A 114293-nucleotide genomic window follows, 5' to 3' on the forward strand; every position below is an offset into this window, starting at 1 on the left:
GGGCAGTACGAGGGCCAGCTGGTCTGCGCCATCCACTCCCTCCCGGTCGAGCTGCTGAAGGAGCGCAACTACTTCTTCAAGATGAGCGAGTTCGCCGACCGGCTGCTCGAGCTCTACGAGACCCGGCCCGACTTCGTGCAGCCCGAGAGCGTGCGCAACGAGATCGTGTCGTTCGTGCGCCGCGGCCTCACCGACCTCTCGATCTCGCGCCAGACCTTCGACTGGGGCGTCAAGGTGCCGTGGGACGAGTCGCACGTCGTCTACGTCTGGTTCGACGCGCTGCTGAACTACGCCACGGCCGCCGGCTACGGGTCGGATGAAGAGAAGTTCGCCCGGCTCTGGCCCGCCACCCACATCGTGGGCAAGGACATCGCCCGGTTCCACGCCGTCATCTGGCCGGCCATGCTGATGGCCGCCGGGCTCGAGGTGCCCAGGCAGGTCTACGGGCACGGCTGGCTGCTCGTCGGCGGCGAGAAGATGTCGAAGTCGAAGCTCACCGGCATCGCCCCCGAGCAGATCACCGACACCTTCGGGTCGGACGCGTTCCGCTACTACTTCATGCGCGCCATCAACTTCGGCCAGGACGGCTCGTTCAGCTGGGAGGACCTGGCGGCGCGCTACCAGGCCGAGCTCGCGAACGGCTTCGGCAACCTCGCCTCCCGCGTGGTGGCCATGGTCACCCGCTACTTCGACGGCGCCATCCCCGACGCGGTCGAGTCGGCGGTGACGGAGGCCGAGACGGCCATCCGCGCCACCGAGCGGCGCGTGACGGCGGCCGCGGACGAGGCGATCGGGCGGCTCGCCATCCACGAGGCCATCGCCCGCATCTGGGAGCTCGTCGACGAGCTCAACGGCTACATCACGATCCAGGAGCCGTGGAAGCTCGCGAAGGATCCGGCGAACGCCGACCGGCTCGCCACCGTGCTCAACACTGCCGTGCGCGGCATCGGCACCCTCGCGGTGCTCCTGTCGCCCGTGGTGCCGGAGGCGGCTGCGAAGCTGTGGACCGCGATCGGCGGGGTGGGGGCCGTGGGCGACCAGGGCATCCGCACCGCCTGGGAGTGGAATGGCGAGGCCCGGGTCGAGCCGCTGGAGGCCCTGTTCCCGCGCATCGAGCTCGAGGCCACGGCGTCGTGACCGGGTTCGAGTCGGCGCTGCCCGAGACGCCGGGGGAGCCGCCGCTGTTCCTCCGCACCCGCGAGCCCGGCGAGGCTTCGGACCGCAGCGACCATAGCTACCCGCCCCTGCCCGAGGCGCTCGTCGTACCGGTCTACGACAACCACACCCACCTCGAGATCGCGAACGGCTCCGAGCCCGACGGTGGAGGCTCGCTCGACTACCACGAGCAGCTCGACCGGGCCTCGGCCGTCGGCGTGCGCGGCGTGGTGCAGGTCGGCACCGACCTCGAGACCTCGCGCTGGTCGGCCGAGCAGGCCGCCCGCGAACCCCGGATGCTCGCCGCCGTCGCCCTGCACCCGAACGAGGCCCCGGTGTACGCCGAGGCCGGTGGGCTGGACGACGCCCTCGCGGAGATCTTCGAGCTGGCCGGCTGGCCACGCGTGCGCGCGGTGGGCGAGACCGGGCTCGACTTCTACCGCACGACGACCGACGAGGCCCGGGCCACGCAGTACCGGTCGTTCGAGGCGCACATCGAGATCGCGAAGGAGAACGGCCTCGCGCTGCAGATCCACGACCGCGACGCGCACGCCGAGGTCATCGCCACGCTGAAGCGCGTCGGGGCTCCCGAGCGCACGGTGTTCCACTGCTTCTCCGGCGACGCCGAGCTCGCCGAGATCTGCACCGAGAACGGGTGGTACATGTCGTTCGCCGGCAACGTGACCTTCAAGAACGCGAACAATTTGCGCGAAGCCCTCTCGGTCGCGCCCCGTGCGCTCATCATGGTCGAGACGGATGCGCCGTACCTCACGCCGATGCCGTTCCGCGGGCGGCCCAACGCCCCGTACCTCATCCCGCACACCCTGCGGGCGATGGCGGCGCACCTCGGCACCGACGTCTCGATGCTCGCGGCGCAGATCTCCTCGAACACCGAGCTGGTCTACGGCAGCTGGAGCGACGAACCCGTGACGGCGTCGTGAGCGAGACCGGGCCGTCTGGCGTGGATTCCGCCGATTCCGGTGGTCCGGATGCGGCGGCCTCGTCGGTCTCGCTGCTCGGCCCCGCCGAGATCCGCGACCTCGCCGGTCTGCTCGACCTCACCCCGACCAAGAAGCTCGGCCAGAACTTCGTGATCGACGCCAACACGGTCCGCAAGATCGTGCGGGTCGCCAAGGTCGAGCCCGGCGACACCGTGGTCGAGATCGGGCCGGGCCTGGGCTCCCTCACCCTCGGCCTCCTCGAGGCCGGTGCCGCGGTGGTCGCGGTCGAGATCGACGGCCGGCTCGCCGCGCAGCTGCCGGTGACCGTGTCGCAACTGGCACCGGATGCGCGCCTCACGGTCGTGCACGACGACGCGCTCCGCATCCTGTCGCTTCCCGACGAGCCCACGCGGCTCGTGGCCAACCTGCCCTACAACGTCTCGGTGCCGGTGCTCCTGCACTTCCTCGAGCACTTCCCGTCGATCCGCTCGGGGGTGGTGATGGTGCAGGCCGAGGTCGGGCACCGGCTGGCCGCCGAACCCGGGTCGAAGGTCTACGGATCGCCGTCGGTCAAGGCCGCCTGGTACGGCTCGTGGCGCACCGCCGGTCAGGTCTCGCGGCAGGTCTTCTGGCCGGTGCCGAACGTCGACTCGGTGCTCGTCGGCTTCGAGCGGGTCGGCTCGGGGCTCGACACCGAGGAGCTGCGGGTGCGCACCTTCGAGATCGTCGACGCCGCCTTCCAGCAGCGGCGCAAGATGCTCCGGCAGTCGCTCTCGGTCGTGCTCGGCGACTCGCAGAACGCGGCCCGCACCCTCGAGGCGGCGGGGCTGCCGCCGACCGAGCGCGGGGAGCAGCTCACGGTGCACGACTTCCTGGCGATCGCCAAGGCCTCGCTCGGCTGAGTACGCCGGTGCTCGCGGAGGCCCGTGCGGAGGGCCGTCTGCCCGTGAGATAGGTTGGAGGCATGATCAACCGGGGTGGCACGAGGACCGTGCGTGTCAGGGCTCCCGGCAAGATCAACGTCTTCCTCAAGGTCGGCGCGGTGATGGATGACGGGTACCACGACGTCGCCACCGCCTACCAGGCCGTCTCGCTCTACGAAGACGTGCACGCCTCGCCGGCGAGCGACTTCTCGGTCGAGTTCGCCGGCCACATCGACACCTCGGGCCTCGAGACCGACGGCTCGAACCTCGCCATCAAGGCCGCTCGTCTCCTGGCGCGCCGGACCGGGTACCGCGAGGGCGTGCACCTCCTGATCGAGAAGAACGTGCCGATCGCGGGCGGCATGGGCGGGGGCTCGGCGGATGCCGCGGCCACCCTGCTGGCCTGCGACACCCTCTGGGGCACCGACGTCGGCCGCGAGGAGCTGCTCACGCTCGCCTCCGAGCTCGGCGCCGACGTGCCCTTCGCGTTCCTCGGCGGCACGGCCATCGGCACCGGCCGAGGCGACCAGCTGAGCCCGGCCCTCGCGAAGGGTCAGTTCCACTGGCTCCTCGTGCTGTCCGAGCAGGGACTCAGCACGCCGGCGGTCTACCGCGAGCTCGACCTCCACCGCGAACGCCACGCACAGGACATCTTCCCGGCGCGCGGCCAGCCGGTCGTCGACACCGACGTGCTGCAGGCGCTCCGGGCGGGCGACCCGCACATGCTCGCCGAGTCGCTTCACAACGACCTCCAGGCGCCCTCGCTGCACCTGCACCCCGGCCTCGCCCGGGTGCTCGAGGTGGGGGAGGCCAACGGCGCCCTCGCGGGGCTCGTCTCGGGCTCCGGGCCCACGGTCGCGTTCCTCGCGGCCGACATCGACAGCGCCCTCGAGTTGCAGATCGCGCTGAGCGCGGCGCGGTACCACGTGGTGCGGGTCACCGGGCCGGTGGCCGGCGCCCGCGTGATCGGCGAGTAGCGCTTCGCTGACCGACCGCCTCGGCGACTAGAGGGTCAGCAGCGCCGTGATCGGCGCATCCGTCACGGCCTCGACCGCTTCACGGCCGCCCAGGCCGTCGAGCTCGAGCACCACGGCGATGCCCACCGTCTCCCAGCCCGCGCGGCGCATCAGCCGTACGGTCGCGGCCAGGGTTCCACCGGTCGCGAGCACGTCGTCGACGATCACGACCTTGCTGCCGCGCGGCAGCGTGTCGGGGTGCACCTCGAGGGTGGCGGTGCCGTACTCGAGGCCGTAGCTCTCGGCGAGCACCTCGCCCGGGAGCTTGCCCGCCTTCCGCACCGCGAGCATCCCGTGACCGGTCGCGACGGCGGCCGCGGTGCCGAGCACGAAGCCCCGGGCCTCGACGCCGGCGACCGCGTCGACCTCGGGGAAGCGCTCGAGCAGGGCGGCGCCGACCGCGCGGAGCCCCTCGGCGTCGGCGAACAGCCCCGACAGGTCGCGGAAGAGGATGCCGGGCGACGGGAAGTCGGGCGTCTCGGTCATCCCGCGCCGGATCACAGCGGCGATCGGGGCTTCGGCGGGGGCGGGCGTCGGGTTCGCGGCGGGCTCGGTCGGGTTCGTCTCAGCGGCAGGCACGGCTCCCATGCTAGAGCGACCGTGTCGCTAGTGTGTGGGCATGCGCACCGTCTTCGGCCTCATCCGCATCGTCGCGGCGGGCGTGATCATCGCGGCCATCGTCGGGCAGCTGACCTACAGCATCGACGTCGTGCCGGACACCGGGTTCTTCCTGGTCAACTTCTTCAGCTACTTCACGATCCTCTCGAACGCCCTCGCGGCGATCGCGCTCCTGGTCGGGGCGGTCTACTCCTTCCGGGTGCGGAAGGATCCCGCCTGGTACAACCTCTCGCTCGCCGCGGTCGTGACCTACATGGCCACCACCGGCGTGGTCTACAACCTGCTGCTGCGCGGAATCACGCTCGAACAGGGCCGCACGCTGGCCTGGTCGAACGAGGTGCTGCACCTGATCGCGCCGATCTACGTCGTGCTCGTCTGGGTGCTGACGCCGGGCAAGTCGCCGCTGAAGTGGAACGCGATCGGCGCGATCATCGCCTTCCCGTTGGTCTGGTCGGTGTACACGATGATCCGCGGGGCGATCACCGGGTGGTACCCGTATCCGTTCCTCGACCCGGCGCAGCCCGGCGGCTACGGAGCGGTCGCCGTGTACGTCCTCGCCATCGCCGGGTTCATCGGCATCATGGCCTGGGTCGTGGTGGGGCTCAGCCGCACGCGCATCCTGCGCTTCTAGCCGGCTCTGCTGGCAGGTCCGCTGCGGTCTGCCGGCTGGCCCCCTGACCCCACCGGGCCGGAGCGCCCAGCCGCACCCGGTACCCTCGACGGGTGGCTCATCTCCTCGGCGCTGAAGCGCTGCATCTCGAATATCCGACGCGGGTCATCTTCGATTCGGTGACGGTGGGCCTGAACGAAGGCGACCGCGTCGGCATCGTCGGCCGCAACGGCGACGGCAAGTCGACGCTGCTCTCGCTGCTCTCCGGCCGCATCGAGCCCGACAGCGGGCGGGTCACCCGCCGCCGCGGCATCACGCTCGGGATGCTCGACCAGGCCGACACCGTCGACTCCAGCCTCACCGTGGCCCAGGCCGTCGTCGGCGACCTCGACGAGCACGTCTGGGCGGGCGACCCCAAGGTGCGCGACGTGATCGGGGGCCTCCTCGGCGACATCGACTGGAACGCCCTCATCGGCACCCTCTCCGGTGGGCAGCGCCGCCGCGTCGCGCTCGCGGCGCTCCTGGTCGGCGACTGGGACGTCATCTTCCTCGACGAGCCCACCAACCACCTCGACGTCGAGGGAATCGCCTGGCTCGCCGAGCACCTCAAGCGCCGCTGGCCGGCGAACCAGGGCGGGCTCGCGGTCGTGACGCACGACCGGTGGTTCCTCGACGAGGTCTCCAACACCACCTGGGAGGTGCACGACCGGCTGATCGAGCCCTTCGAGGGCGGCTACGCGGCCTACATCCTGCAGCGCGTCGAGCGCGACCGGATGGCCAGCACGATGGAGTCCAAGCGCCAGAACCTGATGAAGAAGGAGCTCGCCTGGCTCCGCCGGGGAGCCCCGGCCCGCACGGCGAAGCCCAAGTTCCGCATCGACGCGGCCGAGGCTCTGATCGCCGACGAGCCGCCCATCCGCGACACCGTGTCGCTCACCCAGATGGCCACCGCGCGCCTCGGTAAGGACGTCGTCGACATCCTCGACGTCTCGGTCTCGTTCGGCGAGAAGCAGGTGCTGAAAGACGTCGAGTGGCGCATCGCCCCGGGCGAGCGCACCGGCATCCTCGGCGTCAACGGCGCCGGCAAGTCCACCCTGCTCGGGCTCGTCACGGGCGCGGTGCAGCCGACGACCGGCCGCGTGAAGCAGGGCAAGACGGTCAAGATCGCGACCCTCACCCAGCAGCTCGCCGAGCTCGACGACGTGCAGAACGACCGGGTCAGCGAGGTGATCGGCCGCTACCGCACCTCGTACGTCGCGGGCGGCAAGGAGCTCACCCCCGGACAGCTGCTCGAGCGCCTCGGCTTCACCAGTGCCCAGCTGATGACCCCGGTCAAAGACCTCTCGGGTGGGCAGAAGCGCCGGTTGCAGCTGCTGCTGATCCTCCTCGACGAGCCGAACGTGCTCATCCTCGACGAGCCGACCAACGACCTCGACACCGACATGCTCGCGGCGCTGGAGGATCTGCTCGACTCGTTCCCCGGCACGCTGCTCGTGGTCTCGCACGACCGGTACCTGCTCGAGCGGGTCACCGACCAGCAGTACGCCGTGCTAGACGGCCACTTCCGGCACCTGCCGGGCGGCCTCGAGCAGTACCTCACCCTTCGGAAGGGCGGGGCGGGCTCCGCGGATGCGCGGGCGCGCACGAGCGGGCCGGGTGGCACGGCGTCGAGCCTCCCCGCGGCGGGTGCGTCCGACGGCGGCAAACCCGCGCTGGCGGGAGCCGAGCTGCGTGCGGCCGAGAAGGAGCGCTCGTCGCTCGAGCGGAAGATCAACAAGCTCACCGGCCAGATCGACACCCTGCACCACCGCATCGCGGAGTTCGACCAGAGCGACTACGTCGGCCTCGGCGGGCTCACGGCCGAGCTGCAGGCCCTTCAGGCGCAGATCGGCGAGCACGAGACGCGCTGGCTCGAGCTGTCGGAGCAGCTGGACTAGGGCTTACGGCTCAGGCCATATCAAGGGAGAGCCTGCGAAGCAGCGCCGCAAGCCGGTCCTGATCGGCGCGGCTGAGTCCTGCCAGCAGCTCGGACTCGGCCCGCACCAGGTGCGAGATCGCGCCGTCGACCCGGTCGCGCCCCTCGTCCGTCATCCGCACCAGCACGCCCCGGCCGTCGTTCGGGTCGGTGCGTCGCTCGACGAGCCCGCGCCGCACCATCCCGTCGATCCGGTTCGTCATCGTGCCGCTGGAGACGTAGGTCTGCTCGAGCAGCGCCTTCGGGCTCAGCTCGTGCGGTTCGCCGGCGCGGCGGAGTGCCGCCAGCACGTCGAACTCCCACGACTCGAGGTCGACCGTGGCGAAGGAGGCCCGGCGGGTGCGCTCGAGCTGCTTGGCCAGCCGGGAGACCCGGGAGAGGATCTTGAGCGGCGAGAAGTCGAGGTCGGGGTGCTCCCGCATCCACGCGTCGACGATCTCGTCGACGGTGTCCCGGGAGTCCCTGTTGTCCATCCCCCCATTATCGTCACCGGGTCGGCCCGTGTCGTTCCCGGTCTGGCAGACTGGACTACTGCGCCGGGACGGGGTTCCGGTGATCCGCCTTGGTGTAATGGCAGCACGACAGCCTTTGGAGCTGTTAGGTCTAGGTTCGAACCCTGGAGGCGGAGCAGTCCCGGCGTGACGCCCGCGACCGCTCCCAGAGCTAGGAGAACCGGAATGACCGACACCCGACTCGCGATCGTCGTCCTGGCTGCAGGCCAGGGCACCCGGATGAAATCCGCGACCCCCAAGCTGTTGCACGAGATCGCGGGGCTCCCGCTGATCGGCCACGTCCTGGCCACGGCCGGGCAACTGGATGCGGCGCACACCGTGAGCGTCGTCCGGCACGAGCGCGACCGGGTCGTCGCCGTGATCGAGGACCACTTCCCGGGCAGCATCATCGTCGACCAGGACGAGATCCCCGGCACCGGCCGCGCCGTCGAGCAGGCGGTCGCGGCCCTCCCCGCCGACTTCGACGGGGACGTGCTGGTCGTCTCGGGCGACGTCCCCCTGCTCGACTCGGACACCCTCACCGAGCTGATCGCCGCCCACCGCGCCGGTGGCGCCGCAGCCACCCTGCTCTCCGCGCTGCCGGAGGACTCGACCGGCTACGGGCGCATCGTCCGCACCGCCGACGGCATGCTCGACCGCATCGTCGAGCAGAAGGATGCGAGCGACTCCGAGCTCGCCATCCGCGAGATCAATGCCGGCGTCTACGTCTTCGGTCTCGCCGAGCTCCGCGACCAGCTGGCCCAGGTCACGACCGCGAACGCGCAGGGCGAGAAGTACCTGACCGACGTGATCGGCCTGCTCCGCCGCGCCGGTTCCGACGTGGCCGCCGTGCCCGTCGCCGAGCCGTGGATCGTCGCGGGCGTCAACGACCGCGCCCAGCTCAGCGAGGCCGCGGCCAAGCTCAACGCGCTGATCGTGCGCGGCTGGCAGCTGAACGGCGTGACCATCGTCGACCCCGCCACCACGTGGATCGACCTCAAGGCGAGCCTCGCGGCCGACGTCGAGATCCTCCCCGGCACCCAGATCAAGGGGGCGACCAGCATCGCGCGCGGCGCGACCGTGGGCCCGGACACGACGCTCGTCGACTGCGAGATCGGTGAGGATGCGGTGGTGAAGCGCACCGACGCGACGCTCGCGGTGATCGGCGCACGTGCATCCGTCGGCCCGTTCGCCTACCTCCGGCCCAACACGGTGCTCGACGCCGACGGCAAGATCGGCACCTTCGTCGAGACCAAGAACTCGCACATCGGGGTCGGTTCGAAGGTGCCCCACCTCTCGTACATCGGCGACACCGAGGTCGGCACGGGCTCCAACGTCGGGGCCGGCACGATCACCGCGAACTACGACGGCGTGAACAAGCACCGCACGGTCGTGGGGTCGCACGCGCGCACCGGATCGCACAACGTGTTCGTCGCCCCGGTTAGAATCGGAGACGGCGCCTACACGGGCGCCGGAACGGTCGTCCGGAAAGACGTTCCCGCTGGCTCCCTCGCGATCAACGTGGCCCCTCAGCGGAACCTGGCCGGCTGGGTCGAGGAGAATCGACCCGGTTCGGCGGCGGCCACGGCGGCTTCGGCCGCCACCACGGAGGCTTCGGCCTCCACCACGGCGGCGGCGCAGTCGGCCGGAGAGAGCGGAGAATAGGTGTCCGGAATCAAGGCCAGCGGAGAGAAGAGCCTCGTCGTCGTCTCAGGGCGGGCGCATCCTCAGCTGGCGGAGGACATCGCCGCCGAGCTCGGCACCACCCTCGTCGAGACCGAGGCCCGCACCTTCGCCAACGGCGAGCTCTACATCCGCTACGGCGAGAGCGTGCGCGGCAGCGACGTCTTCGTCATCCAGTCGCACACCGCGCCGATCAACGAGTGGCTCATGGAGCAGCTGATCATGGTCGATGCGCTCAAGCGCGCCTCGGCCAAGCGCATCACGGTGGTCGCGCCCTTCTACCCCTACGCCAGGCAGGACAAGAAGGGCCGCGGCCGCGAGCCGATCTCGGCCCGCCTGGTCGCCGACCTGTTCAAGGCCGCCGGCGCCGACCGCATCATGTCGGTCGACCTGCACGCCGCTCAGATCCAGGGCTTCTTCGACGGCCCCGTCGACCACCTGTTCGCGATGCCGGTGCTGCTCGAGCACATGCGGCAGTCGCTCGACCCCGCGACCCTCACGGTCGTGTCGCCCGACATGGGCCGGGTGCGGGTGGCGGATGTCTGGAGCGACAAGCTCGGCGTGCCGCTCGCGATCATCCACAAGCGCCGCGACCCGCGGGTGCCGAACCAGGTCAGCGTGCACGAGATCGTCGGTGACGTGAGCGGCCGGGTCTGCCTGCTGGTCGACGACCTGATCGACACCGGCCGCACGATCGTGGCCGCTGCCGAGGCGCTCAAGGCCAGCGGCGCGATCGGCGTCGTCGTCGCGGCGACGCACGCGGTGTTCTCCGACCCGGCGGTCGAGATCCTGCAGTCGCCGTTCATCGACTCGGTCGTCGTCACCGACACCCTTCCGCTTCCCCCCGAGAAGCACTGGGACAGACTGACCGTCCTCCCGATCGCCCCCCTGATCGCCCGCGCGATCCACGAGGTCTTCTCAGACGGGTCGGTCACCACGATGTTCGATGGAGATGCCTGATGCCCGCTTCGCTCGAGACGTTCACCCCTGAGGCCGGGGGCATCACGATGTTCTCCACCAGCTGGTGCGGTTACTGCGCGCGGCTGAAGAGCCAGCTCACGGCTCAGGGCATTCCGTTCACCGAGGTGAACATCGAAGAGGTGGATGGCACGGCCGAGCTCGTGGCCGCAGTCAACGGCGGCAACCAGACGGTGCCGACGGTGGTGTTCCCCGACGGCTCGACCGCCACGAACCCCTCGGCCCGCGAGGTCGTCGAACGCATTGGATAGTCAGGACTCAGATGGCTGATCGCACCCCTTGGTCGCTCTCCGGCGCGCTGCGCGGGATGTTCCAGAAGCGCACGATCGACGCCGACACCTGGGACGACCTCGAAGACGCCCTGATCAAGGCCGACTTCGGCCCTGACATCACCGAGCAGGTGGTGGGGGAGCTGCGTGCCAACGTCGCGCGCTACAACACGACCGACCCTCGTGACCTGCAGCGGATGCTCCGCGAGACGATCGAGGAGCGGCTGTCGAAGTACGACCCGACCCTCAAGCTCACCGAGCGCCCGGCGGTCGTGCTCGTCGTCGGCGTGAACGGCGTCGGCAAGACGACGACGATCGGCAAGTTCGCGCGGTTCCTCAAGACCTACAACCGCTCGGTGGTCGTCGGTGCGGCCGACACGTTCCGTGCCGCCGCGGTCGAGCAGGTCGCGACCTGGGCCGAGCGGGCGGGTGCCGACGTGGTGCGGCCGCAGCACGAGGGACAGGATCCGGCCTCGGTCGCCTTCCAGACCATCGAGCGGGCGAAGGCGAACGGCACCGAGATCGTGCTGATCGACACCGCCGGCCGCCTGCAGACCAAGGGCGGGCTGATGGACGAGCTCGGCAAGATCCGCCGCGTGATCGAGAAGCAGGCGCCGGTCGCCGAGGTGCTGCTCGTGCTGGATGCGACGACCGGGCAGAACGGGCTCGCCCAGGCCGATGCGTTCATCCAGCACGCCGGGGTCACCGGACTCGTGATCACGAAGCTCGACGGCTCGGCGAAGGCCGGGTTCGTGCTCGCGGTGCAGGAGAAGACCGGCATCCCGATCAAGCTCGTGGGTCAGGGTGAGGGCATCAACGATCTCACGGGTTTCACGCCGCACGTCTTCGCGCAGAACCTCGTGGGGTAGCGGGGCACTTTCTCTCGTTCTCTCGCCGAGAAGTCACCTTTACGTCCAAATCCGCTCGGGTGGACGTAAAAGTGACTTCTCGACGCGTGGGCGGGCGCCTCGGGGTCAGGGGTGGCGGGCGAGGAAGGTCTCGACCAGGGGGAGTACCTCGGGGTGCCTGGGGGTGTCGGCGTGGTTCGCGCCCTCGACGATCCGCAGCTCGGCACCCGGCAGGAGTCCCGCCACGTGGTGGGCCGCCTCGAGCCGCGGGCGGTCGCGACTGCCGGCGACCAGCAGCACCGGCATCGGGAAGGCGGCGATCGCCGCATCCGGAACCCGCGGCTGCCGCTCGGTCTCGCGCATGTACGCCGCGAGCGCGGCGCCGTCGTTCGCGAGGAACGCCGCTCGGGTCATGGGGTCGACCGCGTTCCCGGATGCCTGCTCCCAGTCGGCGAGGAACGCCGGCATCCCGCCCCGCTCGAGCGCCGCGATGCTGCCCGGGAAGAAGACGCGGTCGAACACCCCGACCCCGGTTCCGGGCGCGCCGGCGACACTCGTGAAGCTCGCCACCCGTCCGGGCGCCTCGGCGGCGAGCGAGAACCCGACCCGCGCCCCGAGCGAGTAGCCGAGGTAGTGCGCGCGCTCGAGCCCGAGCGCGTCGAGCACGGCGAGCACGTCGCCGACGAACAGCGGCATCGCGTAGGAATGGTCGGCGTGCGGCTTGTCGCTCCGCCCGTGCCCACGGAGGTCGACCGTGATCACGGGCCGACCCGGCGACAACGCCTTGAGGTAGCCGAACCCGCGCCAGATCGCCTGCGAGAGCGCGGTCCCGTGCACGAGCACGATCGGCGTTGCCGACCCCGCCGCGGCCGTCGAGCCCTCCGCGCCGGCGGGCGGCGTGGTCACCCGGTAGGCGATGCGGATGCCGTCGGTCGGGTTGGTCGCGTAGTCCACGGCTCCACGCTACTCGCGACGGGATGCTGGGAAGCGGCTGGCCACCTCCTCGAGCACCGACTCCGAGCCGGTGTAGATGCCGTCGCGGCGCGGCCAGTGGCTGATGACGTCGGTGAAGCCCAGCTCCGCCGCCCGCCCCACCATGTCGTCGAACGCCCCGACGCTCTCGAGCGAGTACACCGCGGCCGAGTCGAACGAGAGGTACCGGTCGAGTGACGCCCGCTCCCGTCCGGCCGCCTCCAGCGACTCGTCCAACCGGGCCGACAGCTCGGCCACGCCCTTCCACCAGTCCTCGCCGCCGGCCTCGCTCTTGCCGGTCGTGACCCAGCCCTGAGCCCGCTCGGCGACGAGCGCGAGACCCTTCGGGCCGTTCGCGGCGAGCACGAAGGGCATCCGCGGGCGCTGCGCCGGCGCCCCCACCATCCGCGCCTCGTGCGCCTGGAACCACTGCCCGTCGGCCGAGATCCCCTCCGACCCCGGAGGCTCGAACCGGAGCAGCTCGTCCAGCAGCGCCACGAACTCGACGAAACGCTCGTGCCGCTCGCGCGCGGTCAGCTCCGCCTGCCCGAGCACGAAGGCGTCGAACCCCGTCCCGCCCGATCCGACCCCGAGCAGGAATCGCCCGCCCGAGATCTCGTCCACCGTCGCGAGCTCTTTGGCGAACGGAACGGGATGACGGAAGTTCGGCGACGCGACGAACGTGCCGAGCCGGATGCGGCTGGTCACCATCGCCGCCGCCGTCAGCGTCGGCAGGGTGGCCCCCCACGGCTCGCCGGCGAGCGAGCGCCAGGAGAGGTGGTCGTAGGTCCAGGCGTGGTCGAAGCCGAGCTCCTCGGCCCGTTGCCAGCGACGGCGGGCCTCGGGCCAGGGATCTTGGGGCAGGATGACGATTCCGTGGCGCATGCCGACATTCTGGCACCGGCCTCGGACATCGCCCCGGACAGGCCTCAGCTGCGCTCGGCCTCGACCTCGTCCAGCTCGAGATCCTCTTCGAGTTCCTCGTCCCGCTCCCGCGTCGCCTCGGCCTTCGACGCCGAAACCGCACCCGCCCCGCGCCCCCGCGCGACGGCGGAGAACGACCCGGTCGGCGTCACCGAGTCCGCCATCCGGTCACCTGCCCCGAACACCACCCGCAACCGCCGGTCCACCACCCGCAACCGTGCCGCGCGATACCGCACCAGCCAGAGCACACCGAGTCCGAACGCCACGAAGCCCGACACGGCCGCGACCCCGAGCCCCCACCGCGGCCCGAAGGTGTTCGCGACGGCGCCGAGCAGCGGCGCACCGATCGGCGTGCCTCCCATGAACACGGCCATGTAGAGGGCCATCACGCGGCCGCGCATCCGGGGGTCGGTCGTGGTCTGCACGGTGCCGTTCGCGGTCGTCATGAGGATCTGCCCCGCGAAGCCGATCAGCACCAGCGCCCCGGCGAACAGCCAGTACGAGGGCGAGAGGGCTGCGAGCAGCGCGCTCACCCCGAACCCGGCCGAGGCCAGGAAGACCAGGCGCACCCGCGGCTTGTCCCGGCTCGCCGAGACCAGCGCGCCCGCCACCGACCCGATCGCCATGATCGAGGTCAGGATGCCGAAGCCCGCCGAGTCCAGGCCGAACTCCACGGTCGCCATGGTCGAGGTGAAGATCTGGTAGTTGAAGCCGAAGGTGCCGATGACGAAGACGATCAGGAACACGATGAGCAGATCCGGCCGCCCGCGCACGTACCGGAACCCCTCGAGCAGCTGCCCGCGCTCCCGGCTCGCCCGCGGCACGGGTACGAGCCGGGAGGGGCGGATGAACTTCAGCGACACCAGCACCGCCGCGAAGGTCAGCGCGTTGATGACGAACACCCAGCCCGCGCCGACCGCGACCACCAGGAGGCCCGCGACCGCCGGCCCGATCGTGCGGGCGGTGTTGAACGAGGCCGAGTTGAGCGCCACCGCGTTGCCCACGTCCGAGCCAGTGACCAGCTCGGAGACGAAGGTCTGGCGCACCGGGGCGTCGATCGCGGAGGCGATGCCGAGCAGCAGGGCGAAGACGTACACGATCCAGAGCTGCGCCACCCCGGAGAGCACGATCACGCCGAGACCGAGCCCCAGCAGGGCCATCGCGAGCTGCGTGGCCATCAGGGTGTGCCGCCGGTCGAACCGGTCGGCGATCCACCCGGAGAAGGGCACGAGGAGCAGCTGCGGCCCTAGTTGCAGGGCGGTCGTGATGCCGAGCGCCACCGCGTCGTGGTCGCTGAGCTCGGTGAGCACGATCCAGTCCTGGGCCGTGCGCTGCATCCAGGTGCCGACGTTCGAGACGAGGGCGCCGGCGAACCAGATGCGGTAGTCGATGCTCGAGAGCGAGCGGAACATCGCGCTCACTCGGCCACCAACCGCTGCATGATCGCGGTGGCTGACGCGAGCGCCTCGCGGTCGGCGGGGGAGAGGGCGGCCAGCCGGCGCTCGAGCCAGGCGTCCCGCTGGCGCCGGGTGGCGATGACGACCTCGCGGCCCGCATCCGTGACGTCGACCAGCACCATCCGCCGGTCGGAGTCGCTCGGCGAGCGGGCGATGTACCCGGCGAGCTGCAGGGCGTTCAGCGTGCGGTTCATCGACGGCGGCGAAACGTGCTCGTAGACGCTGAGTTCGCCCGGCGTCGTCGCCCCCTTGCGCACCAGGTAGGCGAGCACCGCGCTCTGGCCGGGGCTCAGCTCGTCGTCCGCCCGCTCCTGACGGATGCGCCGCGCGAGGTGCAGGGTCGCCATGCGGAGGTCGGGGCTGAGCTCGGACGCGTCGGTGGTGGGGATTCCGCCCGCGGTCGTGGCCGCCGCTGGGGCCCCTGCCGTCTGCATCGCGTCGACCGTCATGTAATTATCATACGCTAATTACCTTGGCTAACGACCTGTCCATCGCCTTCTCCCCAGCACCCCCTCTGGGCGCGTTCGCTCACAGCCCGCTCCGGCACCCCCGCCGACCGGTTAAACTGGCTGCACGATGGCTACTTTTGGAACACTCTCGGACAGGCTCGCCGAAACCTTCAAGAACCTCCGCACGAAGGGCAAGCTGAGCCCTGCGGATGTGGACAGCACGGTCCGCGAGATCCGCCGCGCCCTGCTCGACGCCGACGTCGCGCTCGACGTCGTCAAGGAGTTCACGGGCAAGGTCCGCGAGCGTGCGCTCGGCGACGAGGTCAACCGTGCGCTGAACCCGGCCCAGCAGGTCGTGCAGATCGTCAACGAGGAGCTCGTGCAGATCCTCGGCGGCCAGCAGCGCCGCCTCGAGTTCGCGAAGCGCCCGCCGACCGTCATCATGCTCGCGGGTCTGCAGGGTGCGGGTAAGACGACCCTCGCCGGCAAGCTCGCGAAGTGGCTCGCGAAAGAGAACCACACCCCGATCCTGGTCGCGGCCGACCTCCAGCGCCCCAACGCCGTCAACCAGCTCCAGGTCGTCGGCAGCCAGGCGGGCGTCCCCGTCTTCGCCCCCGAGCCCGGCAATGGCGTCGGCAACCCGGTGCGCGTGGCGAAGGACTCGATCAAGTACGCCATCGACAAGCAGTACGACACGGTCATCATCGACACCGCCGGACGCCTGGGTGTCGACGCCGACATGATGAAGCAGGCCGCCGACATCCGCAAGGCCACGAACCCCGACGAGGTGCTGTTCGTGATCGACGCGATGATCGGTCAGGATGCCGTCGCGACCGCCCGCGCCTTCCAGGAGGGCGTCGACTTCACGGGCGTCGTGCTCACGAAGCTCGACGGAGACGCTCGAGGCGGCGCCGCACTGTCGGTCGCATCCGTCACCGGCCGTCCGATCATCTTCGCCTCGACCGGTGAGACGCTGGACGACTTCGAGCCCTTCCACCCCGACCGGATGGCGAGCCGCATCCTCGACCTGGGTGACATCCTCACCCTGATCGAGCAGGCGCAGTCGGCCTTCGACGAAGACGAGGCGCGAAAGGTCGCGGAGAAGTTCGCGACCGACTCCTTCACGCTCGACGACTTCCTGAAGCAGATGCAGCAGCTGCGCAACGTCGGGTCGATCAAGAAGATGATGGGCATGCTCCCGGGCGCCGGCGGTCTCAAGCAGCAGCTCGAGAACTTCGACGAGAAGGAGATCGTGCGCACCGAGGCGATCATCCAGTCGATGACCAAGGCCGAGCGCACGAATCCGAAGCTCCTGAACGGCTCGCGACGCCTGCGCATCGCGAAGGGTTCGGGCATGACCGTGACCGACGTGAACCAGCTGGTCCAGCGCTTCGAGCAGGCCTCGAAGATGATGAAGACGGTCGCCAAGGGCGGCGTGCCGAACGTGCCCGGAATGGGGCCGATCCCGGGCGCCGGCTTCGGCGGCGGGCGCGGCAAGCAGCAGGCCAAGAAGAAGAGCGGATCGCGCTCGGGCAACCCCGCCAAGCGGGCCGCCGAGAACGCGGCGCTCGCCTCGGGCGAGAAGGCCGCGGTCACGGCCGGGACGTCGGGGGGAGCGGGCTTCGGCCTCGGCTCGAAGGCCGTCGACGGCACGCCGAACCCGAGCCCGGAGGAGCTGGAAGCCCTGCAGCGCTTCTTGCGCTGACAGGAGGTTAGGGTACCCTTCCCTGTGTGACCTCCTCCGTGCAGACCCTCGTTCAACCGTTCCGGCTCTTCGAGGTGCGGCTCACGGGGCGGAGGCCGCTGAGCGACAACTTCGTGCGCTTCACCTTCTCGGGCGCCGACCTCGACCGGTTCGCCGACAACGGGTACGACCAGCGGATCAAGCTGATCTTTCCGGTGGCGGGCGACGACTTCGGTGACGGCCTAGGCACGGGCTCGGGCGCCGGTGCCGACTCGGGTTGCGCTGCCCTGATGGGCTCCCAGGAGGACTGGTACACCGTCTGGCGCGACCTGCCCGACGAGACCCGCCCGCCCATCCGCACCTACACGATCCGCGCCGTGCGCCCCGAACAGGGCGAGATCGACGTCGACATCGTGCTGCACGGACTCGTCGGCGTCGCCTCGACCTGGGCCTCCACCGCCCCGCTCGGCTCGTCGCTGATCATCTGCGGCCCCAATGCCGACCACGACGGCGTGCACGGCGGCATCGACTTCCACCTCCCGGCGCGCACCGGCCGCATCCTCGTCGCCGGTGACGAGACGGCGCTCCCGGCGATCGCCAACATCCTCGAGAAGCTGCCGGCGGATGCACGGGGTTGCGCGCTCGTCGAGGTTCCGGATGCGGGCGACTCCGCCGCCCTCCCGTCCCACCCCGGCATCGAGGTGATCGTGGTCGGGCGCGGAGCCCGCGCCCACGGCGAGGCGCTGGTGCCGCTGGTGCGGGAGCACGCGGGGCGGCTGCTGGACGACGCGGCTGCGCCTGTCACTTTCTCGTCTGCGGCCTCTGCCGGTCCGGTTGCCCTCGACGACGTCGACGTCGACCACGACATGCTCTGGGAGGTTCCCGAGGAGGATCCGGAGGCCGCTGGAACCCCGCTGTACGCCTGGCTCGCCGGAGAGGCCGGGGTCATCAAGCTCCTCCGCCGGCACCTCGTCGCCGAGCGTGGGATCGACCGGCGCAGCGTCGCGTTCATGGGCTACTGGCGGCACGGCAAGTCCGAAGGAGACTGACGCCGGGAGTTCATCCCGGGCGCCAGGGGAGTGCCTAAGCTGAAAACATGACGACACCTCCCCGCCCTGTGCGCATCGGCGTGCAGATCGCTCCCCAGCACTCTTCGTACGCCACCATCCGCGACACCCTCGCCCAGCTCGAAGACCTCGGCGTCGACATCGCCTTCAACTGGGACCACTTCTACCCGCTCTCGGGCGACCCGGACGGCACGCACTTCGAGGGCTGGACCATGCTGGCCGCGTGGGCGGAGCAGACCAGCCGCATCCAATTCGGCCCGCTCGTCACCTGCAACAGCTACCGAAACCCCGACCTGCTCGCCGACATGGCCCGCACCGTCGACCACATCAGCGCGAAGGACGGCGAGGGCCGCCTGGTCTTCGGCATCGGCTCGGGCTGGTTCGAGCGCGACTACGACGAGTACGGCTACGACTTCGGCACAGCAGGTCAGCGCCTCGACGCCCTCTCGGAGGCGCTGCCGCGGATCGAGGAGCGCTGGCGCAAGCTCAACCCGCGCCCCACGCGGGACATCCCCGTGCTGATCGGTGGCGGCGGCGAGAAGAAGACGCTCCGGATCGTCGCGCAGCACGCCGACATCTGGCACTCCTTCTCGGACACCGAGACGCTCGAGCGCAAGCTCGTCGTGCTCCGCGACTGGTGCGAGAAGGTCGACCGCGACTTCGGCGAGATCGAGATCTCGACCGGTGTGAGCGGTGCCGACGGCTCGCGCGCCCTCGCGCTCGACCGCCAGCTCGAGCTCGGCGTCACCCTCTTCACCCTCGGCATCACGGGTCCCGACCTCGACATGGATGCGGTGAAGAAGCTCGTGGCCTGGCGGGAGAGCGTGAGCTGAGCTGAGGGTTCTGGGCCGGGCGGGGTGCGCGCTCGGCGCGAGGGTCTTGGGTGACGCTGTAGTCCTGCTGTGCTAGCTGCGGCGGGGCCCGTGCTTCGCGCGGGCTCCGCCGGTCGCGCCGGTCCCTGCCCGGCGCGACGCGACATGTTCGGCTGAGGTCGCTATCGCGGCCTCGGCCTCACCCTGGGTCGTCGAAAACTGCCTGTCACGTTCGTATCCCACCCACTGCTTCGGTTCGAAAATGTGGCGCGACCGGTCCTCCTTGTCGGCCTGAATGGACCCTTGCGGTCATGCCCTGCCCTGAGCTCAGGCGGGAGACCGATCGCGACGGGCCGTACTCGATGACCCAGGGTGAGCGCGCGGCCGCGATAGCGACCGCACGTGAACATGTCGCCCGCGCCGGGCAGGGACCGGCGCGGTCCGGAGCAGCCGCGCGCAGCACGGCTGCTCCGGCAGCCAGCACGGCTAGCTGAGCCCGTGCCTCAGCTCCTTCGTAAGCGAGGCGACCACGGCCCGGAGGCTGCCGCCGTTCGCCTCGGCGACGCGGAGCTGACGCTGGTAACTGGCGCCGTGGTCGAGGATCAGGTTCACCTGATCGAGTTCCGCCGCGCAGCCCAGCCGCTCGGCGACCGGCGCGAGGCGGACGAGTTCGCCGCGCACCGCATCCGTCACCAGCTGCTCGTCGCCGGCGGAGTTCAGGATGATCTCGGCCTCCATCCCGTATCGCGCCGCCCGCCACTTGTTCTCGCGCACGTACCAGGGCTGCATGGTCGGCAGCTCTTCGCCGTCGTCGAGGCGCTGCGACATGTCGTCGACGAGGCACTGGATGAGCGCGGCGACCGCGCCGATCTCCTCGGGGCTCGAGAGCCCGTCGCAGGCGCGCATCTCGACCGTGCCCCATTGCGGGCTGGGGCGGATGTCCCATCGCACCTCCGTGTGGTCACTGATCACGCCGGTGCGGATGAGGTCGTCGACGTACTCCTCGTAGTTCGCCCAGCTGCCGAACTGATAGGGCAGACCCGCGGTGGGCAGCTGCTGGAACATCAGCGCGCGATTGCTCGCGTACCCCGTGTTCACCCCGCCCCAGAACGGGCTCGACGCACTGAGCGCCTGCAGGTGCGGGTAGTAGTTGAGCAGCGAGTTGACGATCGGCAGCGCCTTCTCGCTGTCGTCGATGCCGACGTGCACGTGGATTCCCCAGATCATCATGTTGCGCCCCCACCACTGGGTGCGGTCGATGAGCTTGTGGTACCGCTCCTTGTCGGTGACGGTCTGGTCGAACCACTGGCCGAAGGGGTGCGACCCGGCGCACATCAGCTCGACGTCGAGCGGGTCGGTGATGGCGCGCACCTCGGCGAGCTGGGACTGCAGGTCGTCGACCGCATCCTTCACGTGGTGGTGCACCTTCGAGACGAGCTCGACCGTGTTGAGCAGCAGTTCGCCCGTGATCTGCGGATGCTCGGACCCGTCCGGGCCCTTCAATGACTCCAGCACCTCGGCCGCGACCGAGACGAGATCGCCCGAGCTCTGCTCGACGAGGGCGACCTCCCACTCGATCCCGAGGGTGGATCGCTCTGACGGCGCGAAGCTGATCTGCATGGACGACCTCTCGAGAATTACCGCTTTGCCAGCAATATCTGTCAGAATAGCCAGTCGAGTCCGCCCTCGCCCGACCCTCTAATCAGGCGGCGCGGATTCTCTTAGAGCTTTTGCCGAGTGTGCCCCCACGCTCACGGCTGTCAGTTCGCCCACCTCGAAGATCACACAGGAGAATTGTGGCTGTCAAAATCCGTCTGAAGCGCCTCGGCAAGATCCGTGCGCCCTACTACCGCATCGTCGTCGCCGACTCGCGCACCAAGCGCGACGGTCGAGTGATCGAGGAGATCGGTCTGTACCACCCGACCGAGGAGCCCTCGGTCATCAAGGTCGACTCCGACCGCGCCCAGTACTGGCTCTCCGTCGGCGCGCAGCCGACCGAGCAGGTCACCGCGCTGCTGAAGCTCACCGGCGACTGGGGCAAGTTCAAGGGCGACGCGGATGCCGTGTCGACCGTCCGCGTCAAGGGCGAGAAGGAAGCCTACGTCGCCGACGAGAAGAAGAAGCCCGTCCTCAAGCCCAAGGCCGAGAAGCCCGCCGTCGTCGAGGCCGAGGCCGCTGCTGACGCCGAGGCTGCTGCCGAGACCGACACCGAGGCCAACGAGGTCGCGGTCGAGGCTGCCGAAGACGCTGCGGACAAGGCCTGACCTTGCTCGCTCCCGCTCTCGAGCACCTCGTCAAGGGGATCGTCGACAACCCCGGTGAGGTACACGTCGTCACGAAGAGCTCGCCTCGCGGCGAGGTCCTCGAGGTGCGTGTGCACCCGGACGACCTGGGTCGCGTGATCGGCCGATCGGGGCGCACCGCGAAGGCGCTGCGCACGCTCGTCACCGCTCTTGCCGATGGCAAGCGCGTTCGCGTGGACGTGGTGGACACCGATTACTGAGAACAACAGCACCCAGTTGCGGGTCGGCCGGCTCACGAAGGCCCACGGGCTGAAGGGCGCGATCAAGCTGGAGATGTTCACCGATGACCCGGAACGGCGTTTTGTTCCGGGCGCGGTGTTCACCCTCCAGGTGCCGACCTCGTCGCCGTGGCACGGCAAGACCCTCGAACTGACCGAGCTGCGCTGGTACAACGGGCATCCGGTCGGCTTCTTCAAGGGCGTCTCTGACCGCACGGCGGCCGAGGGCCTGGTCAAGGCGATCCTCTGGATCGACCTCGACGAGGCCGAAGCCTCCGACGAGGAGGACGCGTGGTACGACCACCAGCTGGTGGGCCTGCGCGTGGTCCGCGACGGTGAGCAGGTCGGAACCGTGCGGCTCGTCGAGCACCTGCCGGCGCAGGACCTGCTGATCGTCAAGACGCCGTCGGGCGAGGTGATGGTGCCGTTCGTGAAGGCGATCGTGCCGTCGGTCGATCTCGAGGCGGGCGTGGTCACGGTCACGCCGCCGGCGGGCCTCTTCGAGGACCTGCCGGAGGAGCCTTCGGACGCGGCTGACGCCGCTTCCGAGCCTCCGGGCGAGGGCGTAGCCGAGTAAGTCTGCAAATAACGAGGACCGATGCCAAATACGGCATCGGTCCTCGTTATTTGCAGGGAAACTCCGTCCGCCATAATCTGAGCATGACTCAGGTGCTCGAGATGGTGTCCCGGCTCGGCGGGATCGCGTCCGTGGCGGCGCTGAATTCGCGCGGAATCCCCTCCGGGCTCATCCATGGCGCGGTCGAGCGAGGGCAGCTCGAACGGGTCCGTCGCGGATGGGTCGCACTGCCGGATGCGCCGGTGGACGCCGTTCGGGCCGTGCGCGTGGGCGGACGGGTGTCCTGCTTGTCCGTGCTGAAGTCCGAGAAGATCTGGTGCGCCCGCGACTCCCGCCTACATATCCGCGTGCCGGCCCGCGTCTCCGAACTCTCCTCCCCCCACGACCGCCGCATCCCCCTCGGCCGCCCCGAGCGGTTCGGCATCACGGTGCACCGCTCGCTCCGCGCTTCGGGCCTCGCCGAACCAGAGGGCCCCGTCGACTCCTTCACCTGGGCGCTGCTGCACTCGATCGTCTGCCAGTCGAAGACCGACGCGATCGTCACCCTCGACTCCGCACTGTCGCAGCGACGCATCAGCCGCACCGAGCTCGAGTTCCTGGTCGCCGAGCTCCCCACGCTCTACCGCGGATACCTCGATCTCACCGACCCCGGTGCCGCATCCGGCCTCGAGACGAAGGCGCGGCTCGGACTCCACCGCTACAACATCCCGTACCGCAGCCAGGTGCCCATCCCCGGCGCCGGCTTCGTCGACCTGCTCATCGGCGACCGCCTCGTGCTCGAACTCGACGGCCGCGAGTGGCACTCGAGCGACGCCGCCTTCACCGAGGACCGCCGCCGCGACCTCACCCTCGCCGAGCTCGGCTGCCTGGTGCTCCGCCTCAGCTACGACCAGGTGATGGGGGAGTGGAGCCGGGTGATCGCGGTCATCCGCGCCCTCGTCGCGCGCGGCGAGCACCGCTGGTCGGCCCGGCACCGCCGAGACGGGCTGGCGGTGCGATTCGGCTGAGGGCCCGCCGTTAGGCTTTGGGGATGCGCATCGACGTCGTCACGATCTTCCCCGAGTTCTTCGACGTGCTCGACATCTCGCTGCTGGGGCGGGCGCGGCAGACGGGGATCCTCGACGTGCGGGCGCACAACCTCCGCGACTTCACGCACGATCGTCATCGCACGGTCGACGACACCCCCTACGGTGGCGGAGCCGGCATGGTCATGAAGCCCGAGCCGTGGGGCGAGGCGCTTGACGCCGTCCTCGGCGAGGGGAAGCCTGGCGAGCTGGCATCCGCCCCCGTCGTCATCTTCCCCTCGCCCGCAGGCACCGTCTTCACCCAGAAGATGGCGCGTGAGCTCGCCGGCCGCGAGCACCTGGTCTTCGGATGCGGGCGGTACGAAGGCATCGACCAGCGCGTCTTCGAGCACACGGCCGAGCGCGCCGAGGTGCGCCTGGTCAGTCTCGGCGACTACGTGCTGAACGGCGGCGAGGTCGCCGTCATGGCGATGATCGAGGCGATCGGCCGGCTCATCCCCGGCGTCGTCGGCAACCCGGAGAGCCTCGTCGAGGAGTCGCACGAGGACGGGTTGCTCGAGTATCCGAGCTACACCAAGCCCGCGACCTGGCGGGGGCTCGAGGTGCCGCCGATCCTGCTGAGCGGCAACCACGGCGCGATCGAGCGCTGGCGCCACGAGCAGCAGGTCGAGCGCACGCGGCGGGTGCGGCCGGACCTGCTGCCGCCGGAGTAGCGCGCGCGTTCGCGACCGTGAGGCCCCGTGACCAACGCGCGGGGCCGCCGCGCGCATCCAGGTCGGGTCAGCCCCGGTCGGTCAGAACCAGCGGCCCGTCCGCGGTGATCGCGATCGTGTGCTCCATGTGCGCCCCGATCGACCCATCGGCCGATCGCAGGGTCCACCCATCCTTGTCGGTGAAGATCTTTTCGGTCGTCTCGAGGAACCACGGCTCGATCGCGATCACGAGCCCCTCGCGCAGCGGCAGCCCCCGGCCGGCGCGCCCCTGGTTCGGCACGTGCGGGTCGCCGTGCATCGTGCGCCCCACGCCGTGGCCGCCGAAGTCGGTGTTGACGCCGTAGCCTGCCTCGGTCGCGACGGCTCCGATGGCGGCCGAGATGTCGCCGAGCCGGTTGCCCGGGCGTGCGGCGTCGATGCCGGCGGCGAGGGCGGCGGTGGTGACCTCGATCAGCCGCGTGTCCTCGGTCGAACGGGGCGTGCCGACGACCACGGTCAGCGCCGAGTCGGCGACCCAGCCGTCGACGGAAGCCGCGAAGTCCAGGCTCAGCACGTCCCCGTCTCGCAGCGCGTAGTCGAAGGGCAGCCCGTGCAGCACCGCGTCGTTGACGCTCGTGCAGAGCACCTTGCCGAAGGGCGAGGCCCCGAACGACGGGTGGTAGTCGATGTAGCAGCTCTCGGCACCGCGGGCCTTGATCATGTCGTGGGCGATGCGGTCGAGCTTCAGCAGGTTCACGCCGACGGCCGTGCGCGCGGCGAGCTCGGTCAGGACCTCGGCGACGAACGCACCCGCCGGCCGCATCTGCTCGATCTCGGCGGGGGTCTTCAGTTCGATCATGACGAGTCCTTCCAGGCGTGCGAGGGCGATCAGAGGGGGATCGAAGCGCCCATGTAGACCCTACCCACCCGGATCACAGCGAACATCCGGAGTAGCTGCATACTCTGAAGGGGTGTTCATCCGACGGGCCTTCTTCTACTGGCAGTTCCCCGCTGCGGTGATCCTCCCCGCGTGGATCCTGGTCGGCTGGGGCGTCTTCGCCGCCACCGGCTGGCAGATCATCGGCCTGATCGTCGGCGTCATGATGCTCACGCTCGGGATGCTGGCGACCGCCGGCCTCATCTTCGCGCGCAAAGACGTGCGGGCCGAGCGGGCGGTGTCGTGGCTGGATGCTGCGCTGCTGACGGTGCTGCACGGCCTGATCATCGCGGTCGGCTTCTTCACCCCTGCAACGGCGCTGCTCAGCACGCTGGTCGTCGTGGCGGTCATCGCCCTGTTCTGGTCGGGCGTCGTGCAGCTGATCGTCGAGACGCGCCGCCGGGTGCGCGCGGTCGTCGAGAACTTCGAGGCGCAGGCGGCCCGGGTCACCGGGGCCCCGCAAGCGCCGCGGGTCGACGGCGAGTACATCGTCATCCAGAGCACCGAGCGCACGATCCCGCCGCGGATCTGACCGTCCGACGCATCTGCGTTGCCTTTTCTGGCGTCGCAAGAACTTCGTCCTGACGGTGCGATCGGCGCCTTTTGCGCCGCCTCCGCGATCTATGGCACAATTGACCCTTGTGCCGCGGCCCGGCTCTGCCACAGGGGAGCCAGCAATCATCGGGCACATCCTCTTACTGACATCGAAGCCGTAGTCGACCTGTGGCGGGTACAGATTGCGAACACACCATGCACATCCTCGACTCAGTCGATGCAACGTCGCTCCGCAGCGACATCCCCGACTTCCGTGCCGGCGACACCGTCAAGGTGCACGTGAACATCGTCGAAGGTACGCGCTCGCGTATCCAGGTCTTCCAGGGCGTCGTCATCGCCCGCAAGAACGAGGGCGTCCGCGAGACCTTCACGGTCCGCAAGGTCAGCTTCCAGGTGGGCGTCGAGCGTACCTTCCCGGTGCACTCCCCAGTGATCGACCACATCGAGGTCGTCACCCGCGGTGACGTGCGTCGCGCGAAGCTCTACTACCTCCGCAACCTGCGCGGCAAGAAGGCCAAGATCAAGGAGAAGCGCGACGCGTAGTCTCCGAATTCGCCCGAAGCGGCCCTGCCGCTGAGAGTCATCCTGAGCTCCCGACCACTACAGTGGTTCGGGAGCTCAGGCGGTTAAATGACAGAAACATCCGTGCCGGCGCACGAGAGCAGCGAAGACAGCTCGAACGATCGACGTTCGAAGCGTTCGCGCAGTGCGTGGCTGTTCGCCCGCGACCTCTTGATCATCTTCGTGATCGCGCTCCTCGCGTCGGTCTTGATCAAGACGTTCCTGGTGCGATCGTTCTACATCCCCTCGGGGTCGATGCAGAACACGCTGCAGATCAACGACCGCATCCTGGTCAACCAGCTCGTTCCGGGCGTCGTGCCGCTCGAGCGGGGTGACGTGGTCGTGTTCAAAGATCCGGGGGGCTGGCTCACGCCGACCGTCGAGCAGCCGAAGAACCCCGTCACCGCCGCCCTCGACTGGGTGCTCCAGGGTGTCGGGCTCGCGCCGGACGACGCCGATGACCACCTGATCAAGCGCGTCATCGGCCTGCCGGGCGATCACGTCGAGTGCTGCAACGCCCTCGGCCAGATGTCGGTGAACGGCGTCCCGCTCGACGAGGCGGCCTACACGAAGCTGCCGGACGGTGTGTCTTCGGTGTCGCAGAACCCGTTCGACGTCACGGTGCCGGCCGACTCGCTCTGGGTGATGGGCGACAACCGCTACAACTCGGCCGACTCGCGGTTCAACCAGGATCAGCCGGGCAAGGGCTTCGTGCCGATCGGCAACGTCGTCGGGCGGGCCGTGGTCGTGACCTGGCCGCTGGATCACTGGGCGTGGCTCGACAACTACGGCAGCGTGTTCAGCGGGATCCCGGATCCGACGTCGACTCCGGCGGCTCTGTCGTCTGCGCCGGTCGCTCCTGCGGGGTTGCCTGCCGGACAGTCGTTCGACAGCGTCTTCGACCCCCGATCCGCGCTGACGGATGCGGCGGGCTCGGCCCCCGAGACCGGTTCCGGAGCCCTCTGGTGACTCCCGTCGCCGACCCCACGCTCCGGCTCGAGCGCTCGCTCGTGGCCGAGCGCGGCGGCCTGATCATCGGGTGTGATGAGGTCGGGCGCGGTGCGCTCGCGGGCCCCGTCGCCGTGGGCGTCTGCGTGGTCGAGGTGAAGCGTTCGACGCGCGTTCCGGCGGGTCTGCGCGATTCCAAGATGCTGTCCGAGCTGCGCCGTGAGCAGCTGGCGCCGGTGGCGATGTCGTGGGGAGTCGCCCACGCGGTCGGCTACGCCTCGGCGGCCGAGATCGACGAGATCGGGATCACGGCGTGCCTGGGACTCGCGGGGTGGCGTGCGATGGCGGAGCTGGCTTTGGGCGGCGTCGATCTCGGCGCCGCGACCGTCGTGCTCGACGGGCATTTCGACTGGTTGACGCGGACGTTCGATTCGTCGATCGCGACGATGGCTTCGTTCGACTCCTCAGGCTCCGCGGGCGGTGCCGGATTCGGATCTGGTGCTGGAGCCGCCGCGGTTCGCAGCGCAAGTGCTCTCGCCGGGCTGTCGGCGCTGCCGATGGTGCGCACGCGCATCAAGGCCGACCGTGACTGCGCGTCGGTGGCGGCCGCATCCGTGATCTCGAAGGTCGCCCGCGACCGGATGATGATCGAGCACCACGACGACTTCCCCGACTACGGCTGGGCGCGCAACAAGGGGTATGGCAGCGAGGAGCATCGCGACGCGATCCTCACGCGCGGTGCGACGGATCTGCACCGGCACACCTGGCTCTCGGGCATCCTGGCCGGCGAGACGGCCGTGGCTCTGGACGGGTTCGAGGCTGTGGACGAGCCGGATCCTGTGGACGCGTTCGTGCTGTCGCAGGCCTCAGCGCTGTCGCAAGCATCCGGGCCGTCGCCGGTGCCGACGGCGGGTACCGCTGCCGCATCCGGGGCCGGGGATGCCGCATCCGCCCCTCGGCGCATGGACGACGGCTCCGCGGCCTAGACTGGTCCCACGATGGACGAAGACGAATTCGAGGACTACGACCGCGAGGTCGAGCTGGCCCTCTACCGCGAGTACCGGGACGTGGTCTCGCAGTTCAAGTACGTGATCGAGACCGAGCGCCGCTTCTACCTGGCGAACGAGGTCGAGCTCGCCCGGCGCGACACCGAGCACGACTTCTACTTCGAGCTGACGATGAACGATGTGTGGGTGTGGGACGTGTACCGTTCCGACCGCTTCGTGAAGTCGGTGCGGGTGCTGACCTTCAAAGACGTCAACGTCGAGGAGCTCTCGAGCAAGGACTTCGAGCTGCCCAAGGAGCTCGCGCTCGACGAGTAGGTCGTTGCGCTCTGTCTGCAGCCTCTAGCTCTTAGCTCGTCCTGCGGTTTCTGGCTTTCTGCCTTCTTGCTTTTCTGGCTTCCTCGCTTTCTGCACAGCCCGGTCGTCCGTGGCCGTTCTCCACAGATCTCTTCTCGCGGCTCCTCCGCCTCCGCCCTCCCGGCACCCTTGTCGCGGAGGTACTGATGAGACCGAAAGACGAACTGGGCCGGCGCGGCGAAGACCTCGCCGCTGAGCACCTGACGGGGGCGGGCCTGACGCTCGTCGAGCGCAACTGGCGATGTCCGGCGGGCGAGATCGACATCGTCGCCGTCGACGGCGGCACCCTCGTGCTCGTCGAGGTGAAGACGCGGACGAGCACGGCCTACGGGCATCCGTTCGAGGCGATCACCCCAGGCAAGCTGAGGCGGCTGCATCTGCTCGCGGGGTCGTGGTTCGAGGTGCGTGAGGCCGGTCGAAGGCGTCCGTTCCGTGTCGATGTGGTGGGGATCATCTGGCCGACGCTCGGAGATCCGAACGTGCAGCATCTGCGCGGGGTGTCGTGATGGGGCCGAGGTGCTCCCGTCCCGCCGCTGCGCTTGCTCCGTCGGTTTCGTCGGTTCCGTCTGTCCCGTCTGTCTCGTCAGGGGTGCGCTGATGGTGGCGCGAACGCTCTCGGTCGCCCTGCTCGGCATGAGCGGTGCGGTCGTCGAGGTCGAGGCGCACATCGCCGACGCGATCCCCGGCTTCCAGCTGATCGGGTTGCCGGATGCCGCGCTCTCCGACGCGAAAGACCGCGTCCGGGCTGCGGCCGCGAACGACGGATGCCCGCTGCCGGCCAAAAAGATCGTCGTCAACCTCTCGCCGGCGGCGCTTCCGAAGCAAGGCTCGACCTACGACCTGGCGATCGCTGTCGCGGTCCTCTCGGCGGAGGGGCTCGTCGCTGCCGAGGCGATCGCGTCGGTGGTCCATCTGGGCGAGTTGAGTCTCGACGGCCGGGTGCGCCCGATGCAGGGAGTCCTGCCCGCGATCGTGGCGGCGCGGGCGGCCGGGTACACGCGGTTCGTGGTGCCGCGCGGCAACGAGGCCGAGGCGATGCTGGTGCCGGACGTCGAGATCACGACGGTCTCCTCGCTCCGCGACACCCTCATCCGGCACGGCGCCGAGCTCGACCCCGAGCCGGTTGAGCCGATCACGCTCCCGGTTCCGGATGCGGTCCCCGTCGACTCCGGCGACCTCGCCGATGTCGTCGGCAATCCGGATGCGGTGGAGGCCCTCGTCGTCGCTGCCGCAGGTGGGCATCACCTCCTCATGCTCGGCCCGCCCGGTGCGGGCAAGACGATGTTGGCCCACCGCCTCCCCGCGCTGCTGCCGGATCTCGACCCGGAGCAGTCCCTTGTCGTCACCTCCCTGTCGTCCCTGGCGGGTCAGCCGCTCACCGGCCTGATCACACGGCCCCCGATCGAGAGTCCGCACCACACCTCGTCGGCGGCCGCTCTCGTCGGTGGCGGTTCGCGGGTGATCCGCCCCGGTGCGGCGGCGCGTGCTGCGCACGGCGTCCTGTTCCTCGACGAGGCGCCCGAGTTCCCGACCTCCGTGCTCGACTCCTTGCGGCAGCCGCTCGAGTCCGGAACCATCTCGATCCACCGAGCCAACGCCGTCGCGCACTTTCCTGGCCGCTTCCAACTCGTGCTCGCCGCGAACCCGTGTCCCTGCGGTCAGTACGGCACGTCTGACATCCCGTGCACCTGCACGCCCATCGGCCGACGACGTTATCTGGCCCGGCTGTCCGGCCCCTTGCTCGACCGTGTCGACCTGCAGCTGCGGGTGAACCGCGTCACGTCGTCGGCAGTCCGTTTGCGGGGCGAGGGAGCCGCTCACACCACCACTGCTATCGCCCGCTCGCGAGTCGTCGCGGCCCGTGCGGTCGCGCGCGAGCGCCTCTCAGCGACCCCCTGGAAGACGAACGCCGAAGTCCCCGGCGCCTGGTTCCGAGCGCCGGCCCGACGTCTCGCACCCGCGGTGACCGCGCCGATCGATCGCGCCCTCGAGCGCGGAACCCTCACCATGCGCGGCTACGACCGCGTCCTCCGCGTCGCGTGGACCCTCGCCGACCTCGACGCCGCGTCCGCCCCGACCGCCGAGCACCTCGGGTGGGCCCTTTACCTCCGGAAGTCGGTGGCCGCATGACCCTCCTCTACCAACTCGACAGCGCCCTGGTCCGCTCCCTCGTAGAGGCGGTCACGATAACGCCCGCATCACCGGCGATCGGTGCGCTCGCGAAGCAGCGAGCCGAACCTGACACGGCACCGCACCGGTCGCCAGACGTTCAACCCGACGACGGCGCAAACGCGACTACGGGTGTGCCCGCGAGTAACGACATCGGCGCAGACAGCGAAATCGCTGTGAGGCAGAGCACGATTTCGGATGTCGGCACTGACTCCGACACGAGCGCAGACTCTGCGGCGCGGCTTCGGCTGGGAGCGGAAGCGGTGGAGGGCGGGGCGGAGCTCGACGACGGGCGGGTGGCGCGGCTGTTCGCGGCGGCGGGGTGGTCGACGATCGCGGAGCCCGGCGACGCGATCGCCGGGTTGGTCGTGCTCGCACTCGGCGCCGACAGGTCGCTCACCATGCTGATCGAGCGGCGCACTGCGGGGGAGTGGCTGGCGGTGATGCCCGAGGCGGTCGGCGAGGTGCTGTCCGAGTCCGACCTCGAGGCGGCGATCGAGCGGTGGACTCCACGGCTCGCGTCGAGGCTCGTCGTGGCCGCCTTGCGAGCGGCGGCGAAGGTCGGGGCGACGCTGCTCGTTCCGGGTGATCCGCAGTGGCCCACCGGGTTCGACGCGCTGGGTGTCCATGCGCCGCTCGCGCTCTGGGTTCGAGGTGACCCGAGTGCGCTCGAGCCGCCCGGCGGTGCGATCGCGATCGTCGGCTCGCGTGACGCCACGAACTACGGGGAGCACATGGCGATGGACCTCGCCTCGGGCCTCTCCGACCGCGGCTTCACCGTCGTCTCGGGGGCCGCGTACGGCATCGACGGGATGGCGCACCGTGCGACCCTCGCCAGTCGCGGAACGACGGTCGCGTACCTCGCAGGTGGGGTCGACCGGCTCTATCCCACCGCGCACCACGACCTCCTCCTGCGCGTGGCGCACACCGGGGCGGTCGCGTCCGAGCTGCCGTGCGGTGCCGCACCCACCCGCTGGCGTTTTCTCCAACGCAACCGCTTGATCGCGGCCGCCAGCCAGGCGACGGTGGTCGTGGAGGCGGGGCACCGTTCCGGTTCCCTCAACACGGCGGGCCATGCAGCATCGATGGGACGACCCCTCGGGGCCGTGCCCGGTCCCGTCACAAGTGCGAGTTCGGCCGGCTGTCACCGTCTCCTCCGTGAGTACGACGCCGTCTGCGTCACGTCCGCCGCCGACGTCGTCGAGCTGGTCCTCGGCCCGCCCGACCCGAACTCCCCGCCGCTTCCGTCCAGCCCGCCTGATCCGCCCCCTCCGCCATCACCTCCGACGTCGCCGATGGGATCCTCGAAGCCGCGATCTGCGCCCGCCCCCTCAGCGACGCCGAGGCGGTGGCTCCCGTCGATCGACCCGAACGCGGACGGCGAGAAAGACAGGGCCCGTCGAGTCGCGACTTCGCGGGAGCGCACCGCCGATGCGACCCGAGTCCTCGACGCCATGAGCCATCGCTCCGCCCGCGGGGTGGACGACCTGGCGCGACGCACCGGTATGTCGCCCCGATCGGTCTCGGTGAACCTAGGAGTCCTCACGCTGGAATCCGCGGTCCACGAAACCCCGGGCGGCTGGCTGCGCACCTAGCCCTGCGCTGGACCGATGGCTCGCCCGCCTGGACGCACCGGCACCAGTCCCGCTACCTCGCCACGCAACGTCGTGGCGCCAGCGACGGGGTGGGGCGAGGCGGGCAGCGCGATGGGCGGGGCGAGGGTTCGGCGGGTGTTGGGGTGGGGTTCAGGCAGGGAAGGGAGGAGGGACGGCGGGGTCTGCGAGACTGGGGGCATGTCTCAGTACGGGGAGCCGTTGCACACGATCGTCCACATCAGCGACACGCATTTCCTGGCGGGGGAGAAGCCGCTGTACGGCACCGTCGACACGGATGCGACGCTCACGCAGGCGCTCGTGCAGCTCGAGCGGTCTGGGATCCGGCCCGAGCTGCTCGTGTTCACGGGGGACATCGCCGACCTGGGTGAAGACGACGCATACCGGCGCATCCGGGGCATCGTCGAGCCGGCCGCCGAACGGCTCGGGGCGCGGGTGCTGTGGGTCATGGGCAACCACGACGACCGCGCGCGGCTCCGCGCCGAACTGCTCGACGAGGAGCCGGTCACCGAGCCGGTCGTCACGAGCATCCGGCTCGGCGGTCTCAGGGTGATCGCCCTGGACACGAGCGTTCCGGGCTACCACCACGGCGAGCTATCGGAGGAGCAGCTGCTCTGGCTCCGCGCCGAGCTCGCCCAGCCGGCACCCGAGGGCACGATCGTGGCGCTGCATCACCCGCCGATCCCGACGACGATCCCGCTGATGCCGATCCTCGAACTGCAGCGCCAGCACGAACTCGCCGCGGCGATCGAGGGCACCGACGTCCGCGCGATCCTGGGCGGGCACCTGCACTACTCGACGACGAGCATGTTCGCCGGCGTCCCCGTGTCGGTGGCCGCGGCCACGTGCTACACGATGGATGTCGCGGCGGTCCGCGGTCGCCTCACCGGCCTGGGCGGAGGACAGGCGTTCTCGCTCGTGCACGTCTACGGCGATCGCGTGGTGCACTCGACGGTGCCGATCGGCGACTTCCCGATCGTCTCGGGCTTCGACAACGAGTTCGTCGACCGCGTCTACGCCCTCCCCGAACCTGAACAGCGCGAGGCCTTCTCCCGCCACGTCACCCCGCAGACCTAGCGGAGCCCTGCGCAGAGCCGAATCCTGGCGGCAAGGCCTGAGCGCATGCGCCCGAGCCATGCGGGCGACGCCTGAGCGCATGCGCCCGAGCCGAATCCAGGCCGCGAGACCCAGGCGCATGCGCCCGAGTCATCAGCAGTGGTCGAGACGCAGTGTGGGCACCCGAGCCCCTCTCACGGCGGGGCACCTCGGTGAGGCGCCCCGACGAGGCATGCTGGGGGGATGAAGCTGGCGGAGGCGCGCGCGGGGTACGAGCGGTACCTGCGGCTCGAGCGCGGGTACTCCGCGAACACCGTGCGCAGCTACGGCGCCGACCTCGCCGACCTCGAACGGTTCGCGGCCGAGCGGGGCGCGAGCGACGTCGAGGCACTCGATCTCGCCCTGTACCGCGACTGGCTCTGGGAGGCGTCTCAGCGCGAGCTCGCCAAGTCGACGCTCGCGCGGCGAGCCGCGACCGCGAAGACGTTCTCGGCATGGTTGCGGCGGAGCGGGGCGCTCGAGACGGATCCGGCCGTGCGACTCCGCGCGCCGAAGCCCGACCGGTCGCTGCCGCGCGTGCTCTCCGGAGATTCGATGGACGAACTTCTGGGCTGGCTCAAGACCGCCGCCGCGGAGGGGGAGCCGGGCGCGCTGCGCGATCTGGCCGTCGTGGAGCTGCTGTACGCATCCGCTCTTCGCGTCAGCGAACTCGTGGGCATCGACCTCGACGACCTCGACCTCGATCGGCGCACCGTTCGCGTGGTGGGCAAGGGCTCGAAGGAGCGGATCGTGCCATTCGGACGGCCCGCGCAACTCGCCGTCACGGACTACCTCGGGCGGGGGCGCTCGGCACTGCTCGCGCGGTCCGAGAGCGGGCGGGCGGCTCGCGCCCTCTTCGTCGGCACCCGCGGCGGCAGGCTCGGCACCCGCGCGGTCTACCAGTTCGTCGCGCGGCTGCTCGAGAGCATCCCGGGCAGCGGCCCGGCCGGCCCCCACGCCCTGCGGCACACCGCCGCCACGCACCTGCTCGACGGCGGCGCCGACCTGCGCGCCGTGCAGGAGATGCTCGGCCATGCGAGCCTCGGCACCACCCAGATCTACACGCACGTCACGGTCGAGCGGCTCCGTGCCTCGTACCAGGCGGCCCATCCCAGGGCCTGACCGCCCGAGGCCTGACCGCTCGGGCAGCTCGCCCACCGGCAGCAGCCGAGCCCGCGGGATCCCGCCGATCAGCGCCCGCGGGTTCACATACTCCCCGTCGAGCCGCACCCCGAGGTGCAGGCACCCCGCCCCGCAATGCCCTCCCGACGCCACGGCCCCGATCGACTGCCCCCGGGTCACCGCCGCCCCCACCACGACGGATGCGGTGACCGGCTCCACGCTCGACCGGTAGCCCCCCGGATGCTCGATCGCCACGACGGGCCGGCCACCCACCGAGCCCGCGAACGCGACCACCCCGCCCGCCGGCGCAAGCACCTCGGTGCCCGTGACGACCGCGAGATCGGCACCCCGATGACCGGGCCCGTACCGGGAGGCCGGCGCCCGGTACTCGGCGATCACGACCGACGGAGAGACCGGCCACATCCAGCGCGCGCCGCCGCTCGGGCCGGCATCGGTCGCGGCCAGGCCCAGGCACGCCGACGAGCACATCCCGAGGCACAGCGCCGAGCACAGAAACGACCGCACCAACGGCCACCTCAAAGACCACACCACCCCGACCACAACACCCCACGACCCGCCGACGAGAACCATCCCCCCACCCAACCCGCGAAGACCGCCGAGAAACCGCCCAAAGGCACACTTGTGGATGATCCGTGCCAGGATCGATGCTGTGGGGGAACGGCCGATGATGTCCGCACACCCCGAGATCCGGCAAAGGAGTCCGTCATGACGACGCAGGAAACACGCACCTCGAGCCAGCTCCGGCGGAAGGTCATAGCCCTCTCGATCGCCGCCGCCCTCGGCGGCTTCCTCTTCGGCTTCGACTCCTCTGTGATCAACGGTGCCGTCAAGGCCATCGATGACGACTTCGCCCTCGGCGACCTCCCGCTGCTGTCGGGCTTCGTGGTCGCCTGCGCCCTCCTCGGCTGCGCGGTCGGCGCCTACTTCGCCGGGCGACTCGCCGACCGGATCGGCCGCATCCCGGTCATGCTCATCGGCGCCGGCCTCTTCCTCGTCTCCTCGATCGGCTCCGGCCTCGCGTTCGCGGTCTGGGACCTGATCGCCTGGCGCGTGATCGGCGGCCTCGGCATCGGCATCGCGAGCGTCATCGCACCGGCCTACATCGCCGAGATCGCGCCGAAGGCTGTGCGCGGGTCCCTCGCCAGCCTCCAGCAGCTCGCCATCACACTCGGAATCTTCGCCGCCCTGCTCTCCGACACCCTCCTGCAGGGCGCGGCCGGCGGAGCGAACGAACCCCTCTGGTTCGGCGCCGACGCCTGGCGCTGGATGTTCATCGCCTGCGCCATCCCGGCCCTCGTCTACGGCTTCCTGGCCTGGCGGCTCCCCGAATCCCCGCGCTATCTCGCCGGCAAGGACCGGCGCGACGACGCCCGCAAGGTGCTCGCGAGCGTCATCCCCGAGAGCGAGGTCGACGACGCCCTCGGCGACATCGAGAAGAGCCTCCGCGAAGACCGCGAGAACTCCCGCACCGCGAGCCTCCGCGGCAAGATGTTCGGTCTGCTGCCGGTGGTCTGGGTCGGCATCCTGCTGTCGATGTTCCAGCAGCTGGTCGGCATCAATGTGATCTTCTACTACTCCACCAGCCTCTGGAGCTCGGTCGGCTTCGACACCACGAACTCGGGCACGAGCTTCACGATCTCGGTCGTGACGAGCGTCATCAACGTGCTGGTCACCTTCGTCGCCATCTTCTTCGTGGACAAGATCGGCCGCCGGCCGCTGCTGCTCACCGGATCCGCGGGCATGGTCGTGTCGCTCGGCCTGATGGCCGTCGCCTTCTCGCAGGCCGTGGTGACGGATGGCGGCACCCCGCAGCTCCCCGGCGCGTGGGGCCCGCTGGCCCTGGTCGGTGCGAACCTCTTCGTGATCTTCTTCGGCGCCACCTGGGGTCCGATCGTCTGGGTGCTGCTCGGCGAGATCTTCCCGAACCGGATCCGCGGCAAGGCGCTCGGTATCGCGGCCGCGGCCCAGTGGCTGACGAACTTCGCCATCACCGAGACCTTCCCGGCCCTGTCGAGTTTCTCGCTCGCCTTCACCTACGGGCTGTACACGTTCTTCGCCCTGGTGTCGTTCTTCTTCGTCTTCTTCGCGGTTCCGGAGACGAAGGGGCGTTCGTTGGAGAGCATGGACAGTCTCAAGGTGGTGCGGCGCGGCAGCAAGGCCGCCGTCGACGAGAAGGCCGCCGCCTAGCGCGAAGGCTGCCGCCTAGCGCGAAGCGGCCGGCAGCACCCGAGCGCGGGCAGCTCCAGGCGAGCGCGAACCCCCGCCCACTCGGTGTTATGATTCTCGGAGCACCCCGCATGTCGGGGTGACTTCGCGTGCCCATCAGGCTGCAGCATCCACTCGGTCCCTCTCCGACGACAAGTCGGAACTGGCCGGATGCGCGCCGGGCACCAGGCTCCGCGGCCACCGTCGCGGAATCCAACCGAGAACAGAAGGAGTACGGCCATGGCCGTCGTCACCATCCGCCAGCTGCTCGACAGCGGCGTTCACTTCGGGCACCAGACCCGCCGTTGGAACCCGAAGATGAAGCGCTTCATCTTCACCGAGCGTTCCGGCATCTACATCATCGACCTGCAGCAGTCGCTGGGCTACATCGACAAGGCGTACGACTTCGTCAAGGAGACGGTCGCCCACGGTGGCACCATCCTCTTCGTCGGCACCAAGAAGCAGGCGCAGGAGTCCATCGCCGAGCAGGCGACCCGCGTCGGCCAGCCCTACGTCAACCAGCGCTGGCTCGGTGGCCTCCTCACCAACTTCCAGACGGTGTCGAAGCGACTCGCCCGCATGAAGGAGCTCGAGGAGCTCGACTTCGAGGACACCGCGAAGAGCGGCTTCACGAAGAAGGAACTGCTGATCAAGAAGCGCGAGCTCGACAAGCTGCACAAGTCGCTCGGCGGTATCCGCAACCTGACGAAGACCCCGAGCGCGCTCTGGGTCGTCGACACCAAGAAGGAGCACCTCGCGATCGACGAGGCCAAGAAGCTGGGCATCCCGGTCATCGGCATCCTCGACACGAACTGCGACCCCGACGAGGTCACCTACCCGATCCCGGGTAACGACGACGCCATCCGCTCCGTCGCGCTCCTCACCCGCATCGTCGCCGACGCCGCGGCCGAGGGCCTGATCCAGCGCCACCAGAAGCCGGAAGAGGGCGACGCCCCCGCCGAGCCGCTGGCCGAGTGGGAGCGCGAGCTCCTCCAGGCGTCCGAGACCCCCACCAGCGAGGCCGAGAAGATCGAGGCCGTCGACGGTCTCGTCACCGGTCCGGAGGATGTCGCGGCCGTCGTCGAGGCGATCGACGTGCAGGCTCCCACCGAGGAGAACGACGCCGACGCCGAGGCCGCTGCCGACCTCGCCGAGATCACCGACCCGAGCCTCGTGGTCGAGCACCACGTCGAGTCCGACGCCGAGACCGAGGCGAAGATCGAGGCCGAGGCCACCGACGCCGAGAAGCGTCCCGCCGCCGAGTAGTCGCCCCCGGGCACCGACGAAAAACCCATCTCTCAAGGAGTTTGAACACACATGGCAACAATCAGCCTGGCTGATGTCAAGGCGCTGCGCGAGCAGCTCGGCACCGGCATGGTCGACACCAAGAACGCCCTCGTCGAAGCCGACGGCGACATGGAGAAGGCCGTCGAGATCCTGCGACTCAAGGGTGCGAAGGGCAACGCGAAGCGTGCCGACCGCTCCACGAGCGAGGGCCTCGTCGCCGCCACGCAGGCCGACGGCGCCGCGACGATGATCGAGCTCGCCTGCGAGACCGACTTCGTCGCGAAGGGCGAGAAGTTCATCGCCCTGGCCGACAAGGTGCTGGCCGCGACCGCTGCCGCCGGCGCGTCGACCGTCGAGGAGGCGCTCGCCGCCCCCGCCGACGGCAAGACCGTCGCCGACGTCATCAACGACGAGGCCGCGATCCTCGGTGAGAAGATCGAGCTCCGCCGCATCGTCCGTCTCACGGGCGACGCGTTCGAGATCTACCTGCACAAGACCTCGAAGGACCTGCCCCCGCAGGTCGGCGTGGTCGTGGCGTACACGGGCTCGGACGCCGAGACCGCCCGCTCCATCGCGCAGCACATCTCGTTCGCCGACCCGCAGTACCTCTCCCGCGACGACGTGCCCTCCGAGGCCGTCGAGAAGGAGCGCGCGATCGTCACCGAGATCTCGAAGAACGAGGGCAAGCCCGAAGCGGCTCTGCCCAAGATCGTCGAGGGCCGCGTGCAGGCCTTCTTCAAGCAGGTCGCCCTGCTCGAGCAGGACTACGCGAAGGACAACAAGCTGTCCGTCTCCAAGGTGCTGGCCGACGCCGGCCTGACCGTGACCGGCTTCGCCCGGTTCAAGGTCGGCGCGTAACAGCCGCCCGACGGCACGAAGAACACAATCGAGGATGGGCTCGGGTCGACAGACCCGGGCCCATTCCTCTGCCCGGACGCGGTCGGCGCCCGGGGACGATAGCCTGAACCAGGGCACGACGAAGGGATGCACGACGGATGTCAGAGCCGGTCGCCAAGCGCAGAGTACTTCTCAAACTTTCCGGTGAGGCGTTCGGGGGCGGAGCCCTCGGTGTGAACCCCGACGTGGTCAGCGGCCTCGCTCGCGAGATCGCGGAGGCGGCCAAGGAGGTCGAGGTCGCGATCGTCGTCGGCGGAGGCAACTTCTTCCGGGGAGCCGAGCTCTCCCAGCGCGGGATGGACCGTGGCCGCGCCGACTACATGGGCATGCTGGGCACGGTCATGAACGCCCTGGCCCTGCAGGACTTCCTCGAGCAGGCCGGCGCCGAGACGCGCGTCCAGTCCGCCATCTCGATGACCCAGGTCGCCGAGCCCTACATCCCGCGCCGCGCCATCCGGCACCTCGAGAAGGGCCGCGTCGTGATCTTCGGCGCCGGTGCGGGCCTGCCCTACTTCTCGACCGACACGGTCTCCGCGCAGCGCGCCCTCGAGATCCACGCCGACGAGGTGCTGGTCGCGAAGAACGGCGTCGACGGCGTCTACTCGGCCGACCCGCGCCACGACCCGGGTGCGGTCAAGCTCGACCGCCTCACCTACAACGACGCCCTCGTTCAGGGCCTCAAGGTCGTCGACTCGACGGCGTTCAGCCTCTGCATGGACAACGGGATGCCGATGCACGTGTTCGGCATGGAGCCGGCCGGCAACGTGGCCAAGGCGATCCGCGGCGAGCGGATCGGCACCCTGGTCGCCAACGCGCACTGAACTCGCCCGGAAAAACCGCACCGTCACGCGCCCGGAAACGCGCACTGACTAGAATTGACCACACTGATCCACCGAAGGAGTAGCCCGTGATTGCGGATGTACTGACCGATGCGACCGAGCGGATGAACAAGGCCGTCGAGGTGACCAAGGACGACTTCTCGTCGGTGCGGACGGGCCGGGCCAACCCCGCCCTGTTCCAGAAGATCATGGTTCCGTACTACGGGACGCCGACGCCCCTGGAGCAGCTCGCCTCGCTGCAGAACCAGGAGGCGCGCACCCTGATCGTCACGCCCTACGACAAGAGCGCGCTCCGCGACATCGAGCAGGCCATCCGCGACGTGCCGAACCTCGGCGCCAACCCGACCAACGACGGCAACATCGTGCGCGTCACCCTCCCCGACCTGACGGAGGAGCGCCGCAAGGAGTACGTCAAGATCGTCCGCACGAAGGCGGAGGACGGCAAGGTCTCGGTCCGCAACATCCGTCGCAAGGCGAAGGACGACCTCGACGCCCTGAAGAGCGAGGTCGGCGACGACGACGTGGCTCGCGGCGAGAAGGAGCTCGAGCAGGTCACCAAGGCGCACATCGACGCGATCGACGACGCCCTGAAGCGCAAGGAAGCCGAGCTCCTCGAGGTCTGACCTCGACAGGCCATCCATGAGCGACGACCCGAGGCCCGCCGGCCCTCCGCCCAGCCGGCGTGGGCGGCCGCTCTCGCGCGCCGACATCCAGGCCCAGGTCCGTGCTCGTAAAGAGCAGTTCGACGAGGCGAACGAGAAGATCACCGCGCGCTCCGGGCGCAATCTCGTCTCCGCCATCCTGATCGGCGTCGTGCTCGCCGGTGTGATGGTGCTGAGCCTGGTGGTCTTCAAGCAGATCTTCATGGTGCTGGCGGTCGTGCTGGTCGCCTTCGGCACGCTCGAGTTGGCGACGGCCCTCCGGCACGCGGGCATCCACGTGCCGCGGGTCGCGAGCATGATCGCCGGCGTGGCCCTGGTGCCCGCCTCCTACTACCTGGGGGCGCCCGGCCAGTGGCTGGTGGCGCTCGGTGGGATGCTGCTGGTCGCGCTCTGGCGCCTGGTCGAGGCGGCCGTCTCCCGGCCTCGGCCGACCGCCCGTGCCCTCCTCCGGGACATCGGGGCCGGCACCTTCGTGCAGGTCTACGTCTCGTTCCTCGGCAGCATCGCGGTCTTCCTGGTCGCCAAGGACGGCGGCCAGTGGTGGGTGCTCTCCTTCATCGTCACCGTGGTGCTGGTGGATGTCGGGGCGTACGCCAGCGGGCTCAACTTCGGCAAGCATCCGATGGCCCCCACGATCAGCCCCAAGAAGACCTGGGAGGGGCTCGCCGGCGCCGCCCTCGCGGCGCTCATCGGGGGAGTGCTCCTGGCGATCTTCGCCCTGCACCAGCCCTGGTGGGTGGGCCTCATCTTCGGCGCGGTAATCACCTTCACGGCGACCGTCGGCGACCTCTGCGAATCGCTGCTCAAACGCGACATCGGCATCAAGGACATGAGCACCTGGCTCCCCGGCCACGGCGGCTTCCTCGACCGGCTCGACTCGATCCTGCCCTCGGCCGCCGCCGCGTACGTGCTCTGGGTGATCTTCGCCAGCTGAGGGCGGATGGCACAATAGAGCCGTGAGCGCACCTTTCCCCCGCACCCGCACCTCCACGCTCGGCTACGACGTCGAGGAGGTCGACGACTTCCTCGCGAAGGCGCGGCTGGCCTACGACGAGCGGCTGGCCTCCACGGGCGGCTACGCCCTGACCAGCGAGATGGTGCGGAACACCGCCTTCGGGATGCAGAAGGGCGGCTACTACGCGCCGGCCGTCGACGCGGCCCTCGAGCGCCTCGAAGACGCCTTCGCGCTGCGTGAGCGCGACCGTGCCTACCAGGCCGCCGGAGACGAGGCCTGGTACGCCGAGGCACGCCGGAGGGCGGGGGAGATCCTCGCCCGCCTGGAGCGGCCGGCCGGCCAGAAGTTCGCTCGCGCGGGCTTCCTGCGCGTCGGCTACCACCCGAAGGACGTCGACGCGTTCACCCAGTACCTGATCGAGTACTTCCGCTCCGGTGCCGACGTCACGGTGACGGATGTGCGCACCGTCGTGTTCCGCTCCCGCCGGGGCGGTTACAGCGAGGCCCAGGTGGATGCGGTGCTCGACGCGGTCGTCGACGTCATGCTCGCGGTCCGCTAGCGAGCAACGCGGCGACAAAGAACGCCAGCGCCGACGCCAACGGCCGGACCCTGCATACGCAGCACGCAACATCCTTCCGATCGGGCGCGGATTACCGTCGACCGGTGTCGAATTCGTGCGTCCAGGTTTCGATCTCGTAAAGAAACCTCACCGACGGGCACCCCCGTTTGGGAAGAAGCCCCTTCGTTGTGTTAGCTATACCCACAGCTCACGCGGACTGGGCGCGCAATGGCGCCTGCCCGCCTCGCACCAATCAGGAAGAGGTCATCCGGATATGACGTCCGCATCCCCATTCACCCGGCGCACTCTGGCGATCGTCGCCGGTAGCGCCGTGTTCACGCTCGCGCTGGCCGGCTGCTCCGCCGGTGGCTCGAACGACGCCTCGACGAGCACCGGCGAGGCGATCATCGTCGGCACCACCGACAAGGTCACCACCCTCGACCCGGCCGGCTCGTACGACAACGGCTCGTTCGCCGTGATGAACCAGGTGTTCCCCTTCCTGATGAACACCCCCTACGGCAGCCCGGACGTGGAGCCGGACATCGCCGAGAGCGCCGAGTTCACCGCGCCCACCGAGTACACCGTGAAGCTCAAGGAGGGCCTGACCTTCGCGAACGGCCACGCTCTGACCTCCTCGGACGTGAAGTTCAGCTTCGACCGCGACCTCGCGATCGCCGACCCGAACGGCCCGAGCTCGCTGCTCTACAACCTCGACAGCGTCGACGCGCCGGACGACCTCACGGTGGTCTTCAACCTGAAGAGCCCCGACGACCAGGTCTTCCCGCAGATCCTCTCCAGCCCCGCCGGCCCGATCGTCGACGAAGAGGTCTTCTCGGCCGACTCGATCACGTCCGACGCCGACATCGTCGCCGGTAAGGCCTTCGCCGGCCAGTACACGATCGCCAGCTACGACTTCAACAACCTGATCTCGTACGAGCCCTTCGCCGACTACAAGGGCGTCCTGCCCCCCGCCGAGTCGCCGATCAACGCGAAGTACTACGCCGACTCCTCGAACCTCAAGCTCGACGTGCAGGAGGGCAACATCGACGTGGCGTTCCGCAGCCTCTCGGCCACCGACGTCGACGACCTGTCCTCGAACGACAAGGTGAAGGTCTACGACGGCCCCGGCGGCGAGATCCGCTACATCACCTTCAACTTCGACACCCAGCCCTTCGGTGCCACGACCCCGGATGCGGATGCGGCCAAGGCCACGGCCGTCCGCCAGGCCGTCGCCGACCTGATCGACCGCCAGGAGATCGCCGACCAGGTCTACAAGGGCACCTACACCCCGCTGTACTCCTTCGTGCCCGCGGGCCTCACCGGCGCCACCGAGGTGCTCAAGGAGACCTACGGCGACGGTTCGGGCGGCCCCTCGGTCGAGAAGGCCACGTCGACGCTCGCCGCTGCCGGCATCACCACGCCGATCGAGCTGAACCTGCAGTACAGCCCCGACCACTACGGCCCCTCCTCGGGTGACGAGTACGCGCTGATCAAGAGCCAGCTCGAGACCTCGGGCCTGTTCACGGTCAACCTGCAGTCGACCGAGTGGGTCCAGTACGCGAAGGACCGCACCGCCGACCTGTACCCGGCCTACCAGCTCGGCTGGTTCCCGGACTACTCGGACGCGGACAACTACCTGACGCCGTTCTTCCTCAAGGAGAACTTCCTCGCGAACCACTACGACAACCCTGAGGTCAACGACCTGATCCTCCAGCAGGCGTCGACGGCCGACCCGGCCGCCCGCACCGCGCTGATCGAGGAGATCCAGGCCAAGGTGGCCGCCGACCTGTCGACGGTGCCGTACCTGCAGGGCGCCCAGGTGGCTGTTGCCGGAACCGACGTGAGCGGGATCACCCTCGACGCGTCGTTCAAGTTCCGCTACGCTCCGCTGACCAAGGGCTAGAACACATCCGAGCCGGGTTCCTCCCGGTTCATCCCACGGGGGCGGCCGGTCGACACCGGTCGCCCTTCGTGCGGAACGGCTCCGACTGATAGGCAACGATGACGACAAGTCTGCTTCCGACCGACGCACCGTCGGTGGTCGCTCCGAAACCCAAGAGCGCGGGCGGGGGCCTCGGCCGCTACCTGCTCATCCGGTTCCTCCTGATCTTCCCGACCATCTTCATCCTGGTCACGCTGGTGTTCCTGTTGATGCGCACGATCGGCGACCCGATCACTGCGGCGCAGGGCGGGCGGCTCACCGCCGACCAGCTCGCCGAGCGCATCCACGCCGCCGGCTACGACCGCCCGGTGCTGGTGCAGTACTTCGAGTACCTCGGCCAGGTCTTCACGGGCAACTTCGGCAACACGATCAGCGACAACCGCCCGGTCACCGAGGTGCTCGTGACCTACGGCGGCGCCACCCTCGAGCTCGCGTTCTACGCGCTCATCGTCGCCTTCATCGTCGGCATCCCGCTCGGGATGCTGGCGGCCTACTTCCGCGACCGCTTCCCGGACGCGGTGCTCCGCATCTTCGCCATCCTCTGCTACGCCACCCCGGTGTTCTTCGCCGGTCTGCTGCTGAAGCTGATCTTCTCGGTCTGGCTGCAGTGGCTCCCCGTCGCGGGCCGGGCGTCGACCCGCACCGAGCTGAACATGCAGTCGCTGCCCAACAAGACGGGCATCTACCTGATCGACGCGATCTCGCTCGGCAGCCCGGCCGCGATCGGCGATGTCCTCGCACACGCGGTGCTGCCCGGCATCGCGCTCGGGCTCCTCACCGCCGGGGTCTTCCTCCGGCTGGTGCGCACCAACGTCATCGGCACGCTCGGCACCGACTACGTCGACGCCGCCCGCTCGCGCGGGGTGAGCGAGTTCAGGCTGGTGCGGAAGCACGCCTACAAGCCCGCCCTCATCCCGATCATCACGGTCATCGGCCTGCAGATCGCATTGCTGCTCGGCGGGGCCGTGCTGACCGAGACCACCTTCGAGTGGAAGGGGCTCGGCTTCCAGCTCGCCGCCTACCTCGGGGCCCGCGACTTCGTGGCCGTGCAGGGCATCGTCGCCCTGCTCGCCGTCTTCGTCGCCGTCACGAACTTCGTCGTCGACGTGATCGCGGCGCTCATCGACCCGCGAGTGAGGTACTGATCATGAGTGCGGACACCGCCCCCCTCTCCTCCCTGCCGCCCGTCAAGGGCAACTTCCTCGGCCGCCTGCCGGTGCTGAAGCAGCTCCGGCAGAGCGTCGGACTCCAGCGCGGGATGCTCGTGACCGGCCTGGTCATCACCGCCCTCTTCCTGCTGGTCGCGCTCTTCGCCCCGGTGATCGCGCCCTACGGCTTCGCGCAGCTGCGCGACGACTCCGGTGCCTTCGGAGCCCAGCAGCCGCCGAGCGCCCAGCACATCATGGGCACGACCGTCGGCGGCTACGACGTGTTCTCCCGGGTGATCTGGGGTGCGCAGACGGCCGTGATGGTGATCGTCTTCGCGGTCGTCTTCTCGATCATCGCCGGCATCCTGCTCGGCCTGGTCTCGGGTTACCTCGGCGGCTGGCTCGACCGGGTGCTCGTCGTCATCGGCGACGCCATCTACGCCTTCCCGTCGCTGCTGCTCGCGATCGTGCTCTCGATCGTGATCAGCGGTGGCCAGTCGAACCTCTGGGGCGGGATCATCGCCGCGGCGCTGTCGATCACGGTCGTGTTCATCCCGCAGTACTACCGGGTGATCCGTGCCGAGACGATCCGGATCAAGGCCGAGCCCTACGTGGAGTCGGCCAAGATGCTCGGCGCCTCGACCTCGCGGATCATGTTCCGGCACGTGCTGCGCAACGCGACCCGCACCCTGCCGATCATCTTCACGCTCAACTCGTCCGAGGCGATCCTGACCCTGGCGGGCCTCGGCTTCCTCGGCTTCGGCATCGAGCCGACCGCCGCGGCCGAGTGGGGCTACGACCTCAACAAGGCGCTGTCGGACGTCACGAGCGGCATCTGGTGGACCGCGCTCTTCCCGGGGCTCGCGATCGTGCTCTCGGTGCTTGGCATCACCCTCGTCGGCGAGAGCCTGAACGACCTCGCCGACCCGCGCCTGCGCGGCCGCAAGCGGGTCAAGGTCAAGTCCGGTGCGGTGTCGGAGACCTCGGTCGACCGCACGCTGCCCTCGGACGAGGACATCCTGGAGGAGAACGCATGAAGCCCGTGGTGGAGATCACCGACCTCTCGATCTCGTTCGCGACCGACGGCGGCGCCGTCAAGGCGGTCGACGGGGTGAGCCTCACGGTCAATCGCGGCGAGGTGCTCGCGATCGTGGGTGAGAGCGGCAGCGGCAAGACCGTGACCGCGAAGACCATCCTCGGTCTGCTGCCCGACACCGCGACCACGGGTGGAGCCGTCGTGCTGACGAACCGTGCCGGCACGGGCGAGTCGGATGTCGTCACGCTGTCGAAGAAAGAGCTCCGCGAGGTGCGGGGCACCGACGTCTCGATGGTCTTCCAGGAGCCGTCGACCGCGCTCAACCCCGTCTACACGGTCGGCTGGCAGATCGCGGAGGGCATCCGCGCCCACCGCAAGCTCTCCCGCGCCGAGGCCAAGCGCGAGGCGATCGAGATCCTCCGCAAGGTCGGCATCCCCGACCCGGAGGTGCGGGTCAACTACTACCCTCACCAGTTCTCCGGCGGCCAGAAGCAGCGCGTCGTGATCGCCTCGGCGCTCGTGCTGAACCCGGGCCTGATCGTGGCGGACGAGCCGACGACCGCCCTCGACGTCACGGTGCAGGCCGAGATCCTCGAGCTGCTGCGCCGGCTCCGCGACGAGTTCGGCACGGCCATCGTGCTGATCACCCACAACATGGGCGTGGTCGCCGACCTCGCCGACCGCGTCGCGGTGATGTACCAGGGCAAGGTCGTGGAGGAGGCGGATGCGAAGACCCTCTTCGCGAACCCGCAGGCTCCTTACACGAAGCAGCTGCTCGACGCCGTGCCGCGGATCGGCCAGGGCCGCATCCAGACCACGGAGCGTCTCGCCCTCCGCGACGCGGGGATCGCCTCGCGCGCCGCCGAGGGCCGCACCGACAAGCCCGTCGTGGTCGCCGAGAACCTCGTCATCGAGTACCCAGGGCGGCTCGGCCAGAAGGGCTTCCGCGCGGTCGACGACGTGTCGTTCCGCATCCAGCCCGGCGAGGTGCTGGGCCTGGTCGGCGAGAGCGGATCGGGCAAGACCACGATCGGCCGCGCCATCGGCGGCCTGACCCGGGCCACCGGCGGATCGCTGCGGGTGCTCGACTTCGAGATGGTCGGCTTCTCCGAGCGGAAGTTCAAGCCGCTCCGCGCCGACATCGGGTTCGTGTTCCAGGATCCGGCGGCGAGCTTCAACCCGCTGCTCACGATCGCGGACGCGGTGGCCGAACCGCTCGTCATCCACGGTCGCGCATCCTCGCCGGCGGACGCCCGGAAGCGGGTCGACGAGCTGCTCGAGGCGGTGCAGCTGCCCAAGAGCTACGGCGACCGGTTCCCGCACGAGCTGAGTGGTGGCCAGCGCCAGCGCGCCAGCCTCGCCCGCGGTCTCGCGCTCGAACCGAAGCTGCTGATCGCCGACGAGCCGACCTCGGCGCTCGACGTCTCGGTGCAGGCGAGGGTGCTCGAGCTCTTCGCCGAGCTGCAGGCCGAGTTCGGCTTCGCCGCCCTGTTCATCAGTCACGACCTCGCGGTCGTCGACCTGCTGGCCGACCGGATCGCGGTGCTGTACCACGGCAAGCTCGTCGAAGAGGGGACGGGGGCCGATGTCCTCGACCATCCGAAAGACCCGTACACCCGCCGGCTGCTGGCCTCGCTGCCCGTTCCTGATCCGGTCGAGCAGGCCGCGCGCCGGACGGTTCTGGCCGAACTGCAGAGTTCACCTGGAGACAATCCGGCTTGATGGGCTAAAATCGGTCGAATCGTGTCCAAGCACCTCGAGGTCTCCACCCGCCCCGCCCCCCGAACCCGGGCCAGGGGCGTCGGTCGGCGAACCACCCGCATCGGCCGGGCGACACTTCAGCTCGCGGGTCTCGCGGCCGTCGGCGCCACCGCGTTCGTCACGGTGGTCGCTCCGAACCTCGGTGCTCCGCCCGCGTCGGCGACGTTCCAGGGCAGCTTCGCGCAGGGTTCCGTGGGCTCGCAGAGCCTCGAGGTGTCGGGATCGGTCGCGGCTTCGGTCTTCCGCGACGGCTACACCGCGAAAGAGGCCCCGAAGCCCGAGCCGGTCATCATCCAGGCGGCCACGCCCGCGAAGGCCGCCGACTCCGGATGCCCGGATCCGTCGGCCGCGGTCGCCGATGCCGCCACAGCACAAGCCGTCGCCCTCGACCTCGCCGCCCAGCGCGGCTGGACCGGGGAGCAGTACGACGCCCTGATCGCCCTGTGGAGCCGGGAATCCGGATGGCGGGTGAACGCGCTCAACAAGTCGAGCTGCGCCTACGGCATCCCGCAGGCCCTGCCCGGCTCGAAGATGGCCTCGGTCGGCGACGACTGGCTGACCAACCCGGCGACGCAGATCACCTGGGGGCTCAACTACATCCAGGGCCGCTACGGCGACCCGGTCGCGGCCCTCGCCCACTCCGACGCGAACCACTGGTACTGATGCAGATGTCCACCGCGCGCGCCTCCACGAACCCCGTCGTCCGCACGGGGCTCCAGGTGATGGCGTTCGGCGTCGCCGTGGCGTTCATGCTCCTGTTCGCGGTCGACCCGCACTCGGTCGGGGCGAACGCCTCCCAGAGCTTCGCGCCGAACATCGTGCCCACCGACGGCCGCGTGCAGTCCCTCGCGGTCAGCGGGGGAGCCGCGCAGTCCGTGTCGCGCGACGGGTACACGATCACCGCCCCGCCGCCCCCGCCGCCCGCTCCCGAGCCGGTCGCCGTGCCGGTGTCGGCCGCTGCGGCCAAGACCGCCGCGGCCCCGGCCGACTGCAACGCCAACGTGGTGCCCACACCCGGGCCTCCGGAGGCCGGATCACTGCAGGACATCGCGTACCAGGCGGTCATGGGCTACGGCTGGGGCGAGCAGAACTACTACTACCTGCTCGCGCTCTGGAACCGGGAGTCCGGCTGGAACCCCGAGGCCCACAACGCGTCCTCGGGCGCCCACGGCATCCCGCAGGCGCTGCCGGGTTCGAAGATGGGGCCGGGCTGGGAGTCCGACCCGAACGTGCAGATCAACTGGGGCCTGCAGTACATCGCGGGCGTGTACGGCACTCCGTGCGAGGCCTGGGCCTCGTCGGAGGACCGCGGCTGGTACTGATCGGCTCGGCGCTCCACCGGGCGTGCATCCGCTGTTCGTGACCTGCGGCGCGCTCCGCTGCGATCGCGCCACGCCTGTTCAGTAGGCTGAGCGCATGAGGCCGGAGATCATCGCGGTGGTCTGTCTGATCATCATCGTCGGAGTCTCGGCGCTCTCACCGAAGCTGCGGCTCGCGACCCCCATCGTGCTGGTCGTGATCGGGATCGGGGTCTCTCTCATCCCCGGTGTGCCGCCGGTGCACGTGCCGTCGGAGATCATCCTCGCCGTGGTGCTGCCGCCGCTGCTCTACTCGTCGGCGATCAACCTGCCGCTGGTCGACTTCCGTAAGAACTTCGGCTCGATCTCGGTGTTGTCGGTGCTGCTCGTGATCGTGAGCGCCGTCGTCACGGGGTTCGTGCTGTTCATGATCCTGCCGGATCTCAACCTCGCCGCCGCCATCGCGCTGGGCGCCGTGATCAGCCCGACGGATGCAGTGGCCGCGACCTCGATCGGCAAGAAGCTGGGCCTGCCGCCGCGGCTGATCGCCGTGCTCGAGGGCGAGAGCCTCGTGAACGACGCGTCGGCGCTGGTGCTCCTCCGCACCGCGGTCGCCGCCTCGGCGGGCACCATCGCGCTCGGCGGGTTCGGGGGAGTGACGATCGACTTCGCCTACTCGTCGATCATCGCGATCGGGGTCGGCATCGTCGTCGGCTTCGTGACCGTCTTCTTCCGTTCCAAGCTCACCGACCCGGTGCTGACCACGGCCGTCTCGTTCGTCATCCCCTTCATCGCCTACATCCCCGCCGAGGCGGTCGGAGCATCCGGAGTTCTCAGCGTCGTCGTCGCCGGCCTCTACACCGGGCACATGGGGGCGCAGCACTTCTCGGCGTCGACACGGATCAGCGAGCGGCTGAACTGGCGCACGATCCAGTTCCTGCTCGAGAACGGCGTCTTCCTCCTGATGGGCCTCGAGCTCAAGGACATCTTCCTCGGCGCGATCACCCGCAGCACCGAGAACGACAACCTCAACGCGATCGGCGCGGTGCTGCTCGGCATCGGGGCCGCCGCCGCGCTGTTCCTCATCCGTTTCCTCTTCGTCGGCCCCCTGCTCACGATCCAGCGTGCCCGCGCCCGGCGGCGCGACCCCTCGGGGCAGGACGCCGCCGAAGCGCTCGGCTGGCGTGGCGGCCTCGTGCTGACCTGGGCCGGGATGCGCGGCGTGGTCACGGTCGCGGCCGCCCAGTCGCTGCCGGAGTCGACGCCGTACCGCAGCCAGCTCATCCTGATCGCGTTCACGGTCTCGATCGTCACGCTGGTCGGCCAGGGCGGCACGCTGCCCTGGATCATCCGGATGACGCGACTCCGCGGCGTCGACGAGTCGGCCGACCATGCCGAGTTCGCGACCCTCGTCGACGAGCTGCGGGTCGCGGGGCTCGAGGTGCTCGAGGTGCCGTCGCTCAGCCTGCCGGGCGGCGAGGAGGTCGACGAGAGCGTCGTCGACCGGGTCAGGAGCGACGCCGACCTGCGGAGCGAATCCGCTTGGGAGCGGGCACACGCGGCGGAGACCGGGGATCCGGGCGCGGTGGGCAGCGCCCCGCACCGCCAGTACCGCATGCTGCGGCTGGAGGTGCTGAGAGCCGAGCGGACCGCGCTCCTGGATGCCCGTGGCCGCGGGGCGTACAGCTCGCGCATCCTGGTACGGGCGCAGCTGATGCTCGACCAGGAGGAGTCGCGGCTGCAGCAGATGGACGGCTCGGACACGCACTGAGCTGCGGAGCGACGGTGGCTGCGCGGGTCGCTGTGCGCTCGGCTGCCGAGCTGCGGTGCTGCCGGCCGCCACGCACCGACCGGCGGCTCGTAGACTTGTCGGCATGCCCCGCAGCAACCGACCCCGCCGCCGCGCGGGCGGAGGCGGAGAGGACGACGATCCGGGCCTGGACCGGCTGATGGCCGGTTGGCGCCGGGTCGAGCACCGGCGGAGCGGCGACTGGAACGTGCAGCCCGTCTCAGCCGCGTCCGCCGTCAAGGACTACTCGTGCCCGGGCTGCGGCCTCACGGTGGCCCAGGGCACCGCGCACCTTGTGACCTGGCGCGCCGACGGCGTGCTCGGCGACGCGAGCGACCTCGCCGCCCGCCGCCACTGGCACACCCACTGCTGGAGAATCGGAGCCTGACCATGACGTCGATCGAGATCCGCTCCGGTACCGAGCTGCCCGCGCGCCGTGAGGACGTCGAGCTGCACACGGCCGACGGGCTGACCCTGGTGGGCGAGCTCGCGACGCCGCTCTCGGGTGACCCGGTGGCCACGCTCGTCACCCTGCATCCGCTGCCCACCCACGGCGGGTTCATGGACTCGCACATCTTCCGCAAGGCGGCGGCCCGGCTGCCGGCGCTCGCCGACCTGGCGGTGCTGCGGTTCAACCTGCGCGGGGTGTCGTCGCCGCGCGGCACGAGCGAGGGCGCCTTCGACGAGGGCGAGGGGGAACGGTTCGACGTGCAGGCGGCGATGGAGTTCGTGGCCGAGCAGGGGCTGCCGCATCCGTGGCTCGTCGGCTGGTCGTTCGGCACCGAGCTCGCGCTGCGTTACGGGGCGCAGTACCCGATCGATGGCGCCATCCTGCTCTCGCCGCCGCTGCACCGGGCGAGCGACGCCGAGGTCGCGGCGTGGGAGGGCAACGGCAAGAGCCTCGTGGCCCTGGTACCCGAGCTCGACGACTTCCTGCGGCCCGCCGAGGCGCGGGCCCGGTTCGCGAGCGTGCCGAGCCTCGACTTCGTCGAGGTCGAGGGCGGCAAGCACCTGTGGGTGGGGGAGCAGCAGACCCGCCGGGTGCTGAACGAGATCGTGGCCCGCGTCAACGCGGCGGCCTACCCGCTGCCGACGACCTACGAAACCTGACCCGAGTGAGCGCAGCTCACTCGGAACGGTGACGCGGCGCCGGTCCACCGGACCGTCGCTTCCAGCGATCACCGTTCATTCTGGATGGGGATGACGACCTGCTTGATGATGAGCAGGATCGACGCCGCGATCGGGATCGCCACGAGCGCCCCGAGCACACCGAGCAGAGTGCCGCCCGCGAGCGCCGCGATCACGACGATCGACCCGGGCACCGACACCGCGCGGTTCATGATCTTCGGGCTGAGCAGATAGGCCTCGACCTGCATGTAGACGATGTAGTAGATCGCAGCCACCAGAGCGGTCAGTGGTGAGCCGAGGCCCGGGATCAGGCAGACCAGCACGATGATCGTCGAGCCGGAGATGGTTCCGACCAGCGGGATGAGGGACAGCATCCCGGCGAGGAAGGCGAGCACCGCCGAGAACGGCGCCTGGATGATCGACAGGAAGATGAAGCTCAGGATGCCGTTGCAGAGCGCGAGGCTGATCTGCCCGACGACGTACCGCCCCACCGCGCCCGTCACCTGCTCGCTGAGGTCGGCGAAGCGCTCGCGCTTGGAGGCCGGCACCAGGCGGTAGACCGCCCGCTTCATCCCGTTCAGCGACGCGGTGAAGTACAGCGTCAGGATGAGCACGATGATCGCGCCGAAGAAGCCGCTCGCGATGCCGATGCCGACCTGCAGGGCGCCGCCGGCGAGCGCGGTGACGTTGCCCGCATCCTGGAAGTAGCTGATCACCGCGTTGTAGATCTCGTTGACGTCGAGGAAACCGCCGAGCTGTTCGGTGACGGTGTCGCGCCACTGCTGGTCGAGCACGCGGTTGACGAGATCCGGGATGATCCCGATCAGCTGGGTGGTCTGCTCGACGATGATGGGCACGACCGCGAACACCAGGCCGGTGAAGATGCCGAGGACCGCGACCAGCACGGTGAGGATCGCGAGCCAACGCGGCCAGTGCTTGCGCTCGAGCCAGCTGATGATCGGGTCGAGCCCGAGGGCGATGAAGATCGCGACGCCGATGTAGGTCAGGATCGTCGCCAGCGAGGCCACCGCACCGAGGATGCCGATGCCCACTCCGACACCGAGTGTCGCGACGATGCCGAGCGTGAACGCGTTCTGGATCTTCACGGGGTCTCCCTCGAGTGCGGCGTCCTGAGCGGGGCGTTGGTCAATCCTATGGTCGTCTGAACGTTGCCTGTGCGCGACTCCAGGGGGATCGGCTATCTTTTAATGTCTTTGTCAGGAGTCTTCGTGCGCTTTATCTTCGCCATCTTCGCCTTCATCATCGCGACCGCGCTGATCGGCGCCGGTGTCGCGCAGCGAACCGTCTTCCTTCCGCCGGACACGGTGTCCGCCTCGGTCATCACCGACGGCACCGCGCCGTACGTGATGATCGACTCCGACACGCTGCTCACGCATGACGGGAAGCAGTCGCTCGTCATCTCCGGCAGCTCGACGGTCTTCGCCGCCTACGGCCGCACGTCGGACGTCGAGGCGTGGCTGGACGGCTCCGACTACGAGCGCATCGGGTACGACGACAGCAGCCGCGAACTGACCGCGGAGAACGTCTCGGCCAACCCCGACGCCGCCGAGAACGTGGCGAGCGGGTCGGCGAACCCCGCCGGCAGCGACCTCTGGCTCGAGCAGTACACGGCCGAAGACGCGATGTACCGCACGGTCAACCTCCCCGCCGGGTACTCGGTGATCGTCGCGGCCGACGGCACGTCGCCCGCCCCCACCTCGATCTCGATCTCCTGGCCGATCCCGAACGCGACGCCGTGGGTCGGGCCGTTGCTCGTCGCCGGTGTGGTGTTCCTGTTCGCCGGGCTGGTCCTCCTCGTCCTCGGCCTCCTGCACATGCGCCGCTCCCAGCGTCCGCGGCGGAAGCCGCCCGCACTGCCCAAGGGCAAGCGGTTCTCACCCTCGCGCACGAACGCCATCGAGTCCGGGATGAAGCGGGGCCGGCGTTCGATCGCATCCTTCGTCGCGGCTCCCGTGGCCCTCGTCTCCGTGCTCGCGTTCAGCGGCTGCTCCTCCGACTACTGGCCCCAGGCGGCGGCGCCCACCCCGGTGGCCTCGGATGCGGCGACGACCGCGGCGACCCCCGACCCGACACCGACTCCGGGCGAGCCCGTGGAGACCGTCGACGACGGCACCCCGATGCCCGCGGTCACCCAGGCGCAGCTCGAGGGCATCGTCTCCTCGATCTCCACTGTCGCCGCCGAGGGCGACGCCGCCTCCAGCGCCGACGCCCTGAGCCCCCGCTTCACCGGCCCGGCGCTCGACCTGCGGAAGACGACCTACGCGATCCGCGGCGGCTTCCCGGAGTACGCGGCCCCGCAGCCCATCCCGGCCGGCCCGCTCGAGGTCGTGCTGCCGCAGGCGAGCAACAGCTGGCCGAAGACGGTCTTCACGGTCGTGCAGGGCGCTGACACCACGGTGCCGCCGGTCGCGCTCATGCTCGAGCAGGAGACCGCGCGGTCGAACTACAAGGTCTACTACGCGATCACGCTCGAGCCCGACACCAGCCTGCCCTCCGTGGCCGCGGCGAGCGTCGGCACGACGCGCCTCGCGCCCGAGACGAAGCTGCTGACGATGACCCCGGAGCAGCTGAAGACGGCGTACGCCGACATCCTGCAGTTCGGCGATGCCAGCGGCTACATCGGCGATGTCGATCCGACGGGCGACACGCTCCGCACCCAGGTCGGCGTCGACTACAAGAACTCGGCGAAGGCTGCGCTCGCCTCGACCGCCAGCATGGAGTTCGCGACGGTTCCGGCCCCGGGTCAGAACATCGCCCTGGCGACGACCGAGTCCGGCGCGCTGGTCGCCGTCAACCTGCGTGAGTCGCAGACGGTGAAGCCGGCCGAGTCCGGCGCCACCGTGAGCCCCACGGGAGCGGTGAAGGCCCTCTCGGGAGTCAATGAGAGCTCGAAGGGCACCGAGGCGATCTTCGACTACCAGCTGCTGTTCTACATCCCGCCGTCGGGAGACACCACCAAAGCCGAGCTCCTCGGATTCACGCAGGGGCTCGTCCAAGCGAAGGAGTTGCCGTGAGCATCCCCCCGCCCTCCGCCGGCAACCTGCGCGGAGCCGTCGACCTGTCCTCGCTCGTGAACCGGGCCCGCTCGGGTTCGGCCGGGGGTCCCGGTGCGCCTTCGGCGCCGGGTGCTCCGACCATCGCGGGTTCCGCCGCCGGCCAGCCCTCGGCCACCGGCGGCAGCGTCGCGGGCGTGGTTCCCTCGCTCGTGCTCGAGGGCAACGACGCGAACTTCACGGAGATCATCGAGCTCTCGAACACCGTCCCGGTGATCGTCGACCTCAAGGCCGACTGGGCCGAGGCGAGCAAGGAGCTCACCGCGGTGCTGACGAAGGTGGTGCGCGAGTACGCCGGCCGCTTCGTGCTGGTCGGGGTCGACGCCGAGTCGAGCCCGCAGCTGGCGCAGGCGTTCCAGGCGCAGTCCGTGCCCACGGTCGCCGCGATCGTCGGCGGACGGCCGGTGTCGCTGTTCCAGGGCGCGTACCCCGAGTCCGAGGTGCGGGCCGTGCTCGAGCAGGTGCTCCAGCTCGCCGCGCAGAACGGCGTGACCGGCACGGTCGTGGCCGAGGGCGCCGACCCCGACGCCGCGCCCGCCGAGCCCGTCGAGGAGCCGCTGCCCCCGCACCACGCCGAGGCCTACGACGCGATCGCGAACGGCGACTACGCCACCGCCATCCAGGAGTACCAGACGGCGATCGCCCAGAACCCGCGCGACGCCCTCGCCGTGGCCGGGCTCGCGCAGGTGAGCCTGCTGGCGCGCCTGCAGGACAAGTCGCTCGACGAGATCCGCTCGGCCGCCGCGGCCGGCCCCGACGACCTGGACGCCCAGCTCGCCGTCGCCGACCTCGACGTCTCCGGCGGTCACCTCGAGGACGCCTTCGACCGCCTGCTCACCCTCTTCCCGAAGCAGGACCCCGACGGCAAGACCGCCATCCGCACCCGCCTCCTCGAGTACTTCGAGGTCGCGGGGGCCGAGGACCCGAGGGTGGTGGCGGCGCGCCGGCGCCTCACTGGTTTGCTGTATTAGCTGCCGGGATGCGCGTGCTTCGCGCGCGTATCCCGGGCTGCGCCGGTCCCTGCCCGGCGCAGCGCGACATGTTCGGCTTCGGTCGCTAGCGCGGCCGAGGCCTCACCCTGGGTCATCGAGAAAGGCCCGCAGCTTACGTTTCCGTCCCGATAGTTCTGGGTGGGATAGGGAGCTGCGGGCCTTTTTTCGACGACCCAGGGTGAGCGCGGCGCCGGGAGGTGCGACCGAAGGCCGCGCCTCCCGACGGCACGCGAACATGTCGCCCGCGCCGCAGAGGCGGCGGCGCGGCAATCAAGCCCTATGGGGCTTGAGGTACAGGGCCGCCAGCGGGGGGAGGGTGAGCTCGACCGAGGCGGGACGACCGGACCAGGGGACGTACTCGGCCTCGACCGAGCCGTAGTTGCCGACGCCCGAGCCGCCGTACTCGACCGCATCCGTGTTGACGAGCTCGTCCCAGCGGCCGCCGAAGGGTAGGCCGACCCGGTAGGGCCCCACGGGAGCGCCCGAGAAGTTCATCAGCACCGCGATCGGGTTGCCCTCGGAGTCCCAGCGGAGGAACGACACGAGGTTCTGCGACGACGAGCCGCCGTCGATCCACTCGAAGCCCGCGGGCTCGTTGTCGAGCGCCCACAGCGCCGGGTTCTCCTTGTAGACCGTGTTCAGCCGCGCCACGAGGCCGAGGAGCTGCTGGTGCACGGGCTGGTCGAGGATCCACCAGTCGAGCCCGCGCTCCTCGCTCCACTCGGACGGCTGCCCGAACTCCTGGCCCATGAACAGCAGCTGCTTGCCCGGATGCGCCCACATGAATCCGAGGTACGACCGCAGGTTCGCGAGCTTCTGCCAGTGGTCACCCGGCATCTTGCTGAGCAGCGACCCCTTGCCGTGCACGACCTCGTCGTGCGAGATCGGCAGCATGAAGTTCTCACTGAAGGCGTAGAGGAACGAGAAGGTGATCTCGCCGTGGTGGTACGACCGGTACATCGGGTCCTGCTCGATGTAGTTGAGCGAGTCGTGCATCCACCCCATGTTCCATTTCATGCCGAAGCCGAGGCCGCCGCGATCGGTCGCGTGCGTGACGCCGGGCCACGAGGTGGACTCCTCGGCGATCATGACGATCCCGGGGCTGGTCTTGTAGGCGGTCGCCGTGACCTCCTGCAGCAGGCTGATCGCCTCGAGGTTCTCGCGGCCCCCGTACTGGTTCGGGATCCACTCGCCCTCCTTGCGGGAGTAGTCGAGGTAGAGCATGCTCGCCACCGCATCGACCCGCAGGCCGTCGATGTGGAACTCCTGCAGCCAGTACAGCGCGTTCGCGACCAGGAAGTTGCGCACCATCCGGTTGCCGAAGTCGAAGACCAGGGTTCCCCAGTCGGGCTGCTCGCCGCGGCGGGGGTCGGGATGCTCGTACAGCGCCTCGCCGTCGAACCGCGCGAGCGCCCATTCGTCCTTGGGGAAGTGGCCGGGCACCCAGTCCATCAGCACGCCGAACCCGGCCTGGTGCAGCCGGTCGATCAGGTAGCGCAGGTCGTCGGGGTGGCCGAAGCGGGAGGTCGGGGCGTAGTAGCTGGTGACCTGGTAGCCCCATGACCCGCCGAACGGATGCTCGGCGAGCGGCATGAACTCCACGTGCGTGAACCCGAGGTTCTCGAGGTAGGGGATCAGCTCGTCGGCCAGCGACCGGTAGTCGAGCCCCGGCTTCCACGACCCGAGGTGCATCTCGTAGACGCTCATCGGCTGGGTGTGTGGGTTGACGGCGGCACGCTTGGTCATCCAGGCGTCGTCCTGCCACTCGTAGCGGCTGGTGCCGATGACGGAGGCGGTGAGCGGCGGGACCTCGGTGTACCGGGCCATCGGGTCGGCGCGGCTGACCCACTGCCCGTACTGAGTGAGGATCTCGTACTTGTAGTTGCCGCCGTCGGTCAGCCCCGGGATGAACAGCTCCCACACGCCGGTGCCGCCGAGGCTCCGCATCGAGTGGCGCACGCCGTCCCAGCCGTTGAAGTCGCCGATCACCCGGACGGCCTTGGCGTGCGGCGCCCAGACCGCGAACGCGGTTCCCGCGGTCGCGGCATCCACACCCCACGCCTCTTCGACGCGGGAGCCGAGGACCTCCCAGAGCTTCTCGTGCCGGCCCTCGCCGATCAGGTGCAGGTCGAGCTCGCCGAGCGTGGGCGCGAAGCGGTACGGGTCGTCGGCGGTCCAGACGCTGCCGTCGTCGTAGCGCGCCTCGACCAGGTAGTCGTTGAGTCCGGTGAGCGTGAAGCCCTGCCAGATGCCGCCGTACAGGTGGGTCAGCTCGACGCGGGCGCCGTTGGACAGCACCGCGCTGACCTCGGTCGCCAGCGGGCGAAGGGTGCGGATGACCGTCACGGGATCGGAGACCCCGTCGGCCTCGACCAGGTGCTGGCCGAGCACCGCGTGCGGGTTGTAGTACGACCCGGCCGCGACCTGCTGGAGCACCTCCAGCGGGAAGTCGGGGAGGGTGAGGGCGGTTGCGCCGTCGGGGGAGGGCATCAGGGGGTGCCGCCTTCGCTGTCGGGATCGGTCTCGTGGATCAGGTGCAGGATGTGCGCGGGTGCGGAGAACGCATCCAGCCGCACGTAGTTGTGGGCCGACCACTGCCAGGCGTTGCCGGTCAGCAGGTCGACCACGGGGAAGGTGGCGTCGGCGGGGAGGCCGAACTCGGTGAGGTCGAGGTGCACGGTCGTCTCGCGCACCGAGTGCGGGTCGGTGTTCACGACCACGATCACGGTGTCCGAGACACCGTCGGGCGTGAACTCGGCGGCGAGGTGCTTGGAGTAGACGACGATCGCGTCGTCGTCGCTGCCGTGCACCCTGAGGTTCCGCAGCTGGCCGAGCGCCGGGTGGGTGCGGCGGATGGCGTTCAGCCGCGTGATGTCCTCGGCGATCGAGTGGCCCTCGGCCTCGGCGGCCGTGAAGTCGCGCGGCTTGTACTCGTACTTCTCGTTGTCGATGTTCTCCTCGGAGCCCGGGCGCGCGACGTTCTCGATCAGCTCGTAGCCGGAGTACACGCCCCAGGTCGGAGCCCCCGTCGCAGCGAGCACGGCGCGGATCTTGTAGGCCGGCATGCCGCCGAACTGCAGGTACTCGGTGAGGATGTCCGGGGTGTTGACGAACAGGTTGGGGCGGAAGAAGGCATCCGTCTCCTGGGCGAGCGAGGTGAAGAACTCCTCGATCTCGGTCTTGGTGTTGCGCCAGGTGAAGTACGTGTACGACTGCTGGAAGCCCACCTTGGCGAGTGCCTGCATCGGCGCCGGGCGCGTGAACGCCTCGGCCAGGAAGATCACCTCGGGGTGCGCGGTGTTCACCTCGTGGATGACCCACTCCCAGAAGTTCAGCGGCTTGGTGTGCGGGTTGTCGACGCGGAAGATGTGGACGCCGAGCCCGATCCAGTACTCCAGCACCCGCAGCGCCTCGGCCCGGATGCCCTCGGGATCGTTGTCGAAGTTGATCGGGTAGATGTCCTGATACTTCTTCGGCGGGTTCTCGGCGTAGGCGATCGAGCCGTCGGGCAGGGTCGTGAACCACTCCGGATGCTTGGTGACCCACGGGTGGTCCGGCGACGCCTGGAGGGCGAAGTCGAGCGCGATCTCGAGGCCCGACTCGGTGGCCGCGGCCACGAAGGCCGTGAAGTCGTCCACGGTTCCGAGATCAGGATGCACGGCGTCGTGTCCGCCGGCCGCACCGCCGATGGCCCACGGCGAGCCCGGGTCGCCCGGCTTGGGGTCGAGGGTGTTGTTGCGGCCCTTGCGGTAGGCCTCGCCGATCGGGTGGATGGGCGGCAGGTAGAGCACGTCGAAGCCCATGGCCGCGACCTCGGGGAGCCGCGCGGTCGCGGACTGGAAGGTTCCGCTCGTCCACTCGCCCTCGGCATCCCGCACCGCGCCGATCGAGCGCGGGAAGAACTCGTACCAGGCGCCGGAACCGGCCCGGGTGCGCTCGACCCGGAGAGGCTGCCACTCGGAGTGGGTGACGAGGCTCTGGGCGGGACGCACCTCGAGGGCGTCGTGCACGGCGCGCGAATAAGCGCCGGCCAGGCGGTCGGGGATGGGCCCGGCGGTCTCGCCGAGCGAGGCGGCGACCTCCGAGAAGAGCGTGCGCTCGGCCTCGGGCCGGTCGGCCTCTGAGGCGAGGCGGCCGAACAGCTGGGCGCCGATCGCGAACATCAGCTCGACGTCGATGCCGGCGGCGATCTTGACGCTCGCGTTGTGCTCCCAAGTGGCGTAGTCGTCGGAGTAGGCGCGGATGCGGAACCGCCAGTCGCCCTGGACGTCGACCTGCGCGAGACCCCGCCACTCGTCGTCCCAGCTGTGGGTGCGGTGGAGCGGGCGGTCGATCATGGTGCCGTCGGGTCGCTCGAGCTCGACGTGCGCGCCGACCGCGTCGTGGCCCTCGCGGAAGACGGTCGCGCCGAACGGGATGACCTCGCCGGCGTAGCCCTTGGCGGGCCAGCGGCCGCCGTCGACCTGCGGGAAGATCCCGAGGATCGGGATGCGGCCGGCCGAGGGGGTGAAGGGGGTCGCGGTCGGCGTCGCGGCGGCGTCGGTCGGCGCAGGTGCCCCCGGGGTCGTCGCCGCAGCAGACTCGGCAGGCACCGCGGCGGTCGGTTCGACCGCCGCCGGTGGCGCCTCCTCGCTCGCGGGAGGGGCGGCTTTCCGTGCAGCGGAAGCCTTCGGCGATGCGGGTCGTTTACGTGTAGCAGCCACACTCAGACCCTACCGAGAAAGGGTTCGTGCACAAGGGCGGTCGCCGCGGCGGCCGGCGCGGCACGCACCGCGGAGTTCGCCCCCGCGTTCCCCGCGGGGAAACCCGCTGGCCTAGGCTGGCCGAGTTGGCCGGACCACCGTCGCAGAAGGGCTCATCGCGTGAAGGCGATTCGCAAGTTCACCGTCCGTTCCGTGCTGCCCGAGTCGCTGAGTGCGCTCGGCGAGCTCGCAGCGAACCTCCGCTGGGCCTGGGACCAGCCGACGCAGCAGATCTTCTCCCACATCTCGCCCGACGAGTGGCGCGCGACGCTCGGCGATCCGGTCGCCCTGCTGGGCGCTGTGAGCCCCGAGCGTCTGGAGCAGCTCGCCGGCGACGCCGGGTTCGTGGCGTGGGCGAACAGCCTTCGCGACCAGCTGCACGCCTACCTCGAGGAACCGCGCTGGTACCAGCACCTCGAGGGCCCCCGGCCCCGCTCGATCGGGTACTTCTCACCCGAGTTCGGCATCGCCGCCGCCTTGCCGCAGTATTCGGGAGGTCTCGGCATCCTGGCCGGCGACCACCTGAAGGCCGCCTCGGACCTCGGTGTGCCCATCATCGGCGTGGGCCTGTTCTACCGGGCGGGCTACTTCTCGCAGGCCATCTCGCGTGACGGCTGGCAGGAGGAGAGCTACCCGGTGCTCGACCCCGACGGCCTCCCGCTGTCGGTGCTGCGCCAGGCCGACGGCACCCCGGCGCAGATCGTGCTGGCGCTGCCGGCCGATCGGGCGCTGCACGCCCGCATCTGGCAGGCGCAGGTCGGCCGGGTGCGGCTGTTGATGCTCGACACCGACATCCCGGACAACGACGACGACCTGCGCAGCGTGACCGACCGCCTCTACGGCGGCGGCAGCGAGCACCGCCTGCTGCAGGAGCTGCTGCTCGGCATCGGCGGCGTGCGCGCCCTCGAGGTGCTGGCCGAGCTGACCGACCAGGCGATGCCGGAGGTCTATCACACCAACGAGGGGCACGCCGGCTTCCTCGGGCTCGAGCGCATCTCGAACCTGATCGGCGGCGGGCTGAGCTTCGACCAGGCACTGCAGGTCGTGCGCGCCGGCACCGTCTTCACGACCCACACCCCGGTGCCCGCGGGCATCGACCGGTTCGAGCGCACCCTCATGGAGCGGTACTTCTCGACCGACATGCTGCCGGGCCTGGACGCCTCGGAAGTGCTCGCACTCGGCGCCGAGGACTACGAGGGCGGTTCGCCGGACGTGTTCAACATGGCCGTGATGGGGATGCGGCTCGCCCAGCGCGCCAACGGCGTCTCGGTGCTGCACGGCGCGGTCAGCCGGGGCATGTTCGCGGGCCTCTGGCCGGGGTTCGACCGCGACGACGTGCCGATCACCTCGGTGACGAACGGGGTGCACGCCCCCACCTGGACCGATCCGCTGCTGCAGGAGCTCTCCCGCTCGAAGCTCGGCACCGGTGACACGACCACGGCCGACTGGGCGTCGGAAGCGGTGACGGATGCCGAGATCTGGGCGGTCCGTGGCGACATGCGGCGGCAGCTGGTGCACGACGCCCGGCGCCGTGTGACCGAGGCCTGGCGCGAGCAGAACCCCGATTCCATCGCACCGAGCTGGTTCCAGAAGCTGCTCGACCCCGAGGTGCTGACGATCGGCTTCGCCCGGCGCGTGCCGACCTACAAGCGGCTCACGCTGATGCTGCACGACCCCGCCCGGCTGAAGTCGATCCTGCTGAACCCCGAGCGGCCCGTGCAGTTCGTGATCGCGGGCAAGTCGCATCCGGCCGACGAGGAAGGCAAGCGGCTCATCCAGAAGCTCGTGCAGTTCGCCTCGGACCCGGAGGTGCGCCAGCGCATCGTGTTCCTGCCGAACTACGACATCGGCATGGCGCAGCTGCTCTACCCGGGCACGGACGTGTGGCTCAACAACCCGCTCCGCCCGCTCGAGGCCTGCGGCACGTCGGGCATGAAGGCGGCGCTGAACGGCGGGCTCAACCTCTCGATCCTCGACGGCTGGTGGAACGAGTACTTCGACGGCGAGAACGGCTGGGCCATTCCCACGGCCGACTCCGCGGGCGACGCCGAGGAGCGGGACACGCTCGAGGCGGAGGCCCTCTACGACCTGCTCGAGAACCAGGTGGCGCCGCGGTTCTACGATCGCGACGCCGACGGCATCCCCGAGCACTGGATGCAGTCCATCCGCCACACGCTCGCCACCCTGTCGCCCGAGCTGAGCGCCGAGCGGATGGTGCGCGAGTACGTGCAGCGCCTGTACGTGCCGGCCGCCGAGGCGGAGCGCGCGATGACCGTCGACGACCACGAGGCCGCCCGTGAGCTGGCCGAGTGGAAGGAGCGGGTACGCGCGGCCTGGCCGGGTGTCGCCGTCGTGCACGTCGAGTCCGGCGGGCTGGACGACACCCCGCAGGTGGGCGACGAACTGCATGTGCGGGCGCACGTGCAGCTGGGCGGCCTGACACCGGAGGACGTCGCCGTGGAGGTCGTCTACGGGCACGCGGCGCACGGCGACGAGCTCACCGACGTGGCCGTCGCGGAGCTCGAGCGGCCGCACCGGTCGGGCTCGAACGGCGAGGCGGTCGGTGAGGCGGAGGCTTCCGGCGGCGAGCTCGTGTACTCGGGCACGCTGTCGCTCTCGCGGGCGGGGTCGTTCGGGTACACCGTGCGGATCGTGCCGAAGCACGCGAACTTCGCGTCGCCGGCCGAGCTCGGGCTGATCGCCTCGGCGCACTAGCGGGGCAGCGGCGGCGCGCCCGTGGACGCGGCGACGGAGTACCCGCGGTGCAACGGCGCCGCACCAGCGGCGCGATCGGCCGCCGCGGGCCTGTAGCCTGATCCCGTGGTCGGGGGGATCACGCTCGCGAAGGGGCCACGGATGAGCGCACGACGGGTACCCACGGCCCTGGCCATCGTCGCGGCCTCGCTGCCGGTGTTCATGGGCACGCTCGACAACCTCGTCGTGACCAGCGCGCTCCCGGTGATCGGCCGCGACCTGCACGCCTCGATCGAGCAGCTGCAGTGGTTCGTCAACGCGTTCACGCTCAGCTTCGCGACGTTCATGCTGCTGGCGGTCTCGCTCGGCGACCGTTACGGCCGCCGCCGCGTGTTCCTCATCGGCATCGTGGTCTTCACCCTGTCCTCCGCCGCCTGCGCGCTCAGCACGTCGCCCGAGATGCTGATCGTCTCGCGCGCGATCGAGGGGGCGGGGGCGGCGGCGATCATGCCGCTGTCGTTGACCCTGCTCGTCGGCTCGGTTCCGGCGACGGCCCGCAACCTGGCGATCGGCATCTGGGGTGGCGTCTCAGGGCTCGGCGTCGCGCTCGGTCCGTTGATCGGCGGCGCCGTGCTGGTCGGCTGGGACTGGGATGCGATCTTCTGGATCAACGTGCCCGTCGGCATCGTCGCCGTGCCGCTCGCGCTGTACGCGCTGCCCGACTCGGTGGGCGTACGGCTCCGCGCCGACGTGCTGGGCGTCGTGCTCGCCGGGCTCGGCATCCTCGGAGTCGTCTACGGCATCGTGAACGGCAACAGCGCGGGCTGGACGAGCCCGGGCGTGCTCGTGCCGCTCGTGGCGGGGGCCGCGCTGCTGGTGGCGTTCGTGTTCTGCGAATCGCGGGTGCGGGATCCGCTGCTGCCGCTCCGGCTGTTCCGCGACCGCAGCTTCAGCGTCGCCAACATCGTGGGCCTGACCTTCAGCTTCGGGATGTTCGGGGCCGTGTTCATCCTGATCCAGTACCTCCAGATCGTGGCCGGGGTCGATGCCCTCGGGGCGGGCCTCATGACGATGCCGTGGACCCTCTCGCCGCTGTTCATCGCGCCGCTCACGGGCATCCTGTCGCCCCGCGTCGGGACCCGGGTGCTGATCGTCGTCGGCTGCCTGCTGCAGGCGGCCGCGGTGGGCTGGCTGGCACTCACGATGACCCAGGAGCTGCACTACGCCCTGATGCTGCCCGGGTTCATCGCCGGAGGGATCGGCATGGGACTGGTCTTCGCGCCGATCTCGACCGCGGTGCTCGCGAACATGGCGCCGGAGGACAACGCGAAGGCCTCGGGTGCGAACTCGACCATCCGCGAGATCGGTGTGGCCCTCGGCATCGCGGTCGTGACCACGGTCTTCGTCGGTCTCGGCGGCCGCTTCACCCCGACGGGCTACATCGAGGCCGCGGTCCCCGCCGTCGGCATCGGCGCGCTCGTCCTCCTCCTGGCGGCGATCGCCGCCCTCGCCCTCCCGTCCGGCAAGGGCCACGGCGCCGCCGCCGCACCCGCCGTCCCCACCCACGACCGAGCCGGAGCCGCCGCCGGCCTCAGCACCGCAGTAACCCACGCCCTCCGCCGCCCCCGAACTCCCACCCCGTAGGCGATCCGGCGCCGACGCCGTAGGCGAGGCAGCAAGCGCTCGCGGCGATCGAAAGCCGCAGGCCGCGCCCACTCAACCCAAGGTGAGGGCGCGGCCGCGAAGCGACCGCACCCGAACATGTCGCGTCGCGCCGGGCAGGGACCGGCGCGACCGCGCGAGCGCCCCTCGCCGCAGGCGAGAGGTGCCCGCGCGCAGCCAAACAGCGCAGCTAGACAGCCCGATAGAGCTGTAAAGATGCCGCCGCGACCTCGATCGTGTCCCCCGGCGCGAAGCGGGGGAGCGGGGCGTCGTGGTGGTGGGGGGCTGGGGCGTCCTCCGCCGAGTCCCAGAGGAGCTCGTAGGCCTCGACGCCGTCGTGCTCGGGCAGGGTCACCGTCTCGGGGGCCTCGACGCCGTGGATGACGGTGAGGATGCGGTTGAACGGCTCCTGCTCGGGCGTGGACGCGGCCACGTAGACGAGCGTGCGGTACTCGGGCGAGTTCCAGTCGGCGACCGACATCGACCCGCCGCGGATGTCGTACCAGTCGAGCTGGCTGGCGCCCGGTGTGCGCTCGCCGAAGACGCCGAAGTGCTGCGGCCGGAGCGCCGGATTCTCGCGCCGCACTCGCAGCAGGTGCTGGGTCGTGCGCCAGAGGTCCTTCTGCCAGGTGCGCCGGTCCCAGCTGATCCAGGTCAGCTCGCTGTCGTGGCAGTAGGCGTTGTTGTTGCCCTTCTGGCTGCGCCCGAACTCGTCGCCCGCCGTGATCATCGGCACGCCGGCCGAGAGCAGCAGCGTGCCCATCAGGTTGCGCATCGCCCGGCGCCGCGACTGCTCGATCGCCCGGCTCGAGGTGGGCCCCTCGATGCCGTGGTTGTACGACATGTTGTTGTCGGTCCCGTCGCGGTTCGACTCGCCGTTGCCCACGTTGTGCTTCACGTTGTAGGCGGTGAGGTCGGCGAGCGTGAACCCGTCGTGCGCGGTGACGAAGTTGACCGAGGCGAGCGGGCCGCGGGCCTGGGAGAAGGTGTTGGAGGATCCCGCGATGCGCGTGGCGAGCATCCCGACGCCGTCGCCCGGGTTGCCGTTCTCGCGGATCGACTTGATGTCGCGCAGCCAGAACTTGCGCATCCGGTCGCGGAAGCGGTCGTTCCACTCCGACCAGGGTGCCGGGAAGTTGCCGGTCTGCCAGCCGCCCATCCCCACGTCCCACGGCTCGGCGATCATCTTGACGCCGGCGAGCTCGGGGTCGTCGACGAGCGCGGTGAGCAGCGGATGCTGGGGGTCGTAGTAGTGGTCGGCGTTCCGGCCCAGGGTGGCCGCCAGGTCGAACCGGAACCCGTCGATCTGCACCTCGTTCGCCCAGTACTTGACCGAGTCGAGGATCATCCGCGCCGCGGCCGGGGTGCTGGTGTTTATCGAGTTGCCGCATCCCGTCACGTCGACGTAGTCGCCGCGCGAGGTCTGGCGGTAGTACCCCGCGTTGTCGATGCCGCGGAAGCTCGTGGTCGGCCCGAGCCGGCCCTCCTCGGCCGTGTGGTTGTAGACCACGTCGAGGATGACCTCGAGCCCCGCCTCGTGCAGCAGCTTGACCATGCCCTTGAACTCGCGGAGCACGGCGCCCGGCCCCTCGCCCTGCGCGGCCCGCGAGGCGTAGAGGCTGTGCGGCGCGAAGAAGCCGAGGGTGTTGTAGCCCCAGTAGTTCGACAGCCCCTGCTTCTGCAGCCGCTGCTCGGAGACGAAGGCGTGCACCGGCAGCAGCTCGACAGCGGTGACGCCGAGGCTCTTGAGGTAGCCGATGCTCGACTCGTGCGCGAGGCCCGCGTAGGTGCCGCGGAGGTTCTCCGGGATGCGCGGATTGAGCTTGGAGATGCCCTTGACGTGCGCTTCGTAGATCACGGTGCGGTCGAGCGGGGTGGCCGGTTTCGTGACGCCGTTCCAGTTGAACTCCTCGTCGACGACGACGCTCCGGAACTGCTCACGTCCCGAGCGCACCAGTCCGCGCGCGTAGGGGTCGAGCAGCGCGAGCGAGGGGTCGAAGGCGTTCGTCGGCGCCGCGGGCCCGTCGACGCGCAGGCTGTAGCGGCGTCCGGGGGCGAGGCTTCGCGAGCGGCCCGACCAGACGCCGTCCGCATCCCGGGTCAGCGGCACCGTCTTGAACACCCAGTTCGGGTCTTTCTGGTCGTAGAGGCAGACCTCGATGCTGGTCGCGTTCTCGGACCAGACGCGGATCTCTCCGCCGTGCGAGGTCTGGCGGACGCCCATTCGGGCAAGGGGGTCGGCCGAAGTCATGGGACTTAGAGTAGTGGTGCCATGCCCGTCTACCTCGACCACGCGGCGACCACGCCGATGCTCCCCGCGGCCCGCTCGGCCTACGTCGACGCACTGGGCCTGGTGGGCAATCCGTCGTCCATCCACAGCCAGGGGCAGGATGCGAAACGGCTGCTCGAGGAGGCCCGCGAGGTCGTCGCCGCGTCGGTCGGCGCCGAGCCGATCGAGGTCATCTTCACCTCGGGCGGCACCGAGTCGGTGAACCTCGGCGTCAAGGGCCTGTACTGGAAGCGGCAGCAGGATGCGCCGCGCCCGGTCCTCCTGGTCGCGTCGGGCGAGCACCACGCCACCGTCGACGCGGTCGACTGGCTCGTCGCGCACGAGGGTGCCCAGGTGCACTGGCTGCCGGTGGACGGGGTCGGGCGGCTGCAGCCCGCCGTGCTGGAGGCGGCGCTCGCCGAGCACGGCGCATCCGTCGCCCTGGTCTCGGTGCTGTGGGCCAGCAACGAGGTCGGCACCGTGCAGCCCGTCGAGGAGCTCGTGGCGCTCGCCACCGCGGCCGGCGTGCCTGTGCACCTGGACGCGGTGGCCGCCTACGGCTACCTGCCGATCGCGTTCGACGCCCTCGGAGCTGCCGCGCTCAGTATCTCGGCCCACAAGATCGGCGGCCCGGTCGGGATCGGGGCGCTCGTGCTCTCGCGCGCCTGGGAGGTCGAGGCGCTGATCCACGGCGGCAACCAGCAGCGGGTGCGCTCGGGCACGCAGGACGTCGCCGGCGCTGTGGCCTTCGCGGCGGCCGCCCGGGAGTCGCTCGACCCCGCCGAGTCTGCCGAGTTCGTCGGCGGGCTCAGGATGCTGCGCGACCGCCTGATCGACGGCGTGCGGGCCGCGGTGCCCGAGGCCGTGCTGCGCGGCGACCCGACGCCCGAGGGGCGTCTGCCGGGCAACGCGCACTTCACGTTCCCGGGCGCGGAGGGCGACTCGCTCCTGTTCCTCCTCGACATGGCGGGGTTCTCGGTCTCGACCGGATCGGCCTGCCAGGCGGGGGTGCCCGAGGTCTCGCACGTGCTGACGGCGATGGGGCTGCCGGAGGACGAGGCGCGCGGGGCGCTGCGGTTCACGCTGGGGCACGGGACGACGGAGGCCGAGGTCGACGCGCTCGTCGCTGCGCTGCCGGCCGCGTACGCGGCGGCGCGGAAGGCCGGGTTCGCGTCGCGATTGGTGTGAGCGGCGGTCGACGGGCCGGCCCGGGTCGCCGCCTGGGCTGTCTCGCCTCGGCTGTGCGGCCTCGGCTCGATCGGCCGGCCTAGAGGTTGAGGGTCGTGATGATGGCGAGGTGGTCGGAGCCGCCGGCCGTCATCGTGCGGTTCGAGGTGACCTCCATGCCGCGCTGCAGCAGGTGGTCGAGCCGGGTCGCGGGGGAGGCGGCCGGCCAGGTGAAGCCGAACCCGCCGTCGGTCTGGTTGGCCTCGCTCAGCTGATCCGTGAGCCCCGCCAGGTTGCGGTCGTCGGAGCCGGCGTTGAAGTCGCCGACCATGAACAGGCGCTCGTTCTCGTCGCGGGGCACGTAGTCGGAGAGGTTCGCGAGCATCTCGTCGCGCGCCGCGTGGTCGTCGGGCCGGGCGGATGCCGCGTGCACGACGTAGATGCTCACCAGTCCCGCCGGGGTCGCGAGGTCGGCGGCGAGGCCCCGCTGCCAGCCGAGGCCGAGGTCGAGCGCCTGCGCGTTCTCGATCGGGTAGCTGCTCCAGACGCCGACCGTGCCGATGCCGTAGCTGTAGGGGTAGGCGGCGTCGAGCACGCCCGCAGCCTCGTCTCGAGCATCCGAGTCCATCTCCTGCAGCGCGATCACCTGGGCGCCGGTGGCCGCGAGGGCGGTGGCGGAGGCGGCGGCCGTGCCCGAGTCGGCCTCGATGTTCTGGCTCGCGACGGTCAGCGTGTTCGAGCTGGGGGCCGGGGCGCTCCAGGAGAGCGGCACGATGCCGGGAACGAACATGACGCCCCAGACGAGTGCGGGCACGAGAGCCGCGCCGATCGCGCCCTTGCTGCGGCTGAACAGACCGATCACCAGGAGGACGGGGACGAGGAGCCCGAACCAGGGGAGCGCCGACTCGAACAGGAGGGCGACCCCGAACACCTCGGGAACGAAGGCGTGCAGCGCGAGTGCTGCGGCGAGCAGCAGCGAGAGCACGACGACGACGACGCCGAGGCCCGGACGGGTTCGCGATCGGCGTCGGGACGGGGTGGGCCGCGCGGTGTCGCGAGGTGCCTCGAGCAGTGCTGACATCGATCCCAATTCTGCACCGCGAGACTGGAGATTGACCCAGCCGCGCGTGTGAGTCGGCTACCCGTTCCGGTGTCCTGTGCGCTGCCCGCACTCGCTCGTCCTCACCCCGTTCCGGTGTCGGAGGCCGCACGTATGCTGGAGGCATGAAGGTTCTGGCAGCAATGAGCGGCGGTGTCGACTCCGCCGTCGCCGCGGCGCGCGCGGTCGAGGCCGGTCACGAGGTGGTCGGGGTGCACCTCGCCCTCAGCCGCATGCCCGGCACGCTCCGCACCGGCAGCCGAGGCTGCTGCACGATCGAGGATTCGATGGATGCGCAGCGCGCGGCCAACAAGATCGGCATCCCCTATTACGTCTGGGATTTCTCGGAGCGCTTCAAGGCCGATGTCGTCGACGACTTCATCGCCGAGTACTCCGCGGGGCGCACGCCCAACCCCTGCATGCGCTGCAACGAGCGCATCAAGTTCGCGGCCCTGCTCGAGAAGGCCCTCGACTTGGGCTTCGATGCCGTGTGCACCGGCCACTACGCGACGATCACGACGGATGCGGAGGGCAACCGCGAACTGCACCGCGCGGCCGCCTGGGCGAAAGACCAGTCCTACGTGCTCGGTGTGCTGACCTCCGAGCAGCTCGCGCACTCCTACTTCCCGCTCGGCACCACGCCCTCCAAGGCCGAGGTGCGTGCCGAGGCGGCGGAGCGCGGCTTCTCGGTGGCGAACAAGCCCGACAGCCACGACATCTGCTTCATCCCGGACGGCGACACCAGCGGGTGGCTCGCCGACCGCGTCGGCACGGCGACCGGCGAGATCCTCGACCGGGAAGGTGCCGTGGTCGGCTCGCACGAGGGCGCCCACGCGTTCACGGTCGGGCAGCGCCGCGGACTCAAGCTCGGCACGCCCGCGGCCGACGGCAAGCCGCGCTTCGTGCTCGAGGTGCGGCCGAAGGAGAACACGGTCGTGGTGGGCCCGAAGGAGGCGCTCGACATCGCCGAGATCGCGGGCTCGCGCTTCACCTGGGCCGGGCTCGCACCCGAGCATCCCGAGCTCGACTTCGCCTGCGAGGTGCAGATCCGTGCCCACGCCGACCCCGTCGAGGCGGTCGCGCGGGTGCGCGAGGGTGCCGAGGGGCCCGAGCTCGTCGTCACCCCGACCACGCCGTTGAACGGGGTCGCCCCCGGGCAGACCGCCGTGATCTACGTCGGCACCCGGGTGCTCGGCCAGTGCACGATCGACCGCACGGTGAGTGCGGTACCGGTAGCTCTGGGCGCGGGCCGCTGATGGCGACCGGGGAAGCGCTGCCGGCGGACGCGCTGCCGGCCGAGACGCCCGGTGCGCTCGAAGCGGCGAAGGCCGAGGCCGACGCGCTGACCGTGCGCATCCTCGAGCTGCGCGACGAGTACTACGAGAAGAACGCCTCGACCGTCTCCGACAAGGAGTACGACGAGATGGTGCGCCGGCTCGGCGAGCTCGAGCGCGAGCATCCCGAGCTGCAGTCGGCCGACAGCCCCACGCAGACGGTGGGCGGTCGCGCGGTCACCACGATGTTCACGCCGGTCACGCACGCCGAGCGCATGCTCAGCCTCGACAACGTCTTCAGCGAGGACGAGCTCGACGAGTGGGCCGCCAAGGTCGAGCGGGATGCGGGGCGTGCGCGCGTCCGCTTCCTCAGTGAGCTCAAGATCGACGGCCTGGCCATCAACCTCCGTTACGAGAACGGCGTGCTCGTTACGGCCGCCACCCGCGGCGACGGCGTCGTAGGCGAGGACGTGACCGAGAACGTGCTGCAGATCGAGACGATCCCCGCGCGGTTGAAGGGCACGGGGCATCCACCCCTGGTCGAGGTGCGCGGCGAGATCTTCTTCCCGGTCGCGGCCTTCGACGACCTGAACGCCGCCCAGGAGGCGGCCGGCGAGCGGGTCTTCGCGAACCCGCGCAACGCGGCGGCGGGTTCTCTGCGCCAGAAGTCCGAGGGCAAGACCGAGCGGCAGCTCGCGCTGGTCACCGCGCGGCTCAAGGCGCTCCGGATGCTGGTGCACGGCATCGGCGCCTGGCCCGACCCGCCCGTCTCGGCCCAGTCCGAGGTCTACGAGCTGCTGGCGACCTGGGGGCTGCCGACCTCGACCCACTACCGGGTCTTCGACACCATCGGCGAGGTCGCCGAGTTCATCCGCTATTACGGCATCCACCGCGCCAGCGTCGAGCACCAGATCGACGGCATCGTCGTGAAGGTCGACGACCTCGCGCTGCACGAGGAGCTCGGGGCGACCAGTCGGGCCCCCCGCTGGGCGACGGCGTACAAGTACCCGCCGGAAGAGGTCAACACCAAGCTGCTCGACATCGTCGTCAGCGTCGGCCGCACCGGCCGGGCCACGCCCTTCGCGGTGATGGAGAAGGTCGAGGTCGCCGGCTCCGAGGTGCGGCAGGCGACCCTCCACAACCAGGACGTGGTGAAGGCCAAGGGCGTGCTGATCGGTGACACCGTCGTGCTGCGCAAAGCGGGCGACGTCATCCCCGAGGTGCTCGGCCCGGTGGTCGAGCTCCGCGACGGCAGCGAACGCGCCTTCGTGATGCCCGAGTTCTGCCCCGAGTGCGGCACGAAGCTCGCTCCCGCCAAGGAGGGCGACATCGATCTGCGCTGCCCGAACGCGCGCAGCTGCCCGGCCCAGGTGCGGGGGCGCGTCGAGCACGTGGGCTCCCGCGGAGCGCTCGACATCGAGGTGCTCGGCGAGGTGAGCGCCTCGGCGCTGACCCAGCCGCTCGAACCGGCCGATCCGCCGCTCGTCACCGAGGCGGGCCTGTTCTCGCTGCAGATGGCCGATCTCTTCCCCATCCGGGTGATCGTGCGCGACTCCGAGACGGGCATGCCCAAGCTCGACCGCGACGGCTCGTCGCCCAAGGTCGTGGCGCCGTTCCGGCGGCAGCGCAAGAAGACCGATCCGGCGTTCGACGCCGAGGCCGGGGCGCGCGGCGAGTTCTTCGGCGACGAGGGCTACGTGCCGAACGCCAACGCGATCAAGCTGCTCGACGAGATCGAGAAGGCCAAGACCAAGCCGCTCTGGCGCATCCTGGTGTCGCTCAGCATCCGTCACGTCGGGCCGGTCGCGGCACGAGCCCTGGCCGACTACTTCGGGTCGCTCGACGCCATCCGGGCCGCGACCCGCGACGAGCTGGCCGCTGTCGACGGCGTGGGCGGCATCATCGCCGACGCGCTGATCGACTGGTTCTCGGTCGACTGGCACGTCGAGATCCTCGACCGCTGGGCGGGCGCGGGTGTGCAGTTCAGCACCCCCGGTCATCCCGGCCCCGGCGCCGCGGGCGGCAGCGGGGGAGTGCTCGACGGGGTCACCGTCGTGGCCACCGGGTCGCTCGAGGGGTTCAGTCGCGAGGGTGCGCTCGAGGCGATCATCGCCGCGGGCGGCAAGGCGGCGTCGAGCGTGAGCAAGAAGACCGACTTCGTCGCGGCAGGCCCCGGCGCCGGCTCGAAGCTGACGAAGGCCGAGGCGCTGGGGCTCCGCATCATCGATGCGGCCCAGTTCGCGCTCCTCGTCACCGAGGGGCCATCGGCGCTGGCCGAGCTCGAGCCCGAGGCCGACACGGGTGAGGATGCCGCCACAGATGCGGACGCCGCGGCCGAGTCCGATGCCGCCGCCGGCGCCAACGCGGATGCCGAACCCGATGCCGAGCCCGAGGCCGACGTTTCCACCGCACCCGAGGCGGGCGCCGAGCCTGCGTCCGGGTCGACCGAATAGAATTCCCCCACACCCTTCGCGAACAGAACACCGGAGCACCATGTCCGAAATCACCCAGGAGCAGGTCGCGCATCTCGCGAACCTCGCCCGGATCGCCCTGACACCTCAGGAGATCGCAAGCCTCACGACCGAGCTCGGCTCGATCGTCGACAACGTCGCGAAGGTGTCCGAGGTGGCCACGGCCGACGTCCCGGCCACCAGCCACCCGATCCCGCTGCAGAACGTCTACCGGCCCGACGTGCCGGGCACGACGCTCACCACCGAGCAGGCCCTGGCGGGCGCTCCCGACCACGACGGCTCGCGCTTCCGCGTGACCGCGATCCTGGGGGAAGAGCAGTGACGAACCACGACCACGAACTGATCAGGATGCCCGCCTCGGCCCTGGCCGAGAAGCTCACCTCCGGCGAGGTCTCGAGCGTCGAGGCGACCCGCGCCCACCTCGACCGCATTGGCGCCGTCGACGGCGAGGTGCACGCGTTCCTGCACACCGACCCCGCGCTCAGCCTGCGGGCGGCGGAGTCGATCGACGAGCGCCGCGCGGCCGGTGAGTCGCTGCATCCCCTCGCCGGCGTGCCGATCGCGATCAAGGACGTCATCGTCACGAACGACATGCCGACCACCAGCGGCTCGAAGATCCTCGAGGGCTGGGTTCCGCCCTACGACGCCACGGTCATGCAGAAGCTCCGCGCCGCCGGCCTCGTGCCGATCGGCAAGACGAACATGGACGAGTTCGCGATGGGCTCCTCCACCGAGCACTCCGCCTACGGCCCCACGCACAACCCGTGGGACCTCGAGCGCATCCCCGGCGGCTCCGGCGGCGGTTCGGCCGCGGCGGTCGCGAGCTTCGAGGCGCCGCTGGCCCTCGGCAGCGACACCGGCGGCTCCATCCGCCAGCCCGCGCACGTCACGGGAACGGTCGGCGTGAAGCCGACCTACGGCGGGGTCAGCCGTTACGGCGCGATCGCCCTGGCCTCGAGCCTGGACCAGATCGGCCCGGTCAGCCGAACCGTGCTCGACTCGGCGCTGCTCCACGACGTCATCGGCGGCCACGATCCGCGTGACTCCACCTCGCTCACCGACGAGTGGCCGAGCATGGCCGAGGCCGTGCGCCGCGCCGATGTGAAGGGCCTGAAGATCGGCGTCATCACCGAGCTCGACGGTGACGGCTTCCAGCCGGGCCTGCTCGAGCGCTTCCGCGAGGCGCTCGACCTGCTCGCCGCCGCCGGCGCCGAGATCGTCGACGTCAGCTTGCCGAGCCTCGAGTACGCCATCTCGGCCTACTACCTGATCATGCCCGCGGAGGCCTCGTCCAACCTCGCCAAGTTCGACTCGGTGCGCTTCGGCCTCCGCGTCAACCCGCCCGGTGGCGGCACGGTCGAAGACGTCATGGCGGCGACCCGCGAGGTCGGCTTCGGCGCCGAGGCGAAGCGCCGCATCATCCTCGGCACCTATGCCCTCAGCGCCGGCTACTACGACGCGTACTACGGCAGCGCCCAGAAGGTGCGCACGCTCGTGCAGCGCGACTTCGCGGCCGCGTTCGCCGGGGTCGACGTGCTCGTCTCGCCGACCGCGCCGACCACGGCATTCAAGCTCGGCCAGAACGACGGCGACCCGATGGCGATGTACCTCAACGACATCGCGACGATCCCCGCGAACCTCGCCGGCATCCCGGGCATCTCGCTGCCCGTCGGGCTGGCGACGGAGGACGGGCTGCCCGTCGGCATCCAGTTCCTCGCCCCGGCCCGCGAAGACGCCCGACTCTACGGGGTCGGCGGCGCGCTCGAGCGACTGCTCGAGGAGAAGTGGGGTCACACCCTGATCAGCCAGGCACCCGATCTCGCCCCCGGCGAGATGAACGCCGCAGAAGAAGGGGCCGTCTGATGGCCAAGGCGCAGTTGATGGACTTCGACAAGGCGCTCGAGCTGTTCGAGCCCGTCCTCGGTTTCGAGGTGCACGTCGAGCTGAACACGAAGACCAAGATGTTCTCGGATGCCCCGAACTACTTCGGCGGCGAGCCCAACACGAACATCACCCCGGTCGACCTGGGCCTCCCGGGCTCGCTCCCGGTGGTCAACGGCGAAGCGGTGCGCTACAGCATCAGCCTGGGCCTCGCCCTCGGCTGCTCGATCGCGCCCTCGAGCCGCTTCGCGCGGAAGAACTACTTCTACCCGGACCTGGCGAAGAACTACCAGATCTCGCAGTTCGACGAGCCCATCGCCTTCGGCGGATCGGTCGACGTCGAGCTGCCCGACGGCCGGATGTTCACGGTGCCGATCGAGCGCGCCCACATGGAGGAGGACGCCGGCAAGCTGACGCACGTCGGCGGCGCCACCGGCCGCATCCAGGGCGCCGAGTACTCCCTGGTCGACTACAACCGGGCCGGCGTGCCCCTGGTCGAGATCGTGACCGACATCATCTACGGCGCCGAGAAGGATGCCCCGGAGCTCGCGAAGGCCTACGTCTCCACGATCCGGGACATCGTCGTCGCCCTCGGCATCTCGGATGCGCGGATGGAGCGCGGCAACCTCCGCTGCGACGCGAACATCTCGCTGCGTCCCCGCACCGCGCCCGGCGAGCCGCCGGCGAAGCTCGGCACCCGCACCGAGACCAAGAACGTGAACTCGCTGCGCTCGGTCGAGCGTGCGATCCGCTACGAGATCCAGCGCCAGGCGCAGATCCTCGCCGACGGCGGCACGATCATCCAGGAGACCCGGCACTGGCACGAGGACACCGGCACGACCTCGGCAGGCCGGCCGAAGTCGGATGCCGACGACTACCGCTACTTCCCGGAGCCCGACCTGCTGCCGGTCGTGCCCTCGCCCGAGCTGATCGAAGAGCTCCGCGCCGCGCTCCCCGAGCCCCCGGCGGCCCGCCGTCGCCGGCTCAAGCAGGAGTGGGGCTTCACCGACCTCGAGTTCCAGGACGTGCAGAACGCCGGCCTCCTGGTCGAGGTCGCCGAGACGGTCGCCGCCGGGGCGAGCCCACAGGCCGCCCGCAAGTGGTGGTCGGGCGAGATCTCCCGGCTCGCGAACGCCCGTGAGGCCGAGGCCTCCTCGCTCGTGTCGCCCGCCGACGTCGCCGCACTGGTCGCCCTGGTCGACAGCGGCGCTCTCAACGACCGCCTGGCCCGCCAGGTGCTCGAGGGCGTCATCGACGGGGAGGGGACCCCGCAGGAGGTCGTCGACGCCCGCGGGCTCGCCGTGGTCTCGGACGACGGGGCGCTCATCGCCGCGATCGACGAGGCGCTCGCCGCCCAGCCCGACGTGCTCGCCAAGATCAAGGACGGCAAGGTCCAGGCCGCCGGCGCCGTGATCGGTGCGGTCATGAAGGCGATGAAGGGCCAGGCGGATGCGGCACGCGTCCGCGAGCTCGTGCTGGAGCGCGCCGCCGCGTCCTGACGCGTAGCAGCCACCGACACCGCCCGGCCACCCCGGGCGGTGTCGGTGGCTGCTCCTAGAGTGGGGCCATGGAGGTTCTTCTCGCTCAGCTCGTGGTCACCACGATCAGCGTCACCGGCGGGGCGCTGCTGGCGCTCCTGATCGATCGCGGCAAAACCCGCCGCAACGAGCGGCTCGCCGAGGTCAACGCCCTCCGGCTGCTGATCGCCGAGATCGCTTCCCGGCGCGCGCTCGCCCCCGAGCAGACCAGCGGCCCGATCACGCTCGACCGCGCCGACCCCGACTCGGGCTTCAACCGGGTCATGCGCTCGGTCGTCCTGTTGCGGAAGGACATCAGGGCCGCCCGTCGTGCCCTCCGGCCCCGATCGGGCGCCTGGGCGCCCATCAACGCGATGGTCGCCACCTGCAACGTGTTCATCGAGAGCGTGGATGAGGAGCCGAGACGCATCGCCGGCGAGCTCGAACTGCTGCGCACCGATCTCGACACGCTGCTGCGCGAGGTCTGCGCCGTGCATCCGCAGCTCGAGTTCCAGGGCGCCGGCTCGGCGGCCTACCGTCGCCCGGCGGCGCGCTTCACGGCCTGACACCACACGGCGGGAAGTGCACTGCGCAAGGCACGGCGCGGCCCGTCAGTTGTACCCGAGCATGCGCACGCCGACGCCGACGCCCACGCCTCCGCGCGGCTCAGGCGGGCCAGGCCGCCCGGTCGTCGCGCCCGGTGAGCGCGAGCAGCCGCGACTGCAGGGGTGCATCCTCGGGCACCGGAACCGGCGAGGCGAACAACCCGCTGGCCTCGAGGGCGTCGCGCTGCGGCTCGAACACCGTCCAGACCGCGGCGATCAGCTCCTCGTCCAGTCTCTCCTCGGCCCCGACCGCCCGTGCCAGGTCCCAGCTGTGGATCGTGACGTCCGACACCTGCTCCTTGAGGTACTCCGCCACCGGCACGGTGTCCGAGGCGAGGTTCACGAGCGAATCGGGGTCGGCGTCGTGCCAGGCGGTGGTGGCCGCGAGCGAGTAGCGGTGCCACTCGTGGTGCAGGTCCGCCTCGATCGGGCGGAGGCGACTCTTCGCCTGCCGGGTGCTCAGCCCGGAGAGCAGCCACGGCACCCACTGCTGCTCCTCGATCACGTGGCTGACGAGGTCGCGGATGCGCCACTCGGTGTCGGGCGTCGGCGCATCCCAGTCGGTCACGGCGGCCACCCGCACGGCGAACTCGCGGTGCGCGCGTTCCTGCAGTCGGAGCCAGGTGGCGGTGTCGTCGGCGAGAAGGGGTCGAGGGGTCATTGCGGGGCTCCTTGAGATCACTAGTGTCAATTCCCGCATCCGGACGCGCATTCCGTCGAGAGCGCGAACCGCCCCCGGATCAGCGGAGAGCGAACACCGCACCGGCCGCGATAGTCTCGGCGGGTGGAAACCGCACCCCTCTCCCCGGTCGTCCGTCCGCTCACCGAGACCGATCTGCCGCGGCTGATCGAGCTGAACACCGCCTCGGTCCCGGCCGTGAACCTGATCGACGAGGAGGAGATGCGGGCGCTCGTGGCCTCCGCAGGGCTCGCTGCGGGCGTGGTCGACCCCGCGCATCCGGAGCTCGTGCTCGGCTTCGTGCTGGCGTTGCCCCCGGGCCTGGACTACCAGAGCGAGAACTACCGCTGGTTCAGCGCGCGCGGCGACCGGTTCCTCTACGTCGACCGCATCGTCGTCGCCGACGGCCACCGCAGCAGCGGCTTCGGGGCGCTGCTCTACGACGCCGTGTTCCTCGCCGCCGCCGAGGCCGGATCGACCGAGGTCGACTGCGAGGTCAACGTCGAGCCGCCGAACCCGGGGTCGATGGCCTTCCATGGGCGACTCGGCTTCGAGGAGGTCGGCCGGCAGGCGACCAAGGGCGGCGAGGTCGTCGTCGCTCTCCTGGCGCGTCCGCTGATCCACTGAACGCAGCAGCCGCAGCAGCGGTGACCGCGCCCCCTCAGTCCCTGGTCCGCAGCGTCCGCATCGCCTGACGCGCCGACAGCGTCGGCAGGTACGCCCGGGCCAGCGCGATCCCGATCGCCGGCAGGGTCAACGGATCCTGATAGCAGAGGTAGAGCTGCTCGAACTCGGGCCGGAACTTCATCTTGAACCGCAGCAGCGACCGGAAGCCGTAGACCGGCTCGAGCGTGCGGCTGAGGAACGGCAGGATGCCCGAGGCGGGCTCCCCGGCGCCGTCACCGGCCACGGCGAGCGGTGCGCCCGAGAGGCTCACGAACCGCACCCCGTCCTCCCGCGCTCGCAGGATCGTCTGCGCGATCAAGAACTCCATCAGACCGTTCATGCTCACCGGCCCCCGGCGCATGAAGTCGAGGGTCCACCCCACCACGACGCCGTCCTCGTAGGTCGGCAGCCAGCTGGTCACCCCCTGCACGCGGTCGTCGCCGTCGATCGCGACCATCAGCCGCACCTCCGGCGCCATCAGCTCGTCGACGCCGCCGAGGGTGAAGCCCATCTCGGGCAGATCCTTCTCGGCCACCCAGAGTTCGGAGATGTCGCGGATCTGCGCCGCGTACGCCGGCCCGAGCTGCGCGTGCGTCGTCCACTCGGCGCGCACGCCCTCCTTCGCCGCCCGGTTGATCGAGGTGCGGATGTCCTGCATCTTCTTGCCGTCGAGCGACCAGCCCGCGGGGCGCACGATCGTCTCCTCGGCGACCTGCAGGTGCTGCCAGCCATCCTGGTCGAGGGTCTCGCGGAGCGCCTCGGTCACCGAGTAGAAGGCCGGCGTCCAGCCGTGGTCGGTGCAGAACACGATGAACTCGCGCGCGGTCTCCGGATGCGTATCGACCGGCCCGAGCGGATCCCCGGTCGTCAGCGCGACGCCGTTGACCACCCGGTAGGCCACGGCTTGACCCCCGGTGGAGAACCAGTAGCGGTTGCCGCTCCAGGTCGTCATCCAGGACAGCGTCCCGCCCGAGCCGGCGGACAGCAGTTCGCGCACCCGCGTCGCGTCGGTCGGCCCGCCGCCCGAGCCGGTCGCACCGACCGGGTGCGGCAGGCGCATCCCGATCACGGCCGCCACGATCACCGCGCCCCAGAAGACCGGCCCCACCCACTGCGAGGCGATGACCGCCACGGGCCCCGTGGGGAAGATGTCGGCGGGCTCGAACGAGAGGAAGCCCACCGGCACGAACCGCTCCGGTAGGTCGAGCAGCAGATCGCCGAAGGAGGCCTGCGGGGTGAACTGGTCGCTGACCGCGGTGACGACCGCGAGGTAGACCGCGGAGACCCCGGCGAACAGGGCGGCGACCACGCCGATGAACCGGAGCACCGAGCTCCGCCCCACGGTCGGCGGGAACAGCCGCACCGAGGCGATCAGGAGCACGGCGATCAGGAGCGGCACGAGCATCGAGACCAGCTCGAACGGCCGGTAGTCCTCGGCCGCGGTGGTCTGGAAGGCGGTGTACTCGTCGTCGGACAGGAACGGGATGAAGCCGAAGTAGACCGCCGCCAGGAGCGTCAGGGCGAGGTTGATCGAGACGCCGAGGAGCAGCGCCACCCGGCGCCCCTGCCGGATGCCCCAGGCGGCCACCAGGAGCGCCAGGAGGGGCAGCAGCGTGAGTAGCACGGCCCCGGGACCGTCGAGCCGGGAGAGGGCGAGGGCTTCGACGCAGCGCCTGGAGTAGTCACCGGTCTGGCAGCGGGCCGCGATGGTCGCGTAGTCGCGGAGCGGATCGCGGAAAAGCAGGCCGAGGGGGTTCAGCACCCCGGACCCGGACGGCGAGACGATCGTGACCAGCGGCCCGAGGGCCGTGACGGCGACGAGGGCGGCCAGGAGGGTCCTGGTCTCACGGCGGGTGGCGCGGGGGCGGCGCAACCGCACCGGCTTCCTGGCCATCAGCATCCCGAGCAGGAGGCCGACGATCGCGGCGAACAGCCGGAACAGGTCCGAGGGCTGGCCGGAGTAGAGCACGAAGACCAGGAGCACCGCGAAGCCGACGATCCGCACCCGGCGCTTGACCAGGGGACCGGTGAAAGCGCTCGCGGCCATCACCACCCCGGCGACGGCGATGATCGGGTCGACCGTGCGGTGCATCCGCGTGATCTCGGCCGAGTAGAGGTCGAGCACGAGGCCGAAGCCCTCGGTGGCGAGCCCCAGCACGATCCCGGTCACGGTGACGACCACGAAGGCGATCAGGGTTCGGAGGTGTCCCATCCGCCGCTCGGCCCAGCCGATGCCGAGGATGATCGCGACGAGGGCGAAGACGAGGATCGCGGGGTTCCAGACGAAGAACACCGAGGTCAGCGTCGAGACCCAGTCGTGGTGAACGAACACCGCGTCGAAGCCCGTCGAGACGAAGGCGTCGATGCCGCCGCGCGTGCGGCCCGGCCGGAGCGACATCCGTACGATGCTCGCCGCCAGCACGAGCACGACGATCACCCAGGTGACCGGGATGGAGCGGGCCCGGGAGAGCAGGGCGGCGGAGATCCGCCGGAAGCGGGTCACGGCGTCACCGGTTCAGTCCCCAGTGGTCCGAGATCAGGCCGAGGCCCTGCTTGAAGACGTACGACCAGGTGGTCGTGTCGTGGGCGCTGCCGGGAGCTTCGATGTAGGTCGCGGTCATCCCGGCGGCCTGGGCGTCGGCGTAGATGTTCTTGACGCCGTCGATGTAGTAGCTGTCGTTCGCCCCCACGCCGAAGACGGCGAACATGTCGGTGTAGGGCGCGTGCGCCTTCATGATGTTCGCCGGGTAGGCCGCCTCGTACTTGGAGACGTCGCCGCCGAAGGCCGCGTCGGCCGTGGTCTGCACGTCGCCGACCCGCGGGGTCTCCTCGCCGGAGGCGTCGAGGATGGCGCCGAACAGCTGCGGGTTGCCCGCCGCGAGCTGGATCGAGCAGGTGCCGCCCTGCGACAGGCCGCCGATGCCCCAGAAGTGCGGCCCCGCGAGCACGTTGAGGTTGCCGGTGATCCAGTTCGGCACGTCGACGGTGAGGTAGGTCGCCGACTGCCCGAGCACCGAGTCGATGCACATCGGGTTGGCGGCCGGGTCGCCCAGCTGGTCCGGCGAGACGACGATCGGCGCGAGGCCCTGGTGGGCCGCGGCGTATTCGTCGAGGCTCTGCTGCAGCTTCGAGGAGACGAGCGGATCCTCGGGGCTGCCCGGCTGGCCGGAGAGCATGATCAGCACCGGGAGCTCGGGCGGGTTCGCGACCTGGGCGGCCGGGGGGAGGTAAACGACCCCGGGACGGGCCGGGAAGCCGGACTGCGTGGCCGGGATGGTCACGCTGGTCACCTTGCCGGCCGTCGGCATGTCCGCCGGCGGAGTCCAGGTGGCGATCGTCGGCCGGGACGGCTCGTCGGTCGGCACGACCGGCGGCAGCCCGCTGTCGCTGAAGGTGCTGATGCCGAGCGCGCTCCGCACCGTGGGGTACTGGCCGAAGTCGATGTTGATCGACATCGCGGTGGTGCCCGCGAACAGCAGCAGGGCGAGGATCGACGCGATCACGCGCTTCCAGGTCGCTCGCCAGAAGGAGGCGATCGCGAGGCCGAACCCGGCGAACCCGAGTGCGATCCAGGTGCGGGCGACGATCGAGAGGGGCGCCCCGAACAGGTCGAGCTGATCGTTCAGCAGCCAGGTGGCGCCGAGGCCGACCAGGGCGCCGACGACGGCGGCGATCAGCGCGGTGAGGAGCCAGCGGCGGCGGCTCCATCGCCGGCTCGGGCGGACGACGACGAGCAGCACGGCGGCGGCGAGCGCGATCGCGTAGACGGCGATCACGAACGGGCCGGAGATGATGTCGATGTCGATGATGAGGTTCACGGGGCGATCCCTGTCGTCTTCCGGGTGCACCCGGCGATGGCAAGGGCGTCGATCAGTATTTTCCCCTGCTCTGAGTGATCTCTGGGAGAACGCCGGGCGCGCGCCTCCTGCGTGTCGGCGGACGCGCCTAGGCTCGACGTGTGACGAACGGCGGACCAGGTGGCGGGGGAGACCCGGTCGAGCCGAGCCCGCCCATCCTGCACGTCGACATGGACGCGTTCTTCGCCTCGGTCGAACTGCTCGACCATCCCGAGCTCCGCGGCCTCCCCGTGATCATCGGCGGCCGCTCGGCCCGCTCGGTGGTCACGAGTGCGACCTACGAGGCCCGCGCCTTCGGCGTGCACTCCGCGATGCCGGTCGGGGCGGCGCTCCGCCTCTGCCCCAAGGCGATCGTGCTCGAGCCGCACATGGAGAAGTACCGCGCCGCGTCGAAGGTCGTGATGGCGCTGTTCCGTGAGGTGACCCCGCTGGTCGAGCCGCTCAGCATCGACGAGGCCTTCCTCGACGTGGCGGGCGCCCGACGGCTGCTCGGCGAGTCGGACGTGATCGCCCAGCGACTCCGCGAGCGGGTGTTCGCCGAGACGGGCCTTCCGTGCTCGGTCGGCGTCGCACCGACGAAGTTCATGGCCAAGCTCGCCTCCGGCCGCGCCAAGCCCGACGGGATGCTCGTGATCCGGCCCTCCGAGGTGCTCGCCTACCTGCACCCGCTGCCGGTGCGTGCGCTCTGGGGGGTGGGCGCGAAGACCGCCGAGCAGCTCGAGCGGTTCGGCCTGCGCACGGTGGGCGACATCGCCGACACCCCGCTCGACACGCTCATCCGGGCGGTCGGGGAGGCCGGCGGCAGCAAGCTGCACGAGCTCGCGAACGGCATCGACACCCGGGGAGTGGTGCCGACCAGCCAGGAGAAGAGCGTCGGCCACGAACGCACCTTCGAGATCGACGAGCGCTCGCCGGAGGTGCTGCGCCGGGAGCTGCTCGCGCAGTCGAACCGGGTCGCGGCGCGGCTGAGGGCCGCCGGCCTGGTCGGCCGCACGGTCGCGCTCAAGCTCCGGTTCGCCGACTTCACGACCATCTCGCGTTCGCGCACGCTCGCCGAGCCCACCGATCTCGGTCGCCGCATCTTCGAGGAGGTGACGGCCGTCTACGAGGCCGTGGGCGCGCGGGGCGAGGCCATCCGACTGATCGGGGTGCGCGTCGAGCAGCTGAGCCCGGCCGACGGGTCGCTCCACCAGCCCGCGCTCTGGGCCGACGAGACGGCGCCCTCGGAGGGCTGGCGCGACGCCGAGCGCACGATCGACCGGGTGACGGCCCGGTTCGGCCTCGACTCGGTGCGGCCGGCCTCGCTCGTCCGCGCGCCGAAGTCCGGCGAGACGGCCGAGCAGAACGGCACCCGCTCCTAGCCTGCCGCCCGCCAAGACATCCCGGCTAGGCCGGGCGCACCACCAGCACCGAGTGCGGCGACACCACCGAGGCGACCTCCGCCGCCGGCTCGTCGCGCAGCAGCGCGTGCGAGTCGAGCAGCACCTCGCCGAACTCGAGGTCCGGCACCGCCGGCCGCACGGTCGTCGCGAGGCCGAGCGGCTCGTCGCCGAAGTTGATCACGAGCGCGAGCCCCGGGCGGCGCAGCACCAGCCAGCGGGCGGCCTCGTCGAACTCGACCTGCACGTGCGAGAGCCGCACCTCCTCGCCGGCCGGCAGTTCGCGGCGCAGGGCGCCGAGCCGGCGGTAGAGCGCGAGCATCGCCGCGTGCTCCGGATGCTCGGTGTCGCCGAGCTCGGACCAGTCCAGTTTCGAGTTCTCGAACGTCGCCGGATCCTGCGGGTCGGGGACGACCTCCGGATCCCACCCCATCTTCTCGAACTCGGCGATCCGCCCCTCGGCGGTCGCCTTGCCCAGCTCGGGTTCGGGATGCGAGGTGAAGAACTGCCACGGCGTCGACGCGGCCCACTCCTCGCCCATGAAGAGCATCGGCGTGAACGGGCCGAGCAGGGTGAGGGTGGCCGCGATCGCCAGGCGGTCGGGATCCAGGGTCGCGGTCAGCCGGTCGCCGATCGCCCGGTTGCCGATCTGGTCGTGGTTCTGCGACGCGACGACGAGCCGCCAGGGAGCGGTCGCCCGCCGATCGAGCTCGACGCCGTGGTTGCGCTCGCGGAACGAGGAGTAGGTGCCGTCGTGGAAGAAGCCCTTCGTGAGCACCTTGGCCAGGGCGGCGATCGAGTCGAAGTCGGCGTAGTAGCCGGTCGTCTCACCCGTGAGGTTGACGTGCACCGCGTGGTGGAAGTCGTCGCTCCACTGGCCGTCGAGCCCGTAGCCGTCGTCCCGCGTGGTGAACATGACGGGGTCGTTGAGGTCCGACTCGGCGATCAGGAGCCGGCGGACACCGGTCGAGGCCGACAGCTCCTCGACCTCGGCCGAGAGCTCGGCCAGCAGGTGCACCGGGGACTCGTCGACCAGCGCGTGCACCGCATCCAGCCGCAGGCCGTCGACGTGGTAGTCCCGGAGCCACATCAGGGCGTTGTCGAGGATGAACCGGCGCACCTCGGCCGACCCCTCGTGCGAGAGGTTGACGGTCGTGCCCCAGGTGTTGCGCGACTGGTCGTCGAGGTACGGGCCGAACAGCGGCAGGTAGTTGCCGCTCGGGCCGAGGTGGTTGTACACGACGTCCTGGATGACGGCGAGCCCGGCGGCGTGGCAGGCGTCGACGAACCGGCGGTAGCCCTCCGGCCCGCCGTACTGCTCGTGCACCGCGAACCAGTCGACGCCGTCGTAGCCCCAGTTGTACTTCCCGTTGAAGTCGTTGACCGGGAGCAGCTCCACGTGCGTCACGCCGAGGGAGAGCAGGTGGTCGAGGCGGCCGAGCGCGGCCTCGAGGGTGCCCTCGGGGGTGAAGGTGCCGATGTGCAGCTCGTAGATCTCGGCCCGGTCGATCGGCGCCCCGGCCCAGTCGGCGTCGGTCCAGTCGAAGGTGCTCGGGTCGTCCGTCCGCGACAGGCCGTGCACGCCCTCGGGCTGGCGCCGCGAGCGCGGGTCGGGGTAGGGGCCCTCGCCGTCGAGCAGGTAGCCGTAGTCCAGCCCAGGCTCCCAGGCGACCGCGGGCTCGGGGGTGAACCAGCCGTCGGCATCCCCGGTCATCGGGTGCGTGCTGTCGCCGAGCACCAGCTCGACCCGCTTCGCACGGGGGGCCCAGACGCGGAAGTCGTTCTCAGTCATCGCGGGTTCCTCATTCGAGATCCTATTCGTCCACGCGCTGCAGCAGCGCGACGGGGTAGATCGGCAGGAGATCGGCCAGCCGCACCGCGCCGGCCGCGTACAGCCGCCCGGTGAAGGTGTCGACGTAGCCGTTGCGGGCGGGGGCGAGCTCGATGGTCGTGTCGTCCCAGCCGCCGCGGCGGGCGAGGCCGATCGGCAGGCGCGTCGCCACCGTCACGGCACCCCCGCGGTCGAAGGCCACGACGTGATCGGCGGCCGAGCCGCGCGGCTCGAGGCCGTGGTACGTCGTGAAGAGCTCGGGCCGGTCGCGGCGCAGCCGGAGCGCGGTCGAGGTCACGAGCAGCTTGACCGCGCCGGTGTCGTCGGGGCCGGGCACGAGCTGGGGGAGCTCCCCGGCGTCCTGCGCCTCGAGCAGGTCCGAGCGCAGGTCGTAGTCGACCGGGCGCCGGTTGTCGGGGTCGACGAGCGAGCGGTCCCAGAGCTCGGTGCCCTGGTACACGTCCGGCACGCCGACGCTCGTGATCTGCACGAGCTTCTCGCCGAGCGAGTTGCTGCGGCCCGCGGCCTCGACCGCGGCGACCGCGCTCTCGACCAGGCCACGCACCGTGGGGTCGTCGTAGGCGGCGTCGACGGCCGCGTGCATCCGCTCTTCGAAGGTTTCGTCCACGTCGAGCCAGGCGGTCGAGTCACCGGCTTCGCGGGATGCCTTCTCGGCGTAGGCGTGGGCGCGCTCGCGGGAGAGCGGCCACGCGCCGACCATCGCCTGCCAGAGCAGGTTCTCGAACGGGCCGTCGCCGAGCGGCTGCAGGGAGCGCAGCTTCATCAGCGTGCCCGCCCAGCCCTCGCCGATCTCCGCGAGCGCCGAGATCCGTGCCCGGGTGTCCTCCGAGCGCTTCGTGTCGTGGGTCGAGAGGGTGGTCATCGAGTCCGGCAGGGTCGTCAGCCGGCGCTGCTGCCCGGCGTGGAAGGCGTCGGGGCCGAGCGAGAAGTGATCGGGGTCGGCGCCGACCTCGGTGAGGCTGGTCAGCCGGGTGTAGCGGTAGAACGCCGAATCCTCGACGCCCTTGGCCATGACCATTCCCGAGGTCTGCTGGAACCGGATGCTGGGGGCGGTCCCGGTGCGACCGAGCACCTCCGCGGTCTCGCGCAGCACCGCGGCGATCTCCGGCCGGTTCTGCTCGGCGAGCGCCAGCGCGTGCTCGAGGTGCTCGCGGCCCTCGGGGAGGTAGGAGCGGTAGACCGGGAAGCAGGTCAGGAGCTCGGAGACCGCATCCGTCACCTCGGCGGCGGGGGTCGGCGTCGGGAGACCGCCGGCGCGCTCGATGTCGCGGGTGAGGCGGCGGGCCTCGGCCTGCAGGATGCCGTCGGCGACGATCCGCTTCGTGTCGTGGATGAGCGCGTGGTAGCTCTGCAGGGGTCGCCCGTCGGCCTCCCGCAGCCGGGCGTCGAGGGCGTTGAGGGGCGCTTCACCGGCCGGATCGACGAACACGCGGTCGATCACGGCGAGCGCGTCGTAGCCGGTGGTGCCGGCCGAGGGCCAGTCCGGCTCGAGCGGCTCGTCGCCCTCGAGGATCTTCTCGATCAGGATGTAGGCGCCGCCGGTGAGCTGGGAGAGGCGTTCGATGTACCCGCCCGGGTCGGCGAGGCCGTCCGGGTGGTCGACGCGGAGGCCGTCCACGAGCCCCTCGCGGAACCAGCGGGCGATCTCGGCGTGGGACTCGTCGAACACCCACGGCTCCTCGACCCGGATGGCGGCGAGCGAGCTCACGGCGAAGAAGCGGCGGTAGTTGAGGTCGGTGCTCTCGCGGCGCCAGTTCACCAGCTCGTAGTTCTGGCGGCCGTGCACGGTGACGGGGTCGGCGCCGTCGTCGGCGCTGCCGGGAGCGACCGGGTAGCGGTTGTCGTAGTAGGCGAGCACGGTCTCGCCCGCGTCGTCCGTCTCGAGCGTGAGCGCGTCGAGCGAGTCGTCGCCGAGCACCGGGATGCGGATGCGTCCCTCGCCGGCCTCCCAGTCGACGTCGAAGGCGTCGGCGTACCGAGAGCCGCGGCCGTTCTTCAGAAGGTCCCACCACCAGGGGTTCTGGGCGGGGGTCGCGACGCCGACGTGGTTCGGCACGATGTCGACCAGCACGCCGAGACCGGCGTCGTGCGCCGCGTCGGCGAGCTCGCGGAGCCCCTCCGGACCCCCGCGCGAGGCGTCGATCCGGGAGTGGTCGGTCACGTCGTAGCCGTGCTGGGAGCCCTCCTCGGCCTGGAGCACCGGCGAGAGGTAGACCCAGTCGATGCCGAGGCGCGCGAGATAGGGCACCAGCCGCGCGGCGTCCTGGAGCCGGAAGTCGGGCGTGAGCTGGAAGCGGTAGGTGGAGCGGGGCGTGCGCATCCGGATTCTTTCTGGTCGATAGTTCGGTTGCGACCGCCCCGCTCCCGGCTAGGCCGTGGAGGGCGTGGTCGGGATCTGAGCGGTCTGGGCGCTCACGTCGGCCTGCGCCGTGAGCGATGCCGCGACCGAATGATCCGGTTCGACCTCGTTCTCGACGTGCACTCTGAGCACCACCATCGATCGTGCCTCGACCGTCATGGTTCCGCCAGCCTTGAAGACCTGGGAATCCGCCGCCTCGCCGGCCGTGTCGATCACGACGTCCCAGCTCTCCGCGTACTCGTCCGAGGGCAGGGCGAAGTCCTGGCGCTCGTCGTGGGCGTTGAAGTACATCAGGAAGTGCACGTCGCTGAGCGCCTGCCCGCGGGTGTCCCGCGCCCGGATGCCTTCGCCGTTCAGGAACACGCCGATCGAGCGCGAGAGCGGGGAATCCCAGTCCTCGGGCTGCATCTCGCCGGCATCCGTGTTCAGCCACACGATGTCCGGCAGCGGCTCGCCCTCGGTTCGCTTGACGGGCCGGCCGTCGAAGAAGCGGCTCCGGCGGAACGTCGGATGCTCCTTCCGCAGTCGCAGCACCGCCGAGGTGAACTCGATCAGCGGCTGGTCCTCGCTCTCCCAGTGCACCCAGGTGAGCGGCGAGTCCTGCGCGTAGGTGTTGTTGTTGCCGAGCTGCGTGCGGCCGAGCTCGTCGCCGTGCAGCAGCATCGGGACGCCCTGCGAGAGCAGCATGGTCGCGATGAAGTTGCGCTGCTGACGGGCACGCAGGGTGAGCACCTTGGGGTCGTCGGTCGGGCCCTCGACGCCGCAGTTCCAGGAGCGGTTGTGCGACTCCCCGTCGTTGTTGTCCTCGCCGTTGGCCTCGTTGTGCTTCTCGTTGTAGGAGACCAGGTCGCGGAGCGTGAAGCCGTCGTGGGCTGTGACGAAGTTGATGCTCGCCACCGGGCGGCGGCCGGAGTGCTCGTAGAGGTCGGCGGAGCCGGTCACGCGGCTCGCGAACTCGCCGAGCGTCGAGGGCTCGCCACGCCAGAAGTCGCGGACGGTGTCGCGGTACTTCCCGTTCCACTCCGTCCACTGCGGCGGGAAGTTGCCGACCTGGTACCCGCCGGGGCCGACGTCCCACGGCTCGGCGATCAGCTTGACCTGCGAGACCACCGGATCCTGCTGCACGAGCTCGAAGAAGGTCGACAGCCGATCGACGTCATAGAACTCGCGCGCCAAGGCGCTGGCGAGGTCGAAACGGAAACCGTCGACGTGCATCTCGGTCACCCAGTAGCGCAGCGAGTCCATGATCAGCTGCAGCGAGTGCGGGTGCCGCACGTTGAGCGTGTTGCCGGTGCCGGTGTAGTCCATGTAGTACCGCTGGTCGTCCTCCATCAGCCGGTAGTAGGCGCCGTTGTCGATGCCGCGGAAGCTCAGCGTCGGGCCGAGGTGGTTGCCTTCGGCGGTGTGGTTGTAGACCACGTCGAGGATGACCTCGATGCCGGCCGCGTGCAGCGACTTCACCATGCCCTTGAACTCCTGCACCTGCTGCCCGCGGTCGCCGGCGGAGGCGTAGGCGCCCTGGGGGGCGAAGAAGCCGATCGTGTTGTAGCCCCAGTAGTTGCTGAGGCCCTTGTCGATCAGGGTGCTGTCGTTGACGAACTGGTGCACCGGCATGAGCTCGATGGCGGTGACGCCGAGCTTCAGCAGGTGGTCGATGATGGCGGGGTTCGCGACGCCCGCGTAGGTTCCGCGCTGCTCCTCCGGAACGGCCGGGTGCAGCTCGGTCAGCCCCTTCACATGGGCCTCGTAGATCACCGACTCGCTGTACGGGATGCGCAGGTTGCGATCGCCGGACCAGTCGAAGAACGGGTTGATGACCACGCCGAGCATCATGTGCGCCGCGCTGTCCTCGTCGTTCCGGGAGTCCGGGTCGCCGAAGGTGTACGAGAAGAGCGACTGGTCCCAGTCGATCTCGCCGCTGGTCGCCTTCGCGTACGGGTCGAGCAGCAGCTTGTTGGGGTTGCAGCGCTGCCCGGTCTCCGGGTCGTACTCGCCGTGCACCCGGTAGCCGTAGCGCTGTCCGGGCTGCACCTGCGGGAGGTAGGCGTGCCAGACGTAGGCGTCGACCTCGGTCATCTCGACCTGCGTCTCGACCAGGGCGCCCGGGGACGCCGGGTCGTCGTCGAAGAGGCAGAGAACCACCCGGGCGGCGGCCTCACTGAAGAGCGCGAAGTTGGTGCCGCTCCCGTCGAAGGTCGCGCCGAGCGGGTAGGCCGATCCTGGCCAGGACTGCATGTGTTCTCCTGTCGATTGAGGTTCACGCTACCGGTGTTCAGGGTACGGGGCTGTCTGCGGACGCGCTCGCCGCGGTAGCGTGGCCCCATGGCGAACCTCGTGGAGACTCTGACAGACGCGACCAGGCAGATCGGTGTGGGCGCGGCGTACGGCGCACCCGTCGAGATCGACGGCGCATCCCTCGTCCCGGTGGCCCTGGTCTGGTCCGGCTTCGGCGGCGGCAACGGAAACGCCTCCTCGCCCGGCACCTCGGGGCAGAAGATCGGAGCCGGCGATGCCGGGGGCGAGGGCTTCGGCGGCGGCGGCGTGAGCATCCCGATCGGCGCCTATGTCACCGAGGGCGGCAAGGCGACCTTCGAGCCCAACCTGATCGCGCTGCTCGCGGTCTCGATCCCCGTCATCATGACGACCGGCTGGGCGCTCGCCCGTTTCGTCAGAGCGCTGAAGAAGTAGTTCCCCGCGGTTCTGCGGATGCCGGGGGAGTAAGCTCGAGCCGAACACGGGAGTCCGGTGAGCCGGGCTGAGAGGAAGGTTCTCAACCTTCGACCGTCGAACCTGATCTGGATCATGCCAGCGCAGGGAGGCATCTCGAGCCCGCGAGGCGTCCACCGCGAGAGCGGCCGGCCGGTGTCGCGGGCGACCCGTGCCCCTTCCACCGACTGAAAGGGCACGACAGTGCACACCACCACCGGAACCCCGTCCCCCGTCTCCTCCCCGCTCGCGCGACCGGGCCGCTTCCGCTGGCGCGTGGTCGACATCGTCGTCGCGAGCGTCATCGGCGTCGCGGCGGGCCTGATCTTCTGGATCTGGAACCTCGTCTACTCGCCGATCACCGGCCCCCTCGAGTTCGTCGCTCCCGGAGCCCAGGCCCTGCTCTACGGCGTGTGGCTGTTCGCCGGCGTGCTCGGCGGCCTGATCATCCGGAAGCCGGGTGCCGCCGTCTACACCGAGCTCGTCGCCGCCGTCGTCTCGGCCCTGGTCGGCACCCAGTGGGGCGGTGCGCTCACGATCCTCTCGGGCCTCGCCCAAGGCCTCGGTGCCGAAATCGTCTTCGCCCTCTTCCTGTACGGCAACTACCGCGCCTACGTCGCCGTCCTGGCGGGCGCGGGGGCCGGCGTCGGGATGGTCGTCAACGACCTCCTCACCTGGTACCCGGGATACGCGGTGGAGTTCAAGGTGGTCTACGCGATCGCCGGCGTGATCAGCGGGGCCGTCGTCGCCGGGCTGCTGTCGTTCCTGCTCATGCGGGGGCTCGCCCGCACGGGGGCCCTCAGCCGGTTCGCCGCCGGCCGCGGGGTCGCGGCCAGGGCGTAGCGCGTGGGGTCTGAGCCCGTGCCTGTCCCTGTGCCTATGTCGGGCGGGGTCGAGGGGCCTGCTGCCGGCTCACTCGGGCTCGAGGCGGCGGGCTGGGGATGGCGGCACGCGGGCCGCCCCGGCTGGGCGCTGCGCGGTCTCGACCTCGTCATCCGGCCGGGGGAGCGGGTGCTGCTGCTCGGTGCCTCCGGGGCCGGCAAGTCGACGCTCGTGCAGGCCTTCGCCGGCGTGCTCGGCGGCGCGGACGAGGGCGAGGAGGAGGGCTCGCTGACCGTCGGCGGTCTCCATCCCACCGACCGCCGGGGCGCCGTCGGCCTCCTCCAGCAGGATCCCGACTCGCAGGTCGTGCTCGACCGGGTCGGCGACGACGTGGCCTTCGGCTGCGAGAACCTGGCCGTCCCGCGCGAGGAGATCTGGCCGCGGGTCGACGAGGCGCTCGCCGCGGTCGGCCTCGCCCTGCCGCGGGACCGCTCGACCTCGGCGCTCTCCGGCGGTCAGAAGCAGCGCGTCGCACTCGCCGGCATCATCGCCATGCGGCCGGGCGTCATCCTGCTCGACGAGCCGACGGCGAACCTCGACCCCGAGGGGGTCGTCGAGGTGCGGGATGCGGTGGCCGGTCTGCTCGCCCGCCACCCGTCGACCTTCGTGGTCATCGAGCACCGCGTGGAGGTGTGGCTCGACGTCGTCGACCGCGTGGTGGTGCTCGCCCCCGGCGGCGGTGTGCTCGCCGACGGGTCGCCCGACGCAGTGCTTCGGGAGCGGGGGGCCGAGCTCGCGCGGGACGGCGTGTGGGTGCCGGGGCACGATCCGCTCCGGGGGCGCCGGGTGCGGGCGGTGGGCGGGGAAGCCTCAGGAGTGGCGGCGGCTGCGGCGGAGTCTGCGTCGTCGTCGGGATCGGCGTCGGCAGCGCCGGCCGCGATGGGCCGCGAGGTGCTCACGGTCCGGGATGCCGGGGTCGGCCGGGTGCCCGGAACCGTCGTCGCCCGCGGCATCGACGCGACCGTCCGGGCGGGGGAGGCCCTGGCCGTCACGGGCCCCAACGGAGCCGGCAAGTCGACGCTGGCGCTCACGATGGCGGGTCTGCTGCCCGTCGAAGAGGGCTCCGTGGCCGCGAGCGAGGATCTCGCGGCCGGGGTCGTCCCGCGCCGGCGATCCGGCCTGGGCCGCCGTCGGCGACGTGAGCTCGACCCCCGAGACCCCTTCGGCTGGGCGTCGCGCGACCTCCTCACCCGGATCGGCACGGTGTTCCAGGATCCCGAGCACCAGTTCGTCACCGGGACCGTGCGCGGCGAGCTCGAGGTGGCTTTGAAGGCACTGGGCCTGCCCGCCGACGAGGCCGACGGCCGCGTCACGGAGGTCGCGGAGCGCCTGCGCCTGGACGGCCTGCTCGAGGCGAATCCGTACACGCTCTCGGGTGGCGAGAAGCGCCGGCTCTCGGTGGCCTCGGTGCTCGTGGCCCGCCCGCGCATCCTGGTGCTCGACGAGCCCACCTTCGGGCAGGACTCCCGCACCTGGGCCGAGCTCGTGCTCCTCCTCGGCGAGCAGCTCGACCGCGGCACCGCGGTGATCGCGGTGACCCACGACCGGGACTTCATCGAGGCGCTCGCCGATCACGAGCTCGTCGTCGGCGCCGCGGGTGGCACCGGCCCGGGCTCCGCCCCGGGCACCGCCGCGCGGCCCGAGGGGTGGCTGCCGTGAGCGCGACCGGGCTGTCCCTGATCGGCGCGGTCGGCGGCGACCGCCGCATCCACGCCGTCAATCCCGTCGCCAAGCTAGCCGCGTCGCTCGTGCTCGGCGTGCTCCTGCTCATCACGATCGACTGGGTCTCGGCCGCGGTCGCGCTGGTGCTGGAGTCGGTGCTGTTCCTCTGGGCCGGTCTGCCGCTCCGCACCTTCTTCCGCCGCACCGCGCCGATCTGGATCGCCGCGCCCGTCGCGGGTGTCTCGACCCTGCTGTACGGGATCGCGAGCGGGCAGACCTACTTCCAGTTCGGCGTCATCCACATCACCGACGGATCGATCGGGCTGGCCGTCGCGACCGTGCTCCGCATCCTGGCCATCGGACTGCCCGCCGTGGTGCTCTTCGCGACGGTCGACCCGACCGACCTCGCCGACGGGCTCGCCCAGGTCTGGCACCTGCCGAGCCGGTTCGTGCTGGGGGCCCTCGCGGGCATCCGTCTGGCCGGCCTCTTCCTCGACGACTGGCGGCAGCTCGAGCTGGCCCGCCGCGCTCGGGGCATCGGCGACCGAGGACGCATCCGCCGGTTCGCGAACCAGGCCTTCGCGTTGCTGGTCATCTCGATCCGCCGCGGCAGCAAGCTGGCGACCGCGATGGAGGCGCGCGGCTTCGGCGGCAGCACCGTGCGCACCTGGGCCAGGCCCTCGACCTTCGGGGCGCGGGAGTGGCTGCTCGTGGCCATCGGAGCGGCCATCGGCGGCCTCGCCCTGACGGCGGCGCTCGTGACCGGCTCCTTCACTCCGGTGATCGGCTGAGGCATGACGGTGATCCTGATCGACGGTCCGAGCGGGTCGGGCAAGACCGGGCTGGCGCTGCGGATGCAGGCGGGCTGGGCGGGGCCGGACGTACCGACCCTCATCCACCTCGACAGCATCTACCCCGGCTGGGACGGGCTCGAGGAGGCGAGTCTCCACCTAACCGACGAGGTGCTGCGGCCGCTGCGGGCGGTGCGGGCGCTCTCGTCGGGCGAGGGGGATGCCGCAGGCCCGCGCTGGCGCCGGTACGACTGGGAGTCGGGGCGGCCCGCCGAGTGGCACGCGGTGGATGCGGCGCGGCCGCTCATCGTCGAGGGCTGCGGAGCCCTGAGCCGCGCCAACGAGGAGCTGGCCGACCTGACGATCTGGGTCGAGACCGACGACCGGGAGCGCAAACGCCGGGCCCTGGAGCGCGACGGCGAGCTCTACGCGCGGGAGTGGGACCGCTGGGAGGCGCAGTGGCGCGGGTTCGTCGCGCGGGAGGATCCGCGGTCGCTCGCGACGATGGTCGTAGAGACCTGAGCCGGCTCTCGGCGTCTATTTGCCCGTGCGCGAGTCGATGAATGCCGAGATGACCGGCACGGGGTTGCCGAGCCGCCACATCGGGCCGGGGTCGCCGATCCGCTGGTCGAGCACGAGCATCATCGTGATGTCGCCGTCGGGCGTGCCCACCGTGACCGTGCCGACCTGCTGGCCCTTGTTGCCCGTGGTCAGCGGCTGCGCGTCGACCGTGTAGGTCAGCGGGGAGGTGACCCACAGCATCCGGCTCTCGGTGGCCTTCGCCACCCCGTGCGCGGTCTCGCCCCAGGGGGTCGTGTAGGTGACGAAGGTCTCGCCCTCGGTCACGACCGGGGTCTGCTTCACCGTGGCGGCCGCGGAGGCCGAGAGCGCGGTCAGGTCGGCGTCGATCGTGTCCCAGTCGGGTTCGCGGAGGAACGCGCCGTAGAGCGTCTGGGTGCCCGAGTCGACCGTGACGTCGAGGGCGAAGAGGAAGCAGATGCCGGCCTGGTCGGTGTAGCTGCGCGAGAGGCCCACGTAGCCCTCGTCGGCGGCGTAGCGGGCGAGGTTGTCGACCGCGCGGCGGCCGTTGACCGCGGCGCCGTCGCTCCGCACGATCTCCGAGACGGCCGGGTCGGCGAAGGCGAGGGCGCTGATCCTCGCCAGATCGGTCGCTGAACCGACATCGCCTTCGTCGAGGCCCGTCGCGTCGACGAGCGAGACGCTGGTGAGACCGTTCTTCGTGAGCCAGGCCTGGGCGGCGGTGAGGTAGCCGTCCATCGAGCCGAACGCCCACCGCGCGAGGGAGTCGGCGTGGTTGTTGCTCGATCCGAGCAGCATCGCCTGCAGCATCTCGCGCTGGGTCCAGGTCTCGCCGGTGATGAACGAGACCGCACGGGCGCTCTCGGAGATGTATGTGACGTAGCTCTGGTAGTCCTCGGCGCTGATGGTGATCGTCTCGCCGGGGGCGCCCGCCTCCATCGGCTTCGCGTCGAGCACGACGAGTGCCGTGATGACCTTGGCGGCGCCGCCGATCGGCACGGCGTCTGTGCTGCCGCCGCTCGCGAGCACGGGGCCGGCGCCATCGACGACGATCGCGCTCGCGCCGGTCGAGGGCACCGTGGGGGCACCGCTCGCGGCCGACTCGGCGGGCGCCTGGTCGACGGATGCGGTGGCCGGCGGGAGCGGGCCGACGAGGGTCGCGGGGCCGTACAGTCCGATGCCCAGGATGACGAAGACCCCGACCACGATGACGACGGCGCGCACCGCCTTGCGTCCCGCTCTCGTCGCCATGACTTCAGGCTAAGCGGAGGTCTGTCCGGCGGAGGGGAGCAACGCGCCTCAGGCCCAGCCGAGTTCGTGCAGCTTCTCGTCGTCGATGCCGTAGAAGTGGGCGATCTCGTGCACGAGCGTGACGTGGATCTGGTCGCGGAGCTCGTCGAGGTCGTCGCAGATCGCCAGCAGGGGTTCGCGGTAGAGGATGATCCGGTCCGGCATCTCGCCGAAACCGTACTGGCCGCGCTCGGTGAGGGCCACGCCGTCGTAGAGGCCGAGGAGGTCGAGCGTGCCGTCCTCCGGCCGGTCCTCCACCACGAAGACGACGTTGTCGAGCCCGTCGATCATGTCGTCAGGCAGTTCGTCGAGCTCGTCGGAGACCAGCTCCTCGAAGGCGTCGGCATCGAGTTCGACCACGGCATGCTCCCTGCGTTGGGGCGGTGGCCGCCGGATACGGCGCCCGGATACGACGATGGCCCGGATTCCTCCGGGCCATCGCACTATTGGGGTGAATAACGGGACTCGAACCCGCGACATCCGGCACCACAAGCCAGCGCTCTACCAACTGAGCTATATCCACCATGTTCACCTCGCAACCGTGATTGCGGGGCAACGAGAAAACATTCTATTACAAACGCGACGTGAATTCGCGCACGACGTCGGCCGACACGATTTTGAGCTCGGCCGAGGTCGGTCCGGGCTCGGGGATGAAGACGGCCTTGCGGTAGTACTCCAGCTCGCGGATGGACTCCAGGATGTCGGCCAGCGCGCGGTGGCCGCCCGCCTTCTCGGGCGCGTTGAAGTACACGCGGGGGAACCAGCGGCGGGCCAGCTCCTTGATCGAGGAGACGTCGATGCTGCGGTAGTGCAGGTGGTTGTCGACCCGCGGCATGAACTTGGCGATGAACGCCCGGTCGGTGCCGATCGTGTTGCCCGCGAGGGGCGCCGTCTGGGCACCGGGCACGTGGGCCAGGATGTACTCGAGCACCTGGTACTCGGCGTCGGCGAGACTCACACCGAGCGGGATCTCGTCGAGCAGGCCGCTCGTCTCGTGCATGTTCGTGACGAAGTCGTTCATGTTCGCCAGGGCGGAGTCGTCGGGCTTGATGACGATGCTGAACCCGGGGTCGACGAGGTTAAGGTCGAAGTCGGTGATGACCACCGCGACCTCGACCAGTTCGTCGAGCTCGAGATCGAGCCCCGTCATCTCGCAGTCGATCCACACGAGACGGTCGGAGGAGGAACTCATGTCTGGAAGTCTATTGCGGGCCGGTGACACCCGGCGGCGGGGCGCGACGGAGCTCTCGTAGACTGGCGGCGATGATCACCGCACTCGCCGTCCTGCTCCTCGTCAACGCCGTCTGGAACGCCATCGTCTGGCCCCAGTTCTACAAGCGCGTCAGCCGTGACGACCGGGCACGGGATGCGGCAGGCAAGCCGACGCGTTTCCTGATCGTGCACGCGGTGCTGATCGGGATCTCGCTGCTGATCGCGGCGGTGTCGCTCGTGGTGGCGATCGTCGCGCTCGTCTCGGCGTAGCCTGCGTCTGTTCCGGTGCGGCGGCCGACCGCCGCCCGTCGCGCGGACGTCAGCGGCTGCGTCCCTCTGATGTGCCCCTGGCTGGATTCGAACCAGCGACAAACGGATTAGAAGGCCGGTGCTCTATCCACTGAGCTACAGGGGCGACCCCGAAAGCGTACTACCCGCTCGGGTCAGTCGCTGCTGCCGGCGCGGGGCGGGAAGGCGTGCACGGGCGGCGGGATCTCTCCGGCGGCGCGCGCCTCTCCCGGATCCGTCGTCGTCTCGAGGTCGCTGAAGGTGGGGCTCTGCGTGCGGCCGGCGAGACCGCGGCTGCCGGTGCCCGAGGCGACCTGCTGGACGGTCGGGCGCGGTTCGTGCGTGGGGGGCAGCGGAGCGGAGGGGGCGATCGGCGTGGCCTGGGTCGGCACGTCGGTGTAGTCGGGCCGCGCGGAGGCGGCCGGCGACGAAGCCATCGGAGACGAGGCCATCGGCGACGCGGTGGTCGCGTTCGGCCGGTCGAAGGGCGAGGAGGACTGAGCCGCGGCGGACGCGGCGGCGGACGTGCTCGAGGACGACGACGGGGCGGAGTACTGCGCGTGGTGCTGCTGGGCGACCCAGGCGTCCTGCTGCGCCAGCAGCTCGCTCTCGCTCGACGCGTCCTCGCTCTCCCAGCGCTCGAGGTCGCTCTGGAAGACGCGCTTGGCGCGCCCCGGGCGCTGCTGCCACTCGATCAGGCGGTCGCGGAACTCGAACACGGCGGGCTCGACCTGGTAGCCGAAGGTGGCCGAGTGCCGCTTCATCTCGGCCAGCGCGTGCGCGGCCCAGTTCGCGGCGACGTCGGCGCCCTTGATCGGCAGCAGGCGCACCTGGATGTCGGCCTGGCCGGTGGCCCGGTCGGCGAGGATCTGCTCCTGCGGGGTCAGCGAGTTCCACACGGACGCCTGCTCGGCGGCGTCGATCAGCGAGGCGATCGCCGAGATCTTGAGCTCGCGGTCGTGCTTGGCGAGCAGCCGCTTGACGGCAGAGCTCGCGATCCAGGCCGCGAGGAGGCCGGCCACGATGATGGCGACCGCCGGAAGGACCAGGTCGGAGACGACGTAGGCGCCGCTCGATGAGGAGAGCCAGCCCGTAAAACCATTCCACCATTCCATGAGCCGCAGATTACCCCCGGTCGTGGGGGATGCCGGGGAGCCGGGCCGGTGCGTCAGCGCAAGCACTCCGCGGCCTCGTCGCGCGTGTGGAAATCGCCGATGCCGACGACCCGGTTCGAGGAGGGGAGGAGCCGCTTGGCCGCGAATCGCAGCTCGCCGTCCGCGTCGATCTGTTCGACGTAGCCGAGCACGAGCCCGGATGCGGCGGTCACGCGCCAGTAGCCGTCGCGGATGCGGCGGAGGGCCGGGCCGGTCGTGGTGCTGCTCGTGGTGGTCATGTCAGAACGCTACGAGCACCCTCCGACATCGCCGCCGTCGCGGGGGCGCCGCATAGGATCGGGGGTATGGAAACCTTCGTACTCGCCGGCGGCTGCTTTTGGTGCCTCGACGCCGTCTACCGCACGCTCGAGGGCGTGCAGGACGTGGTGTCGGGCTACACGGGCGGCGACCTGCCGAACCCCACCTACGAGCAGGTCTGCACCGGGACGACCGGCCAGGCCGAGGCCGTCGCGGTGACCTTCGACCCCGAGGTCATCCCCGCCGACGTCATCCTCGACGTCTTCTTCACCCTCCACGACCCGCGGCAGCTGAACCGCCAGGGCAACGACATCGGAACCCAGTACCGGTCGGCGATGTTCTACGACGGCGACGAGCAGAAGGTCCTCTTCGAGGCGGCCCTCGAGCGCGCCGCCGAGCTGTGGGACGGCGGGATCGTCACCACCCTCGAGCCGCTCGGCGAGTTCTACCGCGCCGAGGAGTACCACCAGGACTTCTTCGCCAAGAACCCCGGCCAGGGCTACTGCATGGCCGTCGCGGTGCCGAAGGTCACGAAGGTGCGGAAGGCCTACGCGAAGTACATCAAGGCGGCCTGAGCCCGCCCGCTCCTGCACATCCCCGGAGGACCGGGACCCTCTCCACAGATCGGGTCCCGGTCCTTCCGTCGTTCCGGGAGCCCGCGCAGACTCGGTGCGTCCAGATGAACGACCGCCGCCGCGTGCGGCACGACTGCAAGGAGCAGCCCATGCCCGACCTCACCACCGTCACCGGGATCGTCGCGACCCCGCCTCGCCACATCACCACCAACAGCGGCCTCGAGATCACGAGCTTCCGTCTCGCCTCCGGCCAGCGCCGCTTCGACCGTGAGAAGCAGAAGTGGGTCGAGGCCGACACGAACTGGTACACGGTGACCGCGTTCCGCCAGCTCGCCCTGAACCTCGGCGGTTCGCTCGAACGCGGTCAGCACGTCCTCGTCTCCGGCCGGCTGCGCATCCGGGCGTGGGAAAACGGCGAGAAGTCCGGCACGAGCGTCGAGATCGAGGCGGATGCGGTGGGTCACGACCTCAGCTGGGGCACGTCGTCATTCACCCGGTCGGTCAGCGCGACCGGCGGCGGTGACACCGCCGGGGACGGCGGTGCGCGATCCGGCTCGGGGGCCGGGGGTCACCTCGACCAGGACGGCTGGGCCCTCACCGGGCCGGGGGAGCCCTCGGCCGACGAGGGCGGGAGCGTCGACGGCACCGGCACCGGCACCGGCGCAGACGCCGACAGCCGGGGCGAGGCGGATCGCCAGGATCAGCTCGTGCCGTTCTGATCCGCCGCCCCGGCAGTCTCCCAGGCGGAGGCGGCCGACACCGAATAAACTCGCAGCAGTTTTCGAGCCCAGCCCGGGAGACCGTGGCCGAGAGGATTTGTGCGACCGATGCAGACCACCCAGATCGACCGCGTCCCCCGTCGTCGGTCCCCGTGGAAGGTGGCGGCCGTGGGGCTGCTGCCGGTGGCGCTCGCCGTGGTCCTGGCCGGGTGCACCCCCGATCCCGAGCCCGCGACCTCCTCGGCGCCGGCCGCAGCGCCGACCGCCTCGGCAGCTCCCACGACCGACCCGGCCGCGACGGGGCTGACCCTCAACCCGACCGGCACGGCCGCCGACAACAAGGCGTTCTTCGACGCGGTCAACCAGGGGCTCATCGGCGGCAACCCCGCGGCCGACGGTGTCGCGATCACGACGAACCTGCGGGCGAACGGCTTCGACACCGCCGCCATGCAGGTCACGCCCGACGTGACGACCGTGGGGGTCGCCGCCGACTCGGTGCAGTTCTCGGTGAAGATGGGCAACGACTGCCTGATCGGGCAGTACGGCCACGGCCAGTACTCGAGCCTGGTGGCGCCGGCTCTCGGTACCGGCGCGTGCCTGGTGGGTCAGACCCGCGCAATAGACTGGTAACCATGGCCGAATACATTTACTCGATGGTGCGCGCCCGCAAAGCGGTGGGCGACAAGCTGATCCTCGACGACGTCACGATGGCGTTCCTCCCGGGCGCGAAAATCGGAGTGGTCGGCCCCAACGGCGCGGGCAAGTCGACGATCCTGAAGATCATGGCGGGGATGGACACCCCCTCCAACGGCGAGGCCAAGCTGACCCCCGGGTTCACCGTGGGCATCCTGATGCAGGAGCCCGAGCTCGACGAGACGAAGACCGTTCTCGAGAACGTGCAGGAGGGTGTCGGCCCGATCAAGGCCAAGCTCGACCGCTTCAACGAGATCAGCGCCGAGATGGCCGAGCCCGACGCCGACTTCGACACGCTGCTGGCCGAGATGGGCACGCTGCAGGAGGACATCGACGCGGCCGATGCGTGGGACCTCGACTCCCAGCTCGAGCAGGCGATGGACGCCTTGCGCACCCCGCCGGCCGACGCCCCCGTCGCCAACCTCTCCGGTGGTGAGAAGCGCCGTGTCGCGCTCTGCAAGCTGCTGCTTCAGAAGCCCGACCTCCTGCTCCTCGACGAGCCCACCAACCACCTCGACGCCGAGAGCGTGCTCTGGCTCGAGCAGCACCTGTCGCAGTACCACGGCGCCGTGCTTGCCGTCACCCACGACCGGTACTTCCTCGACCACGTGGCCGAGTGGATCGCCGAGGTCGACCGCGGCCGCCTCTACCCCTACGAGGGCAACTACTCCACCTACCTCGAGAAGAAGCGCGAGCGCCTCGAGGTGCAGGGCAAGAAGGACGCGAAGCTGGCCAAGCGCCTCGGCGAGGAGCTCGACTGGGTGCGCAGCAACGCAAAGGGCCGCCAGGCGAAGTCCAAGGCCCGTCTGGCCCGCTACGAGGAGATGGTGAGCGAGGCCGAGCGCACCCGCAAGCTCGACTTCGAAGAGATCCAGATCCCCGTCGGCCCCCGCCTGGGTGCCCAGGTGATCGAGGCCAAGAAGCTCCGCAAGGGCTTCGGCGAACGCATCCTGATCGACAACCTGTCGTTCACGCTGCCGCGCAACGGCATCGTCGGCGTGATCGGCCCGAACGGCGTCGGCAAGTCGACGCTGTTCAAGACGATCGTCGGCTTCGAGCCGCTCGACAGCGGCGACCTCAAGATCGGCGAGACGGTCGACATCTCCTATGTCGACCAGAGCCGTGGCGGCATCGACCCGAACAAGACGCTGTTCGAGGTCGTCTCCGACGGGCTCGACTACATCCAGGTCGGCAAGACCGAGGTGCCGGCGCGTGCCTACGTGTCGACCTTCGGCTTCAAGGGCCCTGACCAGCAGAAGAAGGCCGGTGTGCTCTCCGGTGGTGAGCGCAACCGCCTGAACCTCGCCCTCACGCTCAAGCAGGGCGGCAACCTGCTCCTGCTCGACGAGCCCACCAACGACCTCGACGTCGAGACCCTGTCGAGCCTCGAGAACGCTCTGCTCGAATACCCCGGCTGCGCCGTGGTCATCACGCACGACCGGTGGTTCCTCGACCGCATCGCCACGCACATCCTGGCCTACGAGGGCACGCCCGAAGACCCGGCCAACTGGTACTGGTTCGAGGGCAACTTCGAGGCCTACGAGGAGAACAAGATCGAGCGCCTCGGGGCCGACGCCGCGAAGCCATCGCGGGCGGCCTACCGCAAGCTGACGAGGGACTGACCGGCCGATGCGGCTGCACGTCCCGATCCAGCTCCGCTGGTCGGATCTGGATGCGTACGGGCACGTGAACAACGCGTCCGTCCTGAAGCTGCTCGAAGAGGCGCGCGTCTTCGCGTTCTGGGTCGACGGAGGTCTCGACGATCCGAACGCCTCCGAGTGGCCGACGGCCGTGATCGACATGAGCCTCGAGACCCGCACGAAGCTCGTCATCTCGCGCCAGGAGATCGAGTACCTCGACCAGATGCCCTACCTCCGGCGCCCGATCGACGTCGAGATGTGGATCGGGCACCTCGGCGGAGCGAGCCTCGACGTCTACTACGAGATCAAGAGCCCCTTCGAGGAGCGCGGGGCCGACGGCGAGGTCGCTCCGCAGACGGTCTACGTCAAGGCCGCGACCACGCTCGTGCTGATCGACGCCGAGACCGACCGGCCGCGCCGGATGGTGCCGCACGAGCGCCAGGCCTGGGAGCCGTACCTCGAGCCCCCGCTGACCTTCCGCCGCCGCAGCTGACGCGCGGCTGACCGCCCTCGACCGGCCGTCGCGCCATAGCCTGAAAAGCTGACGGCCCAGCTCAGCTCCGGGCCAGCCGGACCATGCCCTCCTGGGCGACCGAGGCGATCAGCCGCCCCTGCAGGTCGTACATCCGCCCCAGGCTGAGTCCGCGGCCGCCCGACGCGCTCGGCGACTCCTGCGTGTAGAGCAGCCACTCGTCGGCGCGCGCGAAGCGGTGCCACCACATGGCGTGGTCCAGGCTCGCCATCTTCAGGCCCGGGTTCGCCCACGGCACCCCGTGCCGCCGCAGCACCGGCTCGAGGATGGAGTAGTCGCTCGCGAAGGCGAGGGAGGCCCGGTGCAGGTCCGGGTCGTCCGGCAGCCGGCCCAGCGCCTTGATCCACACCGCCTGGTAGGGCGTCGGCTCGCCCTCGACCGTGAGGTAGACGGGGTCGGGGATGTGCCGCATGTCGAAGGCGCGCTCCCGGGCCCAGGTCTGCGCCATCGGATGGTCGATCTTCGAGAGCAGGTCGAAGGCGCTCGGCACCTCGTCGGGGCCGGGCAGATCCTCCGGGAGGTCGATCTGGTGGTCGAAGCCCTCGTCCTCAGTCTGGAACGACAGGATCGCCGAGAGGATGGGCACCCCGTCCTGGTAGGCCTGCGTGCGCCGGGTCGAGAACGATCGGCCGTCGTGCAGTCGGTCGACGGCGAAGGTGATCGACTTGGCGGCGTCGCCGGGCCGGAGGAAGTAGCCGTGCAGCGAGTGCACCGAGCGGCCGTCGTCGACGGTCCGTGCCGCGGCGATGATCGACTGGGCGAGCACCTGGCCGCCGAAGACCCGGCCGTTCGGCATCCACTGCGACGGGCCGGTGAAGATGTCCTCGCTCGTCCGGGCGCCGGTGTCGACGAGATCGAGGGTGGTCAGGAATCCCGCGAGAGGGTCGGACATGGTTCCTCCGGTGGTTCAGGACACAGCTGAGGCGACGTGGCTCACGTTCTCGCCCACTGTGAAGTAGTTTAGACAGCAGAGATGGTCCAGTTCTTCACCCTCATCGACGCCGCGTCGCTCGGCGACCTCAAGGTGTACCTCGGCCGCGCGGCCCGGGTCGAGAATGGCGCCGTACGACTGATCGGCGGCTTCGGGGTGCTCGCGGCCTACACCGCCACCCTCACGGCGAAGGGTCTGCTCGATCAGACGCCCACCGTGCTCGGTCTCCGCACCTTCGCTCTCGCGAGCCCGGAGCCCTTCGACGTCGTCGTCTCCATCCGCGCACTGCTCGACCGCCTCGCGCAGGTCTCGGTGCAGAACAACTCCGCCTCCGGCCCCCTCGAGATCCCGCTGCCGCCGCCCGAGCAGGGCATCGCCTGGGCCGGGATCAGCCCGCCCCGGGGCGGATGGGAGCGCGCCGGCTCCTTCGGGTCGGACGTGCTCGAGGTCGCCGCCCGGGCCGGTATCGCCGAGGTCGCCGCGGCCGTTCCCGACAACACGGGCGAGCAGCTCGTGCACAAGGTCCGCTCCGAGGTCTGGGGCCGGGATCTCGACGTGCTCCCCGGGCTCACTCCCCGGGTTCCCGCCGGCGCGGCCTTCTGCGCGGTCAGCCTCGGGTTCGTGAAGGGCGCCGACGACGTCGCCGTCTTCCACACGGGTCTGTGGCTGCGGCTCACGCTCAAGCGCGGGCACGTGCTCGTCCGGCGCTGAGCGCGCGACCCGGCCACCCTGCGACGAGCGTGGCGCCCCGGCGCTGAGCGCGCCGCCGCGCCACGAACACCCCACCCCGTCACACCGACGCCGCGGCCGCGCGCCCGGCCTGCCGCCCCGAGAACAGGCACCCGCCGAGGAACGTGCCCTCCAGCGCCCGGTAGCCGTGCACGCCCCCGCCGCCGAAGCCGCTGACCTCCCCGGCCGCGAAGAGCCCCGCCACCGGTGACCCCGCGGGCGAGAGCGCCCGCCCGCTCAGGTCGGTCTGGATCCCGCCGAGCGACTTCCTGGTCAGCACGTGCAGCTTCACCGCGATCAGGGGGCCGGCCGCGGGGTCGAGCAGGCGGTGCGGCTTGGCCACCCGGATGAGCTTGTCGCCGAGGTAGCGGCGTGCCCCGCGCAGGGCCGTGACCTGCGCATCCTTCGAGAAGGTGTTCGCCATCTCGCGGTCACGGGCGAAGACCTCGCGGGTGACCGTGGCGGCGTCGAGCGGTCCGTCGGGTTCGAGGTCGCGCATCCCGCGCAGCAGCTCGGGCAGGGTGTCGGCCACGACGAAGTCGACGCCGCGCTCCTTGAACGCCTCGACCGGTCCCGGGGCGCCGGGGCGGATGCGCTGGGCCAGCAACCGCAGGTCCTTGCCCGTCAGGTCGGGGTTCTGCTCGCTGCCCGAGAGCGCGAACTCCTTCTCGATGATCGCCTGCGTGAGCACGAACCAGCTGTAGTCGTGGCCCGTGCCGAGGATGTGCTCGAGGGTGCCGAGCGTGTCGAAGCCGGGGAAGAAGGGTCCGGGCAGGCGCCTCCCCGTGGCGTCCAGCCAGAGCGACGAGGGGCCGGGAAGGATCCGGATGCCGTGCAGGGGCCAGACCGGGTCGAAGTTCGTGATGCCCTCGGTGTAGTGCCACATCCGGTCGGTGTTCACCAGGCGCGCGCCGGCACGCTCGCTGATGCCGAGCATCCGCCCGTCGACGTGGGCCGGGACGCCTGAGAGCATCGTCGCCGGGGGAGCGCCCAGACGGGCGGGCCAGAGTTCCCGCACCAGGTCGTGATTGCCGCCGATCCCGCCGCTCGCCACGATGACGGCGCCGGCCGAGAGCTCGAACTCGCCCACCACCTCACGCGAGCTGGTCTCCCCGCGCCCGACCGGGCTCGGGGCCAGCACGCTGCCGCGCACTCCGGTCACCCGCGGGGTCTCGCCGCCCGAGGTCACGAGCTCGTCCACCCGGCGGCGGTGCAGGATGCGCGCGCGCCCCGAGGCCACGGCCTCCTGAAAGCGGGCGACGAACGGCGCCAGGACCCCCGGCCCGGTTCCCCAGGTGATGTGGAAGCGCGGCACCGAGTTGCCTGGCCCGGTCGCGGTGTGTCCGCCCCGCTCGGCCCAGCCGACGACGGGGAAGAAGCGCACGCCGAGCGAGTGCAGCCAGGCGCGCTTCTCGCCGGCCGCGAACTGCAGGTAGGCCTCGGCCCAGGCCTCGCCCCAGTGGTCCTCGGGTCGGTCGAACCCGGCGGTACCGATCCAGTCCTGGCGCGCGAGGTCGAGGCTGTCCTTCACGCGCATCCGCCGCTGTTCGGGGGAGTCGATCAGGAAGATACCGCCGAACGACCACCAGGCCTGGCCGCCGAGGGAGGCCTCGGGCTCCTGGTCGAGCACCGTCACCGTGCGGCCGGCCGCGATCACCTCGCAGGCGGCGACGAGCCCCGCGAGCCCCGCCCCCACCACGATCACGTCGGATTCGGTCGCGGAACCGTCTGCGGCTCGGGGCACGGGCAACTCCTTCGTCGCGCTACTGGTCGAACGTATTCACCATGGCATGCGCCGCACGCTCGAGATAGTCCCACAGCACTTCTCTGTCGAGCGGCGACAACTCGAGGGAGTCCACGGCCACCCGCATGTGTGCGAGCCAGCGGTCGCGCGCATCCGGGTTGACCTTGAACGGGTTGTGGCGCATCCGGAGCCGCGGGTGACCGCGCTCCTCGCTGTAGGTGCCCGGGCCGCCCCAGTACTGCTCGAGGAACTTGGTCAGCCGGTCGATCGCGCCGTCCCAGTCGTCGGCCGGGTACATCGGCTTCAGCACCGGATCCGTGCCGACGCCCTCGTAGAACCGGGTCACGAGCGCCACGAAGGTGTCGTGGCCCCCGATCTGCTCGTAGAGGGTGTTGGCGGGCTCGGACCGCTTCGGAGTGAGTTCCATGACCGTGGTCTCCAGTCGCTAGTCCTGCTTGGGGATGGGCTTCGTGCGCGGCGGGCGGGCGCCCTTGACGCTGTTGGCGCCCTCGAAGCCCGAGAGCACGACGGTGTTGAGCGAGGGCAGGCTCACGCCGAGCTCGTCGAGGGCGCGCTTCAAGCGGATCCGCAGTTCGCGGGCGACGTCGTCCTTGGCCGAGGTGCGGGTCTTGACCACCAGGCGGATGACCAGGGCCTCGGCCGAGATCGACTCGAGTCCCCAGATCTCCGGGCGCTCGACGATCCGCGAGCGCCACTTGGGCTCGGTCGACATGCCGACCGCGGTGGCGAGCATCTTGTCCTGCACCAGGTCGATGTCGGCGTCGTACGGGATGGCGAGGTCGAGGATGACCCGGGCCCAGCCCTGCGACATGTTGCCGACACGGAGGATCTCGCCGTTGCGCACGAACCAGAGCGTGCCGTTGACGTCTCGCACCTGGGTGACCCGGATGCCGACCGCCTCGACCACGCCGGTGGCGGGCCCGAGGTCGACAACGTCACCGACACCGAGCTGATCCTCGAACACCATGAACAGGCCGTTGAGCACGTCCTTCACGATGTTCTGGGCACCGAAACCGAGGCCGGCGCCGAGGGCGGCGGTGAGCAGGGCGAGAGAGCCCAGCACGTTCGGGTCGATGCGGGTGATGACGAGGATGATCGACACGATCACCACGGTCACGTTGATGACGTTCGTCAGCACCGTGCCGAGGGTTCGGGTGCGTTGAACGATCCGCACCGCCGCCAAGGGCGACGCCGAGAGCGCCTGGGTGTCGGTGACGTTCTGCTTCTTCTTGACACCGTTGACGACTTGGTCGACGAGCCGTCGCACCGAGAACAGCAGGATGCCGCGGATGACGATCGCGGCGACGATGATGATGAGGATGCCGATGGGCACCTGGTACGTATCGAAGAACGACCCGAGGTTCGTCCAGAACATGTTCCAATCCATATCCCACCAACCCTAGAGCGCCCGCCTCAACGCCCCCTCAACGCGCTATCCCCTATCTCGCTTCTGCGCCGCCAGCGCCCGGTCGACGCCCGCGAGGTTCTCGACGATGATGCGGCGGAGCGCCGGCGGCTCGGCGTTCGCGTCGAGCCAGGCCGCGGTCGCGTCGCGGAGCGCCTGGTTCGCCAGCGCGGCCGGGTAGAGCCCGTTGATGACCGAGCTCGCGATCGCGTAGCTGCGGGTCTCCCACAGGTTCTGCAGCGCGGCGAAGTACGTCGGCACGAGCGGCTCGAACAGCGCGGGGTCGGTGCCGCGCTGGAAGCCGAGCCCGGTGGCCCGCACGATCGCGTTCGGCGCCGCGTCGGTGTCGACGAGCGACGCGAACGCCGCCGCCTTGCCCTCGGGCGTCGGGATGGCGGCCCGGGCGTGCGCCGCGGACTGCTGGCCCGAGGCCGTGTTGTCCTCGGCGAGCGTCGCGTCGATCTCGGCCTGCCCGGCCTTGCCTCCGGCGACCAGCGAGATGAGGAGCTCCCAGGTGAGGTCGGTGTCGATGTCCAGCCCCTCCAGCACGACCGTGCCGTTGTGCAGGTGCGCGACGTTCTCGAGCTGCTCCTCGGTGCTCGCCAGCGCGGCGAAGAACTTCACGAACTGGAACTGCGCGTCGGAGCCGGGCTCCGCATCCAGAGCCAGTCGCCAGAGCGCGTCGGCCGCGCCCTCGATGGTCTCCTGCCGGTACTCCGGCGCCACGTACGCGGACGCGGTCAGCACCAGCTGCCCGAGCACCGTGCGGAGCGTCGTCGACTCGGTCTCGGTCGCGATGTTGCCGAGCACCAGCCGCACGAAGTCGCGACCCGAGGTCTCGGCGTCGCGCGTCGCATCCCACACCGAACCCCAGACGATCGAGCGCGCCAGCGGGCTCTCGATCGCGGCGAGGTTCTCGATGGCGGTGTCGAGCGAGTAGCCGTCGAGGCGGATCTTGGCGTATGCCAGGTCGTCGTCGTTCAGCAGCACGAGCGCGGGCCGAGGGTGGCCGACGAGCTCGGGCACCTCGGTGCGCTCGCCGTCGACATCGAGCTCGACGCGGTAGCGGCGCACCAGGGCGTCGCCGGCGAAGTCGTAGAAGCCGATCGCGAGACGGTGCGGGCGGATCGTCGGGTAGTCGAGCGTCGCCTCCTGCTTGACCGCGAACGAGGTGATCACGTCGTCGGAGTCGTAGGTGATCTCGGGACGCAGCGTGTTGACGCCCGCGGTCTCGAGCCACAGCTGCGACCACTCGGTGAGGTCGCGGCCGCTCGTCTTCTCGAGCTCGACCAGCAGGTCGGTGAGCTCGGTGTTGGCGAACTGGTGCTTGTTCACGTACGCGGCGACGCCGGCCATGAACTCGGTCTGGCCGACCCAGGCCACCAACTGCTTGAGCACCGAGGCGCCCTTGGCGTAGGTGATGCCGTCGAAGTTGACCTGCACGTCCTCGAGGTCGTTGATGGCCGCGACGATCGGATGGGTCGAGGGCAGCTGGTCCTGGCGGTAGGCCCAGCTCTTCTCCATGGCGGCGAAGGTGGTCCAGGCCTCCTTCCACTCCGTGGCCTCGGCGGTCGCGAGGGTCGACATGTACTCGGCGAACGACTCGTTCAGCCACAGGTCGTTCCACCAGCGCATGGTGACGAGGTCGCCGAACCACATGTGGGCGAGCTCGTGCAGGATCGTGACGACCCGGCGCTCGCGCACCGCCTCCGTCACCTTCGAGCGGAACACGTAGGTCTCGGTGAACGTCACCGCACCCGCGTTCTCCATCGCACCGGCGTTGAACTCCGGCACGAACAGCTGGTCGTACTTGGCGAAGGGGTACGGGAAGTCGTACTGCTTCTCGTAGAACTCGAAGCCCTGGCGGGTCTTCTCGAAGATGTAGTCCGCATCCATGTACTGCGAGAGCGAGGCCCGCGAGAACACGCCGAGCGGGATCGTGCGGCCGTCGGAGCTGGTCAGCTCGCTGCGCTCGACGATGTAGGGGCCCGCGACCAGGGCGGTGATGTAGCTCGAGATGCGCGGGGTGGGCTCGAAGGTCCAGGTCGCCGACTGGCCCGCGACCGCCGTGACGGGCTCGGGGGTGGGGGAGTTCGAGACGACCTCCCAGTAGTCGGGGGCCGTCACCGTGAAGGTGAAGACGGCCTTGAGGTCGGGCTGCTCGAACACCGCGAACATGCGGCGCGAGTCCGGCACCTCGAACTGGCTGTAGAGGTAGACCTCGTCGTCGACCGGGTCGACGAAGCGGTGCAGGCCCTCGCCGGTGTTCGTGTAGATCATGTCGGCGTCGACCATGAGGGTGTTCTCGGCCGCAAGCCCGTCGAGCTGGATGCGCACGCCGTCGCTCACCGCCGCCGGGTCGAGCGAGACGCCGTTCAGGGTCACCGCGTGCACGGTGCGGGTGATCGCGTCGATGAACGTCGACGCCCCCTCCGTGGCGGTGAAGACGACGGTGGTGGTGCTGCGGAACGTCTCGGGACCGGTGGTGAGGTCGAGGACGACGTCGTAGCTCGTGACGTCGACCACCGAGGCGCGTTCGCGAGCTTCTGCGCGGGTGAGGTTTTCTCCAGGCACTGTTTGCTCCTTGTCGATTGCGCGTCCAGCCTAGTTCGATTGCGGTGTCGGTCGAGGGTGCGAAGATGGCGGGATGACTGACAAGACGACCGTGGTTGATTTCTGGTTCGACCCGTCCTGCCCCTGGGCCTGGATGACCTCGCGCTGGGTCGACGAGGTGGCGCAGCAGCGCGACCTCGACGTGACCTGGCACATCATGAGCCTCGCCGTGCTGAACGAGGACAACCACGACCTGCCCGAGTCGTACAAGGCGTTCTTCCCGCGCGCCCTCCGCTACACCCGCCTGGTCGCCGCTGCGGCCGAGCTGCACGGCCAGGAGATCGTGAAGCCGCTGTACGACGCGCTCGGCACGCGCATCCACCCGGGCGGATCCACTGACTCCGACACCGTGATCGCCGAGGCGCTCGCCGAGGTCGGCCTGCCGGAATCGTTCGCCGCCTACGCCGACTCGGACGAGTACGACCCCCAGATGCGTGCCTCGCACTTCGACGGCATCCAGCGGGTGGGTCAGGATGTCGGCACCCCCGTCATCGCGGTGAACGGGGTCGCCTTCTTCGGCCCGGTCATCAGCCCGGCGCCCAAGGGCGAGATGGCGCTGACGCTGTGGGACGGCGTGGTGGCCGCGGCCTCCTACGACGGGTTCTTCGAGCTGAAGCGCTCGCGCACCCGCGACCCGCAGTTCTAGCCCTCGGGTCTCGTTCGGGTGACTTGAGCCGCGAGGCTTGCCAGCACGATGGCGAGGGTGAGGGCGCCGAGGGTGGTGGTGAGGGCGTCTAGGAGGACGTAGAAGAGGCGGGTTGCGGATGCGGCTTCCGCGGCTGACTGCAGGGCGATTACCACTACGGTGATTGCGGTCGCGAAGGCCATCACGAGCCAGAAAGCGCGTCGGGGGTCGTGGGCGGTGTGGGCCGGCGTGGGGGTGGGCGCGCGGTGGCGGAGCCAGAGCACGAGCCAGACTGCGAGGGCTGCCAGGCCGACGGCCGAGCTGGCGTAGTGGAGCCAGACGGCGATCGGGATGCCGGCCGCGGAGTCGTTCAAGGCGGGGACGAGCTGGGTGCCCCAGCTTCCGGGGTGGGTGAAGGCGTCCCAGACGACGTGGGTCAGCACTCCGATCAGCAGCGCCGCGAGAAGGAGCAGAGCGGATGCGACGCGAGGTCGTGCGTGCGCGTCGGCTCGCCAGAGGCTCCGCCAGCCGTCCACGGCGGTGCCGTCCCACTCCAGGGGGAGGCGTTCGGCGAGCTTCCGCGGGACGACGGCCCGGGCGACCGGCCGCACCACGACCCGCCAGATCGCGAAGGCGAGAAAAGCCAGGGGCATCGCCGTGACGAGGAACCACGGAAACTCGTGCGTGCTCTCGTAGCTGACGCCCACGGGGAGGAACAGCGGCAGATCCGGCACCATGGCCCCCGCCGCGACCGCGCCCGCCGGCAGCGCCGTCCGCGCGAACGGCACCGCGACGAAGGCGTGACTCACGGTGAACGGCACCCCGGCACCCTATCCGTCACCCCACCACCCACCCACGCAAATAAACTCTTCTCATGCGCATTCACATCGGGACGGATCATGCCGGGCTGGAGTTCAGCAGGATCGTCAACGAGCATCTGACGGCGGCCGGGCACGAGGTCGTCGACCACGGTCCGACCGAGTACGACCCGATCGACGACTACCCTTCGTTCTGCATCAACGCCGCCCACGCGGTCGTCGTCGACCAGGAGGCCGGTGTCGAGGCGCTCGGCGTCGTGTTCGGCGGATCCGGCAACGGCGAGCAGATCGCCGCGAACAAGGTGCGGGGCGTCCGCGCCGCCCTGGCCTGGAACGAGGCCACCGCCAAGCTCGCCCGCCAGCACAACGACGCCAACGTCATCTCGATCGGCGCCCGCCAGCACACCGTCGAGGAGGCCATCGCGCTGATCGACTTCTTCGTCGACGAGCCGTTCTCCCTCGAGGAGCGCCACGTGCGCCGCATCGCCCAGCTCGCCGAGTACGAGGCGACCGGCACCATCGCGGGGCGCGACGTCGACGCCTGACCCGGCCCCGTGGGCGTCCGCGACATCCTGACCCCGCGGGAGCACCGGCACCACCACAGGCCCCACCACCCGCACCACGACCGGCAGCAGCCAAGGAGGCGACATGCCCGAGGGACATTCCGTCCATCGCATCGCGCGTCAGTTCGCCCGCAACTTCGTGGGCCACACGGTCGCCGCGAGCTCGCCGCAGGGCCGGTTCGCCGAGGGCGCCGCTCAGCTCGACGGCAAGACGATGACCGCCTCGCGGGCCGTCGGCAAGCAGATGTTCCTCGAGTTCGACGGGATCCTGTGGCTCCGGGTGCACCTGGGCATCTACGGCGCCTGGGACTTCGCGGGCGAGATCACGGCGGATGCCACCATCCGCTCGGCCGGTGGCCGGATGGGCCAGACGAACCAGCGCGGCACCGAGCTGGGCGAGCAGGCCGAGGGAACCCTCGACGAGATAGCCCTCGACGATTCCGCCGGTGAGGACTCGATCAACTCGATCGGAGCCCCGAGACGAGCCCGCATCCGGATGGCCGAGCAGGAGAAGGAGGGGGAGGAGATCGGCGACTTCCCACCCGAACCCGTCGGCGCCGTGCGTGTGCGCCTGCTCACCGAGACCGCCGTCGCCGACCTCCGCGGCCCCACGGCCTGCGAGGTGCTCGACGCGGCCCAGGTCGACGCGGTGATCGCGAAGCTCGGCCCCGACCCGCTGCTGGACGACTCCGAAGCCGCCGAGCAGCGCTTCGTCGACGCGGTGGCCAAGAAGCCCACGCCTATCGGCCTGCTCCTGATGGACCAGTCGGTGGTCAGCGGCATCGGCAACGTCTATCGCGCCGAGATGCTCTTCCGTGCCCGCCTCAACCCGCACACGCCAGGCAAGCTCGTGCCGACCGACACGGTTCGGGCGCTCTGGCGCGACTGGGCCTACCTCCTCGACCTCGGCGTGCGCACCGGCCAGATGATGACGATGGACGGGCTCGACGAGGCCGCCTACGCCGCCGCCATGGCCGACCGGGCCGACCGGCACTGGGTCTACAAGCGCGAAGGCCTGCCCTGCCGCATCTGCGGCACCCACATCGTGCTCGAGGAGTTCGGCGCCCGCAAGCTCTACTGGTGCCCGAAGGATCAGGCCTGAGGTAGCGTCACCGTCATGCGACACACCCCCGTCTTCGACCTCACCGACCGCGCCGAGATTGAGCGCCTCGTGCAGGAGAACCCCTGGGCCACGATCGTCTCGGCGACCTCGACCGGGCTCGTCGCCTCGCACTACCCGGTGCTGCTCGACGACAGCGGCGACGAGCTCGCGATCGTCAGCCACGTGGGCCGCCCCGACGAGCAGCTGCACGAGTGGGGCGCCCACGAGGTGATAGTGGTCATCCAGGGTCCGCACGGCTACATCTCGCCCGGCTGGTACGACGACGCCCCGGCCGTGCCGACCTGGAACTTCATCAGTGCCCACCTCTACGGCGTGCCCGAGATCCTCGAGCCGGCCGAGAACCTCCGCGTGCTCGAGAGACTCGTCGACCACTTCGAAGACGCCATGCCCTCCCCGAGACGGATGCGCGGCACGCTCGAGAACTCCGCCTACGCCGACCGCATCAGCGCCGGCACGGTCGGCTTCCGTCTGCCGGTCAGCCGCTTCGTCGCCAAGCGCAAGATGAGCCAGAACCGACCGCCCGAGACGATCGAGCGGATCGTGGCTGAGCTCGACGGCACCGGGCCGTACGCGTCCGCCGAGCTCGCCGAGGAGGTGCGGCTGGCGAACCCGGGCGTGTTCGGTCCGGCAGGCGCTGCAGGCGCTGCAGGCGCTTCGGGCACTGCAGACGCGGCGAGCTCGGCAGACCCGGCCCGCTCGGTGCAGCCGTGACCCCCGACGCAACCGCCCTCGTACTCGCGGGCGCCCGCCTTCCCGGGGTCGACTGGGCGGTCGACGTCTCGATCGTCGACGGGATGATCGTGGCGCTCGAGCCGGCCACCTCGGCCCCGTTCGCTGACCGGCTGAGTGCGGCAGGAGCATCCCGAACCGCGCTCGAGGGCCGCTACCTCGTGCCGGGCCTCTGGGACAACCACGTGCACTTCAGCCAATGGGCCTCGGCCTCGCGCCGCCTCGACGTCTCGGGC

General features: G+C 70.3%; 103 protein-coding genes, 3 tRNA genes and 2 pseudogenes (2 of these 108 cut by a window edge). 75 read left to right on the top strand and 33 right to left on the bottom strand.

Annotation, left to right across the window (positions count from 1 at the left end):
- The 4 genes from metG to HSO01S_RS13945 form a co-directional block, all read left to right on the top strand.
- Positions 1-1137: the 3' portion of a methionine--tRNA ligase gene (gene metG, locus HSO01S_RS13930; RefSeq protein WP_066042551.1), read on the top strand. The gene continues 438 nt to the left of window position 1, outside the view; the window shows 1137 of its 1575 coding nt (coding positions 439-1575); its start codon lies beyond the left edge, outside the window; the stop codon is at positions 1135-1137.
- A gap of 44 nt (positions 1138-1181) precedes the next feature.
- Positions 1182-2096, top strand: coding sequence for a TatD family hydrolase (locus HSO01S_RS13935; protein WP_157079097.1), 915 nt, complete (start codon positions 1182-1184; stop codon positions 2094-2096).
- A 20-nt stretch (positions 2097-2116) separates the two neighbouring features.
- Positions 2117-2998, top strand: coding sequence for a 16S rRNA (adenine(1518)-N(6)/adenine(1519)-N(6))-dimethyltransferase RsmA (gene rsmA / locus HSO01S_RS13940; protein ID WP_066042964.1), 882 nt, complete (start codon positions 2117-2119; stop codon positions 2996-2998).
- Between the two features lie 62 nt (positions 2999-3060).
- Positions 3061-3996 carry a 4-(cytidine 5'-diphospho)-2-C-methyl-D-erythritol kinase gene (locus tag HSO01S_RS13945; protein ID WP_066042553.1) on the top strand — a complete coding sequence of 312 codons (936 nt, stop codon included), beginning with the start codon at positions 3061-3063 and terminating at the stop codon, positions 3994-3996.
- A 27-nt stretch (positions 3997-4023) separates the two neighbouring features.
- On the opposite strand, the gene HSO01S_RS13950 is transcribed toward HSO01S_RS13945, so the two are convergent.
- On the bottom strand, positions 4024-4623 hold the full coding sequence (locus tag HSO01S_RS13950) for an adenine phosphoribosyltransferase (RefSeq protein WP_066042556.1): 600 nt from the start codon (positions 4621-4623) through the stop codon (positions 4024-4026).
- Between the two features lie 31 nt (positions 4624-4654).
- On the opposite strand from HSO01S_RS13950, the gene HSO01S_RS13955 reads away from it, so the two are divergent.
- Positions 4655-5284 carry a Pr6Pr family membrane protein gene (locus HSO01S_RS13955; RefSeq protein ID WP_066042558.1) on the top strand — a complete coding sequence of 210 codons (630 nt, stop codon included), beginning with the start codon at positions 4655-4657 and terminating at the stop codon, positions 5282-5284.
- 92 nt (positions 5285-5376) lie between these two features.
- Positions 5377-7200 (top strand): ABC-F family ATP-binding cassette domain-containing protein, encoded by a 1824-nt coding sequence (locus HSO01S_RS13960; RefSeq protein WP_066042561.1) that lies wholly within the window; start codon positions 5377-5379, stop codon positions 7198-7200.
- A gap of 10 nt (positions 7201-7210) precedes the next feature.
- Here HSO01S_RS13960 and HSO01S_RS13965 read toward each other — a convergent pair whose 3' ends face one another.
- On the bottom strand, positions 7211-7711 hold the full coding sequence (locus HSO01S_RS13965) for a MarR family winged helix-turn-helix transcriptional regulator (protein ID WP_066042564.1): 501 nt from the start codon (positions 7709-7711) through the stop codon (positions 7211-7213).
- Positions 7712-7794: 83 nt separating this feature from the next.
- Here HSO01S_RS13965 and HSO01S_RS13970 point away from each other — a divergent pair.
- From HSO01S_RS13970 to ftsY, 5 genes are all read left to right on the top strand, one after another.
- Positions 7795-7866 (top strand) — tRNA-Gln (locus HSO01S_RS13970).
- 49 nt (positions 7867-7915) lie between these two features.
- Positions 7916-9394 carry a bifunctional UDP-N-acetylglucosamine diphosphorylase/glucosamine-1-phosphate N-acetyltransferase GlmU gene (gene glmU, locus HSO01S_RS13975; protein WP_066042569.1) on the top strand — a complete coding sequence of 493 codons (1479 nt, stop codon included), beginning with the start codon at positions 7916-7918 and terminating at the stop codon, positions 9392-9394.
- Entirely contained in the window at positions 9395-10372 is a 978-nt protein-coding gene (locus tag HSO01S_RS13980; protein ID WP_066042571.1) for a ribose-phosphate diphosphokinase, read from the top strand.
- A complete protein-coding gene (locus HSO01S_RS13985; protein ID WP_066042574.1) occupies positions 10372-10641 on the top strand; it encodes a mycoredoxin in 270 nt (89 codons plus the stop codon). Before HSO01S_RS13980 ends, HSO01S_RS13985 begins: the two co-directional genes overlap by 1 nt.
- Positions 10642-10652: 11 nt before the next feature.
- On the top strand, positions 10653-11528 hold the full coding sequence (ftsY, locus tag HSO01S_RS13990; protein WP_066042579.1) for a signal recognition particle-docking protein FtsY: 876 nt from the start codon (positions 10653-10655) through the stop codon (positions 11526-11528).
- A gap of 105 nt (positions 11529-11633) precedes the next feature.
- On the opposite strand, the gene HSO01S_RS13995 is transcribed toward ftsY, so the two are convergent.
- The 4 genes from HSO01S_RS13995 to HSO01S_RS14010 are packed head-to-tail and all read right to left on the bottom strand — an operon-like array spanning position 11634 to position 15309.
- On the bottom strand, positions 11634-12461 hold the full coding sequence (locus HSO01S_RS13995) for an alpha/beta fold hydrolase (RefSeq protein ID WP_066042582.1): 828 nt from the start codon (positions 12459-12461) through the stop codon (positions 11634-11636).
- 9 nt (positions 12462-12470) lie between these two features.
- Complete coding sequence (locus HSO01S_RS14000; RefSeq protein WP_066042585.1) at positions 12471-13364, bottom strand: LLM class flavin-dependent oxidoreductase; 894 nt, start codon at positions 13362-13364, stop codon at positions 12471-12473.
- A 44-nt stretch (positions 13365-13408) separates the two neighbouring features.
- Positions 13409-14824 (bottom strand): MFS transporter, encoded by a 1416-nt coding sequence (locus HSO01S_RS14005; RefSeq protein WP_066042588.1) that lies wholly within the window; start codon positions 14822-14824, stop codon positions 13409-13411.
- Positions 14821-15309, bottom strand: coding sequence for a MarR family winged helix-turn-helix transcriptional regulator (locus tag HSO01S_RS14010; RefSeq protein ID WP_245636013.1), 489 nt, complete (start codon positions 15307-15309; stop codon positions 14821-14823). The genes HSO01S_RS14005 and HSO01S_RS14010 overlap by 4 nt, the downstream gene beginning before the upstream one ends.
- A gap of 127 nt (positions 15310-15436) precedes the next feature.
- Here HSO01S_RS14010 and ffh point away from each other — a divergent pair, with 127 nt between their 5' ends.
- The 3 genes from ffh to HSO01S_RS14025 are packed head-to-tail and all read left to right on the top strand — an operon-like array spanning position 15437 to position 18893.
- On the top strand, positions 15437-17014 hold the full coding sequence (ffh, locus tag HSO01S_RS14015; protein WP_066042591.1) for a signal recognition particle protein: 1578 nt from the start codon (positions 15437-15439) through the stop codon (positions 17012-17014).
- A 26-nt stretch (positions 17015-17040) separates the two neighbouring features.
- Positions 17041-18042 carry a siderophore-interacting protein gene (locus HSO01S_RS14020; protein ID WP_066042594.1) on the top strand — a complete coding sequence of 334 codons (1002 nt, stop codon included), beginning with the start codon at positions 17041-17043 and terminating at the stop codon, positions 18040-18042.
- Between the two features lie 47 nt (positions 18043-18089).
- Positions 18090-18893, top strand: a complete 804-nt coding sequence (locus HSO01S_RS14025) for an LLM class F420-dependent oxidoreductase (protein WP_066042596.1) — start codon at positions 18090-18092, stop codon at positions 18891-18893.
- Positions 18894-19358: 465 nt separating this feature from the next.
- On the opposite strand, the gene HSO01S_RS14030 is transcribed toward HSO01S_RS14025, so the two are convergent.
- Positions 19359-20492, bottom strand: coding sequence for a glutamate--cysteine ligase (locus tag HSO01S_RS14030; protein ID WP_066042598.1), 1134 nt, complete (start codon positions 20490-20492; stop codon positions 19359-19361).
- Between the two features lie 176 nt (positions 20493-20668).
- On the opposite strand from HSO01S_RS14030, the gene rpsP reads away from it, so the two are divergent.
- The 5 genes from rpsP to trmD all read left to right on the top strand — a co-directional run bounded on the left by rpsP (position 20669) and on the right by trmD (position 23708).
- Positions 20669-21136: a 30S ribosomal protein S16 gene (rpsP, locus tag HSO01S_RS14035; protein WP_066042600.1), complete on the top strand. Its 468-nt coding sequence runs from the start codon at positions 20669-20671 to the stop codon at positions 21134-21136.
- Positions 21137-21138: 2 nt separating this feature from the next.
- Positions 21139-21375, top strand: a complete 237-nt coding sequence (locus HSO01S_RS14040; RefSeq protein ID WP_066042604.1) for an RNA-binding protein — start codon at positions 21139-21141, stop codon at positions 21373-21375.
- Positions 21332-21970, top strand: a complete 639-nt coding sequence (gene rimM / locus HSO01S_RS14045) for a ribosome maturation factor RimM (RefSeq protein ID WP_066042607.1) — start codon at positions 21332-21334, stop codon at positions 21968-21970. Before HSO01S_RS14040 ends, rimM begins: the two co-directional genes overlap by 44 nt.
- A gap of 83 nt (positions 21971-22053) precedes the next feature.
- Entirely contained in the window at positions 22054-22977 is a 924-nt protein-coding gene (locus tag HSO01S_RS14050) for a type IV toxin-antitoxin system AbiEi family antitoxin domain-containing protein (RefSeq protein WP_066042609.1), read from the top strand.
- A 23-nt stretch (positions 22978-23000) separates the two neighbouring features.
- A complete protein-coding gene (gene trmD, locus HSO01S_RS14055) occupies positions 23001-23708 on the top strand; it encodes a tRNA (guanosine(37)-N1)-methyltransferase TrmD (protein ID WP_066042612.1) in 708 nt (235 codons plus the stop codon).
- Between the two features lie 67 nt (positions 23709-23775).
- Here trmD and map read toward each other — a convergent pair whose 3' ends face one another.
- Positions 23776-24546: a type I methionyl aminopeptidase gene (gene map, locus HSO01S_RS14060; protein ID WP_066042615.1), complete on the bottom strand. Its 771-nt coding sequence runs from the start codon at positions 24544-24546 to the stop codon at positions 23776-23778.
- 112 nt (positions 24547-24658) lie between these two features.
- On the opposite strand from map, the gene HSO01S_RS14065 reads away from it, so the two are divergent.
- The 10 genes and pseudogenes from HSO01S_RS14065 to HSO01S_RS14110 all read left to right on the top strand — a co-directional run bounded on the left by HSO01S_RS14065 (position 24659) and on the right by HSO01S_RS14110 (position 34048).
- Positions 24659-25156: a hypothetical protein gene (locus tag HSO01S_RS14065; protein ID WP_066042618.1), complete on the top strand. Its 498-nt coding sequence runs from the start codon at positions 24659-24661 to the stop codon at positions 25154-25156.
- A gap of 218 nt (positions 25157-25374) precedes the next feature.
- Positions 25375-25722: a 50S ribosomal protein L19 gene (gene rplS, locus HSO01S_RS14070; protein WP_066042621.1), complete on the top strand. Its 348-nt coding sequence runs from the start codon at positions 25375-25377 to the stop codon at positions 25720-25722.
- Positions 25723-25809: 87 nt separating this feature from the next.
- Positions 25810-26556, top strand: a pseudogene (lepB, locus tag HSO01S_RS14075) (signal peptidase I); the annotation flags it as partial.
- A 149-nt stretch (positions 26557-26705) separates the two neighbouring features.
- Positions 26706-27674, top strand: coding sequence for a ribonuclease HII (gene rnhB / locus HSO01S_RS14080; protein WP_084361690.1), 969 nt, complete (start codon positions 26706-26708; stop codon positions 27672-27674).
- A gap of 12 nt (positions 27675-27686) precedes the next feature.
- Entirely contained in the window at positions 27687-28010 is a 324-nt protein-coding gene (locus HSO01S_RS14085; protein ID WP_022898285.1) for a DUF2469 domain-containing protein, read from the top strand.
- 185 nt (positions 28011-28195) lie between these two features.
- Complete coding sequence (locus tag HSO01S_RS14090; RefSeq protein ID WP_066042624.1) at positions 28196-28555, top strand: YraN family protein; 360 nt, start codon at positions 28196-28198, stop codon at positions 28553-28555.
- Between the two features lie 88 nt (positions 28556-28643).
- A complete protein-coding gene (locus tag HSO01S_RS14095; protein WP_066042970.1) occupies positions 28644-30179 on the top strand; it encodes a YifB family Mg chelatase-like AAA ATPase in 1536 nt (511 codons plus the stop codon).
- Positions 30180-30481: 302 nt separating this feature from the next.
- The gene (dprA, locus tag HSO01S_RS14100; RefSeq protein ID WP_218003818.1) at positions 30482-31813 is read left to right on the top strand and encodes a DNA-processing protein DprA; all 1332 of its coding nucleotides are present in this window, start codon (positions 30482-30484) and stop codon (positions 31811-31813) included.
- 198 nt (positions 31814-32011) lie between these two features.
- Positions 32012-32908: a phosphodiesterase gene (locus HSO01S_RS14105; protein ID WP_066042626.1), complete on the top strand. Its 897-nt coding sequence runs from the start codon at positions 32012-32014 to the stop codon at positions 32906-32908.
- A 222-nt stretch (positions 32909-33130) separates the two neighbouring features.
- Positions 33131-34048: a tyrosine recombinase XerC gene (locus HSO01S_RS14110; protein WP_066042629.1), complete on the top strand. Its 918-nt coding sequence runs from the start codon at positions 33131-33133 to the stop codon at positions 34046-34048.
- Positions 34049-34138: 90 nt separating this feature from the next.
- On the opposite strand, the pseudogene HSO01S_RS19745 reads toward HSO01S_RS14110, so the two are convergent.
- Positions 34139-34639: pseudogene (locus HSO01S_RS19745) on the bottom strand (murein hydrolase activator EnvC family protein); the annotation flags it as partial.
- A 135-nt stretch (positions 34640-34774) separates the two neighbouring features.
- On the opposite strand from HSO01S_RS19745, the gene HSO01S_RS14115 reads away from it, so the two are divergent.
- The 16 genes from HSO01S_RS14115 to HSO01S_RS14190 all read left to right on the top strand — a co-directional run bounded on the left by HSO01S_RS14115 (position 34775) and on the right by HSO01S_RS14190 (position 51557).
- Entirely contained in the window at positions 34775-36256 is a 1482-nt protein-coding gene (locus HSO01S_RS14115) for a sugar porter family MFS transporter (protein WP_066042632.1), read from the top strand.
- Positions 36257-36514: 258 nt separating this feature from the next.
- Positions 36515-37540 (top strand): 30S ribosomal protein S2, encoded by a 1026-nt coding sequence (gene rpsB / locus HSO01S_RS14120; RefSeq protein ID WP_066042635.1) that lies wholly within the window; start codon positions 36515-36517, stop codon positions 37538-37540.
- A 51-nt stretch (positions 37541-37591) separates the two neighbouring features.
- Entirely contained in the window at positions 37592-38419 is an 828-nt protein-coding gene (gene tsf, locus HSO01S_RS14125) for a translation elongation factor Ts (RefSeq protein ID WP_066042638.1), read from the top strand.
- Positions 38420-38556: 137 nt separating this feature from the next.
- A complete protein-coding gene (gene pyrH / locus HSO01S_RS14130) occupies positions 38557-39279 on the top strand; it encodes a UMP kinase (RefSeq protein ID WP_066042641.1) in 723 nt (240 codons plus the stop codon).
- 86 nt (positions 39280-39365) lie between these two features.
- Positions 39366-39920, top strand: a complete 555-nt coding sequence (gene frr / locus HSO01S_RS14135) for a ribosome recycling factor (protein WP_066042644.1) — start codon at positions 39366-39368, stop codon at positions 39918-39920.
- A 16-nt stretch (positions 39921-39936) separates the two neighbouring features.
- Positions 39937-40893 carry a phosphatidate cytidylyltransferase gene (locus tag HSO01S_RS14140; RefSeq protein WP_084361692.1) on the top strand — a complete coding sequence of 319 codons (957 nt, stop codon included), beginning with the start codon at positions 39937-39939 and terminating at the stop codon, positions 40891-40893.
- A 22-nt stretch (positions 40894-40915) separates the two neighbouring features.
- On the top strand, positions 40916-41473 hold the full coding sequence (locus HSO01S_RS14145; protein WP_066042647.1) for a DivIVA domain-containing protein: 558 nt from the start codon (positions 40916-40918) through the stop codon (positions 41471-41473).
- 274 nt (positions 41474-41747) lie between these two features.
- The gene (locus HSO01S_RS14150) at positions 41748-43376 is read left to right on the top strand and encodes an ABC transporter substrate-binding protein (RefSeq protein ID WP_066042652.1); all 1629 of its coding nucleotides are present in this window, start codon (positions 41748-41750) and stop codon (positions 43374-43376) included.
- Between the two features lie 98 nt (positions 43377-43474).
- Complete coding sequence (locus HSO01S_RS14155; protein ID WP_066042659.1) at positions 43475-44560, top strand: ABC transporter permease; 1086 nt, start codon at positions 43475-43477, stop codon at positions 44558-44560.
- A gap of 2 nt (positions 44561-44562) precedes the next feature.
- The gene (locus HSO01S_RS14160; RefSeq protein ID WP_066042662.1) at positions 44563-45600 is read left to right on the top strand and encodes an ABC transporter permease; all 1038 of its coding nucleotides are present in this window, start codon (positions 44563-44565) and stop codon (positions 45598-45600) included.
- The gene (locus HSO01S_RS14165; protein ID WP_066042664.1) at positions 45597-47321 is read left to right on the top strand and encodes an ABC transporter ATP-binding protein; all 1725 of its coding nucleotides are present in this window, start codon (positions 45597-45599) and stop codon (positions 47319-47321) included. The genes HSO01S_RS14160 and HSO01S_RS14165 overlap by 4 nt, the downstream gene beginning before the upstream one ends.
- 21 nt (positions 47322-47342) lie before the next feature.
- Entirely contained in the window at positions 47343-48023 is a 681-nt protein-coding gene (locus tag HSO01S_RS19235; RefSeq protein WP_066042667.1) for an aggregation-promoting factor C-terminal-like domain-containing protein, read from the top strand.
- Positions 48023-48682: an aggregation-promoting factor C-terminal-like domain-containing protein gene (locus tag HSO01S_RS19240; protein WP_174522995.1), complete on the top strand. Its 660-nt coding sequence runs from the start codon at positions 48023-48025 to the stop codon at positions 48680-48682. The genes HSO01S_RS19235 and HSO01S_RS19240 overlap by 1 nt, the downstream gene beginning before the upstream one ends.
- Before the next feature lie 94 nt (positions 48683-48776).
- A complete protein-coding gene (locus HSO01S_RS14180; RefSeq protein WP_066042673.1) occupies positions 48777-50429 on the top strand; it encodes a cation:proton antiporter in 1653 nt (550 codons plus the stop codon).
- A gap of 103 nt (positions 50430-50532) precedes the next feature.
- On the top strand, positions 50533-50835 hold the full coding sequence (locus HSO01S_RS14185) for an Rv1322 family protein (RefSeq protein ID WP_066042676.1): 303 nt from the start codon (positions 50533-50535) through the stop codon (positions 50833-50835).
- A gap of 2 nt (positions 50836-50837) precedes the next feature.
- Positions 50838-51557, top strand: coding sequence for an alpha/beta hydrolase (locus HSO01S_RS14190; RefSeq protein WP_066042679.1), 720 nt, complete (start codon positions 50838-50840; stop codon positions 51555-51557).
- A gap of 68 nt (positions 51558-51625) precedes the next feature.
- Here HSO01S_RS14190 and HSO01S_RS14195 read toward each other — a convergent pair whose 3' ends face one another.
- On the bottom strand, positions 51626-52681 hold the full coding sequence (locus tag HSO01S_RS14195; RefSeq protein WP_066042682.1) for an AI-2E family transporter: 1056 nt from the start codon (positions 52679-52681) through the stop codon (positions 51626-51628).
- Positions 52682-52783: 102 nt separating this feature from the next.
- Between HSO01S_RS14195 and HSO01S_RS14200 the strand changes: the two genes are divergently transcribed.
- The gene (locus tag HSO01S_RS14200; RefSeq protein ID WP_157079092.1) at positions 52784-54610 is read left to right on the top strand and encodes a DUF8094 domain-containing protein; all 1827 of its coding nucleotides are present in this window, start codon (positions 52784-52786) and stop codon (positions 54608-54610) included.
- Positions 54607-55620: a tetratricopeptide repeat protein gene (locus tag HSO01S_RS14205; protein WP_066042688.1), complete on the top strand. Its 1014-nt coding sequence runs from the start codon at positions 54607-54609 to the stop codon at positions 55618-55620. Before HSO01S_RS14200 ends, HSO01S_RS14205 begins: the two co-directional genes overlap by 4 nt.
- A 291-nt stretch (positions 55621-55911) precedes the next feature.
- Here the strand turns inward: HSO01S_RS14205 and glgB are convergent, their stop codons facing one another.
- Positions 55912-58134, bottom strand: a complete 2223-nt coding sequence (gene glgB, locus HSO01S_RS14210; protein WP_066042975.1) for a 1,4-alpha-glucan branching protein GlgB — start codon at positions 58132-58134, stop codon at positions 55912-55914.
- Positions 58131-60233 carry an alpha-1,4-glucan--maltose-1-phosphate maltosyltransferase gene (locus HSO01S_RS14215; RefSeq protein ID WP_084361693.1) on the bottom strand — a complete coding sequence of 701 codons (2103 nt, stop codon included), beginning with the start codon at positions 60231-60233 and terminating at the stop codon, positions 58131-58133. The genes glgB and HSO01S_RS14215 overlap by 4 nt, the downstream gene beginning before the upstream one ends.
- A gap of 270 nt (positions 60234-60503) precedes the next feature.
- Between HSO01S_RS14215 and glgP the strand changes: the two genes are divergently transcribed.
- Entirely contained in the window at positions 60504-63098 is a 2595-nt protein-coding gene (glgP, locus tag HSO01S_RS14220; RefSeq protein ID WP_066042692.1) for an alpha-glucan family phosphorylase, read from the top strand.
- A gap of 141 nt (positions 63099-63239) precedes the next feature.
- On the top strand, positions 63240-64721 hold the full coding sequence (locus HSO01S_RS14225; protein WP_084361694.1) for a DHA2 family efflux MFS transporter permease subunit: 1482 nt from the start codon (positions 63240-63242) through the stop codon (positions 64719-64721).
- 208 nt (positions 64722-64929) lie between these two features.
- Here the strand turns inward: HSO01S_RS14225 and glgX (HSO01S_RS14230) are convergent, their stop codons facing one another.
- On the bottom strand, positions 64930-66990 hold the full coding sequence (gene glgX / locus HSO01S_RS14230; protein WP_066042695.1) for a glycogen debranching protein GlgX: 2061 nt from the start codon (positions 66988-66990) through the stop codon (positions 64930-64932).
- Between the two features lie 21 nt (positions 66991-67011).
- Here glgX (HSO01S_RS14230) and HSO01S_RS14235 point away from each other — a divergent pair, with 21 nt between their 5' ends.
- Positions 67012-68196, top strand: coding sequence for a cysteine desulfurase family protein (locus tag HSO01S_RS14235; RefSeq protein WP_066042698.1), 1185 nt, complete (start codon positions 67012-67014; stop codon positions 68194-68196).
- A 79-nt stretch (positions 68197-68275) separates the two neighbouring features.
- Here HSO01S_RS14235 and HSO01S_RS14240 read toward each other — a convergent pair whose 3' ends face one another.
- On the bottom strand, positions 68276-69256 hold the full coding sequence (locus HSO01S_RS14240) for an endonuclease/exonuclease/phosphatase family protein (protein ID WP_066042701.1): 981 nt from the start codon (positions 69254-69256) through the stop codon (positions 68276-68278).
- Between the two features lie 143 nt (positions 69257-69399).
- Here HSO01S_RS14240 and mnmA point away from each other — a divergent pair, with 143 nt between their 5' ends.
- From mnmA to HSO01S_RS14270, 6 genes are all read left to right on the top strand, one after another.
- A complete protein-coding gene (mnmA, locus tag HSO01S_RS14245) occupies positions 69400-70530 on the top strand; it encodes a tRNA 2-thiouridine(34) synthase MnmA (protein WP_084361695.1) in 1131 nt (376 codons plus the stop codon).
- A complete protein-coding gene (gene ligA, locus HSO01S_RS14250) occupies positions 70530-73001 on the top strand; it encodes an NAD-dependent DNA ligase LigA (protein ID WP_066042707.1) in 2472 nt (823 codons plus the stop codon). The genes mnmA and ligA overlap by 1 nt, the downstream gene beginning before the upstream one ends.
- A gap of 40 nt (positions 73002-73041) precedes the next feature.
- Positions 73042-73341, top strand: a complete 300-nt coding sequence (gene gatC, locus HSO01S_RS14255; protein WP_066042710.1) for an Asp-tRNA(Asn)/Glu-tRNA(Gln) amidotransferase subunit GatC — start codon at positions 73042-73044, stop codon at positions 73339-73341.
- A gap of 26 nt (positions 73342-73367) precedes the next feature.
- Entirely contained in the window at positions 73368-74882 is a 1515-nt protein-coding gene (gene gatA / locus HSO01S_RS14260; protein WP_066042979.1) for an Asp-tRNA(Asn)/Glu-tRNA(Gln) amidotransferase subunit GatA, read from the top strand.
- The gene (gene gatB, locus HSO01S_RS14265; RefSeq protein WP_066042713.1) at positions 74882-76399 is read left to right on the top strand and encodes an Asp-tRNA(Asn)/Glu-tRNA(Gln) amidotransferase subunit GatB; all 1518 of its coding nucleotides are present in this window, start codon (positions 74882-74884) and stop codon (positions 76397-76399) included. The genes gatA and gatB overlap by 1 nt, the downstream gene beginning before the upstream one ends.
- A 68-nt stretch (positions 76400-76467) precedes the next feature.
- A complete protein-coding gene (locus HSO01S_RS14270) occupies positions 76468-76983 on the top strand; it encodes a hypothetical protein (RefSeq protein ID WP_066042715.1) in 516 nt (171 codons plus the stop codon).
- Between the two features lie 100 nt (positions 76984-77083).
- Here HSO01S_RS14270 and HSO01S_RS14275 read toward each other — a convergent pair whose 3' ends face one another.
- On the bottom strand, positions 77084-77683 hold the full coding sequence (locus tag HSO01S_RS14275; RefSeq protein ID WP_066042719.1) for a TIGR03086 family metal-binding protein: 600 nt from the start codon (positions 77681-77683) through the stop codon (positions 77084-77086).
- A gap of 123 nt (positions 77684-77806) precedes the next feature.
- Between HSO01S_RS14275 and HSO01S_RS14280 the strand changes: the two genes are divergently transcribed.
- Positions 77807-78328: a GNAT family N-acetyltransferase gene (locus tag HSO01S_RS14280; protein ID WP_066042722.1), complete on the top strand. Its 522-nt coding sequence runs from the start codon at positions 77807-77809 to the stop codon at positions 78326-78328.
- A 34-nt stretch (positions 78329-78362) separates the two neighbouring features.
- On the opposite strand, the gene HSO01S_RS14285 is transcribed toward HSO01S_RS14280, so the two are convergent.
- Entirely contained in the window at positions 78363-80870 is a 2508-nt protein-coding gene (locus tag HSO01S_RS14285; protein WP_066042725.1) for a bifunctional lysylphosphatidylglycerol flippase/synthetase MprF, read from the bottom strand.
- 4 nt (positions 80871-80874) lie between these two features.
- On the bottom strand, positions 80875-82185 hold the full coding sequence (locus tag HSO01S_RS14290) for an alpha/beta hydrolase (protein WP_066042728.1): 1311 nt from the start codon (positions 82183-82185) through the stop codon (positions 80875-80877).
- A 140-nt stretch (positions 82186-82325) separates the two neighbouring features.
- Here HSO01S_RS14290 and dinB point away from each other — a divergent pair, with 140 nt between their 5' ends.
- Positions 82326-83585, top strand: coding sequence for a DNA polymerase IV (gene dinB / locus HSO01S_RS14295; protein WP_066042731.1), 1260 nt, complete (start codon positions 82326-82328; stop codon positions 83583-83585).
- Between the two features lie 25 nt (positions 83586-83610).
- On the opposite strand, the gene treZ is transcribed toward dinB, so the two are convergent.
- The 3 genes from treZ to glgX (HSO01S_RS14310) are packed head-to-tail and all read right to left on the bottom strand — an operon-like array spanning position 83611 to position 90049.
- The gene (gene treZ / locus HSO01S_RS14300) at positions 83611-85395 is read right to left on the bottom strand and encodes a malto-oligosyltrehalose trehalohydrolase (protein WP_066042734.1); all 1785 of its coding nucleotides are present in this window, start codon (positions 85393-85395) and stop codon (positions 83611-83613) included.
- Between the two features lie 22 nt (positions 85396-85417).
- A complete protein-coding gene (treY, locus tag HSO01S_RS14305) occupies positions 85418-87775 on the bottom strand; it encodes a malto-oligosyltrehalose synthase (RefSeq protein WP_066042737.1) in 2358 nt (785 codons plus the stop codon).
- A 48-nt stretch (positions 87776-87823) separates the two neighbouring features.
- Positions 87824-90049 carry a glycogen debranching protein GlgX gene (gene glgX / locus HSO01S_RS14310; RefSeq protein ID WP_066042739.1) on the bottom strand — a complete coding sequence of 742 codons (2226 nt, stop codon included), beginning with the start codon at positions 90047-90049 and terminating at the stop codon, positions 87824-87826.
- Positions 90050-90136: 87 nt separating this feature from the next.
- On the opposite strand from glgX (HSO01S_RS14310), the gene HSO01S_RS14315 reads away from it, so the two are divergent.
- The 5 genes from HSO01S_RS14315 to HSO01S_RS14335 all read left to right on the top strand — a co-directional run bounded on the left by HSO01S_RS14315 (position 90137) and on the right by HSO01S_RS14335 (position 94377).
- The gene (locus tag HSO01S_RS14315) at positions 90137-90502 is read left to right on the top strand and encodes a hypothetical protein (protein WP_066042742.1); all 366 of its coding nucleotides are present in this window, start codon (positions 90137-90139) and stop codon (positions 90500-90502) included.
- A gap of 222 nt (positions 90503-90724) precedes the next feature.
- Positions 90725-91363: an ECF transporter S component gene (locus HSO01S_RS14320; protein WP_066042744.1), complete on the top strand. Its 639-nt coding sequence runs from the start codon at positions 90725-90727 to the stop codon at positions 91361-91363.
- Between the two features lie 36 nt (positions 91364-91399).
- Positions 91400-93061, top strand: coding sequence for an ABC transporter ATP-binding protein (locus tag HSO01S_RS14325; protein ID WP_066042747.1), 1662 nt, complete (start codon positions 91400-91402; stop codon positions 93059-93061).
- Positions 93058-93855 carry an energy-coupling factor transporter transmembrane component T family protein gene (locus tag HSO01S_RS14330; protein ID WP_245636014.1) on the top strand — a complete coding sequence of 266 codons (798 nt, stop codon included), beginning with the start codon at positions 93058-93060 and terminating at the stop codon, positions 93853-93855. Before HSO01S_RS14325 ends, HSO01S_RS14330 begins: the two co-directional genes overlap by 4 nt.
- A 3-nt stretch (positions 93856-93858) precedes the next feature.
- Positions 93859-94377 carry a nucleoside/nucleotide kinase family protein gene (locus HSO01S_RS14335; RefSeq protein WP_066042750.1) on the top strand — a complete coding sequence of 173 codons (519 nt, stop codon included), beginning with the start codon at positions 93859-93861 and terminating at the stop codon, positions 94375-94377.
- Positions 94378-94392: 15 nt separating this feature from the next.
- Here the strand turns inward: HSO01S_RS14335 and HSO01S_RS14340 are convergent, their stop codons facing one another.
- From HSO01S_RS14340 to orn, 4 genes are all read right to left on the bottom strand, one after another.
- Positions 94393-95646 (bottom strand): D-alanyl-D-alanine carboxypeptidase family protein, encoded by a 1254-nt coding sequence (locus HSO01S_RS14340; protein ID WP_084361697.1) that lies wholly within the window; start codon positions 95644-95646, stop codon positions 94393-94395.
- A gap of 48 nt (positions 95647-95694) precedes the next feature.
- On the bottom strand, positions 95695-96045 hold the full coding sequence (locus HSO01S_RS14345) for a metallopeptidase family protein (protein WP_066042756.1): 351 nt from the start codon (positions 96043-96045) through the stop codon (positions 95695-95697).
- 87 nt (positions 96046-96132) lie between these two features.
- A tRNA-His gene (locus tag HSO01S_RS14350) sits at positions 96133-96208 on the bottom strand.
- A 48-nt stretch (positions 96209-96256) separates the two neighbouring features.
- Positions 96257-96877, bottom strand: a complete 621-nt coding sequence (gene orn, locus HSO01S_RS14355) for an oligoribonuclease (RefSeq protein WP_066042759.1) — start codon at positions 96875-96877, stop codon at positions 96257-96259.
- Positions 96878-96948: 71 nt separating this feature from the next.
- Between orn and HSO01S_RS14360 the strand changes: the two genes are divergently transcribed.
- A complete protein-coding gene (locus tag HSO01S_RS14360) occupies positions 96949-97167 on the top strand; it encodes an SCO4848 family membrane protein (RefSeq protein WP_066042762.1) in 219 nt (72 codons plus the stop codon).
- A 72-nt stretch (positions 97168-97239) separates the two neighbouring features.
- Here HSO01S_RS14360 and HSO01S_RS14365 read toward each other — a convergent pair.
- The 3 genes from HSO01S_RS14365 to HSO01S_RS14375 form a co-directional block, all read right to left on the bottom strand.
- Positions 97240-97312: transfer RNA gene (locus tag HSO01S_RS14365), tRNA-Arg, on the bottom strand.
- Between the two features lie 28 nt (positions 97313-97340).
- Positions 97341-98300 (bottom strand): hypothetical protein, encoded by a 960-nt coding sequence (locus tag HSO01S_RS14370; RefSeq protein WP_174522997.1) that lies wholly within the window; start codon positions 98298-98300, stop codon positions 97341-97343.
- Positions 98301-98353: 53 nt separating this feature from the next.
- Positions 98354-98578 (bottom strand): hypothetical protein, encoded by a 225-nt coding sequence (locus HSO01S_RS14375; protein WP_066042765.1) that lies wholly within the window; start codon positions 98576-98578, stop codon positions 98354-98356.
- Between the two features lie 66 nt (positions 98579-98644).
- Here HSO01S_RS14375 and msrA point away from each other — a divergent pair, with 66 nt between their 5' ends.
- The 5 genes from msrA (at position 98645) to HSO01S_RS14400 (ending at position 102717) form a co-directional block, all read left to right on the top strand.
- A complete protein-coding gene (msrA, locus tag HSO01S_RS14380; RefSeq protein ID WP_066042768.1) occupies positions 98645-99172 on the top strand; it encodes a peptide-methionine (S)-S-oxide reductase MsrA in 528 nt (175 codons plus the stop codon).
- Positions 99173-99321: 149 nt separating this feature from the next.
- Positions 99322-99891, top strand: a complete 570-nt coding sequence (locus tag HSO01S_RS14385) for a single-stranded DNA-binding protein (RefSeq protein ID WP_084361715.1) — start codon at positions 99322-99324, stop codon at positions 99889-99891.
- A gap of 108 nt (positions 99892-99999) precedes the next feature.
- Positions 100000-100521 carry a DUF6993 domain-containing protein gene (locus HSO01S_RS14390; protein ID WP_245636015.1) on the top strand — a complete coding sequence of 174 codons (522 nt, stop codon included), beginning with the start codon at positions 100000-100002 and terminating at the stop codon, positions 100519-100521.
- A 2-nt stretch (positions 100522-100523) separates the two neighbouring features.
- A complete protein-coding gene (ettA, locus tag HSO01S_RS14395) occupies positions 100524-102206 on the top strand; it encodes an energy-dependent translational throttle protein EttA (RefSeq protein ID WP_066042771.1) in 1683 nt (560 codons plus the stop codon).
- A 7-nt stretch (positions 102207-102213) separates the two neighbouring features.
- Complete coding sequence (locus HSO01S_RS14400) at positions 102214-102717, top strand: acyl-CoA thioesterase (RefSeq protein ID WP_066042774.1); 504 nt, start codon at positions 102214-102216, stop codon at positions 102715-102717.
- Between the two features lie 61 nt (positions 102718-102778).
- Here the strand turns inward: HSO01S_RS14400 and HSO01S_RS14405 are convergent, their stop codons facing one another.
- Positions 102779-103648 carry an acyl-CoA thioesterase gene (locus tag HSO01S_RS14405; RefSeq protein ID WP_066042777.1) on the bottom strand — a complete coding sequence of 290 codons (870 nt, stop codon included), beginning with the start codon at positions 103646-103648 and terminating at the stop codon, positions 102779-102781.
- A gap of 81 nt (positions 103649-103729) precedes the next feature.
- On the opposite strand from HSO01S_RS14405, the gene HSO01S_RS14410 reads away from it, so the two are divergent.
- A complete protein-coding gene (locus HSO01S_RS14410) occupies positions 103730-104398 on the top strand; it encodes a DUF8185 domain-containing protein (RefSeq protein WP_066042781.1) in 669 nt (222 codons plus the stop codon).
- A 79-nt stretch (positions 104399-104477) separates the two neighbouring features.
- Here the strand turns inward: HSO01S_RS14410 and HSO01S_RS14415 are convergent, their stop codons facing one another.
- From HSO01S_RS14415 to pepN, 4 genes are read right to left on the bottom strand one after another with little or no spacing between them, the layout of a single operon-like run.
- Positions 104478-106160, bottom strand: coding sequence for an FAD-binding dehydrogenase (locus tag HSO01S_RS14415; protein ID WP_066042784.1), 1683 nt, complete (start codon positions 106158-106160; stop codon positions 104478-104480).
- A 19-nt stretch (positions 106161-106179) separates the two neighbouring features.
- The gene (locus HSO01S_RS14420) at positions 106180-106587 is read right to left on the bottom strand and encodes a globin (RefSeq protein WP_066042787.1); all 408 of its coding nucleotides are present in this window, start codon (positions 106585-106587) and stop codon (positions 106180-106182) included.
- Positions 106588-106605: 18 nt separating this feature from the next.
- Complete coding sequence (locus HSO01S_RS14425) at positions 106606-107556, bottom strand: mechanosensitive ion channel family protein (protein ID WP_245636016.1); 951 nt, start codon at positions 107554-107556, stop codon at positions 106606-106608.
- Positions 107557-107613: 57 nt separating this feature from the next.
- Positions 107614-110160: an aminopeptidase N gene (gene pepN, locus HSO01S_RS14430; RefSeq protein WP_066042792.1), complete on the bottom strand. Its 2547-nt coding sequence runs from the start codon at positions 110158-110160 to the stop codon at positions 107614-107616.
- A gap of 73 nt (positions 110161-110233) precedes the next feature.
- On the opposite strand from pepN, the gene HSO01S_RS14435 reads away from it, so the two are divergent.
- Positions 110234-110845: a mycothiol-dependent nitroreductase Rv2466c family protein gene (locus HSO01S_RS14435; RefSeq protein WP_066042794.1), complete on the top strand. Its 612-nt coding sequence runs from the start codon at positions 110234-110236 to the stop codon at positions 110843-110845.
- Here HSO01S_RS14435 and HSO01S_RS14440 read toward each other — a convergent pair.
- On the bottom strand, positions 110842-111645 hold the full coding sequence (locus HSO01S_RS14440; protein WP_066042796.1) for a DUF4184 family protein: 804 nt from the start codon (positions 111643-111645) through the stop codon (positions 110842-110844). The two genes, HSO01S_RS14435 and HSO01S_RS14440, sit on opposite strands and share 4 nt — an antisense overlap.
- Positions 111646-111698: 53 nt before the next feature.
- Here HSO01S_RS14440 and HSO01S_RS14445 point away from each other — a divergent pair, with 53 nt between their 5' ends.
- The 4 genes from HSO01S_RS14445 to HSO01S_RS14460 form a co-directional block, all read left to right on the top strand.
- A complete protein-coding gene (locus HSO01S_RS14445) occupies positions 111699-112187 on the top strand; it encodes a ribose-5-phosphate isomerase (RefSeq protein WP_066042798.1) in 489 nt (162 codons plus the stop codon).
- A gap of 103 nt (positions 112188-112290) precedes the next feature.
- A complete protein-coding gene (locus tag HSO01S_RS14450; RefSeq protein WP_066042802.1) occupies positions 112291-113307 on the top strand; it encodes an Fpg/Nei family DNA glycosylase in 1017 nt (338 codons plus the stop codon).
- A gap of 15 nt (positions 113308-113322) precedes the next feature.
- On the top strand, positions 113323-114039 hold the full coding sequence (locus HSO01S_RS14455; protein WP_084361699.1) for an FMN-binding negative transcriptional regulator: 717 nt from the start codon (positions 113323-113325) through the stop codon (positions 114037-114039).
- Positions 114036-114293, top strand: partial view of an amidohydrolase gene (locus tag HSO01S_RS14460; RefSeq protein ID WP_066042805.1) — the beginning only. 1305 nt of this gene lie beyond the right edge of the window; only the first 258 of its 1563 coding nucleotides appear in the window; its start codon is at positions 114036-114038; its stop codon lies off the right edge, out of view. Before HSO01S_RS14455 ends, HSO01S_RS14460 begins: the two co-directional genes overlap by 4 nt.

This window comes from Herbiconiux solani NBRC 106740 (assembly GCF_001571005.1).
GTDB lineage: Bacteria > Actinomycetota > Actinomycetes > Actinomycetales > Microbacteriaceae > Herbiconiux > Herbiconiux solani.

Bases quoted from the DNA above. Each gene is read 5' to 3' on its own strand.
- HSO01S_RS13945 (WP_066042553.1), top strand. From the start codon at position 3,061: ATGATCAACCGGGGTGGCACGAGGACCGTGCGTGTCAGGGCTCCCGGC.
- HSO01S_RS13950 (WP_066042556.1), bottom strand. From the start codon at position 4,623: ATGGGAGCCGTGCCTGCCGCTGAGACGAACCCGACCGAGCCCGCCGCG.
- HSO01S_RS13955 (WP_066042558.1), top strand. From the start codon at position 4,655: ATGCGCACCGTCTTCGGCCTCATCCGCATCGTCGCGGCGGGCGTGATC.
- HSO01S_RS13965 (WP_066042564.1), bottom strand. From the start codon at position 7,711: ATGGACAACAGGGACTCCCGGGACACCGTCGACGAGATCGTCGACGCG.
- glmU (WP_066042569.1), top strand. From the start codon at position 7,916: ATGACCGACACCCGACTCGCGATCGTCGTCCTGGCTGCAGGCCAGGGC.
- HSO01S_RS13985 (WP_066042574.1), top strand. From the start codon at position 10,372: ATGCCCGCTTCGCTCGAGACGTTCACCCCTGAGGCCGGGGGCATCACG.
- ftsY (WP_066042579.1), top strand. From the start codon at position 10,653: ATGGCTGATCGCACCCCTTGGTCGCTCTCCGGCGCGCTGCGCGGGATG.
- HSO01S_RS14000 (WP_066042585.1), bottom strand. From the start codon at position 13,364: ATGCGCCACGGAATCGTCATCCTGCCCCAAGATCCCTGGCCCGAGGCC.
- HSO01S_RS14010 (WP_245636013.1), bottom strand. From the start codon at position 15,309: ATGACGGTCGACGCGATGCAGACGGCAGGGGCCCCAGCGGCGGCCACG.
- ffh (WP_066042591.1), top strand. From the start codon at position 15,437: ATGGCTACTTTTGGAACACTCTCGGACAGGCTCGCCGAAACCTTCAAG.
- HSO01S_RS14025 (WP_066042596.1), top strand. From the start codon at position 18,090: ATGACGACACCTCCCCGCCCTGTGCGCATCGGCGTGCAGATCGCTCCC.
- HSO01S_RS14030 (WP_066042598.1), bottom strand. From the start codon at position 20,492: ATGCAGATCAGCTTCGCGCCGTCAGAGCGATCCACCCTCGGGATCGAG.
- rimM (WP_066042607.1), top strand. From the start codon at position 21,332: ATGGCAAGCGCGTTCGCGTGGACGTGGTGGACACCGATTACTGAGAAC.
- HSO01S_RS14050 (WP_066042609.1), top strand. From the start codon at position 22,054: ATGACTCAGGTGCTCGAGATGGTGTCCCGGCTCGGCGGGATCGCGTCC.
- trmD (WP_066042612.1), top strand. From the start codon at position 23,001: ATGCGCATCGACGTCGTCACGATCTTCCCCGAGTTCTTCGACGTGCTC.
- map (WP_066042615.1), bottom strand. From the start codon at position 24,546: ATGATCGAACTGAAGACCCCCGCCGAGATCGAGCAGATGCGGCCGGCG.
- rplS (WP_066042621.1), top strand. From the start codon at position 25,375: ATGCACATCCTCGACTCAGTCGATGCAACGTCGCTCCGCAGCGACATC.
- HSO01S_RS14085 (WP_022898285.1), top strand. From the start codon at position 27,687: ATGGACGAAGACGAATTCGAGGACTACGACCGCGAGGTCGAGCTGGCC.
- HSO01S_RS14090 (WP_066042624.1), top strand. From the start codon at position 28,196: ATGAGACCGAAAGACGAACTGGGCCGGCGCGGCGAAGACCTCGCCGCT.
- HSO01S_RS14105 (WP_066042626.1), top strand. From the start codon at position 32,012: ATGTCTCAGTACGGGGAGCCGTTGCACACGATCGTCCACATCAGCGAC.
- HSO01S_RS14110 (WP_066042629.1), top strand. From the start codon at position 33,131: ATGAAGCTGGCGGAGGCGCGCGCGGGGTACGAGCGGTACCTGCGGCTC.
- HSO01S_RS14115 (WP_066042632.1), top strand. From the start codon at position 34,775: ATGACGACGCAGGAAACACGCACCTCGAGCCAGCTCCGGCGGAAGGTC.
- rpsB (WP_066042635.1), top strand. From the start codon at position 36,515: ATGGCCGTCGTCACCATCCGCCAGCTGCTCGACAGCGGCGTTCACTTC.
- tsf (WP_066042638.1), top strand. From the start codon at position 37,592: ATGGCAACAATCAGCCTGGCTGATGTCAAGGCGCTGCGCGAGCAGCTC.
- pyrH (WP_066042641.1), top strand. From the start codon at position 38,557: ATGTCAGAGCCGGTCGCCAAGCGCAGAGTACTTCTCAAACTTTCCGGT.
- HSO01S_RS14140 (WP_084361692.1), top strand. From the start codon at position 39,937: ATGAGCGACGACCCGAGGCCCGCCGGCCCTCCGCCCAGCCGGCGTGGG.
- HSO01S_RS14150 (WP_066042652.1), top strand. From the start codon at position 41,748: ATGACGTCCGCATCCCCATTCACCCGGCGCACTCTGGCGATCGTCGCC.
- HSO01S_RS14155 (WP_066042659.1), top strand. From the start codon at position 43,475: ATGACGACAAGTCTGCTTCCGACCGACGCACCGTCGGTGGTCGCTCCG.
- HSO01S_RS14160 (WP_066042662.1), top strand. From the start codon at position 44,563: ATGAGTGCGGACACCGCCCCCCTCTCCTCCCTGCCGCCCGTCAAGGGC.
- HSO01S_RS14165 (WP_066042664.1), top strand. From the start codon at position 45,597: ATGAAGCCCGTGGTGGAGATCACCGACCTCTCGATCTCGTTCGCGACC.
- HSO01S_RS19240 (WP_174522995.1), top strand. From the start codon at position 48,023: ATGCAGATGTCCACCGCGCGCGCCTCCACGAACCCCGTCGTCCGCACG.
- HSO01S_RS14180 (WP_066042673.1), top strand. From the start codon at position 48,777: ATGAGGCCGGAGATCATCGCGGTGGTCTGTCTGATCATCATCGTCGGA.
- HSO01S_RS14185 (WP_066042676.1), top strand. From the start codon at position 50,533: ATGCCCCGCAGCAACCGACCCCGCCGCCGCGCGGGCGGAGGCGGAGAG.
- HSO01S_RS14190 (WP_066042679.1), top strand. From the start codon at position 50,838: ATGACGTCGATCGAGATCCGCTCCGGTACCGAGCTGCCCGCGCGCCGT.
- HSO01S_RS14200 (WP_157079092.1), top strand. From the start codon at position 52,784: ATGTCTTTGTCAGGAGTCTTCGTGCGCTTTATCTTCGCCATCTTCGCC.
- HSO01S_RS14225 (WP_084361694.1), top strand. From the start codon at position 63,240: ATGAGCGCACGACGGGTACCCACGGCCCTGGCCATCGTCGCGGCCTCG.
- glgX (WP_066042695.1), bottom strand. From the start codon at position 66,990: ATGACTTCGGCCGACCCCCTTGCCCGAATGGGCGTCCGCCAGACCTCG.
- HSO01S_RS14235 (WP_066042698.1), top strand. From the start codon at position 67,012: ATGCCCGTCTACCTCGACCACGCGGCGACCACGCCGATGCTCCCCGCG.
- HSO01S_RS14240 (WP_066042701.1), bottom strand. From the start codon at position 69,256: ATGTCAGCACTGCTCGAGGCACCTCGCGACACCGCGCGGCCCACCCCG.
- mnmA (WP_084361695.1), top strand. From the start codon at position 69,400: ATGAAGGTTCTGGCAGCAATGAGCGGCGGTGTCGACTCCGCCGTCGCC.
- ligA (WP_066042707.1), top strand. From the start codon at position 70,530: ATGGCGACCGGGGAAGCGCTGCCGGCGGACGCGCTGCCGGCCGAGACG.
- gatC (WP_066042710.1), top strand. From the start codon at position 73,042: ATGTCCGAAATCACCCAGGAGCAGGTCGCGCATCTCGCGAACCTCGCC.
- gatA (WP_066042979.1), top strand. From the start codon at position 73,368: ATGCCCGCCTCGGCCCTGGCCGAGAAGCTCACCTCCGGCGAGGTCTCG.
- gatB (WP_066042713.1), top strand. From the start codon at position 74,882: ATGGCCAAGGCGCAGTTGATGGACTTCGACAAGGCGCTCGAGCTGTTC.
- HSO01S_RS14270 (WP_066042715.1), top strand. From the start codon at position 76,468: ATGGAGGTTCTTCTCGCTCAGCTCGTGGTCACCACGATCAGCGTCACC.
- HSO01S_RS14275 (WP_066042719.1), bottom strand. From the start codon at position 77,683: ATGACCCCTCGACCCCTTCTCGCCGACGACACCGCCACCTGGCTCCGA.
- treZ (WP_066042734.1), bottom strand. From the start codon at position 85,395: ATGACTGAGAACGACTTCCGCGTCTGGGCCCCCCGTGCGAAGCGGGTC.
- treY (WP_066042737.1), bottom strand. From the start codon at position 87,775: ATGCGCACGCCCCGCTCCACCTACCGCTTCCAGCTCACGCCCGACTTC.
- glgX (WP_066042739.1), bottom strand. From the start codon at position 90,049: ATGCAGTCCTGGCCAGGATCGGCCTACCCGCTCGGCGCGACCTTCGAC.
- HSO01S_RS14315 (WP_066042742.1), top strand. From the start codon at position 90,137: ATGGCGAACCTCGTGGAGACTCTGACAGACGCGACCAGGCAGATCGGT.
- HSO01S_RS14325 (WP_066042747.1), top strand. From the start codon at position 91,400: ATGTCGGGCGGGGTCGAGGGGCCTGCTGCCGGCTCACTCGGGCTCGAG.
- HSO01S_RS14335 (WP_066042750.1), top strand. From the start codon at position 93,859: ATGACGGTGATCCTGATCGACGGTCCGAGCGGGTCGGGCAAGACCGGG.
- HSO01S_RS14340 (WP_084361697.1), bottom strand. From the start codon at position 95,646: ATGGCGACGAGAGCGGGACGCAAGGCGGTGCGCGCCGTCGTCATCGTG.
- orn (WP_066042759.1), bottom strand. From the start codon at position 96,877: ATGAGTTCCTCCTCCGACCGTCTCGTGTGGATCGACTGCGAGATGACG.
- HSO01S_RS14360 (WP_066042762.1), top strand. From the start codon at position 96,949: ATGATCACCGCACTCGCCGTCCTGCTCCTCGTCAACGCCGTCTGGAAC.
- HSO01S_RS14370 (WP_174522997.1), bottom strand. From the start codon at position 98,300: ATGGAATGGTGGAATGGTTTTACGGGCTGGCTCTCCTCATCGAGCGGC.
- HSO01S_RS14375 (WP_066042765.1), bottom strand. From the start codon at position 98,578: ATGACCACCACGAGCAGCACCACGACCGGCCCGGCCCTCCGCCGCATC.
- msrA (WP_066042768.1), top strand. From the start codon at position 98,645: ATGGAAACCTTCGTACTCGCCGGCGGCTGCTTTTGGTGCCTCGACGCC.
- HSO01S_RS14385 (WP_084361715.1), top strand. From the start codon at position 99,322: ATGCCCGACCTCACCACCGTCACCGGGATCGTCGCGACCCCGCCTCGC.
- HSO01S_RS14390 (WP_245636015.1), top strand. From the start codon at position 100,000: ATGCAGACCACCCAGATCGACCGCGTCCCCCGTCGTCGGTCCCCGTGG.
- ettA (WP_066042771.1), top strand. From the start codon at position 100,524: ATGGCCGAATACATTTACTCGATGGTGCGCGCCCGCAAAGCGGTGGGC.
- HSO01S_RS14400 (WP_066042774.1), top strand. From the start codon at position 102,214: ATGCGGCTGCACGTCCCGATCCAGCTCCGCTGGTCGGATCTGGATGCG.
- HSO01S_RS14405 (WP_066042777.1), bottom strand. From the start codon at position 103,648: ATGTCCGACCCTCTCGCGGGATTCCTGACCACCCTCGATCTCGTCGAC.
- HSO01S_RS14410 (WP_066042781.1), top strand. From the start codon at position 103,730: ATGGTCCAGTTCTTCACCCTCATCGACGCCGCGTCGCTCGGCGACCTC.
- HSO01S_RS14420 (WP_066042787.1), bottom strand. From the start codon at position 106,587: ATGGAACTCACTCCGAAGCGGTCCGAGCCCGCCAACACCCTCTACGAG.
- HSO01S_RS14425 (WP_245636016.1), bottom strand. From the start codon at position 107,556: ATGTTCTGGACGAACCTCGGGTCGTTCTTCGATACGTACCAGGTGCCC.
- HSO01S_RS14435 (WP_066042794.1), top strand. From the start codon at position 110,234: ATGACTGACAAGACGACCGTGGTTGATTTCTGGTTCGACCCGTCCTGC.
- HSO01S_RS14445 (WP_066042798.1), top strand. From the start codon at position 111,699: ATGCGCATTCACATCGGGACGGATCATGCCGGGCTGGAGTTCAGCAGG.
- HSO01S_RS14450 (WP_066042802.1), top strand. From the start codon at position 112,291: ATGCCCGAGGGACATTCCGTCCATCGCATCGCGCGTCAGTTCGCCCGC.
- HSO01S_RS14455 (WP_084361699.1), top strand. From the start codon at position 113,323: ATGCGACACACCCCCGTCTTCGACCTCACCGACCGCGCCGAGATTGAG.